This window comes from Brevibacillus fortis (assembly GCF_003013395.1).
Taxonomy (GTDB): domain Bacteria; phylum Bacillota; class Bacilli; order Brevibacillales; family Brevibacillaceae; genus Brevibacillus; species Brevibacillus fortis.
In genome coordinates, this window is the sequence record NZ_PXZM01000048.1 from 1 (window position 1) to 109,304 (window position 109,304).

Genomic DNA, 109,304 nt, shown 5'->3' on the forward strand with positions numbered 1-109,304 from the left:
GCTTTTTCTTCTCCTCCACTATGGTAGGTAGCTTCAATAGAGTTATTTTGAACATTCAAAAACGACATGGTAAAGAAAGTGAAAAGAAAGGTAAAGATAATGAAAAGATTATAGTAAGAAAATTAGTAATATTTAGTCATGTCATATTCTTTTCATTCTATCATCCAGATTAAGGGGGCATTCACAGTGAAGAAGAAGCACATGCTAGGATCTATTCTCGCCCTGTCTGTCTTGCTTTCAACCGTCTTGGCAGGCTGTGGTGGCAGTCAGACATCCAGTGGGACGAATTCCGCGTCCAACTCCAATCAAGCTTCGACTAGCCCCGCGTCTTCTTCGGCCGCAGCGGGTGGAGGTGGTACCTTGATTATTGCGCGCTTGTCCGATGCGAATAATCTCGACCCGCATTTCAGTACCCAGATTAATTCCATGGCAGTGACGCAGCACAAGCTCTATGAAGGTCTAGTCATGATGGATCGGAATAGTGAGTACAAACCGCTTTTGGCAAAGGAATGGAAACAAAAAGACGATGTAACCTGGGAGTTCACGCTGCGTGAAGGCGTTACCTTCCACGATGGAGAGCCTTTCAATGCAGAAGCGGTGAAGAAGACGATCGACCGTATTTTGGACAAAGACAACCCGACTCCCAAAGCAAACATGTTTGGCATGATTAAAGAAGTAAAGGTCATTGACCCGCTGAAGGTAGAAATGATTTTACATTATCCGTTCGCAGGGCTACTTTCCGTACTGGCGAGTGCCGAAGGTGGCATCATCAGTTCAAAGGCCATTGAGCAATTTGGCAAAGAATTGTCCAAGAAACCAGTAGGCACGGGGCCATTCATTTTTGAATCATGGACGCCTGGACAAGAAATCGTCATGGTGAAAAACGAGAAGTATTGGGGTAACCAACCGAAGCTAGAAAAAGTCGTTTTCAAGACCATTCCGGAGGATGCAACACGCGTAGCTATGGTGGAAACGGGGGAAGCTCATGTCGCAGAACAGCTTCCGGTCACTGAACTGGATCGGGTACAGAACTCGCAGAGCATGTCCTTAGGGCGGTTCGAATCATTCGCGGTTGACCACATCGGGATGAACGTCAAGCAGAAGCCTTTTGACGATGTTCGCGTCCGTCAGGCCATCGCCCATGCCATCGATAAGGAAGCGATCATTAAAGGGGTTTATAACAATGTTGGAAAAGTAGCCATCTCGTCATTAGGACCAAAAGTCATTGGCTACAGCCCGAATATCAAAACGCCGGAATACGATTTGAACAAAGCGAAGCAATTGCTCACCGAAGCAGGCTACGCCAACGGATTCAAAGCAACCATCTATCTGAATGACAACAAGGCGCGGATCAATGTGGCAGAAGTGCTGCAATCCCAGCTGAAGGGAATCGGGATTGACTTGCAGATTCAAGTGATGGAGTTCGGTGCGTATCTGGAATTGGCGGCAAAAGGTGAAGCACAAATGTTTATTAGTGGCTGGGGCAATGCGACCGGGGATGCAGATTACAACCAGTACAACCTCTTCCACAGCACGTCAGCAGGTGTGCCAGGCAACCATTCCTTCTATAATAATCCGAAAGTCGATGCGTTGATTGAAGCGGCTCGTAAGGAGAAAGATCCAGAGAAGCGCAAGGAAATCTACGCAGAAGCGCAGCAAATCGAGATGGAGGAGGTACCGTTGCTGCCATTCCGCAGCAGTGAAAACCTCGCAGCCATTGCCAAAAATGTACAGGGTGTGTACATCAGTCCTTCCGGGTACATTGACTTGAGCCAAGTGACGATTCAATAGATAGAGCATGAGACCTTCTCCAACAGAGAGGGTCTTCTTTTAGTAGCACTGTCCGCTCCGAAGGCACGGTCTCCACAAGTCGCTACGTCTGGAAATATTCTTCGCTGACGTAACTTCTTACATTTTTCAAGCATTTAAGTCATTAAAAGATCGGGTAACACTGAAAGCTCGTAGAGGAAACAGGAGAAATAAGCGAAGATCTTTGGTACACCGACCGAGACGGAATGTAAAAAGCGAAACACGCTCTTAAGCGTCCACCTCTGAAACACACCCTGAGAGGACCACTTTGGACGCGGTTTCGCTTTTTGCATGGAGTCGTGCAGTGAATCCCCCAGCGGGTGGGAAAAGAAGCTGAGCGTTTTCCCCTGTTTCCTCCACACCACTACAGCAACATATACCCCAAGTCTATTTTTATTGCATTATTCGCACAAAAGTAGAAAAAGTGAAAAAAAGAGTAAAGAAAGTGAAAATACAAGTAAAGAGAGTGAAAATACAATGACAGAATAGTGGGTAAAATGAAATATGCGCGAATGGTCGAAATATTCAAGTGCATCTGGCGCAAAAAACGGTCACGACCGTTTTTTTGACCGCAAGCGGTCACATCAACATTTATGAAAAACGTCGAGACGTTTTTCACAAAAGAGGGGGATCACTACATGAAAAAGACGCGCTTATTCCAGACGCTGCTTGCCATGACCGTTGCGGCTTCTACAGCGTTGGCAGGCTGCTCACAAGCACCTGAAGCAGGAGGGAGTACCAACTCTTCGGGGCAAACCAATGCTTCTGCACCAGCTGGCAAAGAAGGCGGGACAATCGTCATCGCTCGTTTGTCTGATGCGAACAACCTTGACCCACATTTTCTAACGCAAATCAACTCTGCTGCCATCATTCATCATAAAGTATACGAGGGTCTTGTTCGGATGGACAAAGAAAGCAAATATGTAGGTTCACTCGCTTCTGAATGGAAGCAGCTCGATGATGTGACATGGGAATTCAAGCTTCGCTCCGGTGTTGCGTTTCATGATGGCACGCCATTCAATGCAGATGCGGTGAAAAAGACGATTGCTCGTGTCCAAGACCCGGCAGTAGGCTCTAACCGCGCCAATTTGTTTGAAGCAATCAAAGAAGTAAAGGTCGTGGATGATACAACGGTTCAATTCATCCTTCACTATCCATACGCACCGCTCCTGTCCGTGCTCGCCAGTGCAGAAGGTGGAATTTTGTCACCAAAAGCGATTGAACAGTACGGGAAAGACTTGACCAAGCATCCAACGGGAACAGGCCCTTACAAATTCGAATCATGGACACCTGGTCAAGAAGTCGTCTTGGTGAAAAACGACAGCTATTGGGGCGACAAACCGAATCTGGACAAAGTCGTCTTCAAGACCGTTCCAGAGGATACAACCAGACTCGCGATGGTCGAGACAGGAGAAGCTCATGTAGCTGAGCAATTGCCAGTGACAGAAGTCGAACGGGTGAAAAATTCTCCGAGTATGACACTTGGTCGTTACCCTGCATTCGCTAGCGATCATATCGGGATTAACAACTCGAAGAAGCCATTCGATGATGTGCGCGTTCGTCAAGCCATTGCCCATGCGATTGATAAGAAAACCATCATTCAAGGCGTCTACAACGATGTGGGGACGGCCGCTCATTCTTCTATTACCCCGTCTATGGTTGGTTACAGCCCGAATGTAAAAGACTTGCCTTACGATCTGGAAAAATCCAAGAAACTGTTGGCGGAAGCTGGATACGCGAACGGATTCAAAGCAACCATTTACTTAAATGATAACAAGGCACGAATTAGCTTGGCAGAGGTGCTGCAGCAACAGCTGAAACAAATCAATATTGATTTGGAAGTGAAGGTGCTAGAGTTCGGTGCTTATATTGAAGCAGCCAACAAAGGAGAAACAGAATTGTTCCTCAGCGGTTGGGGCAACGCGACAGGCGATGCAGACTACAACCAATACAATCTGTTCCACACGAAGTCGCAAGGGGCAGCCGGCAACCACGCTTTCTACAGCAATCCGGAAGTGGACAAGCTGATCGATGAGGGCCGCAAAGAGAAAGACGAAGAAAAACGGAAGCAAATCTACGAAAAAGCACAGCAAATCGAAATGGACGAAGCGTCAATGGTACCGTACCGCTTCTCAGAAAACCTCGCTGCGATTCAAAAAGGCGTAGAGGGAGTTTGGATCAGCCCAGCAGGACACATTGAGATCGACGATGTGACCATGCCGTAATTTTCCAGTCAGACAGTGCTTGATGATCAGCATAGCTTCGCCCAATGGGAACGAGCTATGCTGATTCATTATACAAAGAGATGAAAATGGGGGCGATTCTATGAAAAAACAGAAAATGCTAGGTTCAATGCTGGCAGGTATCCTGAGCGTTGGCCTCGTGCTTACAGGTTGTTCATCGGGTACAGAGCAAGGGGCAGCAGGGAATCCTACTGCGAAGGAAGCTCCGTCAACAGATCAGACGCTAGTGATTGCTCGACAGTCTGACTCAAACAATCTAGACCCGCACTTTATTTCAGCGATCAATGCAGCAAGTGTGGTCCATCACAAAGTGTACGAAGGTCTTGTCCAGCGAGATGATAACATGGCGTTCAAACCGATGCTAGCTACGGAATGGAAGCAGTTGGACGATGTCACTTGGGAGTTCAAGCTCCGTCAGGGAGTCAATTTCCACGATGGTACGCCGTTTAACGCAGAAGCGGTGAAAGCAACATTCGCACGCGTCCTCGATGAAAAGGTCGCCTCTCCACGTGCGTCTCAGTTTAAGATGCTTTCGGAAGTCAAGGTAGTGGATGATTACACCGTACATTTCAAGCTAGCCTACCCGTTTTCCCCATTGCTGTCGATTTTAGCCAACCACGAAGGCAGCATCATTAGTCCAAAAGCGATTGAGCAATACGGAAAGGAATTGAGCAAGCATCCCGTTGGCACAGGGCCGTTCGTATTCGAATCGTGGACACCTGGTCAAGAGATCGTACTTGTGAAAAATGACAATTACTGGGGAGAAAAGGTGAAATTCAAGAAGGCAGTCTTCAAGGTAGTACCAGAGGACACGACACGCGTAGCCATGGTGGAGACGGGAGAGGCGCATATCGCTGAACCATTGCCAGTGACAGAAATTGGCCGCGTCAGTAATTCCCCTCATATGAGCTTGTACCGGACAGAAGGCTTGGGGACAGATTTCATTGGGTTTAATACCAAGAAAAAACCGTTTGACGACGTCCGTGTTCGCCAGGCGATCAACTATGCGATTGAGACCGATGCGATCATCAAAGGTGTGTATAACGATGTCGGAACAAAAGCAAATTCTGCAATGAGTCCGAAGGTTCTTGGATACAATGAGGCGTTAAAAGGATACGAGTTTGATCCGAATAAAGCGAAAGCTCTGTTGAAAGAAGCAGGCTATCCAGATGGCTTCAAGACAACCTTGTGGACAGGCGATCGCAAGGAACGGATTAATGCTGCGGAAGTGATCCAGTCCCAGTTAAAGGGGATCGGCATTGAGGTAGAGGTAAAAGTGCTTGAGTATGGAGCCTATCTGGATGCAGAAGACAACGGAGAAACAGAGCTATTCATCAGCGGCTGGGGCAATGCCACTGGCGATGCTGACTACAACCAGTACAATCTGTTCCACTCCAGCTCTTTGGGCAAGGGTGGAAACACAACATTTTACGTCAATAAAGAAGTGGACAAGCTGATCGAGGAGGGGCGCCGCGAGCAGGATACGGAAAAACGTAAGCAAATCTATGCAAAGGTGTTGGAGATTGAAAAGCAGGAAGCACCAATCGTCCCGATCCGTAATCTTGAGCATGTTGCGGCAGTCGGCCAAAACATCAAAGGCTTCTGGATCAGCCCTTCTGGGTACATGATGATCAACGGTATTACGATGGAATAACGCAAACATTTTAGAGAGAAAAGGATGGGACGGAGCATGAAAGAAAGCTTGTGGATCAAAAATGCGAGTCTGGAATGTGGTTATACAGAGGAGAATGGCATCGTGACGGGAACAAAGACGGAACGTTTTCACGTCCTGCTCACGGATGGTCGCGTGGAGAAAATCGTTCCTGCTTCACAGGATATACCCAATGGGGTATCTGTGTGGGATGCACAAGGTCTACTGATGCTTCCTTCTTTCCGGGAAATGCACATTCACCTGGACAAAACATTTTATGGAGGTCCATGGCAAGCTGTTCTTCCTGCTCCCAATCGTTTTTTTCGAATCGAACAAGAGCAGGAACTGCTGCCCCGCCAGCTTCCCGTCGCCCGTGAGCGTGCAGAAAAGCTGTTGGCGTTAGTGCAATCGCACGGCGCTACACACGTGCGAACCCATTGCAACATTGACCCGGTCATTGGGGTGAAAAACCTGGAAGCCACCTTGGAGGCATTGGCAACTTACCGTGAAAAACTTTCCTGGGAAATTGTCGCGTTTCCCCAACATGGTTTGTTGTGCAGTGATTCCGTTTCCCTCATTCGTGAGGCGATGAAGCAAGGAGCAGGTCTCGTCGGGGGTGTCGATCCTGCCACGTTCGACGATGATATTGAGAAATCGCTTGATACGATGATGGACATAGCAGTAGAAGCGAATGCGGATGTTGACCTGCATTTGCACGAGCCTGGACATTTGGGTGTTTATATTATGAAAAAACTGGCTGCGATGACGAAGGATGCGGGTTGGCAAGGTCGAGTCACTGTCAGCCATGCTTACGGGCTAGGAGAGGTTCCGACTGCTGTGGCAGAAGAGGTTGCGGAGCTTTTTGCCGAGCAGCAAATCGCTGTCATGTCAGCTGTTCCCATTGATATGCCGACTATCCCGATTCCATTGCTTCATGCCAAGGGCGTCCATGTTGGTTTGGGCAATGACAACATCACCGATCACTGGGACCCATTTGGAACCGGAGATATGCTGCAAAAAGCAAACCGACTGGCTGAACGGTTTCGTTGGATCGATGAGCGATCTCTATCGCGAGCACTGGGATTCGTTACAGGTGGCGTGACTCCACTGGACCAGGCTGGGAATCAGGTTTGGCCGAAAGCTGGAGATGAGGCAAATGCGGTTTTCGTTCGTGCGAAATGCTCCGCCGAGGCTGTGGCTAGACAATCTCCGAAGGAAGCGGTGGTTTTCTCGGGCAAGATGGTTTGGCAGAAATAATAAAGAGTAGGAAATATGATCCGATCTTCTTAAGGAGGTCGGATTTTTTGTTTATAAAAGTGGCTGTAGTGGGGAAGAAGTGCATTTCCAGTCTACGCTTCGGCCTCCGCCCCGCAAGGGGGAAGACTGTCCGCTTCGGAATGAATGTCGGGAGCGCTTCAAACGTAGACAGTTTCGAAGAAGTATCTCATAAGTGAAGCTTAAATTCCCCACCATTCATTCCTTCGCTGGGGCGGGCTCCAGAGGCGCTTGGACTGGAAATGCACTTCTTCTGGCGTAGCTTTGGTTACATCTTGAAAGTCAATACAAGGTGATAAAAAATACTTAACTAACTATAAAGAATTTTCCTTTTCAAATCCATTCATTAGAAAGCTACAGAAGAACATCCAAGAAAAACCTTCAATGAAATTCTTGCTGCTTTTCATATACAGATCGAAAAATAGACAAAAGCTACGCCACAGAAGCGTGTTTCCAGTCATAGCGCCTCCGGAGCGGACAGTCAATCCCCCAGCGGGGCGGAGGCCGAAGTGAAGACTGGAAACACGCTTCTCCACCGAAGCCACGAATTCACGTATCTTTTGATCTGCGTGAAATTAAATAAAAGTAAAAATATTATAAATTGATGTAAAGATGCTGAAAGGTTCGGTTGGAAATCTACCGTATAATGCAAATAAGAAATACATTCAGAATTTTCGACGGTATTTTACAGGGGGTAGACACAAATGAAGAAAACGCGCATGGTCGGTTCCTTGTTGGCTCTGACATTGACGGTTAGTGTTGCGCTGACTGGATGTGGTGGTGCGAGCACGGAGCAATCCGGTTCGACGAATACAACTAGCGCAGAGGCTCCGAAAGAAGGAGGAACCCTGATTGTAGCTCGCAAGGCTCACGCCAACAATCTGGACCCGCATTTCATCTCCAATATTCCTTCGGCAAACTACGTGTATGGAAAAGTGTATGAGAGCTTGGTTTCTCGTGATAAAAACGGCGAGTACAAGCCTACTCTAGCTACTGAATGGAAACGGCTCGATGACTTGACATGGGAGTTTAAGCTTCGTGAGGGAGTTACGTTCCACGATGGTACACCATTTACAGCAGACGCTGTGAAAAAGACGTTCGAACGTGTACTCGATCCAAAGGTTGCATCACCGCGTGCATCCAACTTCTCCATGATCAAAGAAATCAAGATCGTGGATGACAAGACTGTACATTTTGTGCTGGAGTATCCTTTTGCACCGCTACTCTCCATCTTGGCTAGCTCAGAGGGAAGCATCATCAGCCCGAAAGCGATCGCCGAGCACTCAGATACATTGGCGAAACAGCCTGTGGGAACCGGACCTTTCAAATTTACATCGTGGGCACCGGGTCAAGATATGAAGCTCGCAAAAAATGACACCTACTGGGGTGAAAAGCCAAAGGTAGATGAAGTTTTATATAAAGTCGTTCCAGAAGACACGACACGCGTAGCGATGATCGAGGCAGGCGAAGCGCATATCGGCGATCAGCTTCCAGTGACGGAAGTAGAGCGTGCACAGGCATCTCCTGCCATGAACATGGTACGAGCAGAAGGCTTGGGTGTGGATTACATCGGCTTTAACGTGCAGAAGAAGCCATTTGACGATGTACGTGTACGCCAAGCGGTCGCGCATGCTATCGAAAAACAAGCCATTGTACAAGGGGTATACAACAATGTAGGAACACAAGCTGTTTCCTCAATGTCGCCAAAAGTAATCGGCTACAACCCGAATCTTCAGGATTACTCGTATGACGTCAATGCAGCAAAAGCACTGCTCGCGGAAGCAGGCTACCCGAACGGCTTCAAGACGTCCATCGTGACAGATGACCGTAAAGAGCGTATGAACGTAGCCGAAGTCATCCAGTCACAATTGAAAGGAATCGGCATTGATTTGGAGATCAAAGTAATGGAATACGGTGCCTATCTGGAGCACACAGACAATGGTGAGCATGCTATGTTCATCGGGGGCTGGGGCAATGCAACAGGTGATGGCGACTACAACCAGTACAACGTCTTCCACAGCACTTCGAAAGGCAGCGCAGGTAACATGGCATTCTACAACAATCCAGAGGTAGACAAGCTGATTGAAGAAGGACGTCGTGAAAAAGATGCGCAAAAACGCAACGAAATTTACGCTAAGCTGCAAGAAATCGAGCTGAAAGAAGTACCGATCCTTCCAATCCGCACGATTGACCATGTGGCGGTTACATCCAAGAATGTAAACGGCTTCTGGCTGAGCCCTGTTGGCTACTTGATGCTGGATGAAGTATCGATCAACTAACGGTGATAGAAGGGATGGCGTTTGTCGCTGTCCCTTCTTTCGTCCATAGAGAGGAATTCACGTTCTGGACCGGGAATGTAACTTGGGGAAAGAAATGCCCAAGAGACAAGTCATGGGGTGGAAAACATGCAGGAAGAGCAGCTAGACATATTTGACGAAGCAGGACAGCACATCGGAGTAGAAGCGCGTAGCGAAGTACACCGCTTGGGGCTGTGGCACCAAACCTTTCATTGCTGGATTTATCGTGTAGTAGACAAACAGATCGAATTATTGTTCCAAAAAAGACATCCACAAAAGGATACTTGTCCGAATTTGCTCGACATTACCTCTGCCGGTCATCTTCTCGCTTCGGAACAGCCATGTGACGGCGTGCGGGAGTTGGAGGAGGAACTGGGGTTGTCCGTGAGCTTTGAGGAACTGGACAAGCTAGGCGTGATTCGTGATGTAATGGTTGCCCCCTCTATTATCGATAAGGAAATGTGCCATACATTTTTGTATGAATGCGATCAGCCATTACGCGAATACCGTGTACAGGAAGAAGAAGTCACTGGGCTGTTTTGGGTCAGGCTGCATGAGCTAGAGCAGTTGTTTGCGGGCGAGCTTGGGCAGATGACGGTGAATGGATTTTTGCTAACGGAAAATGGTGAGCAAAACAATACAGCGATGATCGCGGAAAAAGCTGACTTTGTTTCACATGAAGTGCATTATTACCAGCAGGTGTTTGCAGCAGTGAAACTACGCGCAGCCAATCGATAACCCTGATCGGAAAAACAATGCCTCGCTTGTCATCGACAAGACGAGGTTTTTCGTTGGGCAGGAAAGAGTGGCGAAAATACGTTCTCTCATGTGATATACTAGACAATGCTTTTTCGCTGATCGCGATCATGCGTAGATAGAGAGAGGAGATCGAGATGAGACTACAGATTATGATTGCACTAATGCTCTCGACATTCCTTGCTGCGATGGAAGGAACGATTGTGAGTACAGCGGTACCACGCATTACGAGTGATTTGGCAGGCTTTGAACAGGTGAGCTGGGTATACGCCATCTACATGCTTGCCACAGCCGTATCTGCCCCCATCTACGGTAAGCTGGCTGATTTATTTGGCCGAAAAAACGTTTTGTTAATCGGGATTGGCATCTTTTTGTTAGGTTCTACGCTCTGTGGAGTGGCGACGTCGATGTGGCAGCTCATCGTTTTCCGTGCCATCCAAGGCTTGGGTGCAGGTTCAGTCATGCCAATCACAATGACCATCATCGGCGATTTGTACACCGAGCAGACTGCCAGAGCAAAAGCGCAGGGCTGGATTAGCGCTGTATGGGGACTTTCCGGTGTGGCAGGTCCGCTGGTCGGAGGATTTTTGGTCGATACACTGACGTGGCGTTATATCTTTTTTCTTAACTTGCCGTTTGGGCTTGTATCGTTTTTCATGCTCGTCTTTTTGTACAAGGAGAAGCTCGCTGTCAAAGAAAAGCGCCATATCGATTATCCGGGCGCGCTTATTTTTTCGATCGGGACCATCGCCTTGTTATATGCGCTGTTAACAGGTAGCCAGAATCAATCATGGACCAGTCCGGTGACGATTTCCTTGATCGTATTTGCTTTGGTGACCTATCTGCTGTTTGTATCGGTAGAGAAGAAATCGGCTGAGCCGCTGATTCCCCTTTCGCTTTTTACCAATCGAAACGTGACCATGATCAATCTGCTGACGCTCTTGACCAACGGAATTGTCATCAGCATGGTGGTTTACTTGCCGATCTGGAGCCAGGGAGTCTTGGGAGAAAGCGCGACAATGGCCGGTTTTGTCTTGACACCGATGCCGGTTTGCTGGACGATTGGCTCTATCCTTGCCGGGAACATGTTAGGCAAGCTGCGAGCTGAACAGTTGTTTATCGCAGGGACAGCCGTTTTGACGGTAGCGACAACATTGTTAACGATATTGTCCACCCAGTCAGCGGGATACCTCATTTATGTGGCTGTAGGCTTAATTGGTTTGGGAATGGGGCTCATTTCCCCGATCATCATGGTAAAAATTCAATCGTCCGTTGAAGTCGATAAAAGGGGGACTGCGGTTGCCCTCAATACGTTCACGGGTACATTTAGCCAAACATTCGGGGCAGCCGTATTCGGAATGTTGTTCAATATGGTGACTGTAGCAAGTGGTCATACGAATTTAGGGGCCTCGTTTGAACACGGATCGATCCCATTGGCACAGCTGGCACAGATCCGAGACTTATTGGCTAGCGGTGTTCACGTGGTCTTCACAGGTACGTTAGTGCTTGCGATAGCCAGCTTTGTTCTGACGCTTGTGATCGCAAAAGGAAACCGAGTCAAACAGACACACTAATTCGAAGACGTCCGCCGAGTGCGGGCGTTTTTCTAATAAATGGTTACAGATTTCCAAAAAATACAAACTTCATATTGCCAGTTGTGACATTCATCGATACTATTTTCCTAGATGCCCAATTTCTTGCGGACAGGAGTGCATGAGACGATGGAGGAGATTCGCCCGGTTTCAATTGACGATATCGATGAGGTCGTTAGGATTGCAGCGATGAGCTACCCTGGAAGCAATCTACTGGGTGCAGAGAGCAGACAGCGATTTGCCGAACGCGTAAAGGAGACGATCGAAAACGACCCACACGTCAGCTACCACGGATGCTACCGTGATGGACGACTAGTGGGGATTATGAAATGGTACGATTTTCTCATGAATGTCCACGGTACACCGCTTTTGACTGGCGGGATTGGGATGGTCGCCGTAGACCTTTTGCATAAAAAGGAAAAAGTGGCCATGTCGATGCTGCGAGGTTTTCTTTCCAGCTATCGGGAGCGGGGACTCGCACTGGTCTCACTCTATCCGTTTCGTGTTGATTTTTACAAGCAAATGGGTTTTGGAATAGGGACCAAGGTTCACCAATACAAGTTCAAGCCGTCCAGCCTGCCGTATGTAGGCAAGGACAAAATCGTCTATATAGGAAAAGAGGATAAGGAAGAACTGTCAGCTTGCTATCATCGCATCGCCCGTCAAGCGCACGGCATGATTAAGCGAACAGATCGAGACTGGGACAGACTCCTCGATGGTCCTGAATTGATTACTGTCGGCTACAAAAAGGAGGAGAGACTAGGCGGCTATCTCGCTTTCCAGTTCCAGAGAGCCCATGAAGAAAACAAACTCTTCAACAACATAGAAGTAAGAGAGCTTCAGTATGAGAGCCGCGAAGCACTTTTACAACTGCTTTCTTTCCTGCGCAGCCAGGCCGATCAGATTCAACGGATCGAGTTCACGACGCCGGACGATGATTTTCACTTGTTGCTCTCTGATCCGGGTAATGGAACGGATTTGCTGTTGTGGAGCATTTATCATGAGAGCCATGTATCTGGAGTCGGGTTGATGTATCGGATCATTGATGTGCCGGGATTTTTCCGTCAGCTGACCCATCACCAATTTGGTTCGGAAACGGTAAATGTAAACCTGACGATCCGCGATTCGTTTCTACCTGAGAACGAAGGAACATGGCTCATCAAGTTTGTCGATGGACGTCCGGTACTAGGGGAGACAGTGGAGACTGATGTCTCGGTGCAGCTAGATATTGCGGATTTTTCTTCGCTCGTGATGGGGGTAGTAACTGCCCGCAAGCTGTATCAATACGGCCAATTGGAGCTGGATGTCCCAGAAAAGCTTCCTGTTTTGGATAGGCTGTTTGCTGTTCCCGAGAAGCCGCGAAGTGTGACTACCTTCTAGAAAAGAGGGTTTGTCACGTTTTTGACACATTTGGTTATCTTATTTTGCTTCCTCCCATATGTTGTTAGTAAATGGGAGGAGGCAGGTTTTATGATCTTTCTTACACTAGTTATCTTTTTTGCGTTTCTTTTGATTGTTTGGGTGGTCGTCAGACTCCTCTTCCGGCTGAAAAAGCATGATTCCATCACACATGATGAGAGAGAATTATGGAATCGCTTTCAGGTGAAAGAGCGGGAGATGAGATACCGAAAGCCCAAAAAATAAAAAGAAAGGCGCCAAGGTGACGGGCGCTCTTTCTTTTGCGTGTTACCCACTATGAGAAGAGAAAGAAGGAGAAGACAATGCCAGGTAGATCAGAGGGGCATCAACGTGAATTTTTTCGCTTACGTCTAGAATATGCCCTCTGTGCAGACATGACTATTGTGCTGATCAAAGGGAAAACCATGGAGATTGGGAGCACACAGGTATTGATCGAGGATATCGGAGCAGGTGGACTTCGTTTTCTCTCTCATCTTAAAATGCCAGCCAATGACCAGCTCGTTCTGCAGTTTGCGACGGAATTGTGCGGAGAGGCTCTGAAAATGTACGGCCACGTAGTTCGCACGATTCCGTGGGAAACGGACTATTACGAATACGCTGTACGGTTTACGATGGAAGAGGAACAGCATCTGGAGATTAATCGCTTGGTAAACCGCTTGGCGATCCGCTATCGGCAGAAACGGACAGCAACAGAAGGTCGTTTCTATAAAGGTGATCGCCTGGCATTTTTAAAAGAGTTGGCTCAAGCAAGTCTTGCGATGCGAGCCAGTGAAGCATAGACAAAAAGGCTTTCTGTTGTGCGAATACACAACGGGGAGCTTTTTTGTTTGACATAAAATAAACGAAATGATAAATTATCTATAATAAATCAAACGAATAAAGGCTGTGTTTATATATGAGTCTTCATGAAGCATTTTGGAGCGCTTCCCTTCAAGAATGGAAGCAGGGTTACATCGAACAAGACGAACAGTTTATGTGTTTGCTCTGTGGTGAACAGGTGGAGAAAGGGATTATTTATCCAGTGGAGGGAGTCCTGTACGAAGCGTCCCGCTTTATGCGCCATCACATCGAGGCTGCGCACGGCTCTGTCTTTACTCATCTGAGCCAGTTGGATAAACGATTGACGGGCTTGTCTGATCATCAGGTTAACTTGCTTCGTCTCTTTTATCAGGGCAAGACAGACGCCGAGGTTCAAAATGAAATGGGGATCGGTAGTGCATCTACGATCCGTAATCACCGCTTTGCACTCAAGGAAAAAGAACGTCAGGCCAAGGTGTTCCTGGTCCTGATGGAGTTACTGCATGAAGCGGATAAAAATCAATCGTCTAATGATGCCAAATCAAGCAAGCAAAAGAATTCCTCGAAAGAGGGCGATATCGCAGAGTATGCCGCGATCGTAAAGAGATTCTTGCCGAATGGATTATCAGGTCGATTGGAGCGATTCCCGCGCAAACAAAAGCATAAACTCATCCTACTCGAAGAGATTTCCAAAAAATTTGAGCTCGATCGTTTCTACACCGAGCGGGAAGTGAATGAGATCTTGGAAGGTCTCTACGACGATTATGTGACCTTGCGTAGATATTTAGTCGATGTTGGATTGATGGATAGACAGGCTGACGGCAGTCAATATTGGCGGATCGCTGTGGAAAATGAAGGAGAGGAACGGGAGGCGCAACAGATGGATCGCAAGCAAGAGCTCAAGCAGATGTACAAAGAAGTAGAAATCGATGCAGGTGTTTATCAAATCAAGAACAAGCAAAATGACAAAGTTTTCATCGCCAGCACGAATAACCTAAGAACGATCAACGGTAGAAAGTTTATGCTTCAGCATGGCTCGCATCCTAATCGTGAGTTGCAAAAAGACTGGGATAAATACGGTTCGGACGCTTTTGACATCGAAGTACTAGAGAAAGTTGAGAAGAAAGACCATCCGTATTTTGATGTGAAGGATGCACTGGAAAAACTCCAAGATAAATGGATGGAAAAGCTGGCGCCATATGGTGATCGAGGCTATCACGTACAAAAAGATCCGTCCTAGTCTCGTCCATTATCCAGCATGTGGAAGCGCTCCAAGTGATCCCACAAGCCTTCCTTTTGCAAAATCTGGATTTGTTTTTCGCCAAGTAAATCAAAGTGCGGAAAGGGTGCACGGTTATGAATGTAGACAGGATCGAGTCCGTTGGCAAGGCACCAGTCTGTCAGTAACGAATAATTGGCACATCCTACTTTTGTAACGGTTTTGATCCCGGGAAACCGGGGGTCTAGCCAGTAGTGGGTGAGAAATGCCAATTCGCCTCGACTAACGGCTTGCTTCCAGCGGTTTAGTTCGTCTCGTGTAATCCCAAATGCCACTCTTCCTCATCCTTTGCATAGCGGTCGCGTATCTACCTCATTAATAGCATGGAATCGTATATACGTCAAAAAGACAGTTCTCCCCGGGGATAGCCCTTCGGAAACTGTCTTTTTGTGCTTGGTGGCTTACCGCACGCCTGTTGGAAGCGGAGGCGCGATGTAATTCAACTCTTCGTCCGCGGTGATATAATCGGTGTTGACCATGAGGAGCAAATAGCGCTTGCCTGTTTGCGGATCGCTAAGAATAATGTGGTCTCGGCCAGCTGTCTCGAGGACGCCACGGAAAATTTTTGCGTTCCATTGGCTATTGTTTTCAAACGTTTGGTACACCGTAATGACTTTGCCTCGATTCAGGCGAAGGATGTTTTCGATGTATGATTCTTCTATTACTTGCCCTGGAGTAATGGGTGTTCCCGGAATCCAGGCTCCGCTTGGTTGCATCGGAACCAGTTGAGGTTGTTGCTGCTGAATCATCTGTTGTTGTTGCTGTTGCTGAGGCATGCCGTATGGATACTGTGCGGATGGGTACATGTCGTAGCCGTATTGTTGTTGAGGGTAACCAGTGTAAGGAATTTGTTGACTCATGATGAACTCTCTCCTTTATCTATCTAATCCTTTTAATAGACGCGTGGACAGTCTGCTGGTGTTGGAACGAAGAAGCAGTGTGCCTTATAGCGACCGGAGTTTTGTTGATCCCACCAGGTAGCAGGACAGTTTCCGGTAGGACGGTAGAACCACAATGCGTTGCTCGCAGGGCGGGTTTTCTCACCATTGATTGCGCGCTGTGCCAGTCGTCTGTCCTTTTCCCTAGCCCGTTGATAGAAATACGGCTTCTGGATCGCTTCGAATCCTCCCGGCGATTGATAGACCATGTCACGCATGCTGCGAATGTTTTTGAAGTCAAGGCAGTTGCCCAAAATCCGATTGACCCCGACGTTGCCAACCATCAACATGCCCAACTCACCTTCGCCCTCAGCCTCTGCGCGAATCAGTCTTGCAAGCATATCTACATCATTGGAGTTCGCTTTGATGACGGCCATTGCTTCACCTCCTCCCACAAAAATCACAATAACAATATATGGGCGAATAATAGATTGGTGATTGGCCCATTAAATTTTTCATCAAGTTGACGTTTACGTAAACGGCAGTTACAATTATTTTGTTCTGTAAATTGTGAATTTTATAAATGTAAGTAAGGGGCGTTGGACATGAGCAGAGAAGGAATACAGAAGGAAGAATCGTGGACCATCTCTGATCTTGCTCAACAATTGGATGTCAGCACCAGAACGATTCGGTACTACGAGGAGCTCGGCTTGATTACCCCTAGCCGGACAGAGAAGGGAAGCAGGCACTATAGCCGTAAGGACCGTGCCAGGCTGCGACTCATTCTGCGAGGGAAGCGATTCGGATTTTCGTTGGATCAGATTCGCGAGATGATTGAGCTGTTCGGAGAGGACCGTACAGGTCGTGCGCAGCTTTTGCGAACGATTGAGTACGGCAACCAAAAGCTGGCTGAGATCGACGAGAAAATCATGGAACTCCGACATCTGAGAGAAGACATTCTCGTCTACAAGCAAAACTTTGAACAAAAATTGCTTGAAGAAAATGAGGAGGAGAAACGATGAACGTATCAGCTCTGCTCACAGCAAACGGAAGGAAATATCCTGACAAGTCCGCGCTGGTTGCGGGAGATGTAGAGGTCAGCTTTTCTCAGTGGGACATAAGCTCTACCAAGTGGGCTTGCCATTTGCGAGAGCTTGGCATCGAGCAAGGGGATCGGGTTGTCATGCTGATGCCAAATTGCCCGGAGTTTTCCATTTTTTACGTCGCTGTCATTCGCAGTGGAGCCCTCGTCGTACCGATCAATGCACGCTCAACACAAGAAGAAGTACGACATATATGTGAACATGCCGGTGCAAAGGCGCTTCTTGTTCATGATGCCCTCGTGCCTATCGTGAATGAGTGGGTCCTGCAAACCCCACAGCTGGTAGCAATCAAAACAGGTGCGAGTCAAGGGAATTGGCATGGAATCGCTGACTGGGATGCCAATGAAGTGTCTTTAGAAAAAATGAATGCGCTTTCTTCGGGGGCGTATTTGGCGAACATGAACGAAGATAGCAAGGTCAGCATCCTGTATACATCTGGCACAACTGGACGCCCTAAAGGGGTGCTTTATACACATAGAAGCTTATTGACTGTGGCGAAAATGATGTCGATTGAACTGGCGATGACACATCGTTCACGTATTTTGCATTTGATGCCGTTGAGTCATTCGGCTCCGCTCCATCTCTTTTTCATCGCAGGGCTCATGCTTGGCGCTACCCAGGTGATGGCCCTGACCTTCTCGCCGCAGCTTCTTTTGGATCTGGTGCAGCAGCAGCGGATTACGCATTTCTTTGGAGCTCCCGTTGCGTATTTGTTGACGATGAAGCATCCAGAGTTTGCGACGTACGATTTGTCTTCCATCGAATATTGGATGTATGGTGGGGCTCCGCTGTCCAAAGAGATGGCTTCGCTCATGGAAGGAGCTTATGGACAAGATAAACTGGCGTGCGTCTACGGCTTGACGGAGGCAGGGCCGACGGGAATGTGCCTCTTGCACCGAGAACATCCGGACAAAATCGGCAGTATTGGCAATCGTGGTGTATTGTTCGCTGAAGTGGAGGTCGTAGACGAGCGAGGAGAGCGATGCTCGATTGGCGAAGCAGGCGAAATTCGCTTGCGCGGAGAAGGGACAATGAAAGGATACTACAACAATCCAGAGGCTACGGCAGAAACCATACGCGATGGTTGGGTGTACACAGGGGATATCGCACGCGTGGATGAGGATGGATTTCTGTGGATGATTGACCGCAAAAAAGACGTGATGATTACAGGTGGGGTAAACGTCTACCCGAAGGAAATCGAGCAGTTGTTAGAGCGGCATCCGGCGATTGGCGAAGTAGCGGTTGTAGGTTTGCCACATCCTGAGTGGGGAGAAACGGTTACGGCCTATGTGGTGCTGAAACCAGGAGTCGATACCAATCGGGATTGGCTAGAGGAAATCCAAGGCTTTTTGCGCGGTCATCTCGCCGATTACAAGCTCCCGCGACAAGTGAATATCGTTCCTGCATTGCCGCGGAACACAAGCGGAAAAATCCTGAAGCATGTATTGCGTGATGTCAGTTCCCAAAAGGAAGTGGAGCTGCGATGAGTGATTTGCAAACGAGCATTGATCAGCGAACATACAGCGATAACATCCCGCATCCGCGCGAGCCACAGGCGCAAAACTTTTTCAAAGCAGATCCCAACCTCCATTACTTGCTGGAACGTTATCTCCCTGCTTCCATGCATGAATGGGCCAGACAGCAATTGAACTGGCTAGGCGCACAAGTAGCAGGACCCATTGATGAGCGTGCCGTCTATACCGACAGAGAAGGCAAGCCGAGATTGCGCAAGTACAATCGGCTGGGCGAGGATATTTCCGAGATCATTACCAATGAAGGCTACAGGGAAACAGTAGCGGAGGTTTACGGAGCAGGCATCGTCAGTTACTTGTACGAAGACATTCCTGAGTTGGGGAGAAAAGCGCCATACAGCTATTCCTTTTTCATGGGCTATCTCGTGAGTCAGTCTGAGCCGGGCTTCTATTGTCCCGTCACTTTGTCGATGTCAGCCGCTTATTTAATTGATCGATATGGTAGCGCAGAACAAAAGGAGCAGTACCTGACAGGACTGACCTCTCGCGATCGCACTCGCTTGTATGAGGGAGCTACTTGGCTGACGGAGAGACAGGGCGGTTCAGATGTCGGTGCGAATTTGACTGTAGCAGAGCCAGTAGCAGGTCGTCCGGGTGTGTACCGATTAACAGGAGAAAAGTTTTTTGCGAGCAATGCCGGGGCATTTATTGCGACTGTTTTGGCGAGAATCGATGAGGAGAAACCGGGGACAAAAGGGCTCGGACTGTTTTTGGTGCCATGGATGAAGCCGGACAACGAACGTAATCATATCCAGGTCCGCCGCCTGAAAGATAAGCTGGGAGTCAACGCCGTACCATCTGCCGAGATCCTGTTAAACGGAGCAGAGGGCTATTTGATCGGGGAACCTCAGAACGGCTTTAAGTATATGGCAGAAGCCCTGAACCTCTCTCGCATTTGCAACGCGATTGCTTCGATTGGGATCATGCGTCGAGCTTTTTATGAAGCGAGGTATTATGCCGAGCAACGTCGTGCATTCGGGAATCCGATCGATCAGTATCCGATGGTAAAAGAAATGCTGGTCAGCCTCTTATTGGATACGGAGGTCAGCACGGGTGCGGTGTTTGATATGATTGCTGTCTACGATCGCTTGCAGTCTCATTCCGTTAGCAAGGAGGATAACGCACTTGCTCGCCTGCTGATTCCTTTGCTGAAATACCGTACAGGGGAAGAGGCTGTCGAATCGACCCATACCGCTATTGAAATTCATGGCGGTAACGGCTATATCGAGGAATATGTGACGCCACGTCTGTTGCGTGATGCGCAGGTTTTGACCGTCTGGGAAGGCACCTCGAACATACTTGCACTCGATATTTTGCGTGTGATGCAAAAAGAAAACAGCCACGAAGTGTTTAGCAGATTGCTTCGGGAGCGCATAGCTGGCTGGAAGCATGCCTTTTCACAGCCACACGCCGAGTTGATTCGGACAGAACTGGCCATCCTGGAGGAAAATATCGCCTATCTCATGCAACAGAACCACGATTATTTGACGTACAAATTAAAAACGCTCGCGGACCATATGGTAGATTTGTACACCTTATCGTGCATCGTCAGTGAAGCAGAGGATCAGGTGACGCGAGAAGGTAATGCTCGCAAATACATTTTGGCAAAGCTGTATGCCGAGAAGCACTTCCATCCAAAAGAAAAGCGGGGAATTCAAGCCGATTCTTTGCTGGATGTACAGTTCTTTACCCAACTGGTGGAGTATCAGCCTGTCAGTGTGGAAGAGTGGGCAAAACAGTCTGCTATTGTTTCGACCCGATAAACAAAAAGCGCCTAAAGACCACTTGTTGAGGTGGCTAGGCGCTTTTGATTTTTATGCATACCGCTTGCGACGTATGTTCCAAATAAACCAGATCGCAGCAACCACTGTTGCGATCGATAGCAGCGTGATCTCAAAGTAATCATCGATTAGAACCTTGGCGTGTTTTCCGTATAAATAAAACAAGGTGCCAATCAAATAAAACTTTAATCCCCGTCCGATGATCGCATAAAACATGAGCTTGGTCAGTGAGTAATTAAATACGCCACTGAGCACAGTAAATACCTTGAAAGGGATGGGGGTAAAAGCTCCGATTAGTACGGCAGCATCCCCGTTTTTTGCGAATTTTTCCGTCGCTACGATAACCCATTTTTCAGGGAGAATCTTGTGCAAAAGTGGTTTTCCCAGCCATCTCCCCAACAAAAATCCGATGGGAGCGCCGAGGACGGAAGCAGTAAAGGCTACTGTCGCAAACTGAATCGCTGAGCCGGGATCGAGCAGACTCATCGCAATTTGCATAAAAAACGGAGGAATCGGACTAATAAATGAGTCCAAAAATGCCATGGCAACGAGTCCCCACATCCCGTATTGCATGAATAGTTCCGTGATATGTTCGAGCATGAGCATCTCCTTACGAGGTTTTTTCTATTGTAGCTATCCTATGCCTCTTTGTCCAAGGAAAGACCGACAACGGAAGTTTGATGTCGAGAGGGAAAATAAGGAAATGGGACGAATGGCCCATTAATCTTTTTCCAAAATATCCCGATTATATGTGGGTACGGAATGTCATTACGAAAGGGATATTTTTAAAATGAAAATGCCATTATCTATCAAAGTCATTCAAGGGTTTATGCTTTTGCAAGTCATCGTATTGGGGAGCCTCTATTTTGTGGTTTCACAGGTGGACCTGATGAACTTGAGTCACTGGGCCAGTAAAATGGTTTTCAGCGTGGTGACTATGCCAGAAGATATGCTAGATCAAAGCTATGTGTTAGGAAGAATGAAAGGAAGATTAATGCTTCCACTGATCATCACCACTTTATTGTTCATCTTCATACAGATGAGGTTTCTCAAGTCGGCGATTGTCTGCATAAGTTTGGCGATTTTATTGGATATAAGTAATGGAACTTTCTTAATCGTCATCGTGTATGTAACCCTTCTTTTGGTTGTGACCCACAATAAACAATCGAAGGCATATTTTAATCGGAATGATCATCAAGTTATGCAGACGGTTTCAAAATGAGTGGTCCAATGAGCTTATCCCAGGTCAAATATTGGTAATTAAGTCCTTGTTTTTCATTGACGCTAGGAAAGATTATCCACTAAAATGAAGGGAAACAGGACAAACATCATGGGAGGAACCAATGAAAACATTGGGTTCGGGAAAAGTCGTTTTCTATGCACCAAATGGGACTAACTTGCAATTATCAGGGGAAATTGACGTACGTGGTGATCGGGTATCCGTTACGGAAATCATCTATTTCAATGGCCAACCGAATGGCGCGCGCGAGACGAATTTGCCACTAGCGCAAACTGTGATTTACTGGGAGCCAGAAGTATACGAGCAGATCGGATATGAAGAACAATAAAGAATAATCGCGAGCCCAAACCCTGTCTCATGCAGGGTTTTTTCGCGTCTTACACCGAATCTGCCAGCACCTCGGGCTATAGCCGATGTCCCGGTATTGTGTTATGATTTGGGATGGAATTTACGTATGGTACAAGGAGTGATCCTTATGATCGATTCTATATTGGAACGTGCTCTCGCAGGTGAACGACTAGGTCTCGAAGACGGTCTGGCTTTGTTTGCGAGCAATGAAATCGAAAAGATCGGACATTACGCTAATCTGGTCATGCAAAAGCATCATCCAGAACCGATTGCGACTTTTGTTATTAGCCGCAACGTCAATTACACGAACGTATGTGACACGTATTGCCGTTTCTGTGCCTTTTACCGTCGCCCAGGCTCTTCTGAAGGTTACGTTCTCCCCAGAGAGACGATTTTCCAAAAAATTCAGGAGACCGTTGATGTAGGCGGTACAGAAATCTTGATGCAAGGTGGTACCAATCCGGATCTGAAACTGGATTATTACACGGACCTCTTGCGTGCGATCAAGCAGCGCTTCCCGCACATTACGATGCACTCTCTGTCTGTAGCAGAAGTGATGAAAATCGCGGAAGTTTCTAACATGTCTGTCGAGGAAGTGCTGAAAGAGCTGAAGGCAGCGGGTCTCGATTCCTTGCCGGGAGCGGGAGGCGAAATCCTCGATGATCGTACACGTCGGAAGATTTCCCGTTTGAAAGGCTCTTGGACAGAATGGATTGACACCCAAAAAGCCGCACACCGTGCAGGCTTGCCTGGTACTGCTACGATGGTAATTGGTTTTGGGGAAGAGATGGAGGAGCGCGTACTTTCTCTGTTACGCATCCGCGATGCTCAAGATGAGACAGGCGGATTCAAAGCGTTCATCGTCTGGACCTTCCAACCGGACAACACCAACATGAAGGCAGTCAACAACACGCCAGAGGAATACTTGAAAACACTGGCAATCAGCCGCCTTATGCTGGATAATATCAAAAACTTCCAATCTTCCTGGGTAACGATGGGCCCGCATTATGGTCAGCTTTCTCTCTCTTATGGAGCGAACGATTTCGGCCAAACGATGATGGAAGAAAACGTTGTTTCCGCAGCGGCATGTACGTACAAGGTCAATACGAACCAAATTTTGGAACTCATTCGCGGCGCAGGCAAAATCCCTGCACAGCGCAACACACAGTATGACACCCTGCACGTTTTCAAAGACGGCGAGATGGCAGAACGTGATTTTGTCATGCAAAACTAATCAACCAAAAAACGCTTCTCTGCAACCCTTCTCACAAAGGGAAAACGGCAGGGAAGCGTTTTTCGGTTTTTCATCAGGAACTTTTTACCTGCAACCTTCCCTGAGTTTCCAACCGTTTAAAAGTATATCGCTCCTGACGGGACATATACTGTAACTACAATGGCGGTTGGGGGGATGGTTATGCAGACGTTTCGCGTATTGCTGGAGAATGTCCCTGAGCATTGTGACACATATCGGGCTATCGTAAATGAGATGACGGAGCGGGTCAACACTGCACCGGTGCGCATTACATACAGGGAGCAAGAAGAGAATGGATACCTCTTGTTCTACTTTCAGAGCTGGTGTGAGACTGAGTATGACGCGCAGACCATAGAGTGGGCGAGAGCCTTCGTTGCTCTTACATTAGCCGAATGGGTCATTCAGGTGAAGGAACCGAAAATCATGGAAGAAATGGCCGCAGACTTACTCGCTGCAGAACAGATGGAAACCGAGTGGGCGGAGATTTTTCCTTATATTCAACGCATGTGTCAAGAAGTCGAGCTAGATGGCAGGGAACTGTTGACCGCAACAACACGCAAAGCAAACGTATATCGCAAAGTTTTCACTTATTTGGAGTGGGAGAGAACGATCAACGTCTTGGGCTTCGTCCGGTTTCGACTACAGGAGCATTGGAACGAGCTGTTCGAACTCGTGGAAACTGGCATTGATGAATATCTGGAAGACAAGCAATACCAAGAGTTTGTCGAGCTGCTGCGCTATTTCATAGCTGTACAGGAAACCAAGCAGGAAGTCGTTCATGTCGTTCCTAGTGTGGACAAACCTTTCCATCTTTATGATAAAAAAGGGGATCGTCTTTGGCTTGATCAGCTGGATACGGTTCTGAGCATGGACGAACAAAAATGCAGGGACGAGGATTATTTGGTCAGTGCTTTGGTTACACTGGCTCCTGAGAGTATCGTGCTCCATATGGCTTCGGAAAAGCCTGGACTCGCACAGACGATCCGCAGTATTTTTGACAGCAGGCTCGTTACTTGCCACTCTTGTTCGCTTTGCCTATCCGAGCGACGCGTACTTGACGGGAATAATCCGTCTAAACTATAATAGCAACAACAACTTTACAGCGCTTATAAATACGATGAGAAGGACATGGACTGTATCGAGGACGCTTTAGAGAGGCGAGTCACGGCTGGAAGCTCGCTGCGCATCTCATATGGATCTACCACCTTCGAGTAGCTACCGGGAACAAAGCGTAGGCTTTTATTATCGGTATGCCGGTTAGATGCCGTTACATTGGAATGAGGAGTCTGTTTGATCATGAGCAGACTTGAAGTAGGGTGGTACCGCGAGAACACACTCGTCCCTTTTTTGGGATGAGTGTTTTTTTATTTTCTCTAACAAAAACAAGATACAGGAAGGAAGAATCCTCAGTGGCACAAATTAATGTTACTTTCCCAGATGGAGCCGTACGTCAATACGACGCTGGGATTACCATCGAAGACATCGCAGGCTCTATTAGCTCTAGCCTGAAGAAAAAAGCAGTAGCTGGTAAAAAAGACGGCAAAGTTGTCGATCTCTACACAGCTCTGGAAGATGACGCAGCGATTGAAATCGTTACTCTCGATTCTGCCGACGGATTGGAAGTATACCGCCACAGTACGGCTCACTTGCTCGCTCAAGCAGTAAAGCGCATTTACGGTGCTGAAGTGAAGTTCGGTATCGGTCCTGTGATCGAAGATGGCTTCTACTACGATATGGATATTCCGGTTTCCCTTTCCCCAGAGGATTTGGGCAAAATCGAAGCCGAAATGGAAAAAATCGTGAAGGAAGACTTGCCGATTCGTCGCAAAGTCGTAAGCCGCGAAGAAGCAACTGCGATTTTCCAAGAACTGAACGATCACCTGAAGCTAGAGCTGATTCGCGACCTACCAGAGGATGCGACTATCACGATGTATGAGCAAGGCGAATTTTTCGACCTCTGTCGTGGTCCGCACTTGCCATCCACTGGCTTCATCAAAGCGTTCAAGCTGATGAGCGTGGCAGGTGCATACTGGCGCGGAAAAGCAGAAAACCAAGTTCTGCAACGCGTATACGGTACAGCTTGGCCGAAAAAAGCAGACATGGATGAATATCTGCACTTCATCGAAGAAGCGAAAAAGCGCGACCACCGCAAATTGGGTAAAGAACTGGGACTGTTCATGTTTTCCGAGGAAGCACCAGGTATGCCGTTCTACCTGCCAAAAGGCTTCACTGTTCGCAATGAGCTGGAGCAATTCTCCCGCCGTCTGCAACAATTGGCACAATACACAGAAGTGCGCTCTCCGTTCCTCATGAACGAGCGTCTCTGGAAAGAATCCGGTCACTGGGATCACTACAAAGAGAACATGTACTTCTCTGAAGTAGATAACGCAACTTATGCCTTGAAGCCAATGAACTGCCCAGGTCACATGCTGATCTATAAAAACGAGATGCATTCCTACCGTGATCTGCCAATCCGTTACTCTGAATTCGGGCAAGTTCACCGCCATGAGTACTCCGGGGCTTTGAACGGGATGCTGCGGGTGCGCACCTTCTGCCAGGATGACGCGCACGTATTTGTCCGTCCTGATCAGATTGCGAGCGAAATCAAAGGCATGATCACTTTGATTGACAGCATCTACAAGGTATTTGGCTTCGAATACAGTGTGGCTCTGTCCACTCGTCCGGAAGATTCCATGGGCTCTGATGAGCTGTGGGAAGCAGCAGAAAGCTCTCTGAAAACAGTGCTGGATGAGCTCGGTATGGCATATGAAATCAAAGACGGAGACGGTGCGTTCTACGGACCGAAGATCGACTTCCAAATTACCGACGCGCTGAAACGCCGTCACCAATGCGGAACGATCCAGCTTGACTTCCAAATGCCTGAGAAATTCGACCTGACTTATGTCGGTCAAGACAACGAGAAGCATCGTCCAGTTGTCTTGCACCGTGCGATGTACGGTTCCATGGAGCGCTTCATTGGTATCCTGATCGAGCACTACGCAGGTGCATTCCCGATTTGGCTGACTCCAATCCAAGCACGCATCATGAACATCAGCGAAGTGCACATGCCATATGCAGAACAAGTAAGAGAAAAGCTGCAACAAGCTGGCATTCGCGTAGAGCTGGATGGCCGCAATGAAAAAATCGGCTACAAAATCCGTGAAGCGCAAGTTGAAAAAATCCCGTACATGCTGGTCATCGGTGAAAAAGAGGTGGCTGACGGTACACTGTCCGTACGCAAACGCGGAGTGGGCGATGAAGGCGCAATGACAGTGGATGCGTTTGTCGATAAAATCCGCGCTGAAATCAATGAAATGAAGTAAATCTGTGCATATAAGTAGAGCCGCCCTGATGTTTCGGGGCGGTTTTTTTCATTTTGATACGTTTACTTGGAAAAAAGAAAGGGAAAAGGATGTAGGTAATTATACATATTGTCATCAAGAAAAAACTGCGGGGGATACGTATGCGGGTAAGCATCAAGCAAAGACTGATAGCAGCATTTCTTGCCATTATTTTAATCCCGATTGGAGTGATTAGCTCATTTGTATATGTCAATATGAAGGAGCGAATCCGGACCTATTTTATTGAATCCACGACAAAAGAAGTGGCTCAAGTAGACAATGCGATTAACTTGCATTTCGACTCGATTCGTGAAAACGTCAACCTGATAGCAGGCAGTCCCTTACTAAAAAGTGCAGATAACACCATCACGTCGTATATGGACAAACCAACCAAAACCAAGCATACTCCACTGCAAAACGGTGGGGTAGAGGCCGCCATTTTTCAAGATTTCCTGCGATTTGTCGACTCTCATCCAAATACCGCATTTATCTATTTAGCGACCAAATATGGAGGATACATCCAGTGGCCTACTGATGATGTCATTCCGAATTACGATCCGCGTACAAGAGATTGGTACAAAACGCCAATGGAGAATCCCGGAAAAGTGATCACGACAGATCCTTATCTCTATTTGGGCGACAACAGTATCGTGATCAGTAACGTGACGATGCTAAAAGATGATAAGGGTGAACCTCTGGGCGTGGTTGGACTAGACGTGAGTTTAAAAGGGTTAACCGACATTATGAAAGACATTAAGATCGGGAAAACGGGTTATCTCATGCTGGTTGGCAAAGACGGAACGATTTTGGCTAATCCGAAGAACCCCGAGCTCAATTCGAAAAACCTGAAAGATACGCAAATTCCTGAACTAGCCGCTATCATGGAGAATACCTCAAGCAGCTTTGAGGTCACGATGAACGATACCGAGTATTTGGCTAACGTCTTTACTTCAGACAAGACCGGATGGAAATATATTTCGTTTATTGAAAAAGATGAGCTTTCTGCTGAAGCCAATCAAATCGGTTTCATCATCGGAGCTTTAAGCATTTTCTTTGCCTTACTTGCGGCTGTCGCTTCCGTTCTTTTCTCGCACAAATTCACCAAGCCATTGCTTGCCATCGTTGACCAGATTACCCAGATCGGTCGTGGTGACTTTACCAGTGAATTGCCCAAAAACCTTTTGACAAGAAAAGACGAAATCGGCATGCTTGGTCAGAGTATTCAGGTAATGCAAGTATCCATCCAAGGACTCATTCGGGAAGTCCAAAAAGCGGTTAACACCCTTTCTACTTCGTCAGACAACGTATCGGTTCGCTTGGCAGACAATGTAGATACTGCTAACAAGATATCAACTACCATACAGGAAGTAGCGAGCGGGGCGCAAAATCAGCTCAGAGGTACAGAAGAGTCCGCAAGAGCTATGGAAGAAATGACGATCGGCATCCAACGTGTGGCGGAAACAACCTCCATCATCTCGGAAGCATCTACATCTACGGCAGATGAAGCGCAGCTAGGAAACCAATCCATCCAAAAAGCTATCCAGCAAATGGACTCCATCCGTGGCTCCGTGGAACATTCCGTATCTGTAGTCAAGCAATTGGGTGAGCGATCCAAAGAAATTGTGCAAATCATTGACGTGATTACGGGAATCGCTTCCCAAACGAATCTGCTTGCTCTCAACGCAGCCATTGAAGCTGCCCGTGCAGGAGAGCATGGACGGGGCTTTGCTGTCGTAGCAGATGAAGTGAGAAAGCTCGCTGAACAATCTGACGGGTCTGCTCGGCAAATCGCCAATCTCATTCAGGAGATCCAAGCAGATACGACCATGGCAGTCAATTCGATGGATTCTGTCAATCAAGATGTTCAGGAGGGATTGTCTACTGTCTTGGAGTCAGGAGAAGCCTTCTATCGCATCTTACAAGAAATTCGACAGATAACCGATCAAATTCAGGAGGTATCTGCTGTCTCTGAGCAGATGTCCGCCGGATCGGAACAAGTCGCAGCATCTGTGGACGATACTGCTCAAATTGCAAGGATTTCAGCGCGCAATGCTGAAAATCTGGCTGCTTCCTCTAAAGGCCAATTGGCCACTATGGAAGAGTTTGCCGTTTCATTTGAATCCTTGAATCATATGGCTCGCGAACTGGAAAGAATGATCACGAAATTTAAGATTTAAAGGATGCAGAATGGAAAGAGTACGAATTTCGGGTGGAATTCGTACTCTTTTTTTGCAAAGCAGTCTCATCTATGAGGCAATATGCTGTTTGCGTTTGAAAATTTGGCTATTTCGATTTATGATAATAGACTGGTACTAAGTCGAAATGCGGTATTATTAAGATGAAGGGGAAAAGTCATCATATAGATATAAGGAGAGTGAACATCTATGCCAGAAAAAGTGCTTGATTTACGGAATCGTCCTCTCCGCGATTTACGAATATCTGTCACCGATAAATGTAATTTTCGTTGCCGCTATTGCATGCCTGCCGAAATTTTCGGACCGGATTTTGAGTTTTTGCCGCAAAGCAAGCTGCTGACCTTTGAGGAGATTACCCGTTTGACCCAGATATTTACTTCGATTGGGGTTGGGAAAATCCGCATTACCGGCGGAGAGCCATTAATGCGCAGAAATTTGCCTGAGTTGATTCGAATGATACGTGGAGTGGAAGGCGTTCAAGATATTGCGATGACGACAAACGGTTCTCTTTTGTCCCGCCATGCTCATGCGCTAAAAGAGGCAGGTCTGGATCGGGTCACGATCAGTCTGGACAGCTTGGATAATGAGCGCTTTGGGATGTTGAATGGAAGAGGCTATCAGGTCGATGCCGTGCTGGACGGGATTCGCACAGCGGCAGATGTCGGGCTACTGATTAAGATTAATATGGTGGTACAACGCGGAGTCAATGATCAAGATATTTTGCCGATGGCACGGTACTTCCGTGAGCAAGGACACACCCTTCGATTTATTGAATTCATGGATGTGGGGAACAGTAACGGATGGCGGCTGGATCAAGTCGTACCTTCCCGTGAAATTGTGCGCATGATCCATGAAGAGATGCCGTTGGTAGCGACTGAAGCGAATTACTATGGAGAGGTGGCTTCTCGCTATCGCTATGAGGGATCGGATCAGGAGATTGGGTTGATCTCATCGGTGACCCAAGCTTTTTGCTCCACTTGTACGCGAGCTCGCTTGTCGGCAGAAGGGAAATTGTACAACTGTCTGTTCGCTTCATCCGGAGATGATTTGCGCGAACCGGTCCGCGATGGACGCACGGATGAGGAGATTCGCGAGCTAATACGTACGATATGGGAGCGGCGTGACGTGCGCTACTCAGAAGAAAGACTCAGTGAAACGCCTGGTCTCGCCAAGCGCGAGAAGGTCGAAATGTCCCATATCGGGGGATAATTAGGTGTTAGCCTTGACAAAACCCAAGCTACCTTGTAATATAAATTGCGTGTATAAACACTTCATACTTCGAGAACAAGCAGAGGCGCACAGCTTCTCACCTGGGTCGACGTCGTATACGACTGTTGACAGGTAACTCTTACGCAAAGATCCTCGGATCTGATGAAATTGCTTAGGTGAGATATGTGCGGGCGCAGATTGCGTTCGCACATTTTTGTTCCTTCTCGAAATTGACGGAGGTGGCAAGTATTAGCAAGGATCAAATGTTAATTAACGAAGCGATCCGTGCCCGTGAAGTCCGATTAATCGGTGCTGACGGGAGCCAATTGGGAGTCGTACCCTTTAGGGAAGCGTTGCGCATTGCCCAGGAAGCCGAACTGGATTTGGTAAACGTTGCTCCAACAGCCAAGCCGCCTGTGTGCCGTATCATGGACTACGGAAAGTTCAAGTACGAGCAGGCGAAAAAGGAAAAAGAAGCACGTAAGAACCAGAAGATCATCGAGCTGAAAGAAGTGCGTTTTTCTTCTAACATCGAGGAACACGATTTTCAAACAAAGCTTCGCAACGTCCGCAAGTTCTTGGAGGATCATCACAAGGTGAAGTGCTCGATCCGTTTCCGTGGACGTGAAATCACCCACTCCGAAATTGGACTAGGCGTTATGGAACGTGTAGCTGCCCAGTGTGAGGATCTCGCTGCGCCTGAGCGCAGACCGAAGATCGAGGGCCGCAGCATGATCATGATTCTGGCTCCGAAAGCGGAAAAGCAGTAAGATAGTAGTTTAGACAGGAGGATTTTTCAGATGCCTAAAATGAAAACCAACAAGGCTGCTGCGAAACGTTTCAAAAAGACTGGAAGCGGCCAATTGAAGCGCGACCGTGCGTTTGGTAGCCACTTGTTCGCTAACAAATCGACGAAAGCTAAGCGCCACCTGCGCAAAGCTGCACTCGTTTCCAAAGGCGATCAAAAACGTATTGAGCAAATGCTCACTTACCTGTAAGTTATTCTTTATTACACACCATTACGCAGCATGAGCTCCCTAAGCGCCTAGCAGTAGGCCGCCATGCTGGAAAGACCAGGAGGAGTTTAGTATGCCAAGAGTAAAAGGTGGCATTGTTACACGCCGTCGTCATAAGAAAATCCTGAAGCTGGCGAAAGGATACTTCGGTTCCAAACATCGCCTGTTTAAATCCGCTAATGCGCAGGTAATGAAATCCCTGCTGTATGCATACCGCGACCGTCGTCAAAAGAAACGTGATTTCCGCAAACTGTGGATCACTCGTATAAACGCACAAGCTCGCATGAACGGTCTGTCCTACAGCCGTCTGATGCATGGCCTGAAAGTTGCTGGCATCGAAGTTAACCGCAAAATGCTGGCTGACTTGGCTGTTAACGACAAAGCTGCGTTCAACGAACTGGCTACAGTTGCTAAAGGCAAACTGAACGCGTAATTTTTGAATAGAAGAGCCGATCTTCCCGATTTAGGGTGAGGTCGGCTTTTTTGTTGTGGCCCAGAAAGCAAAATCAAACGAATGGCATCCTACACCTGTCCACACGCTATCAATCTCCTTGTCATATCTTACAGCAAAGATAGAAGGAGGTGAGTGGCATGGCAGAATTACGAGTAAGCTTGTGGGCAGGTAGAAACTTTGAAGCTCGTCGTATTCGTTTTCGCAGACGTGGGGTAGCAGTCAGACAGTGTCAAGCTCTTGAATTCGATGATGTACTGTCGAGTTTTCGATTACGAGCAGGGAATAATGGCCGAGTGACACTCGTTCTGTTTTCAGGAACCGCTTATCAAGGCGATTTTCGTGTCTTCCGGGGGAATCGGGATATTGCCGACCTCGGTAATTTCGACTTCAATAATCGTACCTCGTCATTCATTTTTGTGGGACGCAATCTGACTATTTCTCAAATCAGGGAGATTCAACGGACGAGAACGGCACCGAGAAACGTGGTAGAAATCAGAACGTAGAAAGGGAAGTTCGGGTCAAAGAAAAAACAACCGAGATCACATTCGGTTGTTTTTTCTATTTCTATTCAACAAATGATTCGCTGTCTTATGGCGTCCGCCACACCTTGCGCGCGATTTTGCACACCGAGCTTTTTTAACGCGGACTTGATGTAATCCTGCACGGTAAACTCACTGATTCCCATCCAGTCCGCCATCTCCTTAACGCTCTCGCCCCATGACATCCGCTGCATGACTTCGACTTCTCGGCGTGAGAGCTTGACGGTTTTAGGGGGAAGGGAATCGGTTGCCAATACTTTGCCTAGCATCGCACAGTAGGCACTCAAGGATTGTATCAATTGATGGTTAATGCCGGAACAGCCATCCTGATGCCAGGAAATACCGGCGTAGCCGAGTACGTTAGACCCATAGCTGATGGGGAGAATGAGCGCATAAGGGGCGCCATACACCAAATTGGGCGGGATCTGGCGGATCGCCTCAGAATCTAGCAGTACCGCTCTTTGTTCGCGAATCGCATGCTGAATGAGGGGCATGTTGCGCATGTCCACCCGTATATCGCGGATAGAGCATAGCTCTTGGTCAAGGATCGACCATAGTCCCTCCCCCATTTGACTGAGCGTCGAGTAATTGCACAGAATGGCTCCCATGAAAGGAAAGAGATCCACGAAGCCGCGTACAGCAAGAACCAGTTTCTCCTCATAAAATGTCGTTTCTTTGATTCGATCGATGTACATGTTCAGCTCTGGACTGACCATGGAGTGATTGCCACCTCCATTTGGGTGATGAACACCCCCTGATTTTTGGGGATATGAACGATCGTTCAGCCTGACCTATAATCAACCTACAGCGTCTTCATTTTATCAAACCGCTGATCTGAGCGTAAAGGAAGGAATTGGGATAAATTAACAAAATCATGACTTCTTACATTCGTTCGGAATAGAAGGCGTATGAGAAAAAAGAAAGGTTGGATAGGGATGAGGAATGGTTTTGTTTCGACCAGCCAAAAAGGATTGAATCAGGAGCTGTTGCCGTACCAATTGTATCAAAAAGCGAAGAGATACGGGATTTGGAACCCGCAGGACATTGATTTTACGCAAGACCGCGAAGATTATGCGAATATGAGTCCGGAGCAGAAGGAAGAAACCTTGGGGCGGATTGCGAGTTTTCTTGGTGGAGAAGAGGCAGTCACCCTCGATCTTTTGCCTTTGATCATGGTCATTGCAGAGGAAGGGCGATTGGAAGAAGAAATGTATTTGACGACCTTCCTCTTTGAAGAGGCCAAGCATACCGAGTTTTTCCGATTGGTTCTCGACAACATCGGTGAGTCAGGAGACTTGCATCATTTTCACGATGATGTGTACAAACGAATTTTCCATGAGATCCTGCCGAATGCACTCAATCGTCTGCTGACGGATAAATCCCCCGAAGCCATCGCGGAGGCTTCTACTGTCTATAACATGTTTGTGGAAGGCGTGCTCGCCGAAACAGGCTACTATGCGTTTTACGAAGCACTCAGCAAAACGGGGCTTATGCCTGGTCTCATGCAAGGAATTGGGTATTTGAAGACAGACGAATCTCGGCACATAAGCTACGGAACATTCCTGCTGCAGCGATTGATCTGTGAGCATCCCCATATTTACGATGTCATTGCCAAAAAGATGGATGAGCTGGCTCCAATGGCAAGTCATTTGTACGACTGGATGGACGATCCGCAAGGGGTGAGTCCATTCGGAGTGAAGGTCGCTGATCTGCAGCAGTTTGCGAAAAAGCAACTAAGTGTGCGCATGGAGGTACTTGCCCGAGCAAAAGGGCAGACGATGGAAGAGTTGTATAAGCATACAAGGACAGCTGTCGATGTGTAAAGAAAGGCGTTCGAACGTATTCGACCGCGAAAGAGCGAGTCATTATGTGATGGAACTGGGCTCGGGTCCGAAAGAAGAATCCGCCCAAGGTCTGAGTAAAAAACAACCTCCCGTCTGTGTTATACAGCCTGGCTGATCCCTTAAAATAAAGCCATAAGAGGAAAACATTGGTTAGGGAGAGATACTAAAATGAGAAAACAAAAGTGGATGATGATGGGAATTACAGCAGTTGTTTGTGCAGCGATGGTCGTACCAGGGGCGTTTGCCAAAGAAAAAGATGACGCACATTCTGTGACGCCTGCCTTCTTCGCCCCTGGTTCGAACACGGCTCCAGTAGTCCAGAAAACAGATGCGGTAACAAGCACGAAAACAACAGGAAGTGCATTTATTTTCGCACCAAATGTAAACGAAAAAGAAAAAAATTAATGGGCGAAAAGCATCCGTACAGGATGCTTTTTCTTTTGAAGAAAATGGATGTAAGCCTCAAGTCTGACAAAAAAACAATCTTTCGTCCGTGTCGAGCAGACTACCCGATGCCATACAATAAAAAGCGTTACAGGAAAACATTGGATAGGGAGAGAGACATAGATGAGAAAACAAAAATGGATGATGATGGGTGTAACAGCAGTTGTCTGCTCAGCGTTGCTCGTACCAGGAGCGTTTGCGAAAGACAAGGATGATTCTTACACCGTGACACCTTCCTTGGTAAGCCCTGGTTCGTACGCCGTACCAACTGTTAAAGTCGCCGAGGCCAAAAACACACCACAAACCGGAGCCTCGTTTATTTTCGCCCCGACTGTCAACGAAAAAGAGGAAAAATAAAGCAGCAAAAAGCTGTCAGACTATGTCTGGTGGCTTTTTTTCTGTGAAAAACGTCTCGACGTGATGCGCCACTTCCACTCACTAGGCATATGATGGTGGGTGAATCCGAGCAAGAGAGGAGCTTCGCTGATGAGTAATCGCCAGAAAATGGCGGATGAGGAATTACAGGAATGGGCAAGCCGACTGGAAGCTCACGCGCCGCAGGACGTGCTAGTGAGCGCTGTGGAAAATTATGCAGCGGGTCTGATCCTGGCTGCCAGCTTTGGCGCCGAAGATGTCGTTTTAATCGACATGCTGCACAAATTGGCTCCCACCATCCCTGTATTTTACCTCGATACCAACATTCATTTTGCTGAAACGTATGATACACGTGACAAGCTGCAAGCCAGATACGGCACGACATTTATTCAAGTGCAGCCACAGTTGACGTTAACCGAGCAGGCAGAAAAACACGGTGACAAACTGTGGGAGAGAGAACCGAATCTTTGCTGCGAGATTCGTAAGGTAGAGCCGTTAAAGCGCGTCCTGTCCAACTATCAGGCGTGGATTACAGGCATTCGCCGCGAGCAATCCCCTACCCGAGCGAAAACAAAAAAAGTGGAGTGGGACGAAAAATTCGACCTGGTTAAATTCAATCCGCTAGCAGATTGGACGGAGGCCCAGGTGTGGGAATATATCCATGCGCATGATGTCCCTTACAATCCATTGCACGACCGGAACTATCCAAGCATTGGCTGCCGGGTATGCACTCGCGCTGTCATGCCTGGCCAAGATTCTCGGTCCGGACGGTGGGCTGGCTTCGAAAAGACCGAATGCGGTCTGCACAAATGAACAGCGCAGGAGGGAAGTACGTGAAGCAAGAGATCTTGCCGCATGGGATCAAAAAAGCCATTATCGTAGACAAATGGACACTCTCGGACATCGAATGTCTTGCCATCGGAGCATTTTCGCCGTTGACTGGGTTCATGGAAGAGGCGGATTACCACGTTGTCGTGGAAACGATGCGCCTAGCCAATGGAACAGTTTGGCCATTGCCAGTGACATTGGCTGTCGATGCATTTGTGCACGACGATCTTGTGCCTGGTGACAGTATTCTGTTACGTGGTGAAGATGGAGTGGGCTATGCGATTTTGCGGGTGAAAAGCTGCTTTGTGCCAGACAAAATGCGTGAGGCAGAGCTCGTTTTTCGCACCGTGGATCTCGCTCACCCGGGTGTGAAAAAGCTGTTTGAAAAGCCAGACCTATACGTGGGTGGCTCCGTAGAAGTACTGCAAAAGCCACAGCCTGAGCGCTTCTCAGATTTTTATTTGACGCCAGCTGAAACGAGAGAAAGATTTCGAGAAAATGGCTGGAAAACGGTGGTTGGCTTCCAAACGCGCAATCCCGTTCACCGGGCACATGAATATATTCAAAAGGCGGCATTGGAGATTGTGGATGGCCTTTTTCTCAACCCATTGATGGGGGAAACGAAATCAGACGATGTTCCTGCACAAGTACGAATGAAAAGCTATCTCGCCCTCCTGGAAAACTACTATCCGCACAACCGTGTACTGCTCGGAGCTTTTCCAGCTGCCATGCGCTATGCGGGTCCGCGTGAGGCGGTCTTCCACGCATTGGTACGAAAAAATTACGGTTGTACACACTTTATCGTCGGCCGCGATCACGCAGGGGTAGGCGATTATTACGGCACGTATGATGCGCAGCACATCTTTTCCGAGTTTGCCCCAGGTGAGCTCGGTATCCAGCTGCTCTTTTTTGAGCACAGCTTTTATTGCACAGCATGCCAAGGTATGGCAACGACCAAGACGTGCCCGCATGACAAAGACTCGCATCTGACCTTATCGGGAACAAAGGTGAGGGAAATGTTGAGAACCGGGATTACGCCACCACCGGAATTTACTCGACCGGAAGTCGCGATTATTTTGATAGAGGGATTGCAATCCCCACAATAAAACGGAACCGAAAAAGCAGGAGAGGGACGGCAAAGCCGTTCTTTTTCCGTTACAATAACTGGACAAGTCTCTCTTTTCTTGTATCCGCTTTCAAGCAAAAACCGCGCTGTATAGCCATTTCCAACTGAGCATTCGTTCGGACGAAAGTCCAGTAAAATCTTTTTGTTTTCGTTGACACCCCCTAGGTGCCTAGCTATAATCAGACGTAACACTTTATTCTGACAACAACAATATTGAAAATATTGTACTAATAGTAGGCCACGACGAGGATGGTGCGCGTTACCCCTTTTACAGAGAGCCCTGATGCTGAGAAACGGGTATAGGGTACGCCGCATTGCTCACCTCTGAGCCGTTTTGCTGAAACTTGCTTTGCAGGTAGTAGGCCAAACCGCTTAACACCCGTTAACGTGTTACAGTCCACATACGTTGTGACTGGCTGAGATCGGCTGACCGTGAGGCGCCGATAAAGTTGGGTGGTACCGCGAACCCTTTCGCCCCAAAAGACATGGAAATAAAACCGTGTCGGGGCGAAAGGGTTTTTCTATGTGTCTATAGTTATTTTCAATACCTGTTGAGAATTGGGAGGAGGAGAGGTCAATGAGTGTTGAAATGGCCGAATTGCAGAAAAAGAACGGCATTCCACCGATTCAGTTCGGGGAAGAAGTGACAGGAGCAGAAACGCTGCTGCGCTGTTTGATCCTGGAGCAGGTCGAATACATTTTCGGCTATCCAGGCGGTGCGGTGCTCCCCATTTATGACTCTCTATACGGGAGCTACTTCAAGCACATTTTGACGCGTCACGAGCAAGGCGCTATCCACGCTGCTGACGGATTTGCCCGAGCGACAGGCAAACCGGGTGTATGTATCGCTACTTCTGGTCCGGGAGCAACGAATCTCGTAACGGGGATTGCGACCGCTCAGATGGACTCGGTTCCGCTGGTCTGCATCACGGGTAACGTGGCACAGTCGCTGATTGGTACCGATGCGTTCCAAGAAGCGAACATTACGGGAATTACCATCCCGATTACGAAGCACAGCTACTTTGTCCGCGACATTCGCGATCTCCCGCGGATTGTGAAGGAAGCTTTCCACATCGCGACAACCGGTCGTCCGGGCCCAGTATTGATCGACATTCCAAAAGACGTCGCCAATGCGAAGGCACCATTTACTTACCCGGATAAAGTGGAGGTTCGCGGCTACCGTGCCTCACTCGTGCCCAGCGACGAAAAAGTACAAGAGTTTGTAAAAGCCGTTGGCGAAGCAAAGCGTCCAGTCATTTTGGCGGGCGGAGGAATCATTGCAGCTCAAGCAGAGAAAGAATTGCGCGACTTTGCTGAAAAAACACGCATCCCGGTGATCAACACCTTCATGGGACTGGGCGGTTTCCCTGGAACACACGAGCTGTCACTGGCAATGCCAGGGATGCACGGAAATTACACGGCGAACCAGGCGCTCTTGAATGCGGATTGTGTGATTGGTCTGGGAGCGCGCTTCGATGACCGGATCACGATGGGACGCACCAAGGAATTCGCACCAAAAGCCCGCATCGTACACGTTGACATCGATCCAGCAGAGCTGGGGAAAAACGTAACGACAGCCGTCACAGTAGCGGGCGACGTGAAGAGCACGCTGGCAAAAGCCATTCCGCTTGTAAAAGCTTGTGATTCCGAAGCGTGGATCAGTCAGTTGAAAGAGTGGAAAGAACAATATCCGTACAAGTACAAAAAAGATGGCGACGTATTGAAGCCACAAGCAGTCATTGAACTCTTGTACAACTCCACAGATGGGGAAGCGATCGTCACAACAGACGTTGGACAACACCAGATGTGGACAGCTCAATACTATAAGTTCAAGCACCCGCGTTCCTTTATCTCTTCCGGTGGTCTCGGCACGATGGGCTTCGGATTCCCAGCAGCAATTGGCGCACAGATCGCTCACCCGGATCGCACGGTAATCTCCGTCGTAGGGGATGGCGGATTCCAGATGACCAACCAGGAGCTGGCAATCGTCTCCCAATACAACATTCCGGTCAAAGTAGCGATTGTGAACAACCAGTGCTTGGGAATGGTTCGTCAATGGCAGGAGCTCTTCTACGATAATCGCTATAGCCAAATCGATCTGACGTGCAGCCCGGATTTTGTCAAACTGGCGGAAGCATATGGCGTAAAGGGCTTGCGAGCAAGCACGCCACAGGAAGCCGAGGCAGTTTGGGCAGAGGCACTTGCGCATGATGGACCAGTCGTGGTGGACTTCCGAGTTGCACAGGAAGAAAACGTATATCCGATGGTTGCATCAGGCAACACATTAGATCAGATGGAATTGGGGGACGATTAGGATGCAGCAACATACCATTTCCGTACTCGTCAACGACCAACCAGGCGTTTTGACCAGAGTGGCGACACTGTTCGGCCAACGCGGCTTCAACATCGACAGTATTACGGTGGGAGGCACGGAAGAACAGGGGCTGTCCCGGATGATCATTTCAACCGGGGGAGATGACCGCCAAATCAATCAGCTGATGAAGCAATTGCACAAGCTGATCGATGTCATCTCCGTCACGAATCTCAGCGAGAACCCTTTTGTTTCACGGGAACTGGCACTGATTAAAGTGACGGCATCGCCCAGCCAACTGGCAGAGTTAAACGGAATTGTCGAGCCGTTCCGTGCCGCGATCGTCGATGTGGGCCCTAGCTCACTGATCGTGCAAGTAACGGGTGACACCGAAAAGATTGATGCGCTGCTCGTACTATTACAAAGCTACGGTGTTATTGAACTGACAAGAACAGGTGCAGTAGCGATGGCGCGCAGTATTGTTCCAGCAACAGCCGCAGCAACGGTTTAAATTGCCAAATTTCAGAATAAAAATTCAAACTAAACAATTTTAGGGAGGCTATACAAATGGTAAAAATGTATTATGAAGCGGACGTAAAACAAGAGGTACTGCGTGGTAAAACAATCGCAATCATCGGCTACGGCAGCCAAGGTCATGCACAAGCACAAAACCTGCGCGACAGTGGTTATAAAGTAGTAGTAGGTCTTCGTCCAGGGAAATCATGGGATGTTGCAGCAAAAGACGGATTTGAAGTACTGACAGTAGCAGAAGCAACCAAACGCGCTGACGTGGTTCAAATCCTGATGCCAGATGAGCGTCAAGCACAAGTATACCGCGACGAGATCGCGTCAAACCTGAAATCCGGCGCTGCACTGTGCTTCTCTCACGGATTCAACATTCACTACGCGCAAATCGTGCCACCAGCTGATGTAGACGTAATCATGTCTGCTCCAAAAAGCCCTGGTCACCTGGTTCGCCGCGTATACCAAGAAGGCTTCGGCGTACCTGGTTTGATCGCGATCTACCAAGATGCGACAGGCAACGCGAAAGATCTCGCACTCGCCTATTCCAGCGGTATCGGTTGCACAAAAGCTGGCGTAATCGAAACATCTTTCCGTGAAGAGACAGAAACAGACCTGTTCGGTGAGCAAGCAGTATTGTGCGGTGGCGCAAGCGAGCTGGTAAAAGCAGGCTTCGATACATTGGTTGAAGCAGGTTATGCTCCTGAGATCGCCTACTTCGAGTGCTTGCATGAGTTGAAGCTGATCGTTGACCTGATGTACGAGGGTGGCTTGGCTCGTATGCGCTACTCCATCAGTGACACGGCTGAGTACGGTGACTACAGCATAGGTCGTCGCATCATCACAGATGAGACTCGCAAAGAAATGAAAAAAGTACTGACGGAAATCCAAGACGGTACATTTGCTCGCAATTGGATCTTGGAAAACCAAGCAAACCGTCCTGGCTTCACTTCCCGCCGTCGTCTGGAATCCGAGCATGGTATCGAGGTAGTAGGGGAGCAGCTGCGTGGCATGATGTCTTGGATCAACAAAGAAGAGAAAAAAGAAGAAGCGAAAATCGGCCAATAATTGGCGCGTAAAAAACTCATATATAATGTAGGGAAAAATGTGGAGGTGAAAAGTTCATGCGTACCATTGAGATTTTTGATACGACACTGCGCGATGGGGAGCAGTCTCCGGGCGTCAATATTAGCACGAACGAAAAGGTGGAGATTGCCCTTCAACTCGAGAAGCTGGGCGTAAACAGAATGGAGGCGGGCTTCGCTGCTGCCTCCCCTGGTGACCAAAAGTCTGTGGCGGAAGTTGCAAAACGGGTGAAGAATGCAACCGTCGTCAGCCTGGCTCGTGCCGTTAAAGACGACATGGATAAGGCATACGAAGCGCTTCGCAACGCACAAAACGCTTCCCTCCACGTCTTTCTCGCAACATCTCCGATTCACCGCCAGTTCAAGCTGAACATGAGCAAGGAAGAAGTCCTTGCTCGGGCAGTGGAAGCAGTTACTTATGCGAAAAAGTACTTTAAGGAAGTCCAGTTTTCCGCAGAGGATGCTGCGCGTACCGAAATCGACTTTTTGGCAGAGGTTGTAGAGGCGGTTATCAAGGCAGGGGCTACCACAGTAAATATTCCAGATACGGTGGGCTACATGACGCCGTATCAATACGGAAACATTTTCCGTGAGCTCAAAAAACGGGTACCTTCTACTGATCTCATTCGTCTGAGCTGCCATTGCCACGATGACCTCGGGATGGCGGTCGCCAACAGTCTCGCGGCTGTCGAGGGTGGAGCTACGCAAGTCGAGGGCACCATCAATGGAATCGGAGAGCGCGCCGGAAATGCTGCGCTGGAAGAAGTGGCGCTTGCATTGGAGACGCGCAAGGATTACTACCAGGCGACGACCAAGCTGAATTTGAAAGAAATCGCACGGACCAGCCAGCTGGTGAGCCGTTTGACAGGGATGATCGTGCCAGGAAATAAAGCAGTCGTGGGGGCAAATGCTTTCGCGCACGAATCCGGTATTCACCAGGATGGTGTGTTAAAAGAAGTCACCACGTACGAAATTATCCGTCCGGAATCGGTTGGCTTCAAGTCAAACAAACTGGTTCTTGGCAAGCACTCTGGGCGCCATGCTTTCAAGGAAAAGCTGATAGATCTGGGCTATCACCTGGAGCAGGAAGAAGTAAACGCGGCGTTTGCAGCATTCAAGGTGCTGTGCGACAAGAAAAAAGAAATCAGCGATGACGACATCCTCGCATTGGTCGACTCCAAGATGGTTCGCGGACCTGAAGCGTTCCAGCTGGAATCCATCCAGCTCGCTTACGGCAATATTTCCGTTCCGACAGCGAGTGTGCGACTGGTTCGTGCCGACGGATCGGTATGCGAAGAAGCCGCATGTGGAAATGGATCAGTTGATTCCATCTACAAAGCGATTGACCGCGCTACCGGAGAAGAAGTATCTCTTGTCGATTACAAAATCCTTTCTGTTACTCACGGGCAAGATGCTTTGGGTGAAGTATTCGTCCGTCTACAACAGGACGATCTGATCGTAACAGGTCGCGGTGTGAGTACAGATGTACTGGAAGCTAGCGCCATTGCCTATGTAAGGGCAGTCAACAAGATCATGGAGCGGCGTGGCGAGCCTGCACCCGTCAGTGCAACGATATAAAGATAGGTCAAATGTGGATAGGATCATAGGAACCAGCAGCGTTCGGAAACCATTACGTATAGAAAAGCGGGATAAACGATGAAGAAAAACTATCGCATCGCCGTTCTTCCTGGAGACGGTATCGGACCAGAAATCATGCAGGAAGCGGTTAAAGTCCTTACACTCGTAGGGGAACAGGAAGGTGTCACTTTTACTTGCGAAGAAGGCCGGATCGGTGGTATCGCGATCGATACGGATGGAACACCGTTGCCAGAAGCAACCGTAACGCTGGCAAAGCAAGCGGATGCTGTGCTCTTGGGAGCCGTTGGCGGGCCGAAATGGGATCAGAATCCGGGGCATCTTCGTCCAGAGACAGGGCTACTCGGCATTCGTAAAGCGCTTGGTCTGTTTGCGAACATTCGCCCAGCTACCATGCACAGCTCTCTGGTCGATGCTTCGTCTCTCAAGCCAGAAGTCGTTTCTGGCGTTGACTTGATCGTTGTACGTGAACTGACCGGGGGTATTTATTTCGGTGAGAAAAAACGCTACGACGGTCCAAACGGTGAAGTCGCAGAAGATCAGTGCATTTATCATGAAGCGGAAATCGAGCGAATCATTCGAGTCGGCTTCGACATTGCACGCAAACGCCAAAAGCGTCTCGTATCTGTAGATAAGGCAAACGTCCTCGAAAGCTCCCGCCTCTGGCGCAAGGTAGCCGAGCGAGTAGCGGCTGACTATCCAGATGTAGAGCTGACTCACCAGCTCGTTGACTCTTGCGCGATGCAGCTCGTACGTGAACCAAAACAGTTTGACGTCATCGTGACGGAAAACATGTTTGGCGACATCTTGAGCGATCAGGCAGCGATGCTGACTGGTTCGATTGGGATGCTATCCTCGGCGAGCCTGGCAGCAGGTAGCTTTGGCCTGTATGAACCGGTTCACGGCTCTGCCCCTGATATTGCTGGAAAAGGCATTGCCAATCCGCTGGCAACCATTCTGTCCGTAGCGATGATGCTTCGTCTCTCGCTCGGTATGGATGAAGCGGCGGCAGCAGTGGAAAACGCAGTTTGGTCCGTACTGGAAGCAGGCCATCGCACTGGCGATATCGCGGCAGACAGAAGTAAAGCGATTGGTACAGTCGAAATGGGCCAACTGGTTCGCGACGAGCTGTCCAAACAGTGGCAAAAACAATAACGTAGACACAAAAATAAACCCTGCCAAAGTCCTTCGGGTGCTTTGGCAGGGTTTTCCCTCTTTATACGGTTTATCCAATAGTGATCTTTCCTTTTGGATAACGGAAGTATTCCTTTTGCTTGCGTTGCGCGAGGGCAAAGGCAATCGTGAGTGGCCCCAAGCGACCGGCAAACATCGTCATAACGATTAACGCTTTACCGATGGGAGTAAGGTTTGGGGTCAGCCCCATAGATAGTCCAGTCGTAGCAAACGCAGAAGTGACCTCGAACAGGACCATCTCAAAGCGCGCAGTTGTCTCTGTAATGGAAAGCACCATCGTCATGACAAGGACAAGGAACAAGGCGATCATCGTCAATGTCAGCGATTTGTAGACCATGTGTGGCAAGATGCGTTGCCGGAAGAAGATGACATCTTCTTTTCCTTTAATTTGGGCGACAACAGCACCAATCAGTGTGGCAAATGTCGTGGTCTTGATACCGCCACCCGTCGATCCTGGAGAAGCACCGATGAACATCAGTATAATAATGAGGAAAAGCGACGACTGATACATATCCCCGATATTCAATGTGTTTGAACCTGCCGTACGAGGTGTAACCGATTGATAAAAGGAGCCGAGCACTTTGCCCATCATGGATAGGGGCTGCAATGTTTTCGGATTGTTATACTCCAAAATGAAAATAAGCACAGTACCTGCCGTAATCAATAGACCGGTTGTTGTCAGTACGACTTTCGTATGTAATGACAAGCGGCGGTTATGACGATAATCGTATAGCTCACTCACAACGATGAAACCAATACCGCCAAGAATGATCATCAAACAGACGACGAGATTAACCAGTGGATCCGCTACATAGGCTGTCAAGCTGGCGAATTCGCCCATCAAGTCAAACCCAGCGTTATTAAAGTTGGAAATCGCATGAAAAAAGCCAAAGTAGATCGCTTTTGACAGAGGAAAGTCAAAGGCAAAACGAATAGAGAGAAGCACTCCACCTATAAACTCGGTGAGGGCAGTAAAAACCAAGATCATTTTGGCTAAACGTACGACACCTTCTATTGATATCTGATTGAGCGATTCTTGCAGGATGAGCCGTTCACGCAATGAGATTTTTTTACGCATAATCAGTGCGAAGAAGGTAGCGAACGTCATAAAACCGAGACCGCCAATTTGAATGAGCGACAAAATGACGAGTTGACCAAAGGTAGTGAAAGTCGTCCCGGTATCGACGACAACCAAGCCTGTTACACACGTAGCAGAGGTGGCCGTAAACAAGGCATCAAGCCAATTCAGGCCAAGTCCATCAACCGTAGCGATCGGGAGTGTCAAAAGCAGCGCTCCCAAGAAAATAATCAAGGCAAACCCAAGAACAAGCGTTTTTGGTGGATCAAGGTGAAGTTTTTCTACGATTTTTTTAATCATAGCAGGTTATACCTCGGCTTTTTTCGAGTCTAGTGTATGGGAAGGAGGGAAATCCATCTCTTAGTATGGCATTTCCCTTGGAAAACTTACCGAAGAAGAGCAGCACCCAATCGGTGAAGCCAATGTTTCAACTCTCGTTCCTCCAGTGGAGCGAGCGGGAAACGGACAGCCGGGCAGCGCATAATGTCGGCTGGCTCATCCGCTACGCGAAAAGCATGGCCGCCTGTCAGCTCGAGACCTTCCTCCCGAAGGATGGCGACGACTCTTTCTTCCTGTTCGGTTGCTCTTGCGGTTGGCGTGCCCCATTTGATCCACGTATTTAAGCCCCCTGCAATGGGGTACATTCGTGCGTGATCAGGGAGTGCCTGGCGTTTTTCTTGCCACAGTCGCAGGAAGCGGGTCTGGAACAGGGCGCGTCGATCTGCTAGAAACTCTTCGTAAAACCATGGATCATCGAGAAGTTGGACGGCTGCCTCTACGACGAGGAGGGAAGGCTCTGCTCCGGTCATGGAAACGAGCTGACTGTATCGTTCCAACTCATCAACCGATAACTCAGAAGGAAGCATCAACACGCCCAATTGCAGGTCGCGAGCCAGTGTTTTGGACAACGAATGCAAATAGTAGACCTCGACAGGGCTTTTCGCCTTTACAGCCATGTGGTACAGCGGAACGCTCGGCTCTTCAAACCAGAGGTCGCCATAATGATCGTTTTCAATCAGACGTACATTGTGATTCTGTGCCCATTCGAGCAGCTCTTCCTTTCGTTTCAACGAATAGCTGATGCCCGTAGGGAATTGATAATGCGGGTTAATCAACAGCCAATTGGCAGGGTAATGCTCCTGTTCTTCATTAAGGGCTTGAATACAAACGCCTTCTTCATCCATGCGAATCGGCCGAACCGTAATACCACATTGGCTTAGCAGACGCAGGAATACGGGATAACTGTACTCCTCCACATAGACAACATCACGCGCATTCATGACGCGCTGTGCTAGAAAGGCGAAGCCGCTCGTGCTTCTGTTAAAAAGCAGTAGGCGTTCAGGTGAGTGGGGCAGTCCCCTGCGGCTGAGATGATCAGCGAAAACCTTGGCCGCCTGCGTTCGCATGATTTTCTTTTTCGCTGCCGGTTCGTCTAATACTGTCAGGCTCTCATAAAAAGCTCCCCGCAATCGTTTGACCAGCTCTTCGCTTGGGCGGGGGGAAGAGTCAGCCAGCGAAGCGATCGGGATATCGGTCAGAGGGAGACGATTTTCCAAACGAGCTTCTTTGGCAAGCTGCGTCAAGTAATAGCCTTTGCCATGCACAGCTTCCAGCCAACCTTCCAACGCAAGATGATCGTATGCTTTTTTGACTGTCTCCAACGAGCAGCCGCTAATTGTTTTCATATCTCGTAGCGATATCAATTGTTGTCCATCTACAAGAAAGGCACCACGGAGAATCGCTGTTTTTAATTGATCAGCGAGTTGTACATAGATCGGTGTGTGCGATTGTTTGTGGAAATGAAAAGAAAAATAAGGGCTCTCTGGCATTCGCGCACGCCTCCTTGTCTGTCGAAAAATAGCAGTCATCAGCATTATATAGGAAAGAGAAGCATCTCGGGTATAGGGAGTGAAGAAATTGTTGCCGGAACGACGAAGGTATTGAAAACCTGAACATGGTATCATGAGAAGAGTACATATTGAAGGAAATGAGGAAATTACGGATGAGCACGCAGGAACATAAGGCGCTATCGCCCAAACAAGTCACATGTATGGTCATTACCGTTTCCGATACCCGGACAGAGGATACAGATAAAAGCGGACAGTTAATGAAGGAGCTTCTCACTGAAGCTGGTCACAGCGTTGCCCTTTATCAAATTGTAAAGGACGAGCCTGTACAGGTCATTGCGGCGATCGAAGCGGGAATGGCACATGACGACGTTCAAGTCATTCTCCTCAACGGCGGTACTGGCATTTCGCCAAGAGACAATACCTTTGAGGCCGTTTCGGGCTTGCTCGATAAGGAAATGCCGGGATTTGGCGAGCTGTTTCGGATGTTGAGCTTTACAGAAGACATCGGTTCAGCAGCGATGCTCAGTCGTGCGATTGCAGGGACACGGATGGGGAAGATGATTTTTTCCACGCCAGGCTCGACAGGTGCAGTGCGGCTGGCGATGAATCGGTTGATCGTGCCAGAGCTGGGGCATGTGGTGCGCGAATTAAACCGGTAACGATTTGCCGTTACTAGCCTCGTATGGTACTGTTACGAAAGGAAAAAGATCGGTCAGATCATGAACCATCGATTGCAGATGGTTTTTTGGTGCCGAATTTTGCAAGGAGAGTAGACCCATCCATGAAGATTTTACTATCGACGTTAAATGCCAAGTTTATTCACTCCTCACTTGCTTTGCGTTATTTGCGAAGCTATGCCCAGGAAGCATTTCCTTCCATTGAGCTGGTGGAGTATACCATCAACGATGTGACGTTAAATATAGTAGCAGACATACACAAGCGTAAGCCTGATGTCATTGCTTTTTCCTGTTATATCTGGAACATTCGCGAGACGCTCAGTGTCATTCGCACGCTGAAAAAGATTTGCCCTGATGTTCCGATTATCCTCGGGGGACCAGAAGTGACCTACGATGCGGACGAATGGATGAAGAAGCATCCTGAAATCGATGTCATCTGCATTGGTGAAGGGGAGCAGACCTTCTTGGAGCTGTTGCAGGTGTATCAGGAATCGTTGCAAACCAAGCAACCTCCACGCCTGCGTGATGTAGCCGGAATCGCTTATCGCGAAGAGGAGTATGTACGTTTTTCCATGCCGCGTGCGCAAGTGGAAGAGATGGATAGCATTCCTTCGCCATACGCAGACCATCTGGACGAGCTGAACAACCGCGTCGTTTATTTTGAGGCATCCCGTGGCTGTCCGTTCAAATGCCAATACTGTCTGTCTTCGATTGAAGACGGCGTACGCTATTTCAGTCTGGAACGAGTAAAAGAAGATCTCATGCGTTTGATCAATCACGGAGTCAAAACGATCAAGTTCGTGGATCGCACGTTTAACATCAATAAAAAATATGCGTTGGAGATCTTTCAGTTTTTGATCGACAACCACAATGGCACGATCTTTCAATTCGAAATCACGGCAGATATTTTGCGTGCAGACGTACTTGATTTCTTGACTGAGAACGCACCGCCGGGCATTTTCCGCTTCGAGATTGGTGTTCAGTCCACGAATGATGAGACCAACCGCCTTGTTCAGCGGATTCAGCGCTTCGATCGTCTCTCGCGTACGGTAACACAGATCAAGGATTCGAAAAAAATCGATCAGCATCTGGACTTGATCGCAGGTTTGCCTGAGGAAGATTATGCATCATTCCGTAAAACCTTCAATGACGTGTTTGGTCTACGCCCGGAAGAGCTTCAGCTCGGCTTTTTGAAAATGCTGCGTGGGACAGGTGTTCGTGCGCGTGCGGCTAATCACGGCTATGTTTTTATGGATGAGGCTCCTTACGAAATTCTGGGGAACAACGTCCTTTCCTTTGAGGACATGCAAAAAATCAAGCGTGTAGAAGACATTCTGGAAAAGTACTGGAATGCGCACCGGATGGACTATACAGTGGAGTGGCTGTTGGCGAATCAGTTCGAAACGGCTTTTGACTTCTTCCAGACATTTGGCGACTATTGGGAAAATCAAGGCTGGAGCCGTATCGGTCATCAATTAGAGGATTTGTTCATGCGTTTGCAGAAGTTTTTGCAGGTCCAGCAAGTGGACGGTATGGGGCATGTAACCAGCATGATGAAATTCGATTTCCTACGCAACCAGAAGCATCGCCCGCGCAAGCTGTGGTGGGAGGATCTCATGGACAAGGAAGAGATGCAGCAGACGTTCGCTGTCCTAACCGAGCAGCGTGAGCGCCTCCGCAATGATTTTGCGGCACATGCTGCCTTGGAAAAAGATTATTTCAAGCACACGCTGACGGCCAAGGTGACCTTTGACATTGAAAAATGGTTGGAGACCGGTGAGCTTGTCGAGGGAGATTTTACACTCGTCGTGTATTATCCGTACAAAGATGAAGAACAAAATGCTTTTGCTGTCGTCAAACAGGACGTCCAAGCAGTAGGCTAAACCACTGGATTTCAGATGAGTCGGGAGGAGGAGACGCAGATGAACGCAAGGGAGTATACAGAGGCCGTCGAGGAACGGTTTCGTGCAAAAGGTGATTCAAATGAGGCTGGCCCAATGGCGCAGTACATGAAAAATCATTTTCCTTTTCTGGGGATAAAATCACCACAGCGCAAAGAACTGACCAAACTAATCTTTCGAGATTATGGTGTACCCGAAAACTGGGAGCAGGTCGTTCGTTCCTTGTGGGCTTTGCCCGAGCGAGAGTATCAGTACGTAGCGCTTGACGTGCTCGAGAAGTCCAAAAAGCGTCTCACCTCCGACCATCTACCGTTCGTTGTTGAACTCATCACGACAAAATCGTGGTGGGATACCGTGGATTATTTGGCTTCCCATACAACGGGCAGATTGTTTGCCTTGCATCCCGAACTGATCGAACCGAACACAACAGCGTGGATGGATGGAACAAACATGTGGCTGCAACGAACGGCGATTTTATTTCAGTTGTCGTACAAGGACAAGACAGACCAGCGGCTGCTCTTTTCCTTGGTGGAAAGGTGCACGGATTCCAACGAGTTTTTTATTCAGAAGGCAATCGGCTGGGCGTTGAGAGAGTATGCGAAAACAAATCCCGACGCCGTACGTGATTTTGTAGAAGCGACGCCACTCGCGAGTCTGTCCAGACGTGAGGCGCTCAAGCATCTATCAAGATAGTCGTCTGGCATATCTGTGCTTGATAAAATACGTAAATCTATTGCAAAATAAACAAGTACCTTTTTTGAGGTTCATACGTAATACATAGAGTCAGATATCGTGCGATGCCATAGCTGCTAGTATGTCAAGAAAACCGCACTGTGGCAAGGATAGGGGATTTTGCCTCATGGAAGTCGACCTGCTGATGTCAATCATAGAGCAATACGGCTATGTAGCGATTTTTTTCCTGCTTTGGCTGGGGATTGTAGGTTTGCCGATTCCCGATGAGCTGGTTGTTGCTACAGGAGGATTTCTTGCCTCCATCGGCGTGTTAAACCCTTGGTATTCTTTTTTGGCGGGATACTTAGGGGTTGCCTCCGGATTGACGATTGGCTTTTTACTTGGAAAGTATTTTGGGAAACCAATATTGCAATGGCTGTGCAAAACCGAGAAAATGAGGAACGCCGTTAATCGATCAACGGGCTTGCTGGAGAAATACGGTACTACTGCTCTTTGCATTAGCTACTTATTTCCGGTTGTCCGTCATGTCGTACCTTATTTGGTCGGGCTGGGCGGTATGACGTTCCGGCGATATGCGATGCTGTCTTATCCGATCGGTTTGGTTTGGACCATCGCCTTTTACTTTCTCGGCCATGTATTCGGTAATAACGTGGAAGCGATTATCGAGGTCATCCGTAAATACGGTTTCTACGCTTTGCTGGTGATCGTGGTTGTTTTGGGTGTGGTATTCTTCGTACGCAAGCAGTTTATGGGAAATCGGGCATATCGGGCAAAAGGAGAATAAGAAATGTACCATCAACAATTAGCTGCCCATCGCCGCAATTTCGTGCTGGTGCTAATCATAAGCTGGGCCCTCCTCTTGGTAGGATATTTCAATTCGAATGTCTGGGTGCTGGCGGCAGGGGCTTTACTGCTGAATGGCTATGCTTATTTCCTGATGCAGGCAGACAAGCGTCTGGCGAAAGAAAAAGGTTTTCGGATTCCGGAACTAAGCCTTTTGTTGGTCGCAATTTTAGGAGGAGGGATCGGGGCGCTTGAGGGTATGCTCATTCAACGGCATAAGACCAAGCATGCCTCTTTTCTCATCCTGCTTCCACTCTTTTGCATCGCGCAAATCTTGCTAGTCATTTGGTTAACGCAACTATATTTGGATAAAAGTCTCGTGTCGTAGGTGGCACGGGATTTTCTTTTTGGAAAGGTGATTTTCTTATTTGAAAATTCGGCCTATAATAGGGGTTAACGACAGAACAAGCCGAGGAGGTAGCTATGTCTCAATCAAGCCCCCTAACGAAAGCGTATGCACAGCAATTGGATGCACAGGATGAACTCGCGAGCTATCGCGAAGAGTTTTATTTGCTTCCGAGCCTGTATTTGGATGGAAACTCGCTTGGCCTCATGTCAAAAAGAGCGGAAAAAAGCATGATGGACATGATGCAATCTTGGAAAGAGCTAGGTGTGGAAGGATGGACAACGGGTAGTCATCCATGGTTTTTCTACTCGGAGAAATTGGGAGAGATGAGCGCAGCACTTGTAGGGGCAAGCCCCGAAGAAGTGATCGTAACGGGGTCTACGACGATCAACCTGCATCAACTGGCAGCTACCTTCTATCATCCGGTTGGGAAGAGGACGAAGGTGATCGCGACCGATCTGGATTTCCCTACCGATATATACGCACTCCAGAGTCAAATCAAGCTCCATGGACTGAACCCGGAAGAGCATTTGGTTCGGGTAGCGTCAAGAGATGGTCGCCTGATCGAGGAAGAGGACATTATCAATGCGATGTCGGATGAAGTAGCACTGGTAGTCCTTCCGACGGTCCTGTATCGCAGCGGCCAGCTGCTAGATATCGAACGGTTGACAGCAGCCGCACATGAGCGAGGCATTCTCATCGGTTTTGACGGATGCCACTCTGTAGGAGCGATCCCGCATTCCTTCAGCAAATGGGGAGTGGACTTTGCCTACTGGTGCAACTACAAATACGTAAATGCAGGGCCCGGAGGAGTGGGCAGCCTCTATGTCAACCGCAAGCACTTTGGCAGGGCTCCGGGATTGGCAGGATGGTTCAGTTCGAAAAAGGATAAGCAATTTGACATGGAACATACGCTGGATGCATGCGAAAATGCGGGTGCTTACCAGATTGGTACCCCACATATGCTGAGTCTCGCCCCGCTGCTTGGTTCATTGGAGATGTTTCAGGAGGTGTCCGTGCAAAAGCTTCGTGCCAAGTCACTCGGCTTAACGCGGTTCATGATGGATTTGATCGAGGTGGAGCTGGCAGACATGGGCTTTACGATCGCGAACCCACAGCAGGATGATCGCCGAGGTGGGCATGTCAGCCTTGAGCACGACGAAGCCATACGTATATGCAAGGCCTTGAAGGAAGCAGGTATTATTCCTGACTTCCGTGCACCGAACATCATCCGGTTAGCCCCTGTTGCTTTCTATACGACTTATACAGAGGTTTGGGAAAGTGTCCAGATCTTAAAGACGATTATGCAAGAGAAGAGCTACGAGAAATTTGAAAACAAACGTGAGGTAGTTGCTTAACAGGTCCGACTTAGGTTGGACCTGTTTTTCTGTTTGAATAGGCCCTTGCCGGGATTTTCTTTCCATAATTGGGCACACTAGCCGTACCTGTAGGCAGGATACATTCCAGGGATAAGGGTGAGCAGGGTGAGCCAGTTTTTTCAAGCATGGCAAAAAAGAAAAGAAGCCCTCCAGTCAAAAGCGTTGGAGCAGTACTCCGTCGAGAGCATGGAAAGCGTATCGGATGTCACGCTCACGACAAATGTAGAAGAAAACATTCAATTGATTGAAGCGCAGTTTGGAAAGTGTGACGATCTCGTCGTTCGTCGTTTTCAAACGAAGTCGAAGGCTCAAGCCGCTATCGTTTTTATAGATGGCATGGTGGATCGCAATGTCATCAGTGATTTTATTATTCGCTATATGACAACTCCCGATATCACCTATCATGATCCGGCGACAAATGAGCTGGATTTGACAGACAAACTGAGGCAGATTGTCCGAAATATTTTGTCTGGATGTGCGGTACTGATCATCGATGGGTGTCGAAATGCTTACTTGAACAACACGAGAGGATGGGACAGGCGTTCGGTGGAAGAGCCTCAGACGGAATCAGTCGTTCGAGGACCCCGGGATGGTTTTTGTGAGACGTTGTGCGTGAATTCAGCGCTGATCCGCTTCCGCTTGAAGGACCCTAATCTCAGAGTGCGTCATATGGTTGTCGGCGAACGTACACAGACTGACATTTACGTCATGTACATCGACGGCATTGCGTATCCCCCGATAGTGGAGGAAGTGATTGCGCGAATTGAGAGTGTTCATGTGGATTCTGTGCTGGAGAGTGGTTACATCGAACAAATGATCCAGGATCGGAGATGGTCTCCATTTCCGCAGATTCAAAACACGGAGCGCCCTGACAAAGTAGTGGCCAATCTCTTGGAAGGGAAGGTAGGCATTCTGGTAGACGGGACACCGTTTGGTTTGATTGCCCCGGCTGTATTTTCGCAGTTTTATCAGAGTCCCGAGGATTATTACGAGCGATTTTACATCGCGACCTTGATTCGTTTCATTCGGATTATCAGTATCAGCATCGCCTTGATGCTTCCGTCTCTTTATATCGCTTTTAGCGCGTTCCATCCGGAGATGATTCCTTCTCGACTGGTCATTGCTATGGCGGCAGGACGATCTACCGTTCCATTCCCTTCATTAGTCGAAGCCCTGTTTATGGAGTTGGCCATTGAGATATTGAGGGAAGCAAGTGTGAGGCTGCCGGGTCCAATAGGTCCTACGATTGGGATTGTTGGAGCACTCGTGGTCGGGGAAGCGGCGGTAACTGCTGGGCTTGTCAGTCCTGTCATGGTAATCATCGTAGCTGTAACGACAATCGGTTCGTTCGCATCGCCTAGCTACAGTGCAGCGATTGCCATTCGTATGCTCCGCTTTCCCGTTATGATCTTGGCAGGGATGTTTGGTCTTTACGGTATTATGCTGTTTTTGATCGTCATCCTCATCCACTTGTCTTCATTGAAATCGTTTGGAGTACCCTATATGAGCCCACTTAGTCCGCTCAACCTGAATGGAATGAAGGACTTGTTCATAAGGGTACCCCATCATCTATTTAAAACAAGGCCGATGATGTTTCATGTCCAAGATAAAATCCGGATCAGAGAGGAGGATAACCCGAAATGAACAGGAGGGAGGGGCACGGCTGGCACCAGACTCTATCGATGTGGCAGCAAATTTGTCTCATCACAAGTACCTTAATCGGTGTCGGCGTGTTGACCCTTCCTCGTACAACCAGTTCGAAATTATTTGAGGCAGGCTGGATCGCCCCCCTTATTGGCTCTGCAGGTGCGTTTGTTTCCTTATGGTTGATTGTCAAATTGAGCAAGCGTTACCCAGGCGAAACATTTATTGAATACAGTCACAAGGTATGGGGATCCGCCAGACGGCCTTGGGTTGGCAAGGTATTCAGCCTCCCTTGGATTTGTACCTATCTGGTCTACCTGTATTTCTCCACGGCTGTCGTTTCGCGGGTATTTGGTGAAGTGGTAGTAACTTCCGTACTTTTGCAGACTCCGTTGGAAGTTATACTCATCACGATGTTTTTGCTGGTACTATTTTTGTGCATGCATGAGGTGGAAGTAGTAGCGCGGGTGAACGAGCTGCTATTTCCCTTTATCATCCTACCTCTTCTCTTCATCGCGATTGCGTCGTTTCAAAAAGCGGAATTTGGGAATCTCCTGCCGATCAATCATGTGTCGATGCGTTCAACGGCGGAGGGAGTATACGAGGGGATCTATTCTTATTCCGGTTTTGAAATCATGTTCGTCTTTTTCGCTTATGCAAATCAAAACACGAACAAAGAATTAGCGGGATTTTACAGCTTGTTGATTGCAGCACTGCTCTACATGTTAATTGTGGTGGCTGGTATCTCGGTATTCGGATACGAGGAGCTGCAGAGGGTGACATGGCCGACGCTTGAATTGGTCAAGTCGACGCAAGTGCCTGGATTCATTTTGGAACGATTGGAGTCCGCTTTTTTGGCTGTGTGGGTATCGGCTGTTTTTACTACGGTAGCCAATGCGTATTACGCTGTTGTTTATTCACTGAGACAGTTGTTTCGCAAAGGAATCAGGTTTCAAAGAGTCGTGGCTTTTGTCCTTCTCGTCCCGTTATTCTTCTTTTCCCGCATTCCACAAAACATCACAGAAGTATTTAAGTTAGCGTCGTTGTTGGGGTTGTCTAGTCTGGTCATTAATTTGCTCTTCCCGGTCGTTTATTGGGTAGCAATCCTCATCCGTGACATGGTGACTCGACGAGAGGGGCGTAATGTCGATGGGTAAGTTTCTGAGATACTTCGCTCTGTTGATCGTCTGTACAAGCTTGCTTACAGGATGCTGGGACAGGCGTGAATTGGAAGAACGCGCATCGGTATTGGCGATTGCGATTGATCAGGATGAAGACGATGAGAATCTATATAAAATGACTGTCCAAATTCCGATTCCCATCAAAATCGCGGGGAGCAGCGGGAAGGGGGGAGGGAGTGGTGCGGATGCCGTGAAAATCATGAGCGTGACAGGAAGAACGGTGACAGATGCTGCCAACAACCTCCAAATGCGGCTGAACCAACGATTGTTTCTTGGACATACGCGTATTCTTGCCTTGAGTGAGGAGATCGCTAGAAAGGGAATTCAAGACATCATGGACAGTTTTCGTCGCGAACCGCAAATACGGCGACTCCTGTGGCCGATCGTCGTAAGGGGTAAAGCGTCTACCCTGCTGGAAATCAAGCCGAGGATCGAGCCGATTCCTGTCGTCTTTTTGATGGGGCTGATCGAAAATGGCATGAAATTAGGGAGAATTCCGGACCAAACGTTGGGCGACTATTTCAATCAGACCTCTAATCTTACTATGGAGCCGTTTCTGAATTATGTAGAGGCAAGTAAAAATGAAGTGAGCTGGAAAGGGGTTGCTGTTTTTCGTGGACACAAGATGATGGGGATACTGGATCACCTGCAAACATGGGCATTGATCCAGCTGCGAAATGAAAAACCGGGTGGAGACATTGTGATTGCGTTGCCGAAAACCAAGAACGGATATGTAAGCTTTCGACCGCACTTCGCAAAAAAAAAGGTGACCATTCAAGATGACTTTTCCGCTACCTTTCATTGCGAGCTCCAAGGGGATATTGTCGAACTCACAGAAGACCTGCATATTCCCCCAGAGCAATTCGTCACACAAATGCAGGCGCTGATAAAAAAAGAAATGGAAAACCGCGCAAAGAAGCTTTTGCAGCAATTGCAAAAGCAGTACAATAGCGACATTTTAAAGCTCGGCCTTACACTGCGTGCGAAGCATTATCATGATTACTGGAAGACTCACGACTGGAAGAAAGATTTCAGGGATTTTCCGATTCGCGTCAAATACACAATCAAGCTGCGCCGTCTTGGTATGGAAATGCAATAGGAGAGCGATCACTGTGGAGAATCAGCAACGTAATTTTGGTACCTGGCAAATTACAAGCATTATGATCAGTTCGATGATCGGGGTAGGGATTCTCACCATCCCGAGAACGTCCACTATGCTTCTTCAACAAGCGGGGTGGATAGGCCCTATTTCAGGTGCCTTAATAGCCGGCGTGGCAGTGACGGCCATCGTGTATTTAGGTAACCAGTTTCCTGGTCTTACCTTTGTCGAATTTATGCCGCGGATATTTGGTTCTGTCATAGGCACCATGTGTATTTGTCTATTCATTCTTTATCAGTTTTTCAATGCAGGTATAACAGCCAGAGTGTTTGGGGAAGTCGTCGTGACCTCCGTTTTGCCAGATACACCGCTGGAGGTAATTATAGTCACGCTGCTTTTGTTGGTCTTGTTTCTATGCTGTCATGAGATTGAAGTAGTGGCAAGGGTAAATGAGCTGTTGATTCCTTTTCTCCTGTTGCCGTCTCTCCTGATTCCGCTCGTTTCCTTTATGAACGCAGATTGGTACAATTTATTGCCATTTCATGTAGAGTCATGGACAGATGTCGTAAAAACAGGTCTGGATACTTACACGCTTTATACCGGATATGAGCTGTTAATGGTTTATTTTGCTTTCGCCATTCCAGGTGCAAGGCTTGGAGTGGCAAGCATCACAGGCATGAGCTTTGCCTTTGTCGTTTATATGATTTCAGTTATCGCAGGTATCTCTGTATTTGGATATGAAGAATTACAGCGGCTGATTTGGCCTACGCTTGAACTGGTCAAGGTAACTCAGAGAACCGGCTGGTTTTTGGAGCGTTTTGAGTCCGCTTTTCTTGCGATCTGGGTTGCTTCTGTATTTACAACGATCGGGAATATGTTTTATGCGACGATTTTTTCATTACGGCAGTGGTTTCGCAAAGGCATTCGTTTTCAGCGAATTAGCGCGATAGTAATGATGGTGCCACTTTTTTTCTTTTCATTAATACCCCAAAATATAGTGGAGTTGTATTCCTATTTAAAACACTTGACCACCATGGGATATATGGTAACCATCTTTATTCCAATCTTGCTGGCAATCACCCAGTTCATGCGCAATAAAATCAACAAAGGTCGGAAAGAAAACATCGAAAAAGGAGGGACTTAATTAGCCCCTCCCTTTGCCAACATCTGTTTTTCTGAATGTCATTGAAAATGGATGTTAGATCGGTTTTTCCGCTTGTTCAGGCAAGTGTTCCGCGATAGTCGTAATCATGGATTGACGTGAGGAAGCATCACTGTTTTGCCACAGGACTTCAAACAAAACGCCTAAACCCGGAAGTGTCTTCTCCTGACCGCTAGAGATGGCATCACTGATGGTTTCTTCAACGGCGTTGGGGTCTGAGCCTTGCATTTTGTACATGATCGCTTGACGTAGATTGAGTGAGGCAATGTTCATGACCGTGCTTGCACCTCTCTTTTGAAAATGAATTCAAGAAATAGTATTTGTAAACACTGATTGGTGCATACCATACTTCTCGGAAAAAACGGACAGGACCGTTTTGTTGCGGATGTTTTGGTTGTGCTATAATGCTTGTTATTGGTAAGTTCCGTAAAGGAGAAGATTAACATGTCCAAGCAATTTGCCATTATCGGGATGGGACGTTTTGGTTCTAGCGTGGCGAGAACGCTGTACGAGATGGATTATGAAGTCATGGGAATAGATGAGAACGAGGAGCGTATCAACGAAAATATTCAATATGTAACGCACGCGGTAGCAGCTGATTCTACGGATGAACGCGCCTTGAAGGAAATCGGCATTCGCAATTTTGACGTAGTAGTCGTGGCCATTGGGGTCGATATTCAGGCGAGCATCCTGACGGTATTGACACTGAAAGACTTGGGTGTCAAAAAGATCGTAGCAAAAGCGCAGAATGAGCGTCATGGACAAGTATTGTACAAGGTGGGAGCTGACCGTGTCGTATTCCCTGAGCGTGACATGGGTGTGCGGGTCGCCCACAATCTGATCTCCTCTAACGTTCTTGACTTTATTGAGCTGGCGGAGGACTACAGCGTGGCGGAGGTAGTCGTGTCGTCCAAGCTAGTCGGTCAAAACCTACGGCAACTGGATATTCGGAAAAAATACGAGGTCAACGTTATTGCCATCAAAAGCGGAGATAAATTCAACATCGCTCCTAGCCCGGATGAAGTCATCCAATACGGCGACGTGCTTGTGGTGATCGGGAACAACAAAGACTTACGCGAATTTGAGGAGCGGGCATAGGTTGATGACAAATGAAATCATTACTTCGGTACAAAACCCTCTGGTAAAGCGATTGCACCAGTTGCTGTCACGGAAAGGACGGGAAGAGCAGCAGCGTTTTCTCGTGGAAGGCGCGCATCTGGTGGAGGAGGCGTTAAAAAGCGGTGCGGAGGTAGTCACGGTTATCTACGATCAGCAGCGTGACATGGACCCTGCCTGTCAACGTGCTCTGGCTAACCATCCGGAAGCTGTCCAGGTCATTGCTGCATCAGAAGCAGTGCTGGCGAAGCTGTCCGAAACAAAGTCGCCGCAAGGAATTGTAGCCGAAGTGAAAAAAACAGCAGCAGATTGGGCAAAATGGGTAGATAAGAAGAGAGAGGAACAAGGCAGCTTGTTACTCCTCTTTTTGGACGAAGTACAGGACCCGGGCAACCTCGGCACGATTTTGCGTACTGCAGAAGCGGCAGCAGTCGATGGTGTCGTACTTGGGAGTGGCAGTGTCGATATTTACAATGGAAAAGTGGTACGGGCCACAATGGGCGCACTGTTCCGCATCCCAGTCTTTACACAATCGTTAGTCGAGACGGCAGATGAATGGAAGGCAAAGGGAGGGCGAGTTTTGATCTCTTCCTTGGAGCAAAACAGTGTTTCCTATGACGAAGCTGACTATGCTGGTCTGACGGCAATGGTCATCGGAAATGAAGGAAGAGGCGTCTCCAAAGAGATGTTTGCCAGGGCAGATCAATTCGTTCACATACCGCTTTATGGCGGCGCAGAGTCACTGAATGCGGCAGTCGCGGCAGGAATTTTTGTATACGAGGCACAACGCAAAAGAAAAGATCGGCATGCTTAGCCGATCTTTTGCTCACTTTTCTTCTCTTTGTACTCTTCGCGCGCGAGCTGCCATTGATCCTGCGCCATCCGGATAATGCCGCTCTCAATGGTGTGATTGCGAAAGGCGAGTGCTTTGCCGAAATACTTGATGGCTAAGTCAAACTTTTCGAGTCTGCGGTAGAGCTCACCAATCAAGTACAGCAAGCGGAGTTCGGTCATTTCCTTGTCGCCGCGTGTATAGTCGGAATGAATATACGATTGTTCATATTCTTCCACGGCCATATCGATAAAGCGCATTTCTTCTGCGACATTTTTCTGGAATCGATAAAGCCAGGCGAGTCGCAAATACAAACCTGCTTTTACAGAATGAGGCTGGTCAGTCAATTCTGCGGCGTAAATCGCCAGCTTGTAGCTGACAATGGCTTCTGGTACTTGACGAACCTGGCCAAAATCTTTCGGCCTCCACTTTGATGTTATTTGCTCGTCCACGATTTGCTTTTGCCAGGGAGCGAGCTTGTCTCGGAACTGATCCGTAAAAGCGAAGCCACACTCAGGGCAGACATTGACGGTATATATAATAGGATTCAAAGATTGCTCTTTAAAGGTGGTATAAAAGTCGCTGTCGCGATGGAGCATCGTCAACGTGCCGCTTCTGATCCTTTTGGTCGAAAAGGTCGCTTGGCAATGGCGGCAGTTGCTTGTCTTATCGTAAAGGGCGGAAACATTTTCAATCATGTCAAAATCCCCTTTCGAATGGTAACACACGCATGGAAACGATCATGCGGATATGTAACATTTGTAGAATTGAAAGTTCTCTCTTGTTGCGCTATAATTTTCCTACGTCTTAATTATAACGTAAAGCGATGACGGAGACTAGTACGCAGGACCTATCTGTTTTTCAGGGAGAAGATGTCACAGACTGCGAGCATCTTTAACATGATAGCTGCCGAATTCACTCCAAAGCCGCACTCTGAACCGCTTTTCGCGCAGTAGGAGCAGCCGGGTCATACCCGTTACCAATGATCTGAAGTGAGGCAAATGTCTCTTTCTACTAGTGATATTGTCATGGATTTGTCACAGGGTGGAAGCGAATTGTCTAACAAGGGTGGTACCGCGAGAAAAAAGTAACTCGTCCCTTTTCTGGGGCGGGTTTTTCTTTTTTTTTTACGTGGAGGAAAGTTTAAGTGCTTCACAGTGTGAAATAGCGACTGTGCTTAAACTTTCCGGAGCGCATAATAACTTTCCGCTAAGACGCGGTCGCTCATCCATGAGAAGGCCTCGATAGAGGTTATTTTATCAAATGAAAAAAGGAGCGATTCGAAGTGCAAACTCGGTTGCAAGAAATGAAAGAGTCCGCACTGGGCCAAATCAGCCAAGTGACAGAAGCCGCACAACTTCAGGATTTGCGTGTCAAATACCTGGGGAAAAAGGGCGAGTTGACAGAACTGCTGCGCGGAATGGGCGGCCTGTCCCCTGAAGAGCGTCCAGTTGTCGGTCAGCTGGTAAATGAAGTAAGAGAAGCGCTGGAGGCAGCGTTCTCTGGCAAACAACAAGCATTTGAAGAAGCGGCTCTCTTTGCCAAGCTTTCTTCTCAAACGATCGATGTGACACTGCCAGGACGTCCAGTACCAGCAGGCACCATGCACCCGCTCTCTCGAATCATTGAAGAGATCGAAGACATTTTCATCGGTCTGGGCTTTGAAGTGGCAGAAGGTCCTGAGGTAGAAATGGACCACTTCAACTTCGAGATGCTGAACCTGCCAAAAGATCACCCGGCACGCGACATGCAAGATACATTCTACGTCACAGAAGAGCTACTGCTCCGTACACAGACATCTCCTGTGCAAGCACGTACGATGTTGAAAAAAGAAGGCAAGACACCACTCAAAATGATCTGTCCGGGTAAAGTGTATCGCCGCGATGATGACGATGCGACACACTCCCATCAATTCACGCAGATCGAGGGTCTCGTCATTGATAAAAAAATTGGGATGAGTGACTTGAAAGGTACCCTCTTGACGTTTGCCCGTCAAATGTTCGGGGAAAACCAACAAATTCGTTTGCGCCCTAGCTTCTTCCCGTTCACGGAGCCTTCCGTAGAAGTAGACCTGCAATGCTTCAACTGCGGTGGCAACGGTTGCCGTGTATGTAAGCAAACAGGCTGGATCGAGATTTTGGGTGCTGGTATGGTCCACCCGCGCGTACTGGAAATGGCCGGCTACAACCCTGAGGAAGTCAGCGGCTTTGCATTCGGTATGGGTGTAGAACGCATTGCGATGCTCAAATACGCGGTGGAAGACATCCGCCATTTTTATACCAACGACGTTCGTTTCCTGCGTCAGTTCAATCGAGGCTAGAGAGGAGAGGCAAAGATGAAGGTATCGTACCAATGGTTATCTGAATACGTCGATCTGAGTGGAACGACGCCCCAGGAGCTGGCTGAAAAGCTGACTCGCAGCGGGATTGAAGTAGACGCAGTTGAATCGCGCAACGCAGGTGTATCCGGTGTTGTGATCGGTTATGTAAAAGAACGCAGCAAGCACCCGGATGCAGACCGTCTCAACGTATGCGTCGTTGATGCAGGAAAAGGAGAAGACCTGCAAATTGTTTGTGGAGCAGCGAACGTAGACAAGGGACAAAAAGTTCTCGTTGCCCTGATCGGTGCAAAGCTCCCTGATGGTCTGAACATCAAGCGTTCCAAGCTGCGCGGTGTAGAATCCCAAGGGATGATCTGCTCGGCAAAAGAATTGGGCTTAAACGAAAAGCTTCTGGCAAAAGATCAGCAAGAAGGCATTATGGTCCTGCCAGCGGATGCGGAAATTGGAATGGATGCTGTTTCCTACCTCGGCTTGGATGACTACGTGCTGGAATTGGGATTGACGCCGAACCGTTCTGATTGCTTGAGCATGCTGGGGGTTGCTTACGAGGTTGCCGCTATTTTGGGCAAAGAAGTGGTATTCCCGCAAACCGAGCTGACCGAAAATGGTGGCGCCAACCCGATTCAAGTCAAGATCGAAGCTACGAATGAAAGCTATCAATACCACGGCCGTCACTTCACCAACGCCAAAATCGCGACATCTCCGCAATGGATGAAAAATCGCCTGATGGCAGCGGGAATTCGTCCGATCAACAACGTGGTAGACGTAACGAACTATGTCCTGCTTGAATACGGTCAGCCGCTGCATGCTTTTGATGCGACACAGGTAGCTGATCGCTCTATTGTCGTTCGACTGGCAAACGAGGGTGAAAAACTCGTGACATTGGACGATCAAGAGCGCACGCTGGATGAGCAAACCTTGCTGATTGCCGACCAGACCAAAGGCTTGGCGATCGCTGGTGTCATGGGCGGAGCTAACTCCGAAATCACTGGCGAAACGAGCGAAATCATTCTCGAAGCAGCTTGGTTCACTCCGAAAACAGTACGCCGCACAGCTCGTATGCTCGGCATGCGTACGGAAGGCTGCGTACGTTGGGAAAAAGGCGTTGACCAAGCGCGTGTACAGGAAGCGGGAGAGCGCGCCGCAGCACTGATTCAGCAATTGTCTGGGGCAACGGTATCCAAAGGAATCAGCTCTGCTGTTGTAAGCGAAGCTACGCCTGCTGTTGTTTCCGTTACGCTTACCAAAATCAATCAGCATCTGGGAACCGACATGTCGGCTTCTGATGTATCGCCGATTTTCGAGCGTCTGCAATTCCCGTTTGAAGTAGCAGGCGACAAATGGACGGTAACCGTTCCGACGAGACGTGGAGACATTACACTGCCAGAGGATTTGGTGGAAGAGGTTGCACGTCTGTACGGCTACGACAACATTCCGACCAGCTTGCCTTCTGGTTCGTCCACACAAGGACAGTTGACAAAAGAACAGCAATTGCGCCGTACCATCCGTCATCATTTGATCGGTACTGGCATGAATGAAGCGATTTCCTATGCACTGGTTCATCCTGATCGTGTCGAGGCAGTGGCTGGTCTGCATCAGGAAAAAGTAAACCCTGTTGCGCTCATGATGCCTATGAGTGAAGACCATAGCGTTCTGCGCACGAGCTTGATTCCTAGCCTCTTGGAAACAGTCGCTTACAATAAAAACCGCCAAAACCACGATATCGCGATTTTTGAATTGGGCCGTGTGTTCTTGACGAAAGAAGAAACACTCACACAGCTTCCGGAAGAGCGTCTGTATGTAGCCGGTGCATTGACTGGGCAGCTGCTCACACAAAACTGGATGGGTGCTAAGCAGCCTGTTGATTTCTTCCAAACCAAAGGGATTGTGGAATCACTCTTTGCCCGTTTGGGTATCCAAGCTGCCCAGTACAAAGCAGTACAGGACATCGCGGGTATGCACCCGGGACGTACCGCAGAAGTATGGGTAGGAGAAAAACGTCTGGGCTATCTGGGGCAAGTTCATCCAGGTACAGAAAAAGCGTATGATCTGTCCGAAACATACGTATTCCAGTTGGATGTAACTGCTTTGATTGATGTAGCTGCCGAGGTAGGACATTACAATCAGTTGCCGAAGTCCCCAGCGGTAACGCGTGACTTGGCTCTCGTTGTCGATCGCAGTGTAGCTGCTGGTGCATTGGAAGCAACGATTCGTGAAGTGGCAGGTGAACTGCTCGAGTCCGTAACCCTGTTCGATGTATATATGGGTGAGCGTATTGCCCAAGATAAGAAGAGCATGGCATTTGCCCTCGTATTCCGTCACGCAGAGCGTACTTTGCAGGACGAAGAGATTCAACAAGTGACCACTGCTGTCATCGAAGCCTTGAAAAACAACACAAGCGCTGAATTGCGCATGTAAGATTGCTTGACGAAATCTGACATTTTCAGTAACCTAAAAAAGGATAAAGTAGAGCAAAGGTCGCAGTAGGGAGGTACCTCTCGTGCAAGGTGATGGGAAAAATCGTTTGACGGTGGACATCTTTGGCCAACAATACCGGCTCAGTGGCAAGGCAAGTGTCAATCACATACGCATGGTGGCCGGTTTCGTTGATGACAAGATGAACGAAATCGCAAACGGCAACCATCGACTGGATACTGCCAAAATTGCCGTACTTTCTGCGGTTAATATTGCGGATGAATACTTCCGCTTGCGTCAGGAGTACGAAGAACTGCTGAAAATCATTCAGGAAGAGGCAAAGGCTAAACCGATAGATTGAGGAAAAGAGGGGCGAAATGCCTCTCTTTTCACGTTTTGGGTAAAAGGAGAAGAGCCACCCCGTCTTTGATGGGATGGCTCTTTGTCGCATTTTGCCTATGTCTCCTGCTTGTTCCCGGCATCTCCATCGCGCATATCCATATGGGTTTTGATCGGGATAAACAAGTCGATGATCCCGATCACCAAGGAAGCCAGAAGTGCTCCAAGAATTGTTACGCGGAAGCCAGAGACGAGGAACTGAGTGAGATAAATCACGACGGCACTGACCAAGAAGCCGATAATACCACGATTGTACGGCGAAATTCGATCTCCGAAAATGGCTTCTACGGCCCAGCCAATCAGTGCGATGACAACGGCCGCGAACAGAGCTGTCCAAAAACTGCTAACCGAAAAGCCGGGGACCAGAAAGCCGACAAACATCAGGACTACGGCAGCGACGATAAAGCGGATGATATGGCGCATGATCGTCAAGTGTACTCCTCCTTTAGGGTTGTTTCACTTTCATTCTCTCACGCAAAGAGTAGAACTATGCCAAACGAAAACGTGTAAAATTATCCTTCGCCAGTGGTGCCTGTCCAATGCTATCCGTTGCCCAAGTTTTCTAAGCTCCGCTGCCATGCTATAATGGGGAGATCGTAATGATTGCCGGTATAGACCGTCGCTCCCGCCCGCACGGTACAACGGTCGCCGCTGGTTAAAGAAGGAGGAGCACAGTGGAACAACGGGTTTTAAAGACGTTAGAATACGATAAAATAGTCGCCCTGTTGATTGACAAGGCATCTTGCACATATGGAAAAGAAAAAGCATCAGAGCTGATTCCTTTTTTACGCTTAGATGAAGTTATTACCGCTCAGCAAGGGACTGAACAAGCAGCAACCGTATTACGCCTAAAGGGCAGCGTGCCTCTCGGTGGCATTCGCGATATTCGCGGTCCCGTACAGCGCGCCAGATTGAACGCCATGCTTGCTCCGATGGAATTGTTGGATATCGCCAGTACCGTTATGGCTGGACGCAGGCTCAAAACGTTTTTGCTCGATATGTGTGAGGATCACGAGCTGCCATTATTGAAACAGCAGGCAGAGCGGATTGAAGGTCTGCGCGAGTTGGAAACCGAAATTCGCCGCTGTATCGATGAAAACGGCGATATTTTGGACAGCGCGAGTCTTGAATTGCGTCAGGTACGTCAGGAGATCAGACAGCTCGAGTCGCGCATTCGCGAAAAGCTCGATCAAATGACACGCTCGTCTACTTACCAAAAAATGCTGATGGAAAACATCGTAACGATTCGTGGCGATCGTTTCGTTATTCCGGTGAAGCAGGAGTATCGTTCTGTATTTGGCGGAATTGTCCACGATCAGTCGGCATCTGGGGCGACGCTCTTTATCGAACCGGAAGTAATCGTTGAGATGAACAACAAGCTTCGCGAGCTTCGCCTGCGCGAGGAGCGTGAAGTGGAACGAATTCTGTATGTGTTGACGGAGCAGGTATCCTTTGCAGTAGAGGCTTTGATCGAGAACACAGAAGCACTGACAGAGCTCGATTTTATGTTTGCAAAGGCTCAGCTAGCTTGGAGCATGAAGGCGATTTGTCCACGCATCAATGATCGCGGATACGTAAACGTGCGAAAAGCGCGTCATCCACTCATTCCACGAGAAGTTGTCGTTCCTGTAGATGTGGAGCTAGGTGGAGAGTATCAGGCAATTGTGGTGACAGGTCCGAATACGGGCGGAAAAACCGTCTCCCTCAAAACAATCGGACTGCTGTCCTTGATGACCATGGCAGGCTTGCATATTCCGGCAGAGGAAGAGAGCGAGATGACGGTGTTCTCCTCCGTTTTTGCTGATATCGGGGATGAACAATCCATCGAACAGAGCCTGTCTACATTCTCGAGCCATATGACCAATATTATTCAAATCTTGGCGAAAATGGACGACAAGAGCTTGGTTCTGTTTGACGAGCTGGGCGCAGGAACAGACCCGACAGAGGGTGCTGCTCTGGCCATGTCCATTATCGACCATGTGATTGATTCCGGTGCGAGATTGGTCGCAACGACTCACTATAGCGAATTGAAGGCGTATGCCTACGATCGACCCGAGGTCATCAACGCCAGCGTAGAATTTGACGTACAGACGCTGCGTCCTACTTACCGCTTGCTCATTGGGGTGCCTGGCAGGTCTAATGCGTTTGCCATCGCAAGACGTCTGGGATTGCCGGAACACATCATTGATGTAGCGCGCGGCTCGATCAGTGAGGAAGACAATCAGGTCGAGAGCATGATCGCATCATTGGAGCGCAATCGCAAGTCGGCGGAAGCAGACAGATTGGCGGCAAAAGCGGCACGCCAAGAAGCGGAAGAGCTGCGTACACAGCTGGAAGAAGAGCGTGCCCAATTTGCTGAAGAGAAAAACAAGCGAATGGAGCGAGCTGAGGACGAAGCGCGAATTGCTGTCCAACTCGCAAAAGAAGAAGCCGAGACGATCATTCGCGAGCTGCGTGAGATGATGGCAGAAGGCATGGAAATCAAGGAGCATCGTCTCATCGATGCGAAGAAGCGTCTGGGCAATGCCGTCCTTGAGCTGGAAAAGGAAAAGGTGAAGAAGCCGGCGAAAGCGGTTCGGGCCACACAGATCAAGGTGGGCGACGAGGTAATGGTGACGAGCTTCGGACAAAAGGGAACCGTGCTGGAAAAGGTAAACAATGAAGAATTCCTCGTGCAGATCGGGATCATGAAAATGAAAGTGAAGCGCGATGATATGCATGTACAAAACACCATCCAGCAAAAACCACAAGCAGCTCCGTACACCTCTGTGAAGCGCCGCAGTGACAATATCAAGATGGATCTCGACTTGCGCGGCTACAACGTCGAGGACAGCATTCGGGAAATCGATCAGTTTTTAGATGATGCGCTGTTGGCAGGCTTGCATTCGGTCTCCATTATTCACGGACACGGGACAGGGGTACTGCGCAAAGGCGTGCACGAGTATTTGAGAAGCCATCGTAATGTGAAATCCTTCCGCTTAGGTGGTCAAGGAGAAGGCGGCGTAGGTGCTACCATTGCCGAATTGAAATAAGAGGTCGGGAGGGACATATGGAAAGCCTTCTACACAATCCATATTTTGCAACTGCAGCTTATTTTACTGTGTCTGGACTGGCGATGGTTTTATTCTTAGCCATTTTTGAACTGGTGACGCGTTATCGTGTTTGGGATGAATTGAAGCGAGGGAACATGGCAGTAGCAATGGCAACAGGTGGGAAAATTTTTGGGATCGCGAACATTTTCCGCTATTCCATTCAAGCGCATTTGTCTTTGGGCGAAGCGTTGATTTGGGGGACTTTCGGATTTTTCCTGTTATTGTCTGCTTACTTCATTTTTGAATTCATGACCCCTACGTTTAATGTCGATCAGGAAATTGCAAAAGATAACAGGGCCATTGGTTTTATTGCGATGGTCCTGTCCATCGGCTTTTCGTATATCATAGGGGCATCCTTGCCTCGTTAGACGGGTTGAACGATATTTCAAACGAGAGTATAATTTGATTTGGCGAAAGAGTACCAAACTATTCTGCCCAATCAAAGTCCTTTTTACGAAAAAGAGGACAAGCCAAGATTGTATGGGGGAGGATACGCCTTGGAAACGTTGTACAAGGTCCTCATCGGATTGTGTGTGGTTTTTATCGCTGCAGGTGTTTACTACCTGTCCTAAAAATGCAAGTTGGCCGCGTGACTTCCACTAGTCATACGGACCTTACTTAGAGAATGTGAAAGAGGAGATACGCAATGACTCAACCTGTACGCGTAGCTGTTGTGGGATTGGGGTTTGTAGGCTTGCCATTGGCGCTTACCTATGCCATGAAAGGAGCAAACGTCATCGGTATTGACGTCTTACCGCATGTCGTCGATGAGATCAATGCGGCACATTCCCATCACCTGGAGTCCTATCAGGGAAAAACGTTGCCAGAGATCCTCAAAGAGCAGATTGAAGCAAAACGTTTCCGTGCAACGACCTCCTACGAGGAAGCTGCTGCGGAAGTCCATAATTATATTGTAACAGCCGGATTGCCTGTTCATAACGGCGATCCTGATCTCGGACCGCTGAAAAGCTGTGCGCAATCGCTCGGTCGCGTACTGAAAAAAGGCGATACCGTCATGATCCGCAGCACCGTTGTACCAGGAACGACGGAAGACGTGATTCTTCCGATTTTGGAGGAAACAAGCGGTCTTACTGCTGGTGTCGATTTCTACCTGACATACTGCTCGGAGCGAATTGCAGAAGGGCGTGCTTTTGAAGAGTTCATCCATATGCCGCTGGTTCTGGGTGGCATCAATGAACAAAGCGCTGAAAAAGGAAAAGAGTTGTTGTCCTTCATCAGCGAGACGGACATCACGATCTCGGATATCCGAGTAGTCGAGACAGCAAAAGTCATCGAGAATATCCAGCGTGATGTGAACATTGCGATGGTACAGGAATTCGCTCGTTTCTCCGAGGCATTCGGAATTGATACGTTTGAGCTGATCAAGGTTGCCAATACGCATACGCGCGTGAACATGTTATCGCCAGGACCGGGTGTAGGCGGCTTCTGCTTGCCTAATGCGCTGTATTACTTGCAGCCTAAGGCACGTGAATTAGATGTAAACCTGCCGATTCTGCAGCTGGCTCGCAACACGAATGATGCGGTACCTGAAGTGTTGATCAGCATGCTCGAGCAAGCCTTGAAGAAAAATGGCAAGACATTGGTAGAAAGCCGGGTAGCTGTCTTGGGGATGGCAATGAAAGACTTTTCCAATGACGACCGCGTAAGCCCTGTCCATGACCTAATCAAGCTGCTCATAGCAAAAGGAGTAGACGTTCGTTCCTACGATCCAGCTGTTCCGACACTCTATGATCATAAGGTTGATACTCTGGAGAAAGCAGTAAACGGAGCAGATGCGTTGTTCCTGACTGCTGTGCAAAAGGAGTTTGCTGAGGCGAATTGGGCCAATGTCGCTGAAAAGATGGCTGACGCGCCGATCCTCTTCGATACGAAGAACCGCATCCCGCGTGACCTTGTCAGCAAGGCGACTGTGGTGCGCATTTAATTCTTGAACAAGTTCACTGATTCGAATGCCAAAACCTCTCTAAACGCACGTAAAAGCGTTTGGAGAGGTTTTTTTTCATAAAGTAGTGAACCATATTGAACGAGAGAGCCAATACAAGGTGTATACAATTTCAGGGGGCCCTCCGATGAATGATCAAATGTTAGAACTGTGGCTGGACCGTTTGCTTACTGGGGATCAGGAAGCTTTTGAGGTGGTCTACAGCATGACACGGACAAAAATTTACGGGACCGTATCAGCCATGGTCACGAATAAAGAAGATGCTCATGATATTGTGAGCGAAATTTACTATCAGCTATGGAGATCACTGCCTGGCTATGATCGCAAACGTCCGTTTCTTTTCTGGGTGAATGGGATTGTCATTAGACAGGTGAAAAACTGGCGTAGACAGATTTGGAGAAGATTCCGTCTGTTAGAACGGAAACAGAGCTTGGAAGAACAGCAACATGTCGAAACGCCGGATGAGCCAATGCTTGCGATGGAGTCTGCCACAGAGATGCAGCAAGCAATCCAAAAGCTGCCGTTCAAGCTGCGGATCGTGGTTATTTATCGGTATTACTACGATTACACATACGATCAGATTGCCGAACTGCTGCAAATACCAGTGGGGACAGCAAAATCGAGAAATCATCTGGCATTAAAGCGAATCCGAGAGTCGTTTGACGTCGATTGGAATGAGGAGGAGCTCCAAACATGTCTATCGAGAAAATCATAAAACAGTCACTCACCAAACAAATTGACGAGACCACGATACCTGATGAAGTGGACCAGCGAGTCAGGCAGTCCTTTCATCGCTACCACAAAAAAAAGGAGACTATAACGATGAAGAAAAGATTAGTTATGATGGGATTGGTTGCTGCTATTATACTGCCGACTGGAGTATATGCGGCTTTAAATGGAACTTCATATTTTGCAGACAAACCAAAAGACTTGAACAGTTTAGTCGATGAAGGGGTTAAGCGAGCAGCGGCAGAAGGGCTGTCCATTCCGATCGATCAAAAAATAACCGATCAAGGAATTACCATTCATTTTACGGAAGTGTATGCGGAAGAATCCAAAGTTTTGCTGCACTATCGCATCGAACAACAAAACGGAGAATTGGTGCCTTTCGAGTTCGATACGACAGGATTAGATGTGGTAGGCGAACAAAATGGTAATCCCGTGTACCAGGATAAAAACGTGGAAGGTACGAGTGTCCTAAACTTTATCGGGACCAGCAAAGAGGATCATTTGCCTTTCTACTTAACTGACGAGTCCAGTAAGGAAGTAGAGGTGGGAATAGCGGATCACGATAAGCCAGAGGGCGTTCTGGCCTTCCTCGCGAGTGGATTCAAGCTACCACAGCCACTCACCTTGAATGTCGATGTGAACCGGATCGGCAAAACAACGGGCAATTGGAAGGGACAAATTGTTGTTGACCAGAGCAAAGCAAAAGAAGCAACAGAGGCTGCGAAATAGGAGAAAAAAACTAGACCACGTATAATAAGCCTCGTAATTGGCAATAGTAACCGGGGTAAGACAATATTTCAAAATGTCATGTAAGGGTTACATGCTAGGAGGCAAAAATGGAACGTGGAAGAGTAAAGTGGTTCAACAGCGAAAAAGGTTTCGGTTTTATCGAACGTGATGGTGGAGATGACGTATTCGTTCACTTCTCCGCTATTCAGGGAGAAGGGTACAAATCCTTGGACGAAGGGCAAGAGGTTGAGTTTGAAGTAGAAAACGGTCAACGCGGTCCTCAAGCGACGAACGTTCGGAAACTATAAGAGCTGAAACGACAAGCAGACTCAGGTGATGGGTCTGCTTTTTTATTTGGTTAAGTGGAGTAGGAGTAGCTGTAGTGGAGGAAAGAAGTGCATTTCCAGTCTACGCTTCGGCCTACGCCCTGCTGAGGGAGGGGACTGTCCGCTCCGAAATGAATGGCGGGAGCGCTTCAAACGTAGAAGTTTCGATGAAGGATTTCATAAGTGAAGCTGAAATTCCCCGCCATTCATTCCGGAGCTAGGTTGGGCTCCAGAGGCGCTAGGACTGGAAATGCACTTCTTTCTCAGTGGCTTTGGCTTTGTGAAAACAAATAAAAAATGAAAAAAGATGCGAACAAAAAGAAATAGAGAACGGAAGAACTGATATCAGCCTTCCGTTCCCACTTCACCTTTTTAGAAAAACTCTGCACCGGACGCGAGGTTCAGCATGGCGCGCATCGTTTTGTACATATCTTGCGGATTGGCTGCATTGTAATAAACCATGTTTGTTGCTGTTTCATAACGCGTGCCAGGGACAATTGCGGCCATCTCGGCTTGTCCTGCATGGGAGAATTCCATCGCCAGCTCTACAGGCACAGCTGTACGGAATGACTGGATGCTGTTCCGGTTGCGCAAGGCATTGGTCGTCTTGCGCTTTAGTTCAGCGGTCGCTTCTTCACGCGAGAGACAGATAGCAGCTGTGCGGGATACAGCTTCCTTCACGATAGCTGTTTGAATGCCTGGAATCAGTTCCTGAGCTTCGACGGCGATGAGATTATCTCCAGACACCATGACAACAGGAACGTTGTACATGCCAGCAATTGCGGCGTTAAAGCCAAATTCACCCACGACTTGTCCGTTGATATACATATTGTGAACAACGCCGGACATCGTATGACTGAGCACACCAGGAATCCCTTGGCGGGTATGATAGCCGATAAACATCGCTGCATCAAAGCTCTCATCGAGTCCCTGCATCATGGATGAATCGCGTGGAGAACCTGCTAGCAGTCTCGCTTTTGGATGGAGCTTTTCCCAGAGAATGTTGTTCATCGTGTTGTGGCTGTCTGCTACAACAATTTCTGTTACGCCAGACTCAAGTGCAGCTTCAATGACTGCATTGGCATCATCTGTCATAAACTGGCGGCCGCGCTGATAGTTAACCCCTGAATCTGGATTAATATAGCTCGTATCGACAATGCCTGAAATACCTTCCATGTCTACCGAAAGAAATAGTTTCATCTCAATTTCACCCTTTCTGGTGTATCTTGCTATACAAAATAGTTCCAATTCATATGTAACCAGATTGAACATGAGTAGGCAACTATAAAAACAGATTCTTCAAACAAATTACGAAAAAAGCACGATGCCGCTGTTCGCGTTTCACCGTGCTTTTCGTCATTTCAGTAACGAACGATAAAGAGCAACAATTTGTTCGGTCATGAGTTGAATGGTAAAAGTTGATTCTACTTTGTTCAGCGCGTTTTGTACCATGGTTTCACACAACTGTGGGGAAGTCCAAAGCCGTTCCATGGCTTGTGCCAACAAAGCTGGATTTCCTGGTTCGACGATCAGCCCCGTCTCGCCATCGAAAACAAACTCTTTCACACCGCCGACATTGCTTGCTACGACAGGAACCTCCGAAGCCATTGCCTCGATGATCGTATAGCCTAGCCCTTCGTAAATGGAAGAGTGGACAAAGCCATCTAAGGCATGCAAGCATGCAGGGATATCCTGCCGAAATCCGGCAAAGCGAACACGCGATTCCAGCCCCAATTCTTTTACCTTAGCTTCGAGCGCAGCACGCTCAGAGCCGTCTCCGATCAACACGAGATAAGGGACCTCTTTCTTGTCCGTCACAAGCGTATGAAAAGCATCGAGCAGAATTGGGAGACCTTTTACGGGAACAAAACGAGCTGCTGTCCCGAACAAAAAGGCGTCCTCTGGTATGTTCCATTCCGCACGCAGTCGATTGCGGTCATTCTCCCGTAAATGGTTTTGCCGATAAGGCTTCATGTCCATTCCGTTATAAATCACGCTAATGTCTGACGAACGGACACCCTGCCCCCGCAAAATATCGGCAATCGCACCACTGATCGCGATATAATGACGGTTCCAATGTCTCGTGCTCATTTCCATCATGCTGACAATGGCATAGGCCAAGGAGCTTGTATAATCATAACGGAGTGAGCTGTGAACAGTGGTCAGCAAAGGCACCTTCATACCGCGTGCTGCGAGACGGGAAAAGAAATTGGCCTTAATCCCATGCGTATGGATGATCGCTGGTTGGAATGTGGAAAAGGCATTCCGCAAAGCCTGCAGCAATCGTAAGTCAAAACGTCCGAACTGATTCAGCGTAATGACTTGGATGCCTGATTCCCGCAATTTACTCGCGAAGAGAGAATCATAGAAGCATACGACTGCGACTTCTACTTCGTCGACTGGAAAAGTAGTGACCAAGTTGAGAATATGTTGTTCAGCACCGCCAAATTCCCCCCCGCCAATCACGTGGAGGACTCGTAATTTGCTCATCTGAATTCACCCGAATCGTAATTAAAAAACACCCTCTGCCGAGGTATGTACATAGAGGCACGACCGAATAGGGTGTGTGCCGAAAAATGAACGTTCAATAATAAACAAAGCCATTTTCACTATAGCAGATGCCTGCTAGATTCGCAATAAGACAGCACTTATGGTATCGTTGATGATGGAAAATTGAATGGAGAAGGACGGTTACGTAAATGAATACGCTCAACGTGTTAATCATATGCTACATATTTCCTCCAATTGGCGGAGGTGGCGTGCCAAGACCGTTGAAAATGGCTAAATATTTAGGGGAGTTTGGCTGGAATGTCCATGTGCTGACAGTAGATCCTGCCTACCATGCGACGCTTGATCCATCCCTTTTGGCACAGCTACCGAGTGATGTCACCATTCATCGTGCGAAGGAGTGGCAGCTGCTACCGAATCGAGGGGGCCAAGCCGCTTCGGCAAGTGCCAATACAACGTCCACACCACCACAGCCCTCGTTCAAAGCGAAGGTGAAAAAACAGGTCGTCAATGTCCTGAAAAAAGTAAAACCATACTTGTTGATTCCAGACGACCAAATCCTGTGGATGCCGAATGCCCTCAAGCTGGGGCGAGAAATAATGCGCCGTGAAAAGATCGACATGATTTTTTCCACATCGGGACCGGTAACGAACCATTTGATTGCGAAAAAGCTTTCCCGTGAGTTTGGCTGCAAATGGGTAGCGGATTTCCGTGATCCGTGGACGCAAAATATGCACACCTCTGGCATCGAATGGCGAGAGCGCATGGAAGTGCGAATGGAGGAGGCGGTGATGTCCCAAGCAGATGCAATCACGACTGTTACCGCGACCTTCGCCTATAATTTTCGTGAGAAGCACCAGAACCGTATCAAGCGGATGGAGCTGATTTACAATGGGTTTGATCAAGCTGATTTTCAAGGATTGGCTCCTAGCCATGCTGATCCGGACAAATTTCATGCGGTGTACGCAGGTATTTTGTATCAAAAACGCAACCCACGCCTTCTCCTGCAAGCCATTCGGGAACTCATCGATGAAAAAGCAGTAGACCGAAATGATCTCTTGCTCAGCTTTGCCGGGGTGTTCGATTATCCGGGGTATTCCGAAAATCGCGACTGTGTGGAAGCGTTGGGGCTTGGTGACATCGTGAGAGTGCTGGGGAACCTGCCGCATAAAGAAGCCCTCGGACTGATGAAAGGCGCTAATGCCCTCTTGTTGATCGGGGATGTGTCCGCAGACGCCGGAGCGTATATTCCGGGCAAACTGTACGAATACATGGGGATTGGCAACCCGCTTCTTGCCCTGAATAAAAGAGGCGAAGCGACAGAGATTATTGAAGATTTCCGACTCGGGCAAGTAGCTGATCCAGAGCAAAAAGACGAGATCAAGCAAGCGTACCTGAAGCTGTATCAGGAGTGGAGAACGCAAGGACAAGCGGATAGCGAGGAACGCGGAGCGGATTTTGCAGAACGTGTGAAACCATATGAGCGTCGAGAACAGGCGAAGCAATTGGCGCAGCTGATGGATGAACTTGTAAAAAAATAGGACAGCATAGCCCCGGAGCCATTGAAGGCTGCGGGGTTTTCTTCGTGACAGACATACTTTCTTCTGCTTCAAAATAAAAGGACCTGACGATAATCGCCAGGCCCTGATTCGTACCGATTAGTCTGCTGCTATGTAAAGGTAGCAGGCTTTTTTAGTACAGCAAATATTTTTCTATTTCTTCCGGTTCTTTGATGTGAATACCACCAGTATCACCGTATTTAAACAGGTTGAACATCACTTGCTGATCCATCGTTCCGGCTTCAGGCAGCGGCAGAATGATCCACGTCTCGTATTGGTGGATCAGACGGTCTTCCTTGCCGAACCAAAACGTTGTCTTGATCGTGGATTCCTTCAAGATGTAATCCAGATCAGGGCGTTCTGCCAATTGCTTTTTCAATGGTTCAAACAGTGGGCTTTGGCTATTTTTCAGCCATTCTGCCCCGTTCATTTTCAATTGGAACGGAACGCTGACTACGCCGATTGCTTTTTCCTCAGGCAATTGGACGGCCTGGTCCATGAAAGGCAGCCAGTCCTCGAAGCCTTTCAATACATCGAAGGCAAGCGGCTCATCTGGAGCGGTCACAAACTGCTCGTTCGCCTTGATGTAGCGCTTGTCATGAATACGATAGTACGAATAAGGTTGGGCAGCGATGCGGGCATCCACATTGTAGCCTTTCCCGTTGATGACAGCTCCATTGAACATGCTTGTTGTGGAGCGAGAGAGGATCGTATTTTTTACATGGCCTTTGTACCAGTAGGTCTGTGCCTCTTTATCCGTCTTGCTTCTTTCCAGGGCTGTTTTCAGCCACTCCGCACCTGACTCGGTTTGTGCTGTGGTCGTCTGCTCGGGCTTCTGGTCAAAATTGGTGGTGGCAAAAGCCTTCGTCCCTGATTCATACGTGCAGCCACCAAGGAGGGAGGCTGTGCAGATGGCAGCGAGCAATGCCCATGCTTTCGTCGCTTTACGCATGGCGAAACCTCCTTACGACTCCGTATCCCAAGAGTCCCACGAAGAGCGCGATCGTGAGTCCGAATACCGGAATGTTGTGCTGCTTAAACACGAAAATGCGATGCGTATTGTACATGTTTGCCACGATTTCGTTTTGCTTGTCTCCATCGATGTCGCCGATTTGAACATTGATCAGTGGCAAGTAAATGCGCCAGTTTTGTTTCAAGCCTTCAGGTGTGTAGTCATAGCCAGACAAATAGCGGGAATCTGTTGTGCTTACCCAGCTTTTTGCCTTTGCTACGATCTCAGGCTTTTCATTGCTACCGATCGTAGCAAAGTTGGAGAAGCGGAAGCTCTTGTCGCGGTCACCGCTCGCCCACAAAATTTCCCACGTACCATCTTGCTTTGGCTTCAAGATGTACGAAGGCTTGCCAGCCACGAGCAATTCATCCACCTTATCGTTGTCGATATCGGCAGGAATGAACTCACCTGTCGCCAATTCAGCTTGCTTGCGAGTTAGCGTGTAGGATTCTGTCAGTGTGCCATCCGACTCTACTGTCAGTACACTCAGGTGTTCACCCATAACAACAAGTCCTTCGCGTCCATCAGGGAGCATCATGGTGGTCAGCAGCTTGGTTGATTTCGTCGTGCCACCAAATGGTTTCCCTTCATAGTTTCCTGTCAGCATGCCGTCCTTGATGTGTAGATCCGTGTACTTCGAGCCCAAGGTTTGGCGTACATCCATACTTCCTTGGTTTTCTTCTAGCTGATTCGCGATATTTTCCATATCGAGGACAAACGCACGGTACGGTGCTGTTCCGATTTGCAGCATGCCTTCCGCATAAGGCTGTCGCTGTACATTTGGTACTAATTGTCCGTCTTTCAGCGTGTAGTACGGGAAGCCTGGGTAGTCGGTCGGCAATTTTTCCTTGATGATCTCCATGGTATCTGCTGGAATTTGGTCATTTGGCATCCGCACCATTTGTCCATCTTTCCAGGTCATTACGTAGAGAGAAACAGGTTCAGCCTGCAAGTGGCGTAACTTCTCAGCCACTGCTTTTTTCTCTTCTTCCGTCTCTGGCTTTTCAATTTCTTCTGGCAGTGGGAGCTCTTCCGCATTTCCAAGGGTGATGATCTCCATGCTGCCATCGCCATTGACGTCGTGCAGCGTGATCGGGAAGTAATCGACCCAATCTCCGTTGTACAGACGGTCAGATTCGTATTTTACAGTAAAGTGGCTCAGTGCAGTCAGCGTATCTCTGTTGAACGTGACATTCGCCAAGAGGGCGATTAGAACTAAAGATCCGACTGCACGCCAGTTGAGGCGCCCATACCATTTCACGAGCAGAGCAATCACAATGACTGCGATTGCTCCACCGATCAAGAGAGCAGCAGTCGTTTTCACATCGACACGCGTCAGTGCACGATCCAAGAGCAGGAAGCCGATAGTAAACACAAGCACTTGACGACGTTCAGACGGATGCACCACGAAATAGCAAAAGGCTAACAGTGGCAGGAAAATGAGTAAAGCAATCCACGTTAAATCAAGGAAAGCTGGTTTCACGAGTAAATGGTAAATCAGAAACAGGGCAATGGCGTACAGCGCCCAGCTTATCGTTTCGAGAATAGGATTCCGGCGCATGCCCTCACCACCTTTTGTTTTGTGTCTGGTCGACGAATAATGCGCACAGGAAGCCGCCAAACAGCCAGAAATAGAGGGCCATGAACGGCACCTCGAAAATGTTTTCCACGAGGTTATGGGTAGCTACGGCTATTAATCCGCCCAATAGGCCGAGTATCGCAAAAAAGTGCGGCGAGCCTTGAAGATTGCGGATGAGCCCAGCTCCGTATTTGAACATGGTGATTACGGTTCCGATTAACAGGATGATCCCGATCAGACCATATTCCGCTAGACTTTTGAAGAAATAACTGTCTGAATAAATCGTTCCGAAATGGCGAGTAGCAACCGCTCCACCGTGATGGCCGAGCCCAACGCCAAACAATGGCTCGATGCGCATTTTGTCATAGGCTTCGCCCCAACGTCCAATACGTCCGCCTTGGCTGCTAGATTCGAAGTATTCAGGTGTAAACAGTGTGAAAATGCGATCTTTTACTTTTCCGACAAGTGGAACAGAATCAGGAACGAAGAACAGGGTTACAAGCCCGATAATCCCTGCGATCACCAAGTATCCTGCGACTCGTTTGTTCCATATGTAGAAGCAAACAAATGCAGCAAAGGCAAGGGCAAACCAAGAACCGCGGGAACTTGTTAAAAGCATGGCGAGCAAAGTCGACAGCGCAACGATGGCCCAAATCCATTTTTGCTTGCGATCCTTTGCTGTCATGAATAGACCAGCGGCAATCGGTGTAACCAACGCCATATAGCTGCCCAATACGTTCGGGCTCGTTACGAAGGAGAATGCACGCGTCGTAACTGCTTCTCCTTCCTGCACCCATGATTCTGGTGTTTTGACGCCTACGATGACTTGCAAGACACCATACAGTGCCGCTACGAAACCAACCAGTACAAGTCCCTTCATGAACTTGTCCAAGTCTTCCATCGACTTCAGTAAATAGAAGCCCATGAAAAAGGCAAGGATGTACTGGTAGACAGAGCGGAATCCTTCCACGCTTGCCCCCCAGTTCGCCATGTCTGTCACCATGATGGCAACACCCAGGACGAAAAAGGCTCCCAGCCAATGTTTGATTCCAGGCATCGTTCTGTTTGATTGCAAGAAGGCTCCAAACGTAAACAGCATCAGAACGATGAGCAGTCCTTCATCCCACAAAGAAGATATGACTGGAATCGGTAGAATCTGTCGCATGACATAATCGATTACAGGATAGGCCAACAGCAAATACAACCACGTAGTTGATTGGCTTCCCCACTTCAACACGGTTTCTCTCATTTTTATTGTAGTCCTCCTACAGGTAGGGATTAACCTACCTATTATAATGAATCTGGCAACCAGGTAGCAAGCCGGGGGGAAAGAGGTTGGTAGGGACAGTAGAAATAAGATATGATAACTAGGTAGTTTGAGGGTTTAGAACCAAGCCTGGAACGAAGGGTTTCAAATAGGGATAGGAGATAAGTGGACATGAGTTTGTTAAAAATCGCTTCCATGATTGTTGTGCTGACTCTCGTTGGAAGACTTCTGGGCTTTTTTCGCAGTGTGTATGTATCCAGCTTGTACGGTACTGGAATGGAGGCCGATGCGTTTAATATTGCGGCGACGATCCCGCTGACGCTGTTCTTGGTCATACCGGGAGCGGTCAATGCTGTGTTGATTCCGACGATGCGCGGCATGATGGAAAAAGGAGAGCGGACGTCTGACTTGTATCAGAAGATGCTCACGATTATTTTGGGTATATTTGTTACTCTCTCTGTCTTAGGAGTTGTCTTTTCGTACGAACTTGCTGCGATGTTTGGACTGACTGGTGAAAAGCTGGAACTTACGGCTAGCATGCTGCAATGGATGTGGCCATCCGCTATTTTCATCGGGTTAACAGGACTGTGGTCGAGTATTTGTAACGCTCACCAACATTTTTTTACACCGACGCTTGGCACGGTAGTCAACGGAGCTCTGGTGATTGTCAGCATGTATGTGCTGGTTCCGATGTATGGTCCCATTGGTTTGGCAATGGCTACGACCATCGGTTACTTGGCTGCGCTGTTGCCGATCCTCCCGACATTACGTGGATTCGGCTATCAGCAACGCCTCTCTTTCGCTTGGCGTGATGACGCTGCTCTCAACGGCATGGGCGAGCGCGTCATACCTATTTTGATTGGTGCGGTTGTAGCACAGGCCACTACCTTTTTGGAGCGCGGATTCGCAGAAGGACTCGGAACTGGTGTAGTTTCGGCTCTCGCCAATGCGAACCAGATCATGCAATTGCCTCTGGCTATTTTTGTCGGGGCGTTTACGTTGCCGCTGTTCCCACTGTTGGCTAGTCACGTCAAGCGGGGGGAAATGACAGAGATGAAGCAAATTCTGCAAAAGGGACTTGCCTATCTCCTCATTTTGCTGTTGCCTGTGACGGTTGGACTTGCGCTATACGCAGAGCCTATCATCCGACTAGCTTTTGAGCGCGGTGCGTTCGATGAGCGTTCTGTCGCTTTGACAGCGTGGGCGCTGCCGTTTTACGGCTTGGGACTTTTCTTTTTAGCATCGAGAGACTTGCTGACTCGCGCCTTTTATGCTCTAGAAAACACGAAGACACCCGTTATCATTGGGGCGATCGGGATCGGTGTGTATGCCCTTGCCAACTGGCTGCTCATTCCGGTTCTCGGTCATGGCGGAATTGCCCTGGCTAATGCGGTTTCGGCTGTCAGTCAAGCGCTGTTGCTGTTTGTTTTGCTGTGGAGGGCCGTAGGCAGCCCTGTTCGGGCGAATTTCCTCATGACTGCCGGGAAAACCATTCTGGGCTGCGGAGTCATGGCCGGGGCTATTTTGCTCGTCGATCCATGGTTATCCGCATTGCCTGTCTGGTTGTACTTGCCGCTAGGAATTCTCGGTGCAGCTCTGATTTATCTCGTGGTGCTCATTTTGACTCGTGAGCCACTTGTGTCAGAGCTATTGCAAAAAGTACGCAAGCGGTCTACTCCTGCGGGAGGGCGCTCGTAAGCGGGAACTCTCTGATTGCATAACGAGTCTTACCCGAGCGTGCAGGAGGGATGGTCTCCACGTAAGAGACGTGAATGCTCACTTGGCCTAACGCCTGGCGAATTCCTGCCAAAAGCCTGGCTTCATCCGCAGGCAAAAAACGTTCGGGCTCCTTCACCAGTCTCAGGCTCAGTCGCTCTGGCTCATGCTGGACGATTTGAAAGGTGCGGAAGCTGTCCATATTGCGCACGATGTGATTAAAATAATGGCCGTGCACGTACTGTCCACTTAGAGATAGGAACATGTCGTCTTCTCTGCCGTCGATCGTAGACAGTAGTGGAAACGGGAGATTGCATGAGCAGGCTGAATCAGAAAGAGCGACGATGTCTCCTAATTGGTAACGCAGACGAGGCATGACGGTATTGTGCAGGTCTGTGACGAGCAGGGCTCCTGGTTGCCCTTTGTACAGCGGAATGTGTGTGATTGGATCGACTACCTCCAAATAACAGTTCCCGGAAAAGGCATGCATGCTTCCAGCCTTGCATTGATAGGCGATGATCCCTCCGTCACGGGCGCCGTATTCATTCACAACAGGCGCATGAAAAGCTTGGGCAATCGTTTGCCGCTGGTGCTCATGCAAGCTTTCTGCTGTAGAGACCACGGCTTTGAGCGGGATTCCTGTTGTCATGCCTCGTCGTAGCATCATCGTGGCGAGTGTATGAAGCGCGGAGGCGTACCCGTATAAATAGACTGGACGGAATTCTCGGATGAGGCGCAGGTTTGCTTCCAACTGTCTTTCGTCCAGTTCATAGGCAGAAATTATCAAGCGGTTTTTCAACAAGCGTTCCTTCCAACGGTAGCGGCGAGCTTGCTGGGCGTTTAATTCGAGAGGAGAGCCCCAGATCATCACACATGGGTCACCTATGCGAATGCCATACCAGGACAGCCCCAGCCAGCGTGCAGCTTCATATCGCTCGACAGTTGGACGATCGAGATAAAAAGGGGTAGGTTCACCTGTGGAGCCTCCCGTACGATTTCCAATGAGCCTACTTGTTTGTAGGCCTTGGCTCATATATTGATCAGCGTTTTGCCGAAAGTCTGCTTTGGTAAGAACAGGAATGCGCTGCAAAAAACGTTCGGGCATCTCGCGCATTTTACTCCAGTCTGGTGCGAAGTCTGTGTAGGCGGGTACATTTTTTATTGTATGATCGAGTAGGTTAACCAGCTTTTCTCGCTGCTGCACGTGCAATGTTTCGGCAGATAGATGCTCGGCTGCTTGTAATTCTTTCATGTAAGGACGGATGCGATTTCCTTTCAAAGCTTCCATTAAGGGCCACTGTACATGGCGGATCAAAAATCCGGTTGTGGGCATAATATCCCCTCCTACTCACAGATCACACATCAGACGATGCAAATGAACGGCCATGAACGTTCATTTGCTGACCGCAAGCGGTCACATTCTGTCTAATGAAAAACGTCGAGACGTTTTTCACAAAAGTCAATGGAATCTGTTTTTCACCAGTATTCCTGCCAAATTCCATCGATATACCTGTTTGCTGGAAGAGGGAAATGATAGTAGGATAGAGAGTGGGTTCATGTCGATTGGTGCTGCCCCAAGGGTATTCAGTCAAAGAGACCAATAAAGGAGTTACCCATGTTGAAAAAAAGTCATTTTCTCGCGGGAGCGTTGATCTTAGCCATAGCGGGGATTTTGTCAAAAGTTATCGGGATGTTTTATCGGATTCCGCTTCAGGAGATAGTAGGGGACAGGGGTCTCGGACTCTATCAGGAAGTATATCCTCTCTACCTGACCTTTCTCATATTGGCGACAGCAGGTGTGCCAGTAGCGTTGTCGAGGGTCATTGCAGAGGCATTGGCTGAAGGAAAGCAAGGCTCTATTGGGCAAATTCTCGCCCGAAGCATGGTCATGATGGGCGCCATCGGGCTGGTCTTGTTTGCGCTCCTGTACGCCAGCTCTCCACTTATCGCAAAGCTCATGGGGAATCCGCATTTGATTGAGCCGATTCGGGCGATTTCCATGTCGCTGCTGTTCGTTCCTTTGATTGCGGTCATTCGCGGCTTTTTCTACGGCCATCAAAAAATGTTGTTTGTCGGACTGTCTCAAATCGTAGAACAGACCTTGCGTGTCGTATTTATTTTGGTTGCTTCCCTGTATCTCGTGTCACTCGGTGAAGATACGGATACGGTAATTACCGGAGTCAATTTCGGTACGATGATCAGTACGTTTTTAAGCCTTGGGTTTCTAGCGTTGCTCATGTGGCTCCACAATCGGAAAAATTCCGTGTTTAGCGGGGCAGAGTGGGGGCGCCTTACTTGGTGGTACGATCGTACATTCTTCTTGTCCATGTGGCGTATTGCCTGGCCGATTTGTATCAGCGCCTTGGTGATCCCGATTTTCAGCCTGACCGATTCCTTCCTGGCGATTAACATCTTCCGTTACATATGGAATGTGGACGGCTTGACGGCGGATACGTGGTTTGGCATTTACAGCAGAGGTGGTCCACTTTTGCAAATGGCGAGCTTGTTCGGATCTTCGATCGCCCTCTCGATCGTGCCTGCTATTGCGGAAGCGATGAGACAAAAGGATCAGGAACGGATTACGACCTTGACCAAGCTTTCGCTGCGCTTTGCCTGGCTGATCGGCCTGCCTGCTGGCCTTGGGCTGACGGCTGTAGCCGAAGGTGCGAATCTGGCTTTGTACGGTGATATGGAAGGGACACGTGCGATGGCGATTTTAGGCATTACTGCCATTCCGCTTTCCTTGTTACTTGCTACAAACGGTATTTTGCAAGGCATCGGCAAAGAGAAAATCCCTGCGCGTCATCTGCTGTATGGTGTCATTGTAAAAGTACTGGCGACACTCGTGTTTACTTCGATGTTCGGTATGGACGGCTTGTCCCTGTCATGGCTGGTTGCTACTGCATTTGTCTGCGTGCTGAATATGCGAGTCATCAACCGTTACGTATCGATTCCGATTAACTGGCGTTTCGATACCATATACCCGTTACTGGTGGCTAATCTCATGCTGATTCTGGCTTGGGGAGCGACAGAGGTAGTTGATTTCCTGTTCAGGGGAAGAGAGCCGGTGCGCATTTTGGGAGCGATCGAGACCGTTTCTGGAGTCGGCGTAGGACTCGTTGTTTACTTGGGACTGCTGATCCTCATTCCACTCATTGAGGACAAGGAGCTGGACTGGCTGCCAGGCGGAAACAAGCTGCGGGCCTTTATCCAACTCATTCGGAAGAAGCAAGGCTCGTCGCTAAAGTCCAATACGAATAACGATTAAAGGACGAAAAAACCCCCCTTTCTCTGCGATAGAGGAAGGGGGGTTTTGCGCTCTGTATTATTTCGCTTTCTGATAAACACAGACAACCATCTTTACGAAAAACTCACGGGTAGCAGGGAGGTTTGCCAATGCTTGTAACTGATTGCGCAACGGAATTTCGCGCTGGTATACGGCTGGCTGCACCACACCTTGCTGGATTTTTCGAAAACGTTTAATCGTCATGCGATTGATGTACGAGATGGTATCTCTGCCGTCAGGAAGCTTGTCGAAGCGAAAAGCAATCCGGTCAGAACCGTCTGGCAAGTCGTGGACCAGCTTTTTATAGGCGTCAATCAAGGCTTGCTCCGAGAAGAGAGCATGCACCCAAGGAATGCCGATTGCATCTGACAAATGGGCACCAAATGGATGATAATACGGTGGAAAATTGATGTAGAGATGCCCGCCAGGCTTCAATACCCGAAAGCATTCCTCCAGTGTCTTTTCCGGTTCGCCTACGTGCTCCATCGCGTCATTCATGATGATCGTATCGAACGTGTTGTCTGGGAAGTCCATTCTTGCGGCATCACCGGTCATAAAGGAGATAAGCTGATCCAGTCCTTTTTTCTTCGCGAATTCATTGCCTTCCTCCGCGTAGTGGGGGACGATGTCAATGCCAATCATTTTTTTCGGGCCATAGGTGGCATAGTAGCAGGTTTTTCCCCCGCCGCCACAGCCGATGTCCAATACGGTTTTGTCACGGAACATTTGCTCCTGTGAATGGAAGGGGAGGAAAAACTGAATGGTTTGATCCCCTTTTTGAAATTGCCATTCGGTATAGCTCATTTCCCCATTGTTTGCCAGGTTGAAAGGGTGAACGGGGAGAGGAAATAATCGATTTAAACCAAGTAACACTTGTGAAGAAAAGGACATGATGTCCTCCTTTCCAGGTCAGCCTTATTTACGCAGCGCCTGCAGAACAAGTTCACTGCTTTTGGAAGCTTCGATCGCTAGTAGATGGGAATGCTCCGTTACCACATCAATTTCGTGATCGAGGTTGTCCAGCTTTTCAGCGAGCAAGGTCAAAAGTGTAGTTTCATCGAGTTCAGTAATATGACCAGCATTGGGCATTCCAGCGCGTTCGACGAATCGATCGATTTTCGGATCGTAGGAGATACCGATAAAAGGGATTCGCAGCATGCACGCAAGAATGAGCGAGTGAAGCCGCATACCAACGACGTAGTTGCATTGCTTCAGTACCGACATAATGTCATGAAAAGTCGCAGGCGCATCGAGAAGACGTGCTCCTGGTTGGCTCATCTGGTCCATGATTTCCTTGGACGGTGCCAAATCACTGGGGACATGCATCGGAAGGAAGAGAACATTCCAACCGCGCATGATAAACCAATCTGCTGCTCGGGCTATCTTCTGTTTGAATTGCTGTTCCTGCTTCCAGTCCCGGACAGAGATGGCGACCAAAGGCTTGGAAGGATCAGCAAACATACCATGGAGCAGCTCTTTTCCCCGTTGATCCGCAATATCGTCTGGGGATATCGTCAGTGCAGGGTCAGCTGTTATATAGATCGGGGCTTTTTTTACGCCACAGGCTTTGAAGTCCTCCCCTGATTCGTAGTCGCGAACTGTGATGATGTTGACGTGATTTACCACGCGTTTAATCATCGTGCGACTGAGCGATTTGAGGATGGGTCCAAACCCTTGTGCGTAAAAGACCACGGGTTTACCTAAAAGCTTGGCAATGGTGACGATGCCCAAATAGTAGAGGACACTGCGCGGACTGGTTACATCCTGCATCAGTGTACCACCGCCCATCACCAGCATGTCACTTCGCGAAAGCTCGCGGACGATGGTTCCAAAGCTCCAGCGGTCATAGGCTTCAATCCCGAATAATTCCGCAGTCCGATCAGGCTGATTGGACAAGACGGCGAGAGAGATATTTGGTTGTTCCCGCTTAAGAGAGCTGATGATGCCGTACAGGACCACATCGTCTCCGGCATTATTAAAGCCGTAGTACCCGGAGATGAGAATTCGCGACATGGAGTGAACCTTCTTTCTATATCAAACGTACAGGAAAAATACATTCTCAAGTATAATCGAGTAAACAAGGGGAAGTAAAGCAACCACAGTAGAAAACTTCACGCCCCAATTGTTTGGACAGATACAGTGGGTGCAGCGCGGTTCGTAGGGTATAATGATGTTGTTCCGACTTACGAGAACATATAGAGGAAACCCATACCGAACATGCCGATGCCAAGAACAATGAGGGCAATCATAACGATGAAAAGTCCCTTATTTTTGCGGCGGCGGTAAAAAAATTCGTCAAACATGGTAAGCCTCCCTGCGGTTATGTTAGTCCATTCTACTATCATACCATGTTCTCTACCATCCTTGCCATCCACATATGAGTGAATAGATGTCCGCAAGATTAGAGGAGTATGACAGCAAAAGGGAAGGAGCATTTTTCATCATGGAAAGCATGTGGCTCAAATACACATTACTAGTGGAACCAGAGATTGAGGATTTGTTTGTGGCAGAGGTTTTGACCAGCTCCTATACACTTGGCTGGATCGAACCGCAAATCGAAGTACTGACAACAGAAAACGGATATGATTACGCAGAAAATACGGAAGGTCCACTTGTTGGCTATTTGTTTGAACCCCAGCACGATGGCGAAGAGGAGCATGTAGACCGCCTGAAGACCTACATTCAACGCTGGAATGGACAAGTCACCCTAAAAGAAGTAGAACTCGTAGCGGAGGAAAATGAATCGTGGAAAGAGGAGTTCCGGGAAGTCAAAATAGGCGATTGGTGGGTGGCACCAACGTGGACGGACCCCGCAGCGCTGGAGTCGGCTCGGCATATCCTATGGATTGATCCGGGTGCAGCCTTCGGAACCGGGTATCATGGAACGACGCAGGACATTCTTTTGTTTTTGCAAGAGATGGATCTGGAGGGTAAGCAAGTCATTGATGTAGGAGCTGGCTCAGGAATTCTCTCTTTGTACTGCGCTTTGAATGGAGCTAAGCATCCTGTATGGGCAGTGGACATTAATCCGCAAAGTGAGTATCAGGTCCTCGTCAACGCGACCAATAATCACCTTCCCGACCACGCTGTCCAAGTCGTGATTGGGGATGCGAGCGAGGACGGAGTAAAGGCCCAACTGCCTTCTCAAGCTGACTTGATTCTGGTCAACATTGGAGGCGATGAAAATGTCGCGATGCTTCCTATGATTACAGAACGAATCGCACCAGAAGGAATATTGATTCTCTCCGGTATCGTCGAATGGAATCGGGAAGCTGTCATCGCCACATTTGAACAGGCAGGCTTCCAAGTAGAGAAACAAAGTCAACAAGACGAATGGGTAACTGTTTTACTGAAAAATATCGCTCTGAACCGCCATGTAACTTCCGTGTGAGACAATTGAGAAAACATGCTACACAGGAGGGGAAAACAAATGGAGCAGGTTGTCATTGCTGCTGCCGGACGTACGCCAATCGGTACGTTTGGTGGCGTCCTGAAAGATGTAAGCGCTCGCAAGCTGGCAGAAACCGTCATTCGTGGTGTCATGGCTCGATCTGGCCTGGAAGCTTCTCAGATCAATGAAGTCATTTTAGGGAATTGCATTCAGCGGACAGACGAGCCAAACATCGCGCGAGTGGCAGCGTTGGATGCAGGGTTGGGGAAAGAAGTGACGGGCTTCACGATTCAACGTCAATGCGCTTCCGGTATGCAAGCGATTGTAAGCGGCGCTTCCCAAATCCTTTTAGGCGACAGTGAAATCGTCTTGGCAGGTGGCGTTGAGAGCATGAGCAATGCCCCGTATGTCTTGAAAAATGCACGCTGGGGCAAACGATTGACGCATGGGGAGATGACCGATTCGATGTGGGAGTTGCTAACAGACCCCCACCATCAAATCCTGATGGGCGAAACGGCAGAACGTCTGGTCGATCGTTATGGGATCACGCGTGAGGAGTCGGATGAAATCGCCTTGCGCAGCCAGCAAAATGCGATCCGAGCCATAGACAGCGGTTTGTTTACCGAAGAAATCATCGGGGTCCCTATTAAAAAACGCACCGAAGAAATCATCGTAACGGAAGACGAATTCCCTCGCAGGGGAGTGACCCTGGAAAGCCTCGCGAAACTCAGACCCAGTTTCCGTGACGATGGTACAGTGACGCCAGGCAATTCCTCCGGGCTCAACGATGGAGCGTCCGCAGCCGTTTTGATGAAGGAAGGAAAAGCGAAAGAGCTCGGGATCGAACCACTCGGTAGAATTGTCTCGTGGGCGGTAGCAGGGGTAGAACCCGATTTGATGGGCTATGGACCTGTACCAGCAGTGAAGCGAGCATTGGCAAAAGCCGGAATGACGATAGCGGATATTGAACTGATCGAAGTAAACGAAGCCTTTGCCGCACAATACCTTGCCGTGGAAAAACTGCTGGAGCTTCCACGAGAAATCACGAATGTGAACGGAAGCGGCGTCGCTCTGGGTCACCCTGTCGGTTCTACTGGATGCCGAATTGTCGTAACCTTGCTGCATGAAATGAAGCGACGACAGCTGAAACGAGGCTTGGCTGCACTTTGTGTTGGCGGCGGGATGGGTATGGCGATGGTTGTCGAACGCATGTAGGTTTAAACGAAGTCTCCCCTGTTAAAAATGGAAGCAAAGGGGGAGGCTTTGTCATGTTTATACGGTCATTTTTCAAGAGACATGGAAAACAGATTGCATTTCATACCTTTTCCTGTTTGGTGATCGGGGCGTTGCTGCTGGTTGCCTACAGTGCCTATCAATATAAGCAAATGACAAATCAATGGTATGCTCCGATTGATGGAGCGAAAGGAAGCGCAAAACAGGCAGCTGCTTCACTTCCTCCACGTGATCTTTTGACAGGAACAGAACCATTGAAGCCTTTTGTCGCCCTGCTTCTTGGTGTTGATAGTCGCGACGGGGAAAGTGCACGTTCAGATACAATGATGCTCGCTTCGATTCATCCCGGTAAGCAATCCGTCTACCTTTTGGCCATCCCGCGTGACAGTTACATGGAGCTCCCGGGAAAAGGGTACGACAAAGTAAACCATGCGATGGCTTTTGGTGGTCCGAAGATGGTGAAAGAGTCACTTGAGAAATTTTTAAATGTAAAAATTGATCGGTATATCTCCGTAGATTTTGATGGCTTCCGTCAAATTGTGGACGAGCTGGGAGGTGTCACTGTCGATGTGAAGAAACGAATGAAGTACAGTGATCCGAGCGACGACACCTATATCGACATTCAACCAGGGCAGCAGACTTTATCGGGTGAACAGGCTCTGGATTACGCTCGTTATCGTAAAAGTGATCTGGGCAAGGAAGACAGTGATTACATGCGGATTGGCCGACAGCAGGAGATTCTGAAAGCATTGGCCTCAAAAGGCTCCTCACTCCAAGTGTATACCAAAGCATTTTCACTCATGGAAATCCTAGGTCAGCACGTGAAAACGGACCTCACTGAGCAGGAAATCGCCTCTCTGTTATTGTCTTATGGCGATGGCACTCCGAACTCCATTCAAGCTGATACGCTGGTCGGACAGGATGAGCGCATCTGGCATAATGGAATCGTTGGCTGGTATCATCTCGTCCCCACAGCCGAAAGGGAAAGAGCACGTCAGCAAATGATCAAGGAAGTAACGCCGTAAAATACGGAGAGCATAAGGGCAAAGGACACGGCTTTCACCATGGGCTTTGTCCTTTTTTTCGTCGAATAGTCTTGTCCCAAAAAAAGGAAAATACATGATTTTAGTTGGAAAATTGAATATGTTTCGAATACAATAGACATACAGGAAGAGATTATGAATGTAGATCATAGGGAGAGGCAAGGCCATTTAAGGGATGGAGGGAATGACCATGTCAAATGCCAAGCCTTGGATTGCCAATTACCCGCCCGAAACTGCGCCGTCATTGGATTACCCCCGTGTTCCTTTGACGCATTTTCTGGAGCAGTCTGCAGCTATGTATCCAGACAGTAACGCGATCTATTTCATGGGAAAAAGCATTACGTATCGAGAGCTTTTGCAGTTGTCATACCAATTTGCCAATGCATTGATCAAGCGCGGTGTAAAGAAAGGAGACCGCGTGGCGATTATGCTGCCAAATACTCCTCAAGCCGTCATCAGTTACTACGGAGCGCTTTTTGCAGGTGCCATCGTAGTCATGACCAACCCGCTGTATACCGAGCGAGAATTGATTCACCAAATGAACGATTCAGGCGCCGAGACCATCATCACACTGGATTTGTTGTACAAACGTGTTACCCAAGTCCGTGCATCTACCTCACTCCAACGAATCATCATCACAAGCATTGGCGATTTCCTTCCCTTATTGAAAAAATGGCTTTATCCGTTCGTACAGAAGAAACAAGGACAAAATCCGCAGGTTACATATAGCGCAAATATTGAGCCTTTTCTTTCCGTTCTAAAAGAAAGCGCTACCAAGCCTGTGGAAGTACCAGTCGATCCGACTCAGGATATCGCGCTCCTTCAGTATACAGGGGGGACAACGGGTGTTGCCAAAGGCGTCATGCTGACGCACGCCAATCTCATTGCGAATGCAGTCCAGTGCCAAGCTGTCCTTTACAAGCTTAAAAAGGGACAGGAACGGATCTTGTGTGTGCTCCCTCTTTTCCATGTGTACGGGATGACTACCGTGATGAACAAAGGCATTTGTATTGCAGCAGAAATTATTCTTGTTCCCAAATTCGATGTGAAACAAATATTTGAAATGATCGACAAACGAAAGCCTACTCTTTTCCCAGGGGCACCCACCATGTATATCGGCCTAATCAACCACCCGGACTTGAAGAAGCATGATCTTTCTTCCATCGATGCATGTGTCAGTGGTTCAGCTCCGTTGCCGATCGAGGTCAAGCTCAAATTTGAGGAATTGACGGGCGGCAAGCTGGTCGAGGGTTATGGGATGACGGAGGCATCTCCCGTAACGCATTCCAATCCCATTTGGGAAAAAGGCATTACGGGAAGCATCGGAATGCCGTGGCCAGATACGGATTGCCGAATTGTTGATACCGCCATGGGAGAAGAGATGCCCCAAGGCGAGGTCGGGGAGTTAGCTGTAAAAGGACCCCAAGTCATGCTCGGCTATTGGAATCGCCCTGAGGACACCGCTGCCGTATTGAAGGATGGCTGGTTTTTGACCGGAGATATGGGCTATATGGACGAAAACGGCTATTTTTATGTCGTAGACCGCAAAAAAGACATGATTATAGCTGGTGGCTTCAACATTTATCCGCGCGAAGTAGAAGAGGTGCTGTTTGAGCATCCCGCCATCCAGGAGGCAGCAGTCATCGGTGTTCCTGATCCGTATCGGGGTGAAACAGTCAAAGCATTCGTCGTATTTAAGGATGGACAGCTCGCGAGTGAAGAGGATCTGGAAGCGCATTGCAGACAGAGACTTGCCGCCTATAAGATTCCGAGACAATACGAGATTCGTACAGATTTGCCCAAAACGATGGTCGGAAAAGTATTGCGTCGCCAATTACAAGAAGAAGACAAGAAGAAAAGGGAAGCTCAGGAAGAAATCAAAACAAGCTAGTAGCTGATGTTTTGAGGCTTGCGATCCCAGGTGGAAAGCGGCCTTTTTTGCTGACCTCTTGCGATTGACAGAGAAGTAGCCCTGTATTACACTAAATATGAATGAGCGATCATTCATTTCGTCATCAACGTTAGTAAACATGGAGGTAGTTATGGCTAAGAAAACGGGGGAAAAGTATCAAGCCATTATTGATGCTGCTGTTCGAGTAATCGCCAAACAGGGCTATTACAGTGCCCAAGTATCGAAAATTGCGAAAGAGGCGAAGGTAGCAGACGGCACCATATACCTCTATTTTGAAAACAAGGATGATATTTTGATTTCACTGTTTAACGAAAAGATGGGCCAGTTTGTGGAGACAAACCGCAAACGCATTTCGGAAGCGACCACCATTGAGCAAAAGCTGCATGTACTCATTCATGCACACTTGAGCCAGCTATCCAAAGATCATGATCTGGCAAAAGTGACGCAAATCGAGCTACGCCAATCCAGTCCGATCATCAGCGAGGGAATCGGCAATGTGATGAAGCAGTATTTTAACCTCATCGATGAAGTGATCGTGGAAGGAATGGAACAGGGGATATTCCGAGCTGATCTTGAGGTGCGGATTACGCGCAAAATGATTTTTGGAACGCTGGACGAAGTGACGACATCTTGGGTGATGAAACAGTGTAAATACGACCTTGTCTCTTATGTTGATTCCATTCATAACCTCTTCCTGCTTGGTATGAAGGGAAAAGAATGAAAAGAAAAGCTTTTTTTGCATGAAAACGTTTGTTACAATGGAAACAGTAAGACTGAGCGATCGCTCGGAATGAAGATAAGCTGTTTTTATATATGGGGAGAGTTTGGGGGGAGAGGAATGGCGTCGCATTGGAATGTAGAAATCATTGATCGCGTTGCTACGGTTACGATTAGCAACCCGCCTGCTAACGCACTTAGTCAAGCAGTGCTCGGTCAATTGAGTGAACTTTTAGACCAGTGGGAAAATAACGATGAGATCAAAGCAATCGTTTTGACTGGCGAAGGTCGGTTTTTCATTGCAGGAGCGGACATCAAAGAATTTACCCAATTGAATCGGGATAATGCGGAAGAACTGGCGAAGAAGGGTCAAGCATTGTTTAATCGCTTGGAAACGTTCCCGAAGCCAATCATTGCAGCAATTAACGGCGCTTGCCTTGGCGGAGGATTGGAGCTTGCGTTGGCATGCCATATCCGCTTGGTAGCACCAGAAGCCAAGCTCGGGCTGCCTGAGCTGAATCTCGGACTCATTCCTGGCTACGGTGGTACGCAACGTCTACCGCGCCTGGTTGGCCGTGGCAAAGCGACACAGATGGTCCTCACATCAGAGATGATCGGTGGCGAGGAAGCTTTGCGTATCGGTCTTGTGGAAGCGGTTTATCCCGTTGAGCAGTTGCTTGCAGAAGCGCAAAAGCTGGCGGCTGTTTTCGCAAGTAAGAGCGCGATTACCTTGAAGTTTGCCCTAGCGTCCATCCACAACACAACGGAGCTGTCGTTGTCACAAGGCTTGGAGCAAGAAGCAAAGCTCTTTGGCGATGCATTCGCTACGGAGGACGTAAAAGAAGGCGTGACTGCTTTTCTCGAAAAGCGCAAGCCGCAATTCGCAGATCGGTAGTTAAGCATATAGCTTCACAAGTATGAGGTACCACTAAGGAGGAGGCATCCTGATGAATATCGTGGTTGTGTTGAAACAGACGTTTGACACAGAAGAAAAAATCGTCATCCAAAACGGACAAATTTCCGAGGATGGCGTTGAATTCATCATTAATCCCTACGATGAGTACGCTGTAGAAGAGGCAATCAAGCTCAAGGAAGAGCACGGCGGCGAAGTAACCGTAATCAGCTTCGGCCCAGACCGGGCTGAAAGTGCACTGCGCACTGCTTTGGCAATGGGTGCAGACAAGGCTGTTCTGGTGGATGACGAGTCTCTGTTCGGAGACGAATTCACGATCGCCAAAGTTTTAGCTGCCGTAGCGAAAAAGGTTGGCTTCGATATCATCATTGGTGGACAAATGGCTGTAGATTCCGGGGCTGGCCAAGGCGGTCCTCGTCTCGCAGAAGAGCTGGGAATTAACCATGTATCGACTGCTGTGAAGCTAGAGGTGGACGGAACGAACGTACGCGTAGAGCGCGATGTAGAAGGTGATCTGGAAGTCGTGGAGACGAGCCTTCCTGTTTTGATTACGGCTCAGCAGGGTCTTAATGAGCCGCGTTATCCTTCTCTCCCTGGTATCATGAAAGCGAAGAAAAAACCATTGGATCGACTCGGCGCAGACGATTTGGGTATCACTGCGGAAGAGGTAAAAGCGAAGACAGAAATCGTCGATCAGACGTTGCCTCCGAAAAAGCAGGCAGGTCGCATTCTCTCTGGCGAATTGGCAGCTCAAACGTCGGAATTGGTGCAACTGTTGCGCAATGAAGCGAAAGTGATCTAAGCGAGAGGGAGAGGATATCCATGAAAAAAGTACTTGTATTGGCAGAAGTACGTGACGGACAACTTCGCAACGTGTCGCTGGAAGCATTGACTGCAGCACAAGCATTGGCTGAGGGCGGCGAAATTGTAGCAGGTGTATTCGGAGCAGATGCAGCAACGCATGCAGTGGCATTGGGCCAGCATGGTGCGAGCACGGTGTATACGGCTGATCATGCAGCGTTGGCACAGTACACGCCAGATGCATATGTGCAGGCACTCACGCAGTTGATTGAGCTGGCTTCTCCAGATGCAGTTGTTTTGGGTCACACCGCGATCGGTCGTGACATCGCACCTCGCGTAGCAGCGAGACTCGGTTACGGTCTGGTTTCGGACGTAACAAGTGTAGAAGCAGGTCCTGTCTTCGTTCGCCCGATCTATGCAGGAAAAGCGACGCAAACGCGCAAATTCGTTGATGGAACAACATTTATTACGATTCGTCCAAACAACATTGCCATCGGCGCTGCTGATCCTTCGAAAACAGCTGTGGTGGTACCGGTTGAATTGGATATCAAAGATTTGCGCACGATCGTAAAAGACGTCGTAAGAAAAACAAGCGGCAAAGTAGACCTTTCCGAAGCAAAAGTCGTGATTTCCGGTGGACGCGGAGTGAAGAGTGCAGAAGGCTTCCAGCCGTTGAACGATCTGGCGGAAGTGCTTGGTGCAGCTGTTGGTGCATCTCGTGGCGCTTGCGACGCGGACTATTGCGATTACTCCATGCAGATCGGACAGACAGGTAAGGTTGTAACACCTGACTTGTATATCGCATGCGGGATTTCCGGAGCGATCCAGCACTTGGCTGGTATGTCCAGCTCGAAAGTCATCGTGGCGATCAACAAAGATCCGGAAGCACCTATTTTCCAAGTGGCTGATTACGGTATCGTAGGTGATTTGTTCGAAGTGCTGCCATTGCTGACGGCTGAGTTTAAAAAAGTATTGGTATAACATGTAAACGATGACTTGGCGCTCCTTATAGGGGCGCTTTTTTTGTCCGCAAGGCTTACTTTATGCTTTCCTTGCTTGGTATAATAGGGGGTAAGGAGAGGTGATCGGGATGAGCGAGGAACTTTTGCAACAACTGATTCACATGGTGGCGGAAAATAATCGATTGGTTAAAGAAACGCAGCAGGAGCTACGTGAGTTTAAGAAAGAGATGTATGATTTTCGGGATGAAATGTACGTATTCCGCGATGACACTACGCTACGACTAGACAGACTGGAGCGCCAAAACAAACACATCGATGCAGACCTCGATCTCTTGCATCGGAAAGTCAGCGATCAAGAACGGGAGCTCAACCGTGTAAAACAAGTCGGTCAATAAGGTGCGGTTAGACTGGACAAACTAAAGCGGGAAGTGTACCGCAAAGTGCGGAGTGGCGTAGTCAATTTGGTGTTTGAATGATATACTGATAACCGTTAGGAACCTTTATTTAGTAATTGAAATTCAAGGAGGTAACTTCTCATGGCAATTGTAAATGCTACCGATCAAAACTTTTCCCAGGAAGTAGAGCAAGGCGGTACAGTCCTGGTTGACTTCTGGGCTCCATGGTGCGGCCCTTGCAAAATGATCGCTCCTGTACTGGAGCAAATCGACGGTGAAGTGGGCTCCCAGCTCAAAATCGTCAAAGTAAACGTGGATGACAACCCGGATTCTGCCGGTCGTTTTGGCGTAATGTCCATCCCAACCCTGATCGTTTTCAAAGACGGTCAACCAGTTGACAAAGTGATCGGCTTCCAACCAAAAGAAGCGCTCATGGCAACTGTAGGCAAACATCTGTAATCGCAAAGCAACGAGTAAAGCGGCATAGCAATGTGCCGCTTTTTATTATGTTTGAATACGGAATTCTGAGCGATCGTTTGTCAAAAAATTAAGTTTACTTGAGCGAAAATAATTGCGTTTTTAGAATACTTTGATTAAACTTCATGTATTCAATTTATTTCGAAAATAGAGGGGGCTTTTCTAATGAAGGGATTTCATTTGATGCGCTCGCTGGCGGCGATCTCGCTAGGGGCGGTATTGATGGTCGGATGTTCGAGCGGAGGAAATACAAGTGCTCCTGCAGCTGGAGAGGGTGGCTCTGGACAAGCAGCTAGCACCGACGAACAAGAGATTCAAGCAAAAATCGGTGTGGTTGGTTTCCTCTCAGGATCTGGCGCAGCTTATGGAGAAGCACAAAAAGCAGGATTGGAGTTGGCCCTGGGTGAGCTGAATGAAGCGAACAAAGGCAAGCTCAAGATCGAACTGAAGTTTGAAGACTCCGCAGGAGAAAAAGAAGGCGCGATTAATGCGGTAAATAAACTGATTAATCAGGATAATGTCGTAGCGATTATCGGACCGACACTTTCCGGTGAAATGTTTGCTGCAGGACCAGTTGCAAACGAGGCGGAAACTCCGATTTTTGGTATCTCCAACACATCAGAAGGAATCAATGATATCGGGGAGTACGTGTTCCGCAACTCTTTGCCTGAATCCATTGCGATCCCGACGGCGATGAAAGCAGCAGTGGAGAAAAATGGCTTGAAAAAAGTAGCACTTATCCACGCTTCTAACGACGACTTCTCCGTGAATGGCTACAAGGTCATGAAAGCAACTGCTGAAAAGCTGGGCTTGGAGATTACTGGTGAAGCGACTTTCGCAAATGGCGATGTGGATTTCTCGGCACAATTGACCAAGCTGAAGCAAACCAACCCAGACGCTTTGTTAGTGTCCGCCTTGTACAAGGAAGGCTCCATGGTTGTGAAAAAAGCACGTGAGTTGGGCTTTACAGGGACAATTCTCGGTGGAAATGGTTTCAATAATCCGAAAGTTTTTGAAATTGCAGGTCCAGCTGCCGAAGGCTTGATCGTTGCGACCCCATTCAGCCCTGAAAAGAAAGATGATAAAGTACAAGCCTTCGTAAAAGCATTCGAAGCCAAATACAACAAAAAGCCTGACCAGTTCGCTGCCCAAGCATACGACTCGCTGTATATCATGTCGCAGTCACTGCTTGCCGCAGGAAAGGCAGAGCGCGAAGAGCTGCGCGGACAATTGGCTCAGCTGAGAGACTTCACAGGTGTATCCGGCAAACTGTCTTTTGACGAGAAACGCAATCCGATTGGTGATGCGGTTGTCGTTGTCGCAAAAGAAGGCAAATTCGTCCCGTTTGAATAGGATCATGCCCGGGGTCGCCCGGGCTTCTTTTTCTATCCGTTATCTCGCTGGATCAGAAAGTACCAGATCATGTTCTTCGCTTGCTGATCCAGCGAGAATAACTCATTCGTCGTTTGATGTTAACCACTTACAGTGAGGTGAGGCCATTTGTTTTGGCAGCAATTAGTCAACGGTTTGACAGTTGGGAGCACTTATTCATTGATCGCATTGGGCTATACGCTCATTTTTGGAGTCTTGGGAATCATTAATATGGCACATGGTCAAATCTTTATTTTTGGATCACTGGTTGGCTTGGTATTGATGACCAGCCTGAATATGCCTTTAGGGGTAGCACTGATCGTGGCGATCGTGATATCGGCGATTTTGGGTCTGGTGCTAGAGTATACAGCGCTTCGCCCCCTTCGTAAAAAAAATGTGCCCCATCTGGCATCTTTGATCAGTACGATCGGATTTGCCATTTTGATGGAGGAGGCCATGCACAAGTTTTTCGGTGCGGACTCCCGTGCATTCCCGCAATCCTTTGGGGACACCACATTTGACTTGGGGCTCGTTCAAATTCGCAGCGTCGATCTCGTTATTTTGGGGATTTCTGTATTGCTGATGTTTGTCCTGCATTTCTGGATTCAAAAAACGAAAATGGGAAAAGCCATTCGCGCGACGGCTGAAAATACGGATACAGCAAATATTTTGGGGATTAACACCAATATGGTCATTGTCGTTACCGTCATGCTTGCTTCGGCACTTGGAGGAGTAGCCGGCATATTGATCGGGATGGCGTACTCCGCTCTTATTCCGACAATGGGGATGACCCTTGGTTTTAAAGGTTTGGCCGTTTTGATTTTAGGCGGTGTAGGTAGCATTCCTGGAGCCATGGTGTGTGGCGTACTGCTCGGGATTATCGAGGTGTTTACCGTGGCGTACGGAGACTCGTCGTATCGGGACGCAGTTGCTTTTGGCTTGATCATTCTCATTTTGCTCTTGAAGCCGGAAGGACTATTTGGACGCAAAGCGTAAGGGAGGTGCAGACATTGGACATTCTCAATCCATATAACTTACAGGTACTGACTTTTATCTTGTTAAACAGTATTTTGGCGATCAGTATTTACATTACGCTCTCAACGGGTCAGCTTTCCTTAGGCCATGCGGGCTTTATGAGCATTGGTGCTTTTACGGCGAGTATTTTAACGAAGCAAGCGGACATGCCGCTGTTTATCGCTATCATAATCGGAGGACTGGTGGCAGGGCTGATTGCACTCTTGATCGGCGCTCCGACATTGAAGCTCCACGGCTTGTACCTGGCAATTGCAACGCTGGGCTTTGGTGAAGTGATTCGCGTAATATTACTCAATATGGAGATTACAAATGGCGCTCTCGGACTAACGGGACTTCAATCGATTGGCAACTACTTGTACGATTTTGAAAAAGCAATGGGGTTAAAAGCGCAAACCTTTGGCATTTCGGTCATGCAAATGAAGTCATTATCGACCTTTGTGTTTATGCTGCTCCTGTTTGCCTTCGTGCTTTTCCTGACGCTGCGTCTGAACCGTTCGCGTCTTGGCCGTGCTTTTGAAGCGATCAAAGCAGATGAAACGGCGGCACGAGCGATGGGATTGCAGGTTGGCTATTACAAAATGCTCGCGTTTGTCATCGGATCGATCTTGGCTGGTGTATGTGGAGGATTATTCGCTCACATTACGACGACCATTACGCCAGATGATTTTAACTATCATAAAGTCGTAGAGATTCTGTCTTATGCAGTGATCGGTGGCAGTGAAGTGGTGTGGGGGCCGCTGTTTGGTGCCTTGATTCTCACCGCCTTGCCGGAGGTACTGCGTGGCTTGGCCGAGTACAAAATGCTCATGTACGGTTTGATCATGGTTGGTGTAATGGCGTTCCGTCCGCATGGCTTGATCGGTGCCGATACGTTCCAAAAGCTGTTCAAGCGTCGTCGGGGCAAGTCAACGGACAAGGATGCGAAGGGGGGAGTATAAGATGTTGCTGGAACTTGCGAACGTAGGAAAAAGCTTTGGCGGCATCACAGCCCTTCGTGACGTTTCATTTACTGTCGGAGAGGGCGAAATTGTCGGCTTGATCGGACCGAATGGTGCGGGGAAAACGACCATTTTCAATATGGCAACGGGCATATTCGAACCAACGACAGGTACCTTTACTTTTGCCGGACAAAAGCTAAATGGAATGGCGCCTAACAAAATTACCGAAATGGGAATTGCAAGGACGTTCCAAAATATTCGCCTCTTCGGTCACATGAGTGCGTTGGACAACGTGAAGGTAGGTTGTCATTCGCGCATGCAGGCAGGCTTCTGGGCATCCCTTTTGAAAACACCGGGACAACGTGCAGAAGAAAAGGCTGTTACCAAAAAAGCGGAGGAGCTCCTCGAATTCGTGGGCTTGTCTGACATTGCCGATGTCCGCTCGGATACATTGGCTTACGGGCAGCAACGACGTCTGGAGATTGCCCGGGCACTGGCTACTGAGCCAAAGCTCTTGCTTTTGGACGAACCTGCTGCTGGAATGATTGAGACCGAGACAAAAGCGCTCATGGAGCTGGTCAAAAAAATTCGCGATGACGGGACGACTGTTCTGTTGGTCGAACACGATATGGGATTGGTCATGAACCTGTGTGAAAAGGTCGTATGTATCAACTTTGGGGTTAAAATTGCTGACGGCACCCCGGCAGAGGTACAAAACAATCCAGATGTGATTGAAGCCTACCTCGGCAAGGAGGACGAATAAGATGCTGAACATACAAAACTTGACGACCTCCTACGGTCAAATTAAGGCGATTCGTGGTATCACGCTGGAAGTCCCTGAGGGCAAAATCGTCTCGCTGATCGGGGCGAACGGAGCGGGCAAAACCACAACTATGCGCACGATTGCAGGTCAACTGAAGCCAGAGGCAGGGACCATTACGTTTTGTGGGAAGCGGATGGAGGGTTCGAGACCCCATCAGATCGTAAAAGCAGGCTTGGCGCTTGTCCCTGAAGGACGTGCGATCCTCGGAAAAATGACCGTGTTGGAAAACCTGGAGATGGGTGCTTTCCAGCGCAACGATGCACAAGGCATCAAGGACGACATGGAAAAGATGATGGCCTGGTTCCCGATATTAAAGGAGAGGCTCTCTCAATTGGGAGGGACGATGTCTGGCGGTCAGCAGCAAATGCTGGCTATTGCCCGCGCGTTGATGTCTCGACCAAAGCTGCTGTTGTTAGACGAGCCGTCGATGGGTTTGGCTCCCATCGTGGTGGCAGACATTTTCAAGGTGATCAAAGAAATCAATGCGGAAGGGACGACCGTCCTTATCGTGGAGCAAAATGTCAAACAGGCCCTCAAAATCGCTGATTACGGATATGTACTGGAGGCAGGGCAAATCGTATTGGACGGCACAGGAGAGGCATTGTTAAACGACGAGCGTGTTAAAGAAGCATATTTGGGTGGGCGCAAGCACTAGGTCTGCCTGTAAAAAACTGTCGCCATGGAATGAGGCGGCAGTTTTTTTCGTCATCATTCCATGGTACTATGAAAGATAGAACGTATATTCTCTTATGAAGCGAAAAAGGGAAGGAAGCCGGATACGATGCCATCTAAATTGACGAGAGAGCAAATGGAATATCTTGTTCATCAAGTACAGCGCTTTTTTAAAGAAGAACGGTCGGAGACACTCGGCAATTTGGAGACAGAAGAGCTGATTGCCTTTTTTTCAAAAGAGCTCGGTCCCTTTTATTACAATCAAGGTGTGCAAGACAGCCGCAAGCTGCTGCTCGAACGGATGAGTTCGTTAGAAGATGAATTGTATGTATTGGAAAAGCCATTCCACAAGAACAAATAGATGTAAGGTAGATATAGAGGAAAGAGGAGGGAGCAGCCATGAACAGCTCCTTAAAAGATAAACTGGCCGTCCTGCCAGATAAGCCAGGCTGCTACCTGATGAAAAATGCGAGCGGGGAAATCATTTACGTAGGAAAAGCCAAGGTGCTGAAAAACCGCGTCCGCTCTTATTTTACAGGCAGTCATAACGGGAAGACGCAGCTGTTGGTCAGTGAAATCGTGGACTTTGAGTACATTGTGGTATCTTCACCGATTGAAGCACTGATCCTCGAGTGCAACCTGATCAAGGAGCACGACCCGCGCTACAATGTCATGCTCCGCGACGACAAGACGTATCCGTACATCAAAATTACGAATGAGGCGCAGCCACGCCTGGAGATTACCCGTAAGGTATTAAAAGATAAAGCCAAGTATTTCGGGCCGTATCCGAATGCCGGAGATGCCTCCGAGGTGAAGAAGCTGCTGGATCGCCTCTATCCGTTGCGTAAATGCCGCAATATGCCCAAGCAGGTTTGTCTTTACTACCATTTGGGACAATGTCTTGCGCCCTGTGTGTACGAGGTATCGGCTGAGGAAAATCAGCGTTTGGTGGATGAAATTAGCCGGTTCCTCGATGGCGGTCATGAGGAAATGAAGAAAACTCTCACGGAAAAAATGCTGCAAGCCGCAGAAAACATGGAGTTTGAACGCGCAAAGGAATATCGCGATCAGATCAAGAGCATCGAAGCGGTGATGGAGAAGCAGAAGATCACGTTCACCGATACGGTAGACCGCGACATTATCGGGTTTGCTGTAGAAAAAGGCTGGATGTGCATTCAGGTGTTTTATATGCGAAAAGGGAAGATGATCGAGCGTCAGACGACTTCCTTTCCATATTACGGCAGCGAAGCGGAAGACTTCATGTCTTATGTGAGTCAGTTTTACTACGACAAGCAAAATGCGCTGCCCAAAGAGATTTTGCTCCCGCAAGAGAGTGAACCAGAGCTTTTGAGTGAGTGGTTGGGCATCAAAGTCCATGCACCGAAACGAGGCAAAAAGGATGAACTCGTGAAGATGGCCTCCGAGAACGCCCGTATTGCTTTGCAGGAGAAGTTCGCGTTGATGTCCAAGGACGATGCTCGTACGGTCCAAGCAGTACACAATCTTGGTCACATTTTAGGGATTCCGGTTCCTCATCGAATTGAAGCGTTTGACAACTCCAACATCCAAGGAACAGAGCCTGTGTCTGCGATGATTGTGTTTACAGACGGGCGCCCTGACAAAAAGGAATACCGCAAATTCAAGATCAAAACCGTCGAGGGACCAGATGACTACGGTTCCATGCGCGAAGTGGTCCGCCGTCGTTACTCTCGCCTGCTGAAAGAAAACCAGCCGATGCCCGACCTGATTGTGATCGATGGTGGAAAAGGCCAAATCAGCGCGGCTATGGACGTCTTGGAAAACGAGCTGGGCCTCTATATTCCCGTCTGTGGACTCGCGAAGGACGAGAAGCACCGCACTGCTCAGCTCATGTACGGAGATCCGCCAGAGCCTGTGAATCTTAGGCGTGATAGCTATGAGTTCTATTTGCTGCAGCGCATCCAAGATGAAGTCCACCGTTTTGTTATTACGTTCCACAGACAATCCCGGACAAAAACGATGCTCTCCTCGCAGTTGGATGAGATCCCGGGTATCGGTGAGAAGCGACGCAAGCTGTTGTTCTCTCATTTTGGTTCGTTGAAAAAAATGCGCGAGGCGACCGTCGAAGACTTCCGCCAATTAGGGATCGGCGACAAGCTGGCGAAAGAAATCATCGCTCATCTGCGCAAGCTGGACGCATAGAGTTCAAAAAGGAATTGATCCATTTTTAGACTCATGATATAATCCGATTCAAACAGAATAGTTAGCCTCACTTCCATTATGGGGTGAGGTAGAGGCGCGAAAACCAAGAGTACCACCCTGAGATCGGGTATCTGTGAAGGGGACGGGAAAGGGGAATTCGCCGAAGTGTGGAGGGAAACCCGCTTTTCTCCATGCTGGGTCTGCGTTGAACAAATGCAGGACTGTCATCTTGATAATGACCAATTGTCAGATGGAGAGCTATCTCACGGTGTGTCAATGTGAGTTTTGATGGTGATTACTATCAATCTTCGTTGTCCGCGTGTATTGGGAGGGAGGAACCGGTATGTCGAAACAGTAGGCAGCGGCAGGTCTTATTCCTTGTCGGTGCCTTTTTTGTAACATATAAATGCAAGACTTTTCTTTATAGAGAGAATAGTGAAAAACCATACGATAAGAGATATATACCAACATTGGATATGAGAAAAAGGGAGAGAAGCCGCATGGGGTTGATCGTGCAGAAATACGGAGGCACCTCTGTAGGTACCATTGAGCGAATTTTACGAGTTGCGGATCGAATTATCAGCTACAAAGAGGAAGGACATGATGTGGTAGTCGTTGTTTCTGCGATGGGGAAATCTACTGACGTGTTGGTAGACATGGCCAAGCAGATTAGCGCATACCCATCCGAGCGTGAAATGGATATGCTGCTGACCACGGGGGAGCAGGTATCGATCGCGCTTTTGTCGATGGCCTTGCATACAAAAGGATACGATGCCATTTCTCTGACGGGTTGGCAAGCTGGAATCACCACGGAGGCGATTCACGGGAGAGCACGGATTAAGCAGATTGATCCAGAGCGGATTCAATCCGAGCTCGGTCGTGGTCGTGTGGTGATCGTGGCAGGATTCCAAGGGATCAGTGACGAAGGTGAAATTACGACGCTCGGCCGTGGTGGATCGGATACATCTGCGGTTACTCTCGCAGCGAGCTTGAACGCTCTGAAATGCGAAATCTTTACGGACGTGTCCGGAGTGTATACAGCTGATCCGCGAGTCGTTCCAGCTGCGAGCAAGCTGGATACGATCTCGTATGATGAGATGCTGGAGCTGGCGAACCTCGGTGCAGGGGTTCTTCATCCAAGGTCAGTAGAGGCTGCGAAAAAATACAAGGTAAGGCTGGTCGTCCGCTCCAGCTTTACTGCCGAAGATGGTACGTACGTTGAGGAGGTTGCCAACATGGAAACAGGAAGAGTAGTAAGTGGAGTTGCACACGATGAAGATGTAGCAAAAATCACGGTTGTCGGCATGCCTGCCAAGGTCGGGACTCTCTCCCGTCTGTTCAATACGCTGGCGGACAATCAGGTGAACGTCGATATCATTATCCAAAGCTCCTATGATGCTACTGTTACGAACATTTCGTTTACGGTTGCAGCGGATGATCTGAAAAAAGCACTGGATACACTTGACAGGAACAAGACGGAGCTTGGCTTTGAAAAAGTAGACTTCGAGGAAGGTTTGACCAAAGTATCCATTGTTGGCTCTGGTATGATTCACAATCCAGGGGTAGCTGCCGAAATGTTCCGCGTCCTGGCAGAAAAAGAAATTTCTATTAAAATGGTATCTACGTCTGATATCAAGGTTTCTTGCGTCATTCCAGCAACCTTGACGGAGCTGGCTGTTCGCAGTCTTCATTCGGCATATGGTCTGGATGTCGAGGAAACCGCGGTCGTGCACGGAGTATAAAGCATAGGTGCTCCCTCTCCCTTCGTTAAAGGTAGAGGGGGCATTTTCTTCATGACGCCACTTGTACACATATACGTATGTCCGAAGGGCTATCCATTTCGATTTTGCTGAACGCTTCTCTTTCTTTCCACTGCTCAATCATTCCTGCGATGATTCCGGCCTCAAAAGAAAGACTAAATCCTAGTCTCTCTATAGACTGGTAGCTAAAAATAGAATGAGTAAGTGAATAGACGATCGTTTGCCCGGTCTCCTCCACGACGTCTAGCTGGCCTAATCCGAGCCGAATAAAAGGCATAATCGGGCCTGTTGCAGATTGAATGGGGATTTGGCGGCCCATATTTTTTCCTATCCAATAGAGAATATGGTTCTCACTATCGCCTAGCAGGGTGCTGGTCAGCGTTTCGCGTAGAAGATGATAGCCAAGATAGGGCATATTCATTCTTTCCGCATAGGGAATAGTTTGTGGTGGTAACAGTGCTGCAAGCTGATCCTTCTCTTTCATATGTGCTTCCCTCCTGTCTGTACTAGATTATGAGGAGGGACTCGCATTCATGACATCGTAATAGAAAAAATAGGTGGACTAAACAAAGTTATTCTATCAATGTATTTAGTACATTGATTGTCTTGACGCTCTGTGTCGACAAGAGTACAATTGGATTTGGTCAAAGTTTTGCCCAACTTTTTCTCGTATTTTGACACATTCCGACAAATTCAGTTGATCTAGTGAACGCAGTCTTTTTGTGAACAGCGTCAAGATGCTGTTCTTAAAATGATCGTGGCGGTTTTGCTATGTCTAATGGGTGAGGCAATGGGTTAGGATATTGGGGGAAGGTCTATCAAAACGGCAGAAAACCGTTTTGGACCGCTTGCGGTGACGCTTGACGTTTTTCACAGAATTGAGAGTTACATACATTGAAAGGGGGACCATTGTATGGCGAAAGGCCATAGCTTTCTCAGTCACAAGCTACACTCACTTCTTGGTTTGTTTCCGATCGGGCTCTTCCTCGTGTTCCACTTGACAGCCAACTATCAAGCGACTCGTGGACCTGAAGCATTCAACCAGGCTGTAGGCTTCATTGAAAACCTTCCATTTCTGTTAGTACTTGAATTTGCATTGATCTACCTCCCGATCCTGTTTCACGCCGTTTACGGTCTCTACATTGCGTTCCAAGCGAAGCATAACGTAGGGAACTTCGGTTACTTCCGAAATCAAATGTTCTTGTGGCAACGCGTTACAGGAGTCATTACCCTCATTTTTATTGTTTGGCATGTTTGGGAAACCCGTATCCAAAAAGCACTGGGTGCACACGTGGATTATGACATGATGGCAAACATTTTGAGCAGTCCTGCAATGATCGTATTCTACACAATCGGGATTATTAGCACGACTTTCCACTTCTCCAACGGACTGTGGTCGTTCCTGGTTCACTGGGGAATTACAGTTGGGCCGCGTTCCCAGCGCATTGCAACATTCCTGACTTTGGGCGTATTCGTAGTTGTAACCTTCATCGGCTTGCGTGCGATGTCGGCTTTCATTCTGTAGGGATAGGGGGACAAAACTCATGGCAAAAGGTAAACTGATCATTGTCGGTGGAGGTTTGGCCGGCTTGATGGCTACCATTAAAGCAGCAGAAAAAGGCGTTCCCGTCCAGCTGTTCTCCCTGGTTCCGGTAAAACGTTCCCACTCTGTCTGTGCACAGGGCGGTATCAACGGAGCGGTAAATACCAAAGGGGAAGGCGACTCCACATGGGAGCACTTCGACGATACAGTATATGGCGGAGACTTCTTGGCTAACCAACCGCCAGTAAAAGCAATGACTGATGCAGCACCTGGCATCATCTACATGCTGGACCGCATGGGTGTAATGTTTAACCGTACACCAGAAGGTCTGTTGGACTTCCGTCGTTTCGGGGGAACCAAGCATCACCGTACCGCTTTTGCAGGTGCGACAACTGGACAACAGCTGCTGTACGCATTGGACGAGCAAGTGCGCCGTTATGAAGCTGAAGGTCTGGTAACCAAGTACGAATATTGGGATTTCCTCGGAGCCGTTTTGGACGATGCAGGAACCTGTCGCGGGATTACTGCGCAAAACATGCGTTCCGGTGAAATTCAATCCTTCCGTGCGGATGCCGTTATTTTGGCAACAGGCGGACCTGGTATCATCTTCGGTAAATCGACCAACTCGATTATCAATACGGGTACAGCGGCATCTGCGGCGTATCAACAAGGGGTTATCTACTCCAATGGTGAGATGATCCAAATTCACCCAACTGCGATCCCTGGCGACGACAAGCTGCGTCTGATGTCCGAGTCTGCTCGTGGTGAGGGTGGTCGTGTATGGACGTACAGAGACGGTAAGCCTTGGTACTTCCTCGAAGATAAATACCCTGCATACGGAAACCTGGTTCCGCGTGACATCGCGACTCGCGAAATCTTCTCCGTTTGTGTAGATATGAAACTGGGTATCAACGGCGAAAACATGGTATACCTCGACCTGTCCCACAAAGATCCAAAAGAACTGGATGTAAAATTGGGCGGTATTATCGAGATTTACGAAAAATTCGTTGGGGATGACCCACGTAAAGTTCCAATGAAGATTTTCCCTGCGGTTCACTACTCCATGGGCGGTATGTGGGTAGACTACAACCAAATGACCAACATTCCTGGTCTGTTTGCAGCAGGTGAGTGCGATTACTCTCAGCACGGTGCAAACCGTTTGGGTGCGAACTCCCTCCTGTCCGCGATCTATGGTGGTATGGTTGCAGGTCCAAAAGCGATCGAGTACATCAAAGGCTTGAACAAATCCTCTGATGACCTGTCTTCCACGCTCTTTGACGGCTTTGCTAGCCAAGAGCAAGCGAAATACGACAGCATCCTGAAAATGGACGGAACAGAAAATGCTTACCTGATCCACAAGGAACTGGGTGAGTGGATGACTGACAACGTAACGGTAGTTCGTTACAATGACCGTCTGCAAAGAACGGATGATAAGATCGTTGAACTGATGGAACGCTACAAAAAGATCAATATCAACGATACGAATAAATGGAGCAACTCGGGTGCTGCGTTTACCCGTCATCTGTGGAACATGCTCGTATTGTCCCGTGCGATCACGATCGGTGCGCTCAAGCGTGACGAGAGCCGCGGTGCTCACTACAAGCCTGATTTCCCTGAGCGTGATGACGAAAACTTCATGAAGACGACAATGGCGAAGTTCAATGCAGAAACAACTGCGCCAGAAATCTACTATGAAGATATCGACGTATCCCTGATCGCACCACGTAAGCGTGACTATACGTCTGACAAGAAATAAGAGAGGAGGAAACTGATCATGGCAGAAAAATTGATCCATTTGATTATCACTCGTCAAGATAGCCCTGACAGCACTCCGTACAAGGAAGAGTTCAAAATCCCTTACCGTCCTGGTATGAACGTGATCAGTGCTTTGATGGAGATTCAACGTAATCCACTCAACGCACAAGGTCAAAAAACGTCTCCAGTAAACTGGGAATCGAACTGCTTGGAAGAAGTATGCGGTGCGTGCTCGATGGTTATTAACGGAAGACCACGCCAAGCTTGCTCGGCACTGGTAGATAAACTGGAACAACCAATTCGTCTTGAGCCAATGAGCACCTTCCCTGTACAGCGTGACTTGTCGATTGACCGCAGCCGCATGTTCGATGCGCTGAAACGCGTAAAAGCATGGGTTCCAATCGATGGTACGCATGATCTGGGACCAGGTCCACGCATGCCGGAAGTTGAGCGTCAGTGGGCGTACGAGCTTTCGAAGTGCATGACGTGCGGTGTTTGCTTGGAAGCTTGCCCGAACGTGAATGCGAAGGCTGACTTCATCGGTCCATTTGCGATTTCGCAGGTTCGTTTGTTCAACCAGCATCCAACGGGGATGATGAACAAGCATGAGCGTCTGGAAGCTCTGATGGAAGATGGCGGTATCGGTGATTGCGGTAACTCGCAAAACTGCGTACAAGCATGTCCAAAAGGCATTCCGCTGACAACCTCGATCGCTCACATGAACAAAGAAACAACTAAACATGCAGTGAAGAAGTTCTTCTTCTCCTAATTGTTTGCAATAGAAAAGGCGTGCGCCGGTTATCCGGAATGCACGCCTTTTTTGAACTTATAGGGAAGTTAGTTTAAGTGCTTACTGCATGGGGGAACATGTAGCTGTAGTGGGGAGAAGAATATTTCCAGTCTAGGCTCCAGGCTACGTCCCACGGGGGAGCATGCACTGTCCGCTCCGAAGGGATTCGCGGGGAAACGCAAAAGTGGTAGCCGCTTCCGTAGCGAGGGCACGTTGCGTTTCTGTTGCCCGCGAATCCCTTCTCCGCTCGGTAGGACTCCACAAGTCGCTACGTCTGGAAATATTCTTCTCTGTCGTAACTGATTACGTTCTTCAATCTATTAAAGCTTTTAAAAAACGGATCACACGGAATGCTCGTAGAGGAAACAGGAGAAAACAGCGAAGATCTTAGGGACACCGACCGAGACGAAATGCAAAAAGCGAAACACGCTCTTAAGCGGCCACCTCTGAAAAACATCTTGAAAGGGCTACTTTGGCCGCGGTTTCGCTTTTTGCATGTAGTCGTGCAGTCAATCCCCCAGCGGGTGGCCCTAGAAGC

99 protein-coding genes, 1 riboswitch and 1 other annotated feature are annotated in these 109,304 nt (G+C 48.4%); of the genes, 80 read left to right on the forward strand and 19 right to left on the reverse strand.

From position 1 onward, the window contains the following. The first annotated feature begins 186 nt into the window (after positions 1–186). The 11 genes from C7R93_RS26115 (at position 187) to C7R93_RS26170 (ending at position 15,080) form a co-directional block, all read left to right on the forward strand. Entirely contained in the window at positions 187–1,791 is a 1,605-nt protein-coding gene (locus tag C7R93_RS26115) for a glutathione ABC transporter substrate-binding protein (protein ID WP_106841530.1), read from the forward strand. A 656-nt stretch (positions 1,792–2,447) separates the two neighbouring features. Next, positions 2,448–4,034, forward strand: coding sequence for a glutathione ABC transporter substrate-binding protein (locus tag C7R93_RS26130; protein ID WP_106841532.1), 1,587 nt, complete (start codon positions 2,448–2,450; stop codon positions 4,032–4,034). Positions 4,035–4,134: 100 nt separating this feature from the next. Further along, positions 4,135–5,706, forward strand: coding sequence for a glutathione ABC transporter substrate-binding protein (locus C7R93_RS26135; RefSeq protein WP_106841533.1), 1,572 nt, complete (start codon positions 4,135–4,137; stop codon positions 5,704–5,706). A gap of 36 nt (positions 5,707–5,742) precedes the next feature. Beyond that, a complete protein-coding gene (locus C7R93_RS26140) occupies positions 5,743–6,960 on the forward strand; it encodes an amidohydrolase family protein (protein WP_106841534.1) in 1,218 nt (405 codons plus the stop codon). 722 nt (positions 6,961–7,682) lie between these two features. Next, positions 7,683–9,257: a glutathione ABC transporter substrate-binding protein gene (locus C7R93_RS26145; protein ID WP_106841535.1), complete on the forward strand. Its 1,575-nt coding sequence runs from the start codon at positions 7,683–7,685 to the stop codon at positions 9,255–9,257. 126 nt (positions 9,258–9,383) lie between these two features. Then, the gene (locus tag C7R93_RS26150; protein WP_106841536.1) at positions 9,384–10,013 is read left to right on the forward strand and encodes an NUDIX hydrolase; all 630 of its coding nucleotides are present in this window, start codon (positions 9,384–9,386) and stop codon (positions 10,011–10,013) included. A gap of 155 nt (positions 10,014–10,168) precedes the next feature. After that, entirely contained in the window at positions 10,169–11,605 is a 1,437-nt protein-coding gene (locus tag C7R93_RS26155) for an MDR family MFS transporter (protein ID WP_106841537.1), read from the forward strand. A 147-nt stretch (positions 11,606–11,752) separates the two neighbouring features. Beyond that, positions 11,753–13,003, forward strand: coding sequence for a GNAT family N-acetyltransferase (locus tag C7R93_RS26160; RefSeq protein ID WP_106841538.1), 1,251 nt, complete (start codon positions 11,753–11,755; stop codon positions 13,001–13,003). A gap of 90 nt (positions 13,004–13,093) precedes the next feature. Continuing rightward, the gene (locus tag C7R93_RS30430; RefSeq protein WP_167402508.1) at positions 13,094–13,267 is read left to right on the forward strand and encodes a hypothetical protein; all 174 of its coding nucleotides are present in this window, start codon (positions 13,094–13,096) and stop codon (positions 13,265–13,267) included. A gap of 77 nt (positions 13,268–13,344) precedes the next feature. Beyond that, positions 13,345–13,821, forward strand: coding sequence for a PilZ domain-containing protein (locus C7R93_RS26165; RefSeq protein WP_106841539.1), 477 nt, complete (start codon positions 13,345–13,347; stop codon positions 13,819–13,821). A 116-nt stretch (positions 13,822–13,937) separates the two neighbouring features. Next, the gene (locus tag C7R93_RS26170) at positions 13,938–15,080 is read left to right on the forward strand and encodes a DUF2087 domain-containing protein (protein WP_106841540.1); all 1,143 of its coding nucleotides are present in this window, start codon (positions 13,938–13,940) and stop codon (positions 15,078–15,080) included. Here C7R93_RS26170 and C7R93_RS26175 read toward each other — a convergent pair. The 3 genes from C7R93_RS26175 to C7R93_RS26185 all read right to left on the reverse strand — a co-directional run bounded on the left by C7R93_RS26175 (position 15,077) and on the right by C7R93_RS26185 (position 16,434). Continuing rightward, complete coding sequence (locus tag C7R93_RS26175) at positions 15,077–15,394, reverse strand: hypothetical protein (protein ID WP_106841541.1); 318 nt, start codon at positions 15,392–15,394, stop codon at positions 15,077–15,079. The two genes, C7R93_RS26170 and C7R93_RS26175, sit on opposite strands and share 4 nt — an antisense overlap. 126 nt (positions 15,395–15,520) lie before the next feature. Continuing rightward, positions 15,521–15,979, reverse strand: a complete 459-nt coding sequence (gene gerQ / locus C7R93_RS26180; RefSeq protein WP_106841542.1) for a spore coat protein GerQ — start codon at positions 15,977–15,979, stop codon at positions 15,521–15,523. 32 nt (positions 15,980–16,011) lie between these two features. Then, positions 16,012–16,434 carry a cell wall hydrolase gene (locus C7R93_RS26185; protein ID WP_106841543.1) on the reverse strand — a complete coding sequence of 141 codons (423 nt, stop codon included), beginning with the start codon at positions 16,432–16,434 and terminating at the stop codon, positions 16,012–16,014. A gap of 168 nt (positions 16,435–16,602) precedes the next feature. Here C7R93_RS26185 and C7R93_RS26190 point away from each other — a divergent pair, with 168 nt between their 5' ends. From C7R93_RS26190 to C7R93_RS26200, 3 genes are read left to right on the forward strand one after another with little or no spacing between them, the layout of a single operon-like run. Further along, positions 16,603–17,019 carry a MerR family transcriptional regulator gene (locus C7R93_RS26190; RefSeq protein WP_106841544.1) on the forward strand — a complete coding sequence of 139 codons (417 nt, stop codon included), beginning with the start codon at positions 16,603–16,605 and terminating at the stop codon, positions 17,017–17,019. Next, positions 17,016–18,587, forward strand: a complete 1,572-nt coding sequence (locus C7R93_RS26195; protein WP_106841545.1) for a class I adenylate-forming enzyme family protein — start codon at positions 17,016–17,018, stop codon at positions 18,585–18,587. Before C7R93_RS26190 ends, C7R93_RS26195 begins: the two co-directional genes overlap by 4 nt. Further along, positions 18,584–20,395: an acyl-CoA dehydrogenase family protein gene (locus C7R93_RS26200; RefSeq protein ID WP_106841546.1), complete on the forward strand. Its 1,812-nt coding sequence runs from the start codon at positions 18,584–18,586 to the stop codon at positions 20,393–20,395. Before C7R93_RS26195 ends, C7R93_RS26200 begins: the two co-directional genes overlap by 4 nt. 51 nt (positions 20,396–20,446) lie before the next feature. On the opposite strand, the gene C7R93_RS26205 is transcribed toward C7R93_RS26200, so the two are convergent. After that, positions 20,447–21,013: a YqaA family protein gene (locus C7R93_RS26205; RefSeq protein WP_106841547.1), complete on the reverse strand. Its 567-nt coding sequence runs from the start codon at positions 21,011–21,013 to the stop codon at positions 20,447–20,449. 190 nt (positions 21,014–21,203) lie between these two features. On the opposite strand from C7R93_RS26205, the gene C7R93_RS26210 reads away from it, so the two are divergent. The 11 genes from C7R93_RS26210 (at position 21,204) to C7R93_RS26260 (ending at position 31,971) form a co-directional block, all read left to right on the forward strand. Then, positions 21,204–21,635, forward strand: a complete 432-nt coding sequence (locus tag C7R93_RS26210) for a hypothetical protein (protein ID WP_106841548.1) — start codon at positions 21,204–21,206, stop codon at positions 21,633–21,635. A gap of 121 nt (positions 21,636–21,756) precedes the next feature. Beyond that, positions 21,757–21,981 carry a hypothetical protein gene (locus C7R93_RS26215; RefSeq protein ID WP_106841549.1) on the forward strand — a complete coding sequence of 75 codons (225 nt, stop codon included), beginning with the start codon at positions 21,757–21,759 and terminating at the stop codon, positions 21,979–21,981. Positions 21,982–22,128: 147 nt separating this feature from the next. Further along, entirely contained in the window at positions 22,129–23,235 is a 1,107-nt protein-coding gene (mqnC, locus tag C7R93_RS26220) for a cyclic dehypoxanthinyl futalosine synthase (protein ID WP_106841550.1), read from the forward strand. Between the two features lie 180 nt (positions 23,236–23,415). Further along, positions 23,416–24,336, forward strand: a complete 921-nt coding sequence (ytxC, locus tag C7R93_RS26225; protein WP_106841551.1) for a putative sporulation protein YtxC — start codon at positions 23,416–23,418, stop codon at positions 24,334–24,336. Between the two features lie 25 nt (positions 24,337–24,361). Further along, positions 24,362–24,600: a binding site (T-box leader), on the forward strand. A gap of 62 nt (positions 24,601–24,662) precedes the next feature. Next, complete coding sequence (gene thrS, locus C7R93_RS26230; RefSeq protein WP_106841552.1) at positions 24,663–26,576, forward strand: threonine--tRNA ligase; 1,914 nt, start codon at positions 24,663–24,665, stop codon at positions 26,574–26,576. Positions 26,577–26,716: 140 nt separating this feature from the next. Continuing rightward, positions 26,717–28,771: a methyl-accepting chemotaxis protein gene (locus tag C7R93_RS26235; RefSeq protein ID WP_106841553.1), complete on the forward strand. Its 2,055-nt coding sequence runs from the start codon at positions 26,717–26,719 to the stop codon at positions 28,769–28,771. 207 nt (positions 28,772–28,978) lie between these two features. Continuing rightward, positions 28,979–29,998 carry a GTP 3',8-cyclase MoaA gene (moaA, locus tag C7R93_RS26240; protein ID WP_106841554.1) on the forward strand — a complete coding sequence of 340 codons (1,020 nt, stop codon included), beginning with the start codon at positions 28,979–28,981 and terminating at the stop codon, positions 29,996–29,998. A 263-nt stretch (positions 29,999–30,261) separates the two neighbouring features. Next, positions 30,262–30,768 (forward strand): translation initiation factor IF-3, encoded by a 507-nt coding sequence (gene infC, locus C7R93_RS26245; protein WP_106841617.1) that lies wholly within the window; start codon positions 30,262–30,264, stop codon positions 30,766–30,768. 30 nt (positions 30,769–30,798) lie between these two features. Next, complete coding sequence (gene rpmI, locus C7R93_RS26250; protein ID WP_012685334.1) at positions 30,799–30,996, forward strand: 50S ribosomal protein L35; 198 nt, start codon at positions 30,799–30,801, stop codon at positions 30,994–30,996. Positions 30,997–31,087: 91 nt separating this feature from the next. Then, complete coding sequence (gene rplT / locus C7R93_RS26255) at positions 31,088–31,447, forward strand: 50S ribosomal protein L20 (protein WP_047070959.1); 360 nt, start codon at positions 31,088–31,090, stop codon at positions 31,445–31,447. A 158-nt stretch (positions 31,448–31,605) separates the two neighbouring features. Further along, positions 31,606–31,971: a hypothetical protein gene (locus tag C7R93_RS26260; RefSeq protein ID WP_106841555.1), complete on the forward strand. Its 366-nt coding sequence runs from the start codon at positions 31,606–31,608 to the stop codon at positions 31,969–31,971. Between the two features lie 65 nt (positions 31,972–32,036). Here C7R93_RS26260 and C7R93_RS26265 read toward each other — a convergent pair whose 3' ends face one another. Continuing rightward, a complete protein-coding gene (locus C7R93_RS26265; protein ID WP_106841556.1) occupies positions 32,037–32,723 on the reverse strand; it encodes a helix-turn-helix transcriptional regulator in 687 nt (228 codons plus the stop codon). 219 nt (positions 32,724–32,942) lie between these two features. Here C7R93_RS26265 and C7R93_RS26270 point away from each other — a divergent pair, with 219 nt between their 5' ends. From C7R93_RS26270 to leuB, 10 genes are all read left to right on the forward strand, one after another. Continuing rightward, entirely contained in the window at positions 32,943–33,830 is an 888-nt protein-coding gene (locus C7R93_RS26270) for a R2-like ligand-binding oxidase (protein WP_106841618.1), read from the forward strand. A gap of 189 nt (positions 33,831–34,019) precedes the next feature. Continuing rightward, positions 34,020–34,256: a hypothetical protein gene (locus tag C7R93_RS26275; RefSeq protein ID WP_106841557.1), complete on the forward strand. Its 237-nt coding sequence runs from the start codon at positions 34,020–34,022 to the stop codon at positions 34,254–34,256. A gap of 162 nt (positions 34,257–34,418) precedes the next feature. Further along, positions 34,419–34,652: a hypothetical protein gene (locus C7R93_RS26280; protein WP_106841558.1), complete on the forward strand. Its 234-nt coding sequence runs from the start codon at positions 34,419–34,421 to the stop codon at positions 34,650–34,652. A 129-nt stretch (positions 34,653–34,781) separates the two neighbouring features. Next, positions 34,782–35,483, forward strand: coding sequence for a phosphoadenylyl-sulfate reductase (locus C7R93_RS26285; protein WP_106841559.1), 702 nt, complete (start codon positions 34,782–34,784; stop codon positions 35,481–35,483). Beyond that, positions 35,465–36,604 carry a sulfate adenylyltransferase gene (gene sat / locus C7R93_RS26290; RefSeq protein WP_106841560.1) on the forward strand — a complete coding sequence of 380 codons (1,140 nt, stop codon included), beginning with the start codon at positions 35,465–35,467 and terminating at the stop codon, positions 36,602–36,604. The genes C7R93_RS26285 and sat overlap by 19 nt, the downstream gene beginning before the upstream one ends. A 597-nt stretch (positions 36,605–37,201) precedes the next feature. Then, positions 37,202–38,938 (forward strand): biosynthetic-type acetolactate synthase large subunit, encoded by a 1,737-nt coding sequence (gene ilvB / locus C7R93_RS26295; RefSeq protein WP_106841561.1) that lies wholly within the window; start codon positions 37,202–37,204, stop codon positions 38,936–38,938. A 1-nt stretch (position 38,939) separates the two neighbouring features. Continuing rightward, positions 38,940–39,446 carry an acetolactate synthase small subunit gene (ilvN, locus tag C7R93_RS26300; protein ID WP_048031929.1) on the forward strand — a complete coding sequence of 169 codons (507 nt, stop codon included), beginning with the start codon at positions 38,940–38,942 and terminating at the stop codon, positions 39,444–39,446. A 56-nt stretch (positions 39,447–39,502) separates the two neighbouring features. Then, on the forward strand, positions 39,503–40,525 hold the full coding sequence (gene ilvC, locus C7R93_RS26305) for a ketol-acid reductoisomerase (RefSeq protein WP_106841562.1): 1,023 nt from the start codon (positions 39,503–39,505) through the stop codon (positions 40,523–40,525). Between the two features lie 56 nt (positions 40,526–40,581). Next, positions 40,582–42,120 carry a 2-isopropylmalate synthase gene (locus C7R93_RS26310; protein WP_106841563.1) on the forward strand — a complete coding sequence of 513 codons (1,539 nt, stop codon included), beginning with the start codon at positions 40,582–40,584 and terminating at the stop codon, positions 42,118–42,120. A 78-nt stretch (positions 42,121–42,198) separates the two neighbouring features. Then, positions 42,199–43,293: a 3-isopropylmalate dehydrogenase gene (gene leuB / locus C7R93_RS26315; protein ID WP_106841564.1), complete on the forward strand. Its 1,095-nt coding sequence runs from the start codon at positions 42,199–42,201 to the stop codon at positions 43,291–43,293. A 70-nt stretch (positions 43,294–43,363) separates the two neighbouring features. Here the strand turns inward: leuB and C7R93_RS26320 are convergent, their stop codons facing one another. Beyond that, positions 43,364–44,710, reverse strand: a complete 1,347-nt coding sequence (locus C7R93_RS26320) for a TrkH family potassium uptake protein (protein ID WP_106841565.1) — start codon at positions 44,708–44,710, stop codon at positions 43,364–43,366. A gap of 86 nt (positions 44,711–44,796) precedes the next feature. Next, positions 44,797–46,239 carry an aminotransferase-like domain-containing protein gene (locus tag C7R93_RS26325; protein WP_106841566.1) on the reverse strand — a complete coding sequence of 481 codons (1,443 nt, stop codon included), beginning with the start codon at positions 46,237–46,239 and terminating at the stop codon, positions 44,797–44,799. A 173-nt stretch (positions 46,240–46,412) separates the two neighbouring features. Between C7R93_RS26325 and C7R93_RS26330 the strand changes: the two genes are divergently transcribed. The 10 genes from C7R93_RS26330 (at position 46,413) to C7R93_RS26375 (ending at position 57,167) form a co-directional block, all read left to right on the forward strand. Beyond that, a complete protein-coding gene (locus C7R93_RS26330; RefSeq protein ID WP_106841567.1) occupies positions 46,413–46,919 on the forward strand; it encodes a MogA/MoaB family molybdenum cofactor biosynthesis protein in 507 nt (168 codons plus the stop codon). 122 nt (positions 46,920–47,041) lie between these two features. After that, positions 47,042–48,820, forward strand: a complete 1,779-nt coding sequence (locus tag C7R93_RS26335; RefSeq protein ID WP_106841568.1) for a B12-binding domain-containing radical SAM protein — start codon at positions 47,042–47,044, stop codon at positions 48,818–48,820. A gap of 39 nt (positions 48,821–48,859) precedes the next feature. Then, complete coding sequence (locus C7R93_RS26340; RefSeq protein ID WP_106841569.1) at positions 48,860–49,531, forward strand: DNA alkylation repair protein; 672 nt, start codon at positions 48,860–48,862, stop codon at positions 49,529–49,531. Positions 49,532–49,697: 166 nt separating this feature from the next. Continuing rightward, positions 49,698–50,315: a DedA family protein gene (locus C7R93_RS26345; protein WP_106841570.1), complete on the forward strand. Its 618-nt coding sequence runs from the start codon at positions 49,698–49,700 to the stop codon at positions 50,313–50,315. 3 nt (positions 50,316–50,318) lie between these two features. Further along, a complete protein-coding gene (locus C7R93_RS26350) occupies positions 50,319–50,702 on the forward strand; it encodes a DUF1294 domain-containing protein (RefSeq protein WP_106841571.1) in 384 nt (127 codons plus the stop codon). A 95-nt stretch (positions 50,703–50,797) separates the two neighbouring features. Continuing rightward, entirely contained in the window at positions 50,798–52,078 is a 1,281-nt protein-coding gene (kynU, locus tag C7R93_RS26355) for a kynureninase (RefSeq protein WP_106841572.1), read from the forward strand. Between the two features lie 126 nt (positions 52,079–52,204). After that, a complete protein-coding gene (locus C7R93_RS26360) occupies positions 52,205–53,743 on the forward strand; it encodes a spore germination protein (RefSeq protein WP_106841573.1) in 1,539 nt (512 codons plus the stop codon). After that, positions 53,740–54,900, forward strand: a complete 1,161-nt coding sequence (locus C7R93_RS26365) for a GerAB/ArcD/ProY family transporter (RefSeq protein WP_106841574.1) — start codon at positions 53,740–53,742, stop codon at positions 54,898–54,900. The genes C7R93_RS26360 and C7R93_RS26365 overlap by 4 nt, the downstream gene beginning before the upstream one ends. Then, the gene (locus C7R93_RS26370; RefSeq protein WP_106841575.1) at positions 54,893–56,023 is read left to right on the forward strand and encodes a Ger(x)C family spore germination protein; all 1,131 of its coding nucleotides are present in this window, start codon (positions 54,893–54,895) and stop codon (positions 56,021–56,023) included. The genes C7R93_RS26365 and C7R93_RS26370 overlap by 8 nt, the downstream gene beginning before the upstream one ends. Positions 56,024–56,036: 13 nt before the next feature. Then, the gene (locus C7R93_RS26375) at positions 56,037–57,167 is read left to right on the forward strand and encodes a GerAB/ArcD/ProY family transporter (RefSeq protein ID WP_106841576.1); all 1,131 of its coding nucleotides are present in this window, start codon (positions 56,037–56,039) and stop codon (positions 57,165–57,167) included. A 54-nt stretch (positions 57,168–57,221) separates the two neighbouring features. Here the strand turns inward: C7R93_RS26375 and sspI are convergent, their stop codons facing one another. Continuing rightward, positions 57,222–57,458, reverse strand: a complete 237-nt coding sequence (gene sspI, locus C7R93_RS26380) for a small acid-soluble spore protein SspI (RefSeq protein WP_007728525.1) — start codon at positions 57,456–57,458, stop codon at positions 57,222–57,224. 171 nt (positions 57,459–57,629) lie between these two features. On the opposite strand from sspI, the gene C7R93_RS26385 reads away from it, so the two are divergent. Together C7R93_RS26385 and C7R93_RS26390 are read left to right on the forward strand one after the other, a co-directional pair. Continuing rightward, positions 57,630–58,283 carry a potassium channel family protein gene (locus C7R93_RS26385; protein ID WP_007728524.1) on the forward strand — a complete coding sequence of 218 codons (654 nt, stop codon included), beginning with the start codon at positions 57,630–57,632 and terminating at the stop codon, positions 58,281–58,283. A gap of 4 nt (positions 58,284–58,287) precedes the next feature. After that, complete coding sequence (locus C7R93_RS26390; protein ID WP_106841619.1) at positions 58,288–59,115, forward strand: TrmH family RNA methyltransferase; 828 nt, start codon at positions 58,288–58,290, stop codon at positions 59,113–59,115. On the opposite strand, the gene C7R93_RS26395 is transcribed toward C7R93_RS26390, so the two are convergent. After that, a complete protein-coding gene (locus C7R93_RS26395; protein ID WP_106841577.1) occupies positions 59,112–59,831 on the reverse strand; it encodes a DUF2225 domain-containing protein in 720 nt (239 codons plus the stop codon). The genes C7R93_RS26390 and C7R93_RS26395 overlap by 4 nt on opposite strands. Before the next feature lie 587 nt (positions 59,832–60,418). On the opposite strand from C7R93_RS26395, the gene pheS reads away from it, so the two are divergent. From pheS to zapA, 3 genes are all read left to right on the forward strand, one after another. Next, positions 60,419–61,453 carry a phenylalanine--tRNA ligase subunit alpha gene (gene pheS / locus C7R93_RS26400; RefSeq protein ID WP_106841578.1) on the forward strand — a complete coding sequence of 345 codons (1,035 nt, stop codon included), beginning with the start codon at positions 60,419–60,421 and terminating at the stop codon, positions 61,451–61,453. 15 nt (positions 61,454–61,468) lie between these two features. Next, a complete protein-coding gene (gene pheT / locus C7R93_RS26405; protein WP_106841579.1) occupies positions 61,469–63,892 on the forward strand; it encodes a phenylalanine--tRNA ligase subunit beta in 2,424 nt (807 codons plus the stop codon). An 82-nt stretch (positions 63,893–63,974) separates the two neighbouring features. After that, on the forward strand, positions 63,975–64,250 hold the full coding sequence (gene zapA / locus C7R93_RS26410) for a cell division protein ZapA (protein ID WP_007728510.1): 276 nt from the start codon (positions 63,975–63,977) through the stop codon (positions 64,248–64,250). A 95-nt stretch (positions 64,251–64,345) separates the two neighbouring features. Here the strand turns inward: zapA and C7R93_RS26415 are convergent, their stop codons facing one another. Beyond that, a complete protein-coding gene (locus C7R93_RS26415) occupies positions 64,346–64,720 on the reverse strand; it encodes a phage holin family protein (protein WP_106841580.1) in 375 nt (124 codons plus the stop codon). A 242-nt stretch (positions 64,721–64,962) separates the two neighbouring features. Between C7R93_RS26415 and C7R93_RS26420 the strand changes: the two genes are divergently transcribed. The 6 genes from C7R93_RS26420 to C7R93_RS26445 all read left to right on the forward strand — a co-directional run bounded on the left by C7R93_RS26420 (position 64,963) and on the right by C7R93_RS26445 (position 71,109). Then, positions 64,963–67,320 carry an endonuclease MutS2 gene (locus C7R93_RS26420; RefSeq protein ID WP_106841581.1) on the forward strand — a complete coding sequence of 786 codons (2,358 nt, stop codon included), beginning with the start codon at positions 64,963–64,965 and terminating at the stop codon, positions 67,318–67,320. A 17-nt stretch (positions 67,321–67,337) separates the two neighbouring features. Beyond that, positions 67,338–67,748 (forward strand): DUF350 domain-containing protein, encoded by a 411-nt coding sequence (locus C7R93_RS26425; protein WP_106841582.1) that lies wholly within the window; start codon positions 67,338–67,340, stop codon positions 67,746–67,748. Between the two features lie 278 nt (positions 67,749–68,026). Continuing rightward, positions 68,027–69,325: a nucleotide sugar dehydrogenase gene (locus tag C7R93_RS26430; protein WP_106841583.1), complete on the forward strand. Its 1,299-nt coding sequence runs from the start codon at positions 68,027–68,029 to the stop codon at positions 69,323–69,325. Between the two features lie 145 nt (positions 69,326–69,470). Next, a complete protein-coding gene (locus tag C7R93_RS26435) occupies positions 69,471–70,058 on the forward strand; it encodes a sigma-70 family RNA polymerase sigma factor (RefSeq protein ID WP_106841584.1) in 588 nt (195 codons plus the stop codon). Then, entirely contained in the window at positions 70,037–70,801 is a 765-nt protein-coding gene (locus C7R93_RS26440) for a DUF4179 domain-containing protein (RefSeq protein WP_106841585.1), read from the forward strand. The genes C7R93_RS26435 and C7R93_RS26440 overlap by 22 nt, the downstream gene beginning before the upstream one ends. A gap of 107 nt (positions 70,802–70,908) precedes the next feature. Further along, positions 70,909–71,109 (forward strand): cold-shock protein, encoded by a 201-nt coding sequence (locus C7R93_RS26445; RefSeq protein WP_106841586.1) that lies wholly within the window; start codon positions 70,909–70,911, stop codon positions 71,107–71,109. 390 nt (positions 71,110–71,499) lie between these two features. On the opposite strand, the gene C7R93_RS26455 is transcribed toward C7R93_RS26445, so the two are convergent. Both C7R93_RS26455 and C7R93_RS26460 read right to left on the reverse strand, forming a co-directional pair. Continuing rightward, a complete protein-coding gene (locus C7R93_RS26455) occupies positions 71,500–72,327 on the reverse strand; it encodes a M55 family metallopeptidase (protein ID WP_106841587.1) in 828 nt (275 codons plus the stop codon). Positions 72,328–72,483: 156 nt separating this feature from the next. Continuing rightward, complete coding sequence (locus C7R93_RS26460; RefSeq protein WP_106841588.1) at positions 72,484–73,617, reverse strand: glycosyltransferase; 1,134 nt, start codon at positions 73,615–73,617, stop codon at positions 72,484–72,486. A 209-nt stretch (positions 73,618–73,826) separates the two neighbouring features. Between C7R93_RS26460 and C7R93_RS26465 the strand changes: the two genes are divergently transcribed. Next, entirely contained in the window at positions 73,827–75,176 is a 1,350-nt protein-coding gene (locus C7R93_RS26465) for a glycosyltransferase family 4 protein (protein ID WP_106841589.1), read from the forward strand. A 151-nt stretch (positions 75,177–75,327) separates the two neighbouring features. Here the strand turns inward: C7R93_RS26465 and C7R93_RS26470 are convergent, their stop codons facing one another. From C7R93_RS26470 to C7R93_RS26480, 3 genes are read right to left on the reverse strand one after another with little or no spacing between them, the layout of a single operon-like run. Further along, the gene (locus C7R93_RS26470; RefSeq protein ID WP_106841590.1) at positions 75,328–76,146 is read right to left on the reverse strand and encodes a hypothetical protein; all 819 of its coding nucleotides are present in this window, start codon (positions 76,144–76,146) and stop codon (positions 75,328–75,330) included. Next, the gene (locus C7R93_RS26475; protein WP_106841591.1) at positions 76,139–77,767 is read right to left on the reverse strand and encodes a hypothetical protein; all 1,629 of its coding nucleotides are present in this window, start codon (positions 77,765–77,767) and stop codon (positions 76,139–76,141) included. The genes C7R93_RS26470 and C7R93_RS26475 overlap by 8 nt, the downstream gene beginning before the upstream one ends. 4 nt (positions 77,768–77,771) lie before the next feature. Continuing rightward, complete coding sequence (locus C7R93_RS26480) at positions 77,772–79,034, reverse strand: O-antigen ligase family protein (protein ID WP_106841592.1); 1,263 nt, start codon at positions 79,032–79,034, stop codon at positions 77,772–77,774. A gap of 189 nt (positions 79,035–79,223) precedes the next feature. Here C7R93_RS26480 and murJ point away from each other — a divergent pair, with 189 nt between their 5' ends. Further along, positions 79,224–80,750 carry a murein biosynthesis integral membrane protein MurJ gene (gene murJ / locus C7R93_RS26485; RefSeq protein ID WP_106841593.1) on the forward strand — a complete coding sequence of 509 codons (1,527 nt, stop codon included), beginning with the start codon at positions 79,224–79,226 and terminating at the stop codon, positions 80,748–80,750. Here murJ and C7R93_RS26490 read toward each other — a convergent pair. Next, positions 80,725–82,101 (reverse strand): phenylacetate--CoA ligase family protein, encoded by a 1,377-nt coding sequence (locus C7R93_RS26490; protein WP_106841594.1) that lies wholly within the window; start codon positions 82,099–82,101, stop codon positions 80,725–80,727. The genes murJ and C7R93_RS26490 overlap by 26 nt on opposite strands. A gap of 282 nt (positions 82,102–82,383) precedes the next feature. On the opposite strand from C7R93_RS26490, the gene C7R93_RS26495 reads away from it, so the two are divergent. Then, positions 82,384–84,036: a putative polysaccharide biosynthesis protein gene (locus tag C7R93_RS26495; protein WP_106841595.1), complete on the forward strand. Its 1,653-nt coding sequence runs from the start codon at positions 82,384–82,386 to the stop codon at positions 84,034–84,036. A gap of 57 nt (positions 84,037–84,093) precedes the next feature. On the opposite strand, the gene C7R93_RS26500 is transcribed toward C7R93_RS26495, so the two are convergent. Together C7R93_RS26500 and csaB are read right to left on the reverse strand one after the other, a co-directional pair. Then, a complete protein-coding gene (locus C7R93_RS26500) occupies positions 84,094–84,945 on the reverse strand; it encodes a class I SAM-dependent methyltransferase (protein WP_106841596.1) in 852 nt (283 codons plus the stop codon). 24 nt (positions 84,946–84,969) lie between these two features. Further along, positions 84,970–86,067, reverse strand: coding sequence for a polysaccharide pyruvyl transferase CsaB (gene csaB, locus C7R93_RS26505; RefSeq protein ID WP_106841597.1), 1,098 nt, complete (start codon positions 86,065–86,067; stop codon positions 84,970–84,972). Positions 86,068–86,497: 430 nt separating this feature from the next. On the opposite strand from csaB, the gene C7R93_RS26510 reads away from it, so the two are divergent. The 18 genes from C7R93_RS26510 to C7R93_RS26595 all read left to right on the forward strand — a co-directional run bounded on the left by C7R93_RS26510 (position 86,498) and on the right by C7R93_RS26595 (position 104,660). Continuing rightward, positions 86,498–87,445 (forward strand): 50S ribosomal protein L11 methyltransferase, encoded by a 948-nt coding sequence (locus C7R93_RS26510; RefSeq protein ID WP_106841620.1) that lies wholly within the window; start codon positions 86,498–86,500, stop codon positions 87,443–87,445. A 39-nt stretch (positions 87,446–87,484) separates the two neighbouring features. Next, positions 87,485–88,660 (forward strand): acetyl-CoA C-acetyltransferase, encoded by a 1,176-nt coding sequence (locus C7R93_RS26515; protein WP_106841598.1) that lies wholly within the window; start codon positions 87,485–87,487, stop codon positions 88,658–88,660. Positions 88,661–88,713: 53 nt separating this feature from the next. Beyond that, entirely contained in the window at positions 88,714–89,703 is a 990-nt protein-coding gene (locus C7R93_RS26520; protein WP_106841599.1) for an LCP family protein, read from the forward strand. Positions 89,704–89,911: 208 nt separating this feature from the next. Further along, positions 89,912–91,612, forward strand: coding sequence for an AMP-binding protein (locus C7R93_RS26525; protein ID WP_167402509.1), 1,701 nt, complete (start codon positions 89,912–89,914; stop codon positions 91,610–91,612). Positions 91,613–91,763: 151 nt separating this feature from the next. Next, positions 91,764–92,354 (forward strand): TetR/AcrR family transcriptional regulator, encoded by a 591-nt coding sequence (locus C7R93_RS26530; protein ID WP_106841601.1) that lies wholly within the window; start codon positions 91,764–91,766, stop codon positions 92,352–92,354. A gap of 117 nt (positions 92,355–92,471) precedes the next feature. Then, positions 92,472–93,245 carry an enoyl-CoA hydratase gene (locus C7R93_RS26535; protein ID WP_106841602.1) on the forward strand — a complete coding sequence of 258 codons (774 nt, stop codon included), beginning with the start codon at positions 92,472–92,474 and terminating at the stop codon, positions 93,243–93,245. A gap of 52 nt (positions 93,246–93,297) precedes the next feature. Next, positions 93,298–94,065, forward strand: a complete 768-nt coding sequence (locus tag C7R93_RS26540) for an electron transfer flavoprotein subunit beta/FixA family protein (RefSeq protein WP_106841603.1) — start codon at positions 93,298–93,300, stop codon at positions 94,063–94,065. Between the two features lie 20 nt (positions 94,066–94,085). Continuing rightward, positions 94,086–95,045 (forward strand): electron transfer flavoprotein subunit alpha/FixB family protein, encoded by a 960-nt coding sequence (locus C7R93_RS26545; protein WP_106841604.1) that lies wholly within the window; start codon positions 94,086–94,088, stop codon positions 95,043–95,045. A 109-nt stretch (positions 95,046–95,154) separates the two neighbouring features. After that, entirely contained in the window at positions 95,155–95,421 is a 267-nt protein-coding gene (locus C7R93_RS26550; RefSeq protein WP_106841621.1) for a hypothetical protein, read from the forward strand. A gap of 141 nt (positions 95,422–95,562) precedes the next feature. Then, positions 95,563–95,880, forward strand: coding sequence for a thioredoxin (gene trxA, locus C7R93_RS26555; RefSeq protein WP_007722428.1), 318 nt, complete (start codon positions 95,563–95,565; stop codon positions 95,878–95,880). A gap of 183 nt (positions 95,881–96,063) precedes the next feature. Beyond that, positions 96,064–97,251 carry an ABC transporter substrate-binding protein gene (locus tag C7R93_RS26560; RefSeq protein WP_106841605.1) on the forward strand — a complete coding sequence of 396 codons (1,188 nt, stop codon included), beginning with the start codon at positions 96,064–96,066 and terminating at the stop codon, positions 97,249–97,251. A gap of 147 nt (positions 97,252–97,398) precedes the next feature. Then, positions 97,399–98,265 carry a branched-chain amino acid ABC transporter permease gene (locus tag C7R93_RS26565; protein WP_106841606.1) on the forward strand — a complete coding sequence of 289 codons (867 nt, stop codon included), beginning with the start codon at positions 97,399–97,401 and terminating at the stop codon, positions 98,263–98,265. Positions 98,266–98,270: 5 nt separating this feature from the next. Next, positions 98,271–99,242: a branched-chain amino acid ABC transporter permease gene (locus C7R93_RS26570; protein WP_106841607.1), complete on the forward strand. Its 972-nt coding sequence runs from the start codon at positions 98,271–98,273 to the stop codon at positions 99,240–99,242. A gap of 1 nt (position 99,243) precedes the next feature. Beyond that, complete coding sequence (locus tag C7R93_RS26575) at positions 99,244–100,005, forward strand: ABC transporter ATP-binding protein (RefSeq protein ID WP_106841608.1); 762 nt, start codon at positions 99,244–99,246, stop codon at positions 100,003–100,005. 1 nt (position 100,006) lies between these two features. Then, a complete protein-coding gene (locus C7R93_RS26580) occupies positions 100,007–100,720 on the forward strand; it encodes an ABC transporter ATP-binding protein (protein WP_106841609.1) in 714 nt (237 codons plus the stop codon). 126 nt (positions 100,721–100,846) lie between these two features. Next, positions 100,847–101,098 carry a DUF2164 domain-containing protein gene (locus tag C7R93_RS26585; protein WP_106841610.1) on the forward strand — a complete coding sequence of 84 codons (252 nt, stop codon included), beginning with the start codon at positions 100,847–100,849 and terminating at the stop codon, positions 101,096–101,098. Between the two features lie 38 nt (positions 101,099–101,136). Then, entirely contained in the window at positions 101,137–102,918 is a 1,782-nt protein-coding gene (gene uvrC / locus C7R93_RS26590; RefSeq protein ID WP_106841611.1) for an excinuclease ABC subunit UvrC, read from the forward strand. 81 nt (positions 102,919–102,999) lie between these two features. Continuing rightward, positions 103,000–103,187: riboswitch (Lysine riboswitch) on the forward strand. Between the two features lie 231 nt (positions 103,188–103,418). Next, complete coding sequence (locus tag C7R93_RS26595; RefSeq protein ID WP_106841612.1) at positions 103,419–104,660, forward strand: aspartate kinase; 1,242 nt, start codon at positions 103,419–103,421, stop codon at positions 104,658–104,660. A gap of 49 nt (positions 104,661–104,709) precedes the next feature. Here the strand turns inward: C7R93_RS26595 and C7R93_RS26600 are convergent, their stop codons facing one another. Continuing rightward, positions 104,710–105,162: a YslB family protein gene (locus tag C7R93_RS26600; protein WP_106841613.1), complete on the reverse strand. Its 453-nt coding sequence runs from the start codon at positions 105,160–105,162 to the stop codon at positions 104,710–104,712. A gap of 429 nt (positions 105,163–105,591) precedes the next feature. Here C7R93_RS26600 and C7R93_RS26605 point away from each other — a divergent pair, with 429 nt between their 5' ends. From C7R93_RS26605 to sdhB, 3 genes are read left to right on the forward strand one after another with little or no spacing between them, the layout of a single operon-like run. Continuing rightward, positions 105,592–106,203, forward strand: a complete 612-nt coding sequence (locus tag C7R93_RS26605) for a succinate dehydrogenase cytochrome b558 subunit (RefSeq protein ID WP_106841614.1) — start codon at positions 105,592–105,594, stop codon at positions 106,201–106,203. A 19-nt stretch (positions 106,204–106,222) separates the two neighbouring features. Further along, positions 106,223–107,977: a succinate dehydrogenase flavoprotein subunit gene (gene sdhA, locus C7R93_RS26610; RefSeq protein ID WP_106841615.1), complete on the forward strand. Its 1,755-nt coding sequence runs from the start codon at positions 106,223–106,225 to the stop codon at positions 107,975–107,977. 18 nt (positions 107,978–107,995) lie between these two features. After that, a complete protein-coding gene (gene sdhB, locus C7R93_RS26615) occupies positions 107,996–108,745 on the forward strand; it encodes a succinate dehydrogenase iron-sulfur subunit (protein ID WP_106841616.1) in 750 nt (249 codons plus the stop codon). The last annotated feature ends 559 nt before the right edge of the window (positions 108,746–109,304 follow it).

Coding starts and splice junctions, on each gene's coding strand:
- C7R93_RS26520 (WP_106841599.1), top strand. CDS start 88,714: ATGTTTATACGGTCATTTTTCAAGAGACATGGAAAACAGATTGCATTT.
- C7R93_RS26165 (WP_106841539.1), top strand. CDS start 13,345: ATGCCAGGTAGATCAGAGGGGCATCAACGTGAATTTTTTCGCTTACGT.
- C7R93_RS26550 (WP_106841621.1), top strand. CDS start 95,155: ATGAGCGAGGAACTTTTGCAACAACTGATTCACATGGTGGCGGAAAAT.
- rplT (WP_047070959.1), top strand. CDS start 31,088: ATGCCAAGAGTAAAAGGTGGCATTGTTACACGCCGTCGTCATAAGAAA.
- C7R93_RS26390 (WP_106841619.1), top strand. CDS start 58,288: ATGACAAATGAAATCATTACTTCGGTACAAAACCCTCTGGTAAAGCGA.
- C7R93_RS26270 (WP_106841618.1), top strand. CDS start 32,943: ATGAGGAATGGTTTTGTTTCGACCAGCCAAAAAGGATTGAATCAGGAG.
- C7R93_RS26495 (WP_106841595.1), top strand. CDS start 82,384: ATGTTGAAAAAAAGTCATTTTCTCGCGGGAGCGTTGATCTTAGCCATA.
- C7R93_RS26140 (WP_106841534.1), top strand. CDS start 5,743: ATGAAAGAAAGCTTGTGGATCAAAAATGCGAGTCTGGAATGTGGTTAT.
- C7R93_RS26490 (WP_106841594.1), bottom strand. CDS start 82,101: ATGCCCACAACCGGATTTTTGATCCGCCATGTACAGTGGCCCTTAATG.
- C7R93_RS26370 (WP_106841575.1), top strand. CDS start 54,893: ATGGGTAAGTTTCTGAGATACTTCGCTCTGTTGATCGTCTGTACAAGC.
- C7R93_RS26260 (WP_106841555.1), top strand. CDS start 31,606: ATGGCAGAATTACGAGTAAGCTTGTGGGCAGGTAGAAACTTTGAAGCT.
- C7R93_RS26470 (WP_106841590.1), bottom strand. CDS start 76,146: ATGCGTAAAGCGACGAAAGCATGGGCATTGCTCGCTGCCATCTGCACA.
- C7R93_RS26190 (WP_106841544.1), top strand. CDS start 16,603: ATGAGCAGAGAAGGAATACAGAAGGAAGAATCGTGGACCATCTCTGAT.
- C7R93_RS26480 (WP_106841592.1), bottom strand. CDS start 79,034: ATGAGAGAAACCGTGTTGAAGTGGGGAAGCCAATCAACTACGTGGTTG.
- moaA (WP_106841554.1), top strand. CDS start 28,979: ATGCCAGAAAAAGTGCTTGATTTACGGAATCGTCCTCTCCGCGATTTA.
- C7R93_RS26500 (WP_106841596.1), bottom strand. CDS start 84,945: ATGTCCTTTTCTTCACAAGTGTTACTTGGTTTAAATCGATTATTTCCT.
- C7R93_RS26525 (WP_167402509.1), top strand. CDS start 89,912: ATGTCAAATGCCAAGCCTTGGATTGCCAATTACCCGCCCGAAACTGCG.
- C7R93_RS26155 (WP_106841537.1), top strand. CDS start 10,169: ATGAGACTACAGATTATGATTGCACTAATGCTCTCGACATTCCTTGCT.
- C7R93_RS26170 (WP_106841540.1), top strand. CDS start 13,938: ATGAGTCTTCATGAAGCATTTTGGAGCGCTTCCCTTCAAGAATGGAAG.
- C7R93_RS26365 (WP_106841574.1), top strand. CDS start 53,740: ATGAACAGGAGGGAGGGGCACGGCTGGCACCAGACTCTATCGATGTGG.
- C7R93_RS26510 (WP_106841620.1), top strand. CDS start 86,498: ATGGAAAGCATGTGGCTCAAATACACATTACTAGTGGAACCAGAGATT.
- murJ (WP_106841593.1), top strand. CDS start 79,224: ATGAGTTTGTTAAAAATCGCTTCCATGATTGTTGTGCTGACTCTCGTT.
- mqnC (WP_106841550.1), top strand. CDS start 22,129: ATGATCGATTCTATATTGGAACGTGCTCTCGCAGGTGAACGACTAGGT.
- C7R93_RS26215 (WP_106841549.1), top strand. CDS start 21,757: ATGAAAACATTGGGTTCGGGAAAAGTCGTTTTCTATGCACCAAATGGG.
- gerQ (WP_106841542.1), bottom strand. CDS start 15,979: ATGAGTCAACAAATTCCTTACACTGGTTACCCTCAACAACAATACGGC.
- C7R93_RS26455 (WP_106841587.1), bottom strand. CDS start 72,327: ATGAAACTATTTCTTTCGGTAGACATGGAAGGTATTTCAGGCATTGTC.
- C7R93_RS26205 (WP_106841547.1), bottom strand. CDS start 21,013: ATGCTCGAACATATCACGGAACTATTCATGCAATACGGGATGTGGGGA.
- C7R93_RS26385 (WP_007728524.1), top strand. CDS start 57,630: ATGTCCAAGCAATTTGCCATTATCGGGATGGGACGTTTTGGTTCTAGC.
- C7R93_RS26580 (WP_106841609.1), top strand. CDS start 100,007: ATGCTGAACATACAAAACTTGACGACCTCCTACGGTCAAATTAAGGCG.
- sat (WP_106841560.1), top strand. CDS start 35,465: ATGCGGTCTGCACAAATGAACAGCGCAGGAGGGAAGTACGTGAAGCAA.
- csaB (WP_106841597.1), bottom strand. CDS start 86,067: ATGTCGCGAATTCTCATCTCCGGGTACTACGGCTTTAATAATGCCGGA.
- C7R93_RS26515 (WP_106841598.1), top strand. CDS start 87,485: ATGGAGCAGGTTGTCATTGCTGCTGCCGGACGTACGCCAATCGGTACG.
- C7R93_RS26460 (WP_106841588.1), bottom strand. CDS start 73,617: ATGAGCAAATTACGAGTCCTCCACGTGATTGGCGGGGGGGAATTTGGC.
- C7R93_RS26605 (WP_106841614.1), top strand. CDS start 105,592: ATGGCGAAAGGCCATAGCTTTCTCAGTCACAAGCTACACTCACTTCTT.
- C7R93_RS26395 (WP_106841577.1), bottom strand. CDS start 59,831: ATGATTGAAAATGTTTCCGCCCTTTACGATAAGACAAGCAACTGCCGC.
- C7R93_RS26340 (WP_106841569.1), top strand. CDS start 48,860: ATGAACGCAAGGGAGTATACAGAGGCCGTCGAGGAACGGTTTCGTGCA.
- C7R93_RS26435 (WP_106841584.1), top strand. CDS start 69,471: ATGAATGATCAAATGTTAGAACTGTGGCTGGACCGTTTGCTTACTGGG.
- C7R93_RS26210 (WP_106841548.1), top strand. CDS start 21,204: ATGAAAATGCCATTATCTATCAAAGTCATTCAAGGGTTTATGCTTTTG.
- ilvC (WP_106841562.1), top strand. CDS start 39,503: ATGGTAAAAATGTATTATGAAGCGGACGTAAAACAAGAGGTACTGCGT.
- C7R93_RS26160 (WP_106841538.1), top strand. CDS start 11,753: ATGGAGGAGATTCGCCCGGTTTCAATTGACGATATCGATGAGGTCGTT.
- C7R93_RS26585 (WP_106841610.1), top strand. CDS start 100,847: ATGCCATCTAAATTGACGAGAGAGCAAATGGAATATCTTGTTCATCAA.
- C7R93_RS26185 (WP_106841543.1), bottom strand. CDS start 16,434: ATGGCCGTCATCAAAGCGAACTCCAATGATGTAGATATGCTTGCAAGA.
- trxA (WP_007722428.1), top strand. CDS start 95,563: ATGGCAATTGTAAATGCTACCGATCAAAACTTTTCCCAGGAAGTAGAG.
- infC (WP_106841617.1), top strand. CDS start 30,262: ATGTTAATTAACGAAGCGATCCGTGCCCGTGAAGTCCGATTAATCGGT.
- C7R93_RS26135 (WP_106841533.1), top strand. CDS start 4,135: ATGAAAAAACAGAAAATGCTAGGTTCAATGCTGGCAGGTATCCTGAGC.
- C7R93_RS26200 (WP_106841546.1), top strand. CDS start 18,584: ATGAGTGATTTGCAAACGAGCATTGATCAGCGAACATACAGCGATAAC.
- sspI (WP_007728525.1), bottom strand. CDS start 57,458: ATGAACATTGCCTCACTCAATCTACGTCAAGCGATCATGTACAAAATG.
- C7R93_RS26595 (WP_106841612.1), top strand. CDS start 103,419: ATGGGGTTGATCGTGCAGAAATACGGAGGCACCTCTGTAGGTACCATT.
- C7R93_RS26530 (WP_106841601.1), top strand. CDS start 91,764: ATGGCTAAGAAAACGGGGGAAAAGTATCAAGCCATTATTGATGCTGCT.
- C7R93_RS26350 (WP_106841571.1), top strand. CDS start 50,319: ATGTACCATCAACAATTAGCTGCCCATCGCCGCAATTTCGTGCTGGTG.
- C7R93_RS26330 (WP_106841567.1), top strand. CDS start 46,413: ATGAGCACGCAGGAACATAAGGCGCTATCGCCCAAACAAGTCACATGT.
- C7R93_RS26425 (WP_106841582.1), top strand. CDS start 67,338: ATGGAAAGCCTTCTACACAATCCATATTTTGCAACTGCAGCTTATTTT.
- ilvN (WP_048031929.1), top strand. CDS start 38,940: ATGCAGCAACATACCATTTCCGTACTCGTCAACGACCAACCAGGCGTT.
- C7R93_RS26430 (WP_106841583.1), top strand. CDS start 68,027: ATGACTCAACCTGTACGCGTAGCTGTTGTGGGATTGGGGTTTGTAGGC.
- C7R93_RS26465 (WP_106841589.1), top strand. CDS start 73,827: ATGAATACGCTCAACGTGTTAATCATATGCTACATATTTCCTCCAATT.
- ilvB (WP_106841561.1), top strand. CDS start 37,202: ATGAGTGTTGAAATGGCCGAATTGCAGAAAAAGAACGGCATTCCACCG.
- rpmI (WP_012685334.1), top strand. CDS start 30,799: ATGCCTAAAATGAAAACCAACAAGGCTGCTGCGAAACGTTTCAAAAAG.
- C7R93_RS26560 (WP_106841605.1), top strand. CDS start 96,064: ATGAAGGGATTTCATTTGATGCGCTCGCTGGCGGCGATCTCGCTAGGG.
- C7R93_RS26600 (WP_106841613.1), bottom strand. CDS start 105,162: ATGAAAGAGAAGGATCAGCTTGCAGCACTGTTACCACCACAAACTATT.
- C7R93_RS26145 (WP_106841535.1), top strand. CDS start 7,683: ATGAAGAAAACGCGCATGGTCGGTTCCTTGTTGGCTCTGACATTGACG.
- uvrC (WP_106841611.1), top strand. CDS start 101,137: ATGAACAGCTCCTTAAAAGATAAACTGGCCGTCCTGCCAGATAAGCCA.
- C7R93_RS26335 (WP_106841568.1), top strand. CDS start 47,042: ATGAAGATTTTACTATCGACGTTAAATGCCAAGTTTATTCACTCCTCA.
- sdhA (WP_106841615.1), top strand. CDS start 106,223: ATGGCAAAAGGTAAACTGATCATTGTCGGTGGAGGTTTGGCCGGCTTG.
- C7R93_RS26150 (WP_106841536.1), top strand. CDS start 9,384: ATGCAGGAAGAGCAGCTAGACATATTTGACGAAGCAGGACAGCACATC.
- C7R93_RS26540 (WP_106841603.1), top strand. CDS start 93,298: ATGAATATCGTGGTTGTGTTGAAACAGACGTTTGACACAGAAGAAAAA.
- pheT (WP_106841579.1), top strand. CDS start 61,469: ATGAAGGTATCGTACCAATGGTTATCTGAATACGTCGATCTGAGTGGA.
- C7R93_RS26345 (WP_106841570.1), top strand. CDS start 49,698: ATGGAAGTCGACCTGCTGATGTCAATCATAGAGCAATACGGCTATGTA.
- ytxC (WP_106841551.1), top strand. CDS start 23,416: ATGCAGACGTTTCGCGTATTGCTGGAGAATGTCCCTGAGCATTGTGAC.
- C7R93_RS26275 (WP_106841557.1), top strand. CDS start 34,020: ATGAGAAAACAAAAGTGGATGATGATGGGAATTACAGCAGTTGTTTGT.
- C7R93_RS26575 (WP_106841608.1), top strand. CDS start 99,244: ATGTTGCTGGAACTTGCGAACGTAGGAAAAAGCTTTGGCGGCATCACA.
- C7R93_RS26280 (WP_106841558.1), top strand. CDS start 34,419: ATGAGAAAACAAAAATGGATGATGATGGGTGTAACAGCAGTTGTCTGC.
- C7R93_RS26195 (WP_106841545.1), top strand. CDS start 17,016: ATGAACGTATCAGCTCTGCTCACAGCAAACGGAAGGAAATATCCTGAC.
- C7R93_RS26440 (WP_106841585.1), top strand. CDS start 70,037: ATGTCTATCGAGAAAATCATAAAACAGTCACTCACCAAACAAATTGAC.
- C7R93_RS30430 (WP_167402508.1), top strand. CDS start 13,094: ATGATCTTTCTTACACTAGTTATCTTTTTTGCGTTTCTTTTGATTGTT.
- C7R93_RS26285 (WP_106841559.1), top strand. CDS start 34,782: ATGAGTAATCGCCAGAAAATGGCGGATGAGGAATTACAGGAATGGGCA.
- C7R93_RS26265 (WP_106841556.1), bottom strand. CDS start 32,723: ATGGTCAGTCCAGAGCTGAACATGTACATCGATCGAATCAAAGAAACG.
- C7R93_RS26535 (WP_106841602.1), top strand. CDS start 92,472: ATGGCGTCGCATTGGAATGTAGAAATCATTGATCGCGTTGCTACGGTT.
- C7R93_RS26545 (WP_106841604.1), top strand. CDS start 94,086: ATGAAAAAAGTACTTGTATTGGCAGAAGTACGTGACGGACAACTTCGC.
- C7R93_RS26235 (WP_106841553.1), top strand. CDS start 26,717: ATGCGGGTAAGCATCAAGCAAAGACTGATAGCAGCATTTCTTGCCATT.
- kynU (WP_106841572.1), top strand. CDS start 50,798: ATGTCTCAATCAAGCCCCCTAACGAAAGCGTATGCACAGCAATTGGAT.
- sdhB (WP_106841616.1), top strand. CDS start 107,996: ATGGCAGAAAAATTGATCCATTTGATTATCACTCGTCAAGATAGCCCT.
- C7R93_RS26130 (WP_106841532.1), top strand. CDS start 2,448: ATGAAAAAGACGCGCTTATTCCAGACGCTGCTTGCCATGACCGTTGCG.
- C7R93_RS26325 (WP_106841566.1), bottom strand. CDS start 46,239: ATGCCAGAGAGCCCTTATTTTTCTTTTCATTTCCACAAACAATCGCAC.
- leuB (WP_106841564.1), top strand. CDS start 42,199: ATGAAGAAAAACTATCGCATCGCCGTTCTTCCTGGAGACGGTATCGGA.
- C7R93_RS26475 (WP_106841591.1), bottom strand. CDS start 77,767: ATGCGCCGGAATCCTATTCTCGAAACGATAAGCTGGGCGCTGTACGCC.
- C7R93_RS26445 (WP_106841586.1), top strand. CDS start 70,909: ATGGAACGTGGAAGAGTAAAGTGGTTCAACAGCGAAAAAGGTTTCGGT.
- C7R93_RS26320 (WP_106841565.1), bottom strand. CDS start 44,710: ATGATTAAAAAAATCGTAGAAAAACTTCACCTTGATCCACCAAAAACG.
- C7R93_RS26310 (WP_106841563.1), top strand. CDS start 40,582: ATGCGTACCATTGAGATTTTTGATACGACACTGCGCGATGGGGAGCAG.